This is a genomic window from Streptomyces sp. NPDC047453, assembly GCF_040643155.1.
In the GTDB taxonomy this organism is placed as follows: domain Bacteria; phylum Actinomycetota; class Actinomycetes; order Streptomycetales; family Streptomycetaceae; genus Streptomyces.
Map to the genome: position 1 here is coordinate 1 of NZ_JBEYTS010000011.1, position 113,171 is coordinate 113,171.

At 72.0% G+C, this 113,171-nt stretch carries 106 protein-coding genes and 1 pseudogene (1 of these 107 running past the window's edge); 42 read left to right on the forward strand and 65 right to left on the reverse strand.

The window, feature by feature from the left end; genetic code table 11:
• Positions 1-488, forward strand: a 488-nt coding sequence (locus ABZ818_RS12775; RefSeq protein WP_361413243.1) for a hypothetical protein, incomplete at its 5' end; no start/stop codon positions are given.
• 244 nt (positions 489-732) lie between these two features.
• Here ABZ818_RS12775 and ABZ818_RS12780 read toward each other — a convergent pair.
• The gene (locus ABZ818_RS12780; protein WP_361413245.1) at positions 733-996 is read right to left on the reverse strand and encodes a hypothetical protein; all 264 of its coding nucleotides are present in this window, start codon (positions 994-996) and stop codon (positions 733-735) included.
• Between the two features lie 111 nt (positions 997-1,107).
• Between ABZ818_RS12780 and ABZ818_RS12785 the strand changes: the two genes are divergently transcribed.
• Complete coding sequence (locus ABZ818_RS12785; RefSeq protein WP_361413246.1) at positions 1,108-1,230, forward strand: hypothetical protein; 123 nt, start codon at positions 1,108-1,110, stop codon at positions 1,228-1,230.
• Positions 1,231-1,469: 239 nt separating this feature from the next.
• Here the strand turns inward: ABZ818_RS12785 and ABZ818_RS12790 are convergent, their stop codons facing one another.
• From ABZ818_RS12790 to ABZ818_RS12810, 5 genes are all read right to left on the reverse strand, one after another.
• On the reverse strand, positions 1,470-1,772 hold the full coding sequence (locus ABZ818_RS12790) for a hypothetical protein (protein WP_361413248.1): 303 nt from the start codon (positions 1,770-1,772) through the stop codon (positions 1,470-1,472).
• Positions 1,769-2,500, reverse strand: a complete 732-nt coding sequence (locus ABZ818_RS12795; protein WP_361413249.1) for a GntR family transcriptional regulator — start codon at positions 2,498-2,500, stop codon at positions 1,769-1,771. Before ABZ818_RS12795 ends, ABZ818_RS12790 begins: the two co-directional genes overlap by 4 nt.
• Positions 2,501-2,507: 7 nt before the next feature.
• On the reverse strand, positions 2,508-2,732 hold the full coding sequence (locus tag ABZ818_RS12800; protein ID WP_361413250.1) for a hypothetical protein: 225 nt from the start codon (positions 2,730-2,732) through the stop codon (positions 2,508-2,510).
• 199 nt (positions 2,733-2,931) lie between these two features.
• Positions 2,932-3,234 (reverse strand): hypothetical protein, encoded by a 303-nt coding sequence (locus ABZ818_RS12805; protein WP_361413252.1) that lies wholly within the window; start codon positions 3,232-3,234, stop codon positions 2,932-2,934.
• 12 nt (positions 3,235-3,246) lie between these two features.
• Positions 3,247-3,525 carry a hypothetical protein gene (locus tag ABZ818_RS12810; protein ID WP_361413253.1) on the reverse strand — a complete coding sequence of 93 codons (279 nt, stop codon included), beginning with the start codon at positions 3,523-3,525 and terminating at the stop codon, positions 3,247-3,249.
• A gap of 78 nt (positions 3,526-3,603) precedes the next feature.
• On the opposite strand from ABZ818_RS12810, the gene ABZ818_RS12815 reads away from it, so the two are divergent.
• Positions 3,604-4,359, forward strand: a complete 756-nt coding sequence (locus tag ABZ818_RS12815) for a GntR family transcriptional regulator (protein ID WP_361413255.1) — start codon at positions 3,604-3,606, stop codon at positions 4,357-4,359.
• Positions 4,360-4,435: 76 nt separating this feature from the next.
• Positions 4,436-4,684, forward strand: coding sequence for a hypothetical protein (locus ABZ818_RS12820; protein WP_361413257.1), 249 nt, complete (start codon positions 4,436-4,438; stop codon positions 4,682-4,684).
• Between the two features lie 105 nt (positions 4,685-4,789).
• Here the strand turns inward: ABZ818_RS12820 and ABZ818_RS12825 are convergent, their stop codons facing one another.
• From ABZ818_RS12825 to ABZ818_RS12900, 16 genes are all read right to left on the reverse strand, one after another.
• Positions 4,790-5,329: an HAD domain-containing protein gene (locus ABZ818_RS12825; protein WP_361413259.1), complete on the reverse strand. Its 540-nt coding sequence runs from the start codon at positions 5,327-5,329 to the stop codon at positions 4,790-4,792.
• A 294-nt stretch (positions 5,330-5,623) separates the two neighbouring features.
• Positions 5,624-7,021 (reverse strand): HAMP domain-containing sensor histidine kinase, encoded by a 1,398-nt coding sequence (locus ABZ818_RS12830; protein ID WP_361413261.1) that lies wholly within the window; start codon positions 7,019-7,021, stop codon positions 5,624-5,626.
• Positions 7,018-7,689, reverse strand: a complete 672-nt coding sequence (locus tag ABZ818_RS12835) for a response regulator transcription factor (RefSeq protein WP_361413263.1) — start codon at positions 7,687-7,689, stop codon at positions 7,018-7,020. The genes ABZ818_RS12830 and ABZ818_RS12835 overlap by 4 nt, the downstream gene beginning before the upstream one ends.
• Before the next feature lie 268 nt (positions 7,690-7,957).
• Positions 7,958-8,419 carry a hypothetical protein gene (locus ABZ818_RS12840; protein ID WP_361413265.1) on the reverse strand — a complete coding sequence of 154 codons (462 nt, stop codon included), beginning with the start codon at positions 8,417-8,419 and terminating at the stop codon, positions 7,958-7,960.
• 3 nt (positions 8,420-8,422) lie between these two features.
• Positions 8,423-9,313 carry an ABC transporter permease gene (locus tag ABZ818_RS12845; protein WP_361413267.1) on the reverse strand — a complete coding sequence of 297 codons (891 nt, stop codon included), beginning with the start codon at positions 9,311-9,313 and terminating at the stop codon, positions 8,423-8,425.
• Positions 9,310-10,272: an ABC transporter ATP-binding protein gene (locus ABZ818_RS12850; RefSeq protein ID WP_361413268.1), complete on the reverse strand. Its 963-nt coding sequence runs from the start codon at positions 10,270-10,272 to the stop codon at positions 9,310-9,312. Before ABZ818_RS12850 ends, ABZ818_RS12845 begins: the two co-directional genes overlap by 4 nt.
• Before the next feature lie 335 nt (positions 10,273-10,607).
• Entirely contained in the window at positions 10,608-10,835 is a 228-nt protein-coding gene (locus ABZ818_RS12855; RefSeq protein WP_361413270.1) for a helix-turn-helix transcriptional regulator, read from the reverse strand.
• Positions 10,835-11,470 (reverse strand): DUF2975 domain-containing protein, encoded by a 636-nt coding sequence (locus tag ABZ818_RS12860; protein WP_361413272.1) that lies wholly within the window; start codon positions 11,468-11,470, stop codon positions 10,835-10,837. Before ABZ818_RS12860 ends, ABZ818_RS12855 begins: the two co-directional genes overlap by 1 nt.
• Before the next feature lie 458 nt (positions 11,471-11,928).
• A complete protein-coding gene (locus ABZ818_RS12865; protein WP_361413274.1) occupies positions 11,929-12,486 on the reverse strand; it encodes a hypothetical protein in 558 nt (185 codons plus the stop codon).
• 161 nt (positions 12,487-12,647) lie between these two features.
• A complete protein-coding gene (locus tag ABZ818_RS12870; RefSeq protein WP_361413276.1) occupies positions 12,648-12,770 on the reverse strand; it encodes a hypothetical protein in 123 nt (40 codons plus the stop codon).
• Positions 12,771-12,802: 32 nt separating this feature from the next.
• On the reverse strand, positions 12,803-13,345 hold the full coding sequence (locus tag ABZ818_RS12875) for an alkaline phosphatase (protein ID WP_361413278.1): 543 nt from the start codon (positions 13,343-13,345) through the stop codon (positions 12,803-12,805).
• Positions 13,346-13,736: 391 nt separating this feature from the next.
• Positions 13,737-15,038 (reverse strand): diaminopimelate decarboxylase, encoded by a 1,302-nt coding sequence (locus ABZ818_RS12880; RefSeq protein ID WP_361413280.1) that lies wholly within the window; start codon positions 15,036-15,038, stop codon positions 13,737-13,739.
• Positions 15,039-15,250: 212 nt separating this feature from the next.
• Positions 15,251-16,891, reverse strand: a complete 1,641-nt coding sequence (locus ABZ818_RS12885) for a helix-turn-helix domain-containing protein (RefSeq protein ID WP_361413281.1) — start codon at positions 16,889-16,891, stop codon at positions 15,251-15,253.
• 669 nt (positions 16,892-17,560) lie between these two features.
• Positions 17,561-18,865: an LPXTG cell wall anchor domain-containing protein gene (locus ABZ818_RS12890; RefSeq protein WP_361413283.1), complete on the reverse strand. Its 1,305-nt coding sequence runs from the start codon at positions 18,863-18,865 to the stop codon at positions 17,561-17,563.
• Between the two features lie 606 nt (positions 18,866-19,471).
• Positions 19,472-19,846, reverse strand: coding sequence for a transcriptional regulator (locus ABZ818_RS12895; RefSeq protein WP_361413284.1), 375 nt, complete (start codon positions 19,844-19,846; stop codon positions 19,472-19,474).
• Positions 19,843-20,664, reverse strand: a complete 822-nt coding sequence (locus ABZ818_RS12900; RefSeq protein ID WP_361413286.1) for a hypothetical protein — start codon at positions 20,662-20,664, stop codon at positions 19,843-19,845. The genes ABZ818_RS12895 and ABZ818_RS12900 overlap by 4 nt, the downstream gene beginning before the upstream one ends.
• Before the next feature lie 99 nt (positions 20,665-20,763).
• On the opposite strand from ABZ818_RS12900, the gene ABZ818_RS12905 reads away from it, so the two are divergent.
• The 3 genes from ABZ818_RS12905 to ABZ818_RS12915 all read left to right on the forward strand — a co-directional run bounded on the left by ABZ818_RS12905 (position 20,764) and on the right by ABZ818_RS12915 (position 23,551).
• A complete protein-coding gene (locus ABZ818_RS12905) occupies positions 20,764-21,060 on the forward strand; it encodes a hypothetical protein (RefSeq protein WP_361413288.1) in 297 nt (98 codons plus the stop codon).
• Between the two features lie 269 nt (positions 21,061-21,329).
• On the forward strand, positions 21,330-22,226 hold the full coding sequence (locus ABZ818_RS12910) for a hypothetical protein (RefSeq protein ID WP_361413289.1): 897 nt from the start codon (positions 21,330-21,332) through the stop codon (positions 22,224-22,226).
• 641 nt (positions 22,227-22,867) lie between these two features.
• Positions 22,868-23,551 carry a phosphatase PAP2 family protein gene (locus tag ABZ818_RS12915; RefSeq protein WP_361413290.1) on the forward strand — a complete coding sequence of 228 codons (684 nt, stop codon included), beginning with the start codon at positions 22,868-22,870 and terminating at the stop codon, positions 23,549-23,551.
• A 93-nt stretch (positions 23,552-23,644) separates the two neighbouring features.
• Here the strand turns inward: ABZ818_RS12915 and ABZ818_RS12920 are convergent, their stop codons facing one another.
• Positions 23,645-24,313: a transglycosylase SLT domain-containing protein gene (locus ABZ818_RS12920; protein WP_361413291.1), complete on the reverse strand. Its 669-nt coding sequence runs from the start codon at positions 24,311-24,313 to the stop codon at positions 23,645-23,647.
• Between the two features lie 43 nt (positions 24,314-24,356).
• Positions 24,357-25,538 carry a TerD family protein gene (locus ABZ818_RS12925; RefSeq protein ID WP_361413293.1) on the reverse strand — a complete coding sequence of 394 codons (1,182 nt, stop codon included), beginning with the start codon at positions 25,536-25,538 and terminating at the stop codon, positions 24,357-24,359.
• Between the two features lie 210 nt (positions 25,539-25,748).
• On the opposite strand from ABZ818_RS12925, the gene ABZ818_RS12930 reads away from it, so the two are divergent.
• Positions 25,749-26,015: a GlsB/YeaQ/YmgE family stress response membrane protein gene (locus ABZ818_RS12930; protein ID WP_141359764.1), complete on the forward strand. Its 267-nt coding sequence runs from the start codon at positions 25,749-25,751 to the stop codon at positions 26,013-26,015.
• Between the two features lie 22 nt (positions 26,016-26,037).
• Here ABZ818_RS12930 and ABZ818_RS12935 read toward each other — a convergent pair whose 3' ends face one another.
• The 7 genes from ABZ818_RS12935 to ABZ818_RS12965 form a co-directional block, all read right to left on the reverse strand.
• The gene (locus tag ABZ818_RS12935) at positions 26,038-26,205 is read right to left on the reverse strand and encodes a hypothetical protein (protein WP_361413295.1); all 168 of its coding nucleotides are present in this window, start codon (positions 26,203-26,205) and stop codon (positions 26,038-26,040) included.
• Positions 26,206-26,210: 5 nt separating this feature from the next.
• Entirely contained in the window at positions 26,211-31,130 is a 4,920-nt protein-coding gene (locus ABZ818_RS12940; RefSeq protein WP_361413296.1) for a DNA repair ATPase, read from the reverse strand.
• Positions 31,131-31,301: 171 nt separating this feature from the next.
• Complete coding sequence (locus tag ABZ818_RS12945; protein WP_361413298.1) at positions 31,302-33,368, reverse strand: flotillin family protein; 2,067 nt, start codon at positions 33,366-33,368, stop codon at positions 31,302-31,304.
• A gap of 447 nt (positions 33,369-33,815) precedes the next feature.
• On the reverse strand, positions 33,816-34,469 hold the full coding sequence (locus tag ABZ818_RS12950) for a hypothetical protein (protein WP_361413300.1): 654 nt from the start codon (positions 34,467-34,469) through the stop codon (positions 33,816-33,818).
• Positions 34,470-34,553: 84 nt separating this feature from the next.
• A complete protein-coding gene (locus ABZ818_RS12955; protein ID WP_361413301.1) occupies positions 34,554-35,378 on the reverse strand; it encodes a rod shape-determining protein in 825 nt (274 codons plus the stop codon).
• Positions 35,375-35,746 carry a TraR/DksA C4-type zinc finger protein gene (locus ABZ818_RS12960; protein ID WP_361413303.1) on the reverse strand — a complete coding sequence of 124 codons (372 nt, stop codon included), beginning with the start codon at positions 35,744-35,746 and terminating at the stop codon, positions 35,375-35,377. Before ABZ818_RS12960 ends, ABZ818_RS12955 begins: the two co-directional genes overlap by 4 nt.
• A 53-nt stretch (positions 35,747-35,799) precedes the next feature.
• On the reverse strand, positions 35,800-36,123 hold the full coding sequence (locus ABZ818_RS12965; protein WP_225076525.1) for a TraR/DksA C4-type zinc finger protein: 324 nt from the start codon (positions 36,121-36,123) through the stop codon (positions 35,800-35,802).
• A 298-nt stretch (positions 36,124-36,421) separates the two neighbouring features.
• On the opposite strand from ABZ818_RS12965, the gene ABZ818_RS12970 reads away from it, so the two are divergent.
• The 9 genes from ABZ818_RS12970 to ABZ818_RS13010 all read left to right on the forward strand — a co-directional run bounded on the left by ABZ818_RS12970 (position 36,422) and on the right by ABZ818_RS13010 (position 45,073).
• Positions 36,422-37,378: a HAMP domain-containing sensor histidine kinase gene (locus tag ABZ818_RS12970; protein WP_361413305.1), complete on the forward strand. Its 957-nt coding sequence runs from the start codon at positions 36,422-36,424 to the stop codon at positions 37,376-37,378.
• Between the two features lie 2 nt (positions 37,379-37,380).
• Entirely contained in the window at positions 37,381-38,040 is a 660-nt protein-coding gene (locus ABZ818_RS12975) for a response regulator transcription factor (RefSeq protein ID WP_361413307.1), read from the forward strand.
• A 114-nt stretch (positions 38,041-38,154) separates the two neighbouring features.
• Complete coding sequence (locus tag ABZ818_RS12980; RefSeq protein WP_361413309.1) at positions 38,155-38,607, forward strand: hypothetical protein; 453 nt, start codon at positions 38,155-38,157, stop codon at positions 38,605-38,607.
• A gap of 102 nt (positions 38,608-38,709) precedes the next feature.
• Positions 38,710-41,052 carry a protein translocase subunit SecD gene (secD, locus tag ABZ818_RS12985; RefSeq protein WP_361413310.1) on the forward strand — a complete coding sequence of 781 codons (2,343 nt, stop codon included), beginning with the start codon at positions 38,710-38,712 and terminating at the stop codon, positions 41,050-41,052.
• A 168-nt stretch (positions 41,053-41,220) separates the two neighbouring features.
• Complete coding sequence (locus ABZ818_RS12990; RefSeq protein ID WP_225076521.1) at positions 41,221-41,553, forward strand: TraR/DksA C4-type zinc finger protein; 333 nt, start codon at positions 41,221-41,223, stop codon at positions 41,551-41,553.
• 81 nt (positions 41,554-41,634) lie between these two features.
• Positions 41,635-42,456, forward strand: coding sequence for a rod shape-determining protein (locus ABZ818_RS12995; protein ID WP_361413312.1), 822 nt, complete (start codon positions 41,635-41,637; stop codon positions 42,454-42,456).
• Positions 42,457-42,548: 92 nt separating this feature from the next.
• A complete protein-coding gene (locus tag ABZ818_RS13000; RefSeq protein ID WP_361413314.1) occupies positions 42,549-43,619 on the forward strand; it encodes a hypothetical protein in 1,071 nt (356 codons plus the stop codon).
• 38 nt (positions 43,620-43,657) lie between these two features.
• A complete protein-coding gene (locus tag ABZ818_RS13005) occupies positions 43,658-44,023 on the forward strand; it encodes a hypothetical protein (protein WP_361413316.1) in 366 nt (121 codons plus the stop codon).
• A 144-nt stretch (positions 44,024-44,167) separates the two neighbouring features.
• Complete coding sequence (locus ABZ818_RS13010) at positions 44,168-45,073, forward strand: hypothetical protein (RefSeq protein ID WP_361413318.1); 906 nt, start codon at positions 44,168-44,170, stop codon at positions 45,071-45,073.
• Between the two features lie 33 nt (positions 45,074-45,106).
• Here the strand turns inward: ABZ818_RS13010 and ABZ818_RS13015 are convergent, their stop codons facing one another.
• The gene (locus ABZ818_RS13015; RefSeq protein WP_361413319.1) at positions 45,107-46,027 is read right to left on the reverse strand and encodes an NAD(P)-dependent oxidoreductase; all 921 of its coding nucleotides are present in this window, start codon (positions 46,025-46,027) and stop codon (positions 45,107-45,109) included.
• A gap of 176 nt (positions 46,028-46,203) precedes the next feature.
• Between ABZ818_RS13015 and ABZ818_RS13020 the strand changes: the two genes are divergently transcribed.
• Complete coding sequence (locus ABZ818_RS13020) at positions 46,204-46,701, forward strand: hypothetical protein (RefSeq protein ID WP_361413321.1); 498 nt, start codon at positions 46,204-46,206, stop codon at positions 46,699-46,701.
• 342 nt (positions 46,702-47,043) lie between these two features.
• A complete protein-coding gene (locus tag ABZ818_RS13025) occupies positions 47,044-47,760 on the forward strand; it encodes a DUF4142 domain-containing protein (protein ID WP_361413322.1) in 717 nt (238 codons plus the stop codon).
• 40 nt (positions 47,761-47,800) lie between these two features.
• Here the strand turns inward: ABZ818_RS13025 and ABZ818_RS13030 are convergent, their stop codons facing one another.
• On the reverse strand, positions 47,801-49,486 hold the full coding sequence (locus ABZ818_RS13030) for a glycoside hydrolase family 13 protein (RefSeq protein WP_361413324.1): 1,686 nt from the start codon (positions 49,484-49,486) through the stop codon (positions 47,801-47,803).
• A 321-nt stretch (positions 49,487-49,807) separates the two neighbouring features.
• Here ABZ818_RS13030 and ABZ818_RS13035 point away from each other — a divergent pair, with 321 nt between their 5' ends.
• Positions 49,808-50,764, forward strand: a complete 957-nt coding sequence (locus tag ABZ818_RS13035) for an LAETG motif-containing sortase-dependent surface protein (RefSeq protein WP_361413326.1) — start codon at positions 49,808-49,810, stop codon at positions 50,762-50,764.
• A gap of 134 nt (positions 50,765-50,898) precedes the next feature.
• On the opposite strand, the gene ABZ818_RS13040 is transcribed toward ABZ818_RS13035, so the two are convergent.
• Entirely contained in the window at positions 50,899-51,885 is a 987-nt protein-coding gene (locus tag ABZ818_RS13040) for a nucleoside hydrolase (RefSeq protein ID WP_361413327.1), read from the reverse strand.
• A 267-nt stretch (positions 51,886-52,152) separates the two neighbouring features.
• Here ABZ818_RS13040 and ABZ818_RS13045 point away from each other — a divergent pair, with 267 nt between their 5' ends.
• Positions 52,153-52,923: a hypothetical protein gene (locus ABZ818_RS13045; RefSeq protein ID WP_361413329.1), complete on the forward strand. Its 771-nt coding sequence runs from the start codon at positions 52,153-52,155 to the stop codon at positions 52,921-52,923.
• A gap of 97 nt (positions 52,924-53,020) precedes the next feature.
• On the opposite strand, the gene ABZ818_RS13050 is transcribed toward ABZ818_RS13045, so the two are convergent.
• The 6 genes from ABZ818_RS13050 to ABZ818_RS13075 all read right to left on the reverse strand — a co-directional run bounded on the left by ABZ818_RS13050 (position 53,021) and on the right by ABZ818_RS13075 (position 61,760).
• A complete protein-coding gene (locus ABZ818_RS13050; RefSeq protein ID WP_361413607.1) occupies positions 53,021-53,788 on the reverse strand; it encodes a GAF and ANTAR domain-containing protein in 768 nt (255 codons plus the stop codon).
• A 362-nt stretch (positions 53,789-54,150) separates the two neighbouring features.
• Positions 54,151-55,494, reverse strand: coding sequence for a helix-turn-helix transcriptional regulator (locus ABZ818_RS13055; protein ID WP_361413330.1), 1,344 nt, complete (start codon positions 55,492-55,494; stop codon positions 54,151-54,153).
• Positions 55,495-55,962: 468 nt separating this feature from the next.
• Positions 55,963-57,351 carry an extracellular solute-binding protein gene (locus ABZ818_RS13060; protein WP_361413332.1) on the reverse strand — a complete coding sequence of 463 codons (1,389 nt, stop codon included), beginning with the start codon at positions 57,349-57,351 and terminating at the stop codon, positions 55,963-55,965.
• Positions 57,351-60,167: a substrate-binding domain-containing protein gene (locus tag ABZ818_RS13065; protein WP_361413334.1), complete on the reverse strand. Its 2,817-nt coding sequence runs from the start codon at positions 60,165-60,167 to the stop codon at positions 57,351-57,353. Before ABZ818_RS13065 ends, ABZ818_RS13060 begins: the two co-directional genes overlap by 1 nt.
• A gap of 4 nt (positions 60,168-60,171) precedes the next feature.
• Entirely contained in the window at positions 60,172-60,516 is a 345-nt protein-coding gene (locus ABZ818_RS13070) for a hypothetical protein (protein ID WP_361413336.1), read from the reverse strand.
• Between the two features lie 182 nt (positions 60,517-60,698).
• Positions 60,699-61,760, reverse strand: coding sequence for a hypothetical protein (locus ABZ818_RS13075; RefSeq protein WP_361413337.1), 1,062 nt, complete (start codon positions 61,758-61,760; stop codon positions 60,699-60,701).
• Positions 61,761-61,886: 126 nt separating this feature from the next.
• Here ABZ818_RS13075 and ABZ818_RS13080 point away from each other — a divergent pair, with 126 nt between their 5' ends.
• The 5 genes from ABZ818_RS13080 to metG all read left to right on the forward strand — a co-directional run bounded on the left by ABZ818_RS13080 (position 61,887) and on the right by metG (position 67,910).
• Complete coding sequence (locus ABZ818_RS13080; protein ID WP_361413339.1) at positions 61,887-62,327, forward strand: hypothetical protein; 441 nt, start codon at positions 61,887-61,889, stop codon at positions 62,325-62,327.
• 110 nt (positions 62,328-62,437) lie between these two features.
• Positions 62,438-63,370, forward strand: a complete 933-nt coding sequence (locus ABZ818_RS13085; protein ID WP_361413341.1) for a hypothetical protein — start codon at positions 62,438-62,440, stop codon at positions 63,368-63,370.
• 96 nt (positions 63,371-63,466) lie between these two features.
• Positions 63,467-64,384, forward strand: a complete 918-nt coding sequence (locus ABZ818_RS13090) for an endonuclease/exonuclease/phosphatase family protein (RefSeq protein ID WP_361413610.1) — start codon at positions 63,467-63,469, stop codon at positions 64,382-64,384.
• A 115-nt stretch (positions 64,385-64,499) separates the two neighbouring features.
• A complete protein-coding gene (locus ABZ818_RS13095) occupies positions 64,500-66,026 on the forward strand; it encodes a VWA domain-containing protein (protein ID WP_361413342.1) in 1,527 nt (508 codons plus the stop codon).
• Positions 66,027-66,194: 168 nt separating this feature from the next.
• Positions 66,195-67,910: a methionine--tRNA ligase gene (gene metG / locus ABZ818_RS13100; protein ID WP_361413344.1), complete on the forward strand. Its 1,716-nt coding sequence runs from the start codon at positions 66,195-66,197 to the stop codon at positions 67,908-67,910.
• A gap of 69 nt (positions 67,911-67,979) precedes the next feature.
• Here metG and ABZ818_RS13105 read toward each other — a convergent pair whose 3' ends face one another.
• The 3 genes and pseudogenes from ABZ818_RS13105 to aspS all read right to left on the reverse strand — a co-directional run bounded on the left by ABZ818_RS13105 (position 67,980) and on the right by aspS (position 70,535).
• On the reverse strand, positions 67,980-68,189 hold the full coding sequence (locus ABZ818_RS13105; RefSeq protein WP_361413345.1) for a DUF397 domain-containing protein: 210 nt from the start codon (positions 68,187-68,189) through the stop codon (positions 67,980-67,982).
• A gap of 8 nt (positions 68,190-68,197) precedes the next feature.
• A pseudogene (locus ABZ818_RS13110) lies at positions 68,198-68,362 on the reverse strand (Scr1 family TA system antitoxin-like transcriptional regulator); the annotation flags it as partial.
• Between the two features lie 409 nt (positions 68,363-68,771).
• Positions 68,772-70,535, reverse strand: a complete 1,764-nt coding sequence (gene aspS / locus ABZ818_RS13115) for an aspartate--tRNA ligase (protein ID WP_361413347.1) — start codon at positions 70,533-70,535, stop codon at positions 68,772-68,774.
• 194 nt (positions 70,536-70,729) lie between these two features.
• Between aspS and ABZ818_RS13120 the strand changes: the two genes are divergently transcribed.
• The gene (locus ABZ818_RS13120; protein ID WP_361413349.1) at positions 70,730-72,910 is read left to right on the forward strand and encodes a SpoIIE family protein phosphatase; all 2,181 of its coding nucleotides are present in this window, start codon (positions 70,730-70,732) and stop codon (positions 72,908-72,910) included.
• Between the two features lie 20 nt (positions 72,911-72,930).
• Here ABZ818_RS13120 and ABZ818_RS13125 read toward each other — a convergent pair whose 3' ends face one another.
• The 3 genes from ABZ818_RS13125 to ABZ818_RS13135 all read right to left on the reverse strand — a co-directional run bounded on the left by ABZ818_RS13125 (position 72,931) and on the right by ABZ818_RS13135 (position 75,729).
• Positions 72,931-73,977 (reverse strand): AI-2E family transporter, encoded by a 1,047-nt coding sequence (locus ABZ818_RS13125; RefSeq protein WP_361413351.1) that lies wholly within the window; start codon positions 73,975-73,977, stop codon positions 72,931-72,933.
• Positions 73,978-74,160: 183 nt separating this feature from the next.
• Complete coding sequence (locus ABZ818_RS13130; protein ID WP_361413353.1) at positions 74,161-75,132, reverse strand: pirin family protein; 972 nt, start codon at positions 75,130-75,132, stop codon at positions 74,161-74,163.
• A 114-nt stretch (positions 75,133-75,246) separates the two neighbouring features.
• Entirely contained in the window at positions 75,247-75,729 is a 483-nt protein-coding gene (locus ABZ818_RS13135; protein WP_141366432.1) for an SseB family protein, read from the reverse strand.
• 160 nt (positions 75,730-75,889) lie between these two features.
• Here ABZ818_RS13135 and ABZ818_RS13140 point away from each other — a divergent pair, with 160 nt between their 5' ends.
• The 5 genes from ABZ818_RS13140 to ABZ818_RS13160 all read left to right on the forward strand — a co-directional run bounded on the left by ABZ818_RS13140 (position 75,890) and on the right by ABZ818_RS13160 (position 81,128).
• The gene (locus ABZ818_RS13140; protein ID WP_361413355.1) at positions 75,890-77,716 is read left to right on the forward strand and encodes an acyl-CoA dehydrogenase; all 1,827 of its coding nucleotides are present in this window, start codon (positions 75,890-75,892) and stop codon (positions 77,714-77,716) included.
• A 119-nt stretch (positions 77,717-77,835) separates the two neighbouring features.
• Positions 77,836-79,134, forward strand: coding sequence for a M18 family aminopeptidase (locus tag ABZ818_RS13145; RefSeq protein ID WP_361413356.1), 1,299 nt, complete (start codon positions 77,836-77,838; stop codon positions 79,132-79,134).
• 171 nt (positions 79,135-79,305) lie between these two features.
• A complete protein-coding gene (locus tag ABZ818_RS13150; protein WP_361413357.1) occupies positions 79,306-79,548 on the forward strand; it encodes a DUF6458 family protein in 243 nt (80 codons plus the stop codon).
• Between the two features lie 178 nt (positions 79,549-79,726).
• Positions 79,727-80,896 (forward strand): glycosyltransferase family 2 protein, encoded by a 1,170-nt coding sequence (locus ABZ818_RS13155; RefSeq protein WP_361413359.1) that lies wholly within the window; start codon positions 79,727-79,729, stop codon positions 80,894-80,896.
• A gap of 67 nt (positions 80,897-80,963) precedes the next feature.
• Positions 80,964-81,128 carry a hypothetical protein gene (locus ABZ818_RS13160; protein WP_361413361.1) on the forward strand — a complete coding sequence of 55 codons (165 nt, stop codon included), beginning with the start codon at positions 80,964-80,966 and terminating at the stop codon, positions 81,126-81,128.
• A 20-nt stretch (positions 81,129-81,148) separates the two neighbouring features.
• On the opposite strand, the gene ABZ818_RS13165 is transcribed toward ABZ818_RS13160, so the two are convergent.
• Positions 81,149-82,978 (reverse strand): NHL domain-containing thioredoxin family protein, encoded by a 1,830-nt coding sequence (locus ABZ818_RS13165; protein WP_361413364.1) that lies wholly within the window; start codon positions 82,976-82,978, stop codon positions 81,149-81,151.
• 110 nt (positions 82,979-83,088) lie between these two features.
• Between ABZ818_RS13165 and ABZ818_RS13170 the strand changes: the two genes are divergently transcribed.
• Positions 83,089-83,583, forward strand: a complete 495-nt coding sequence (locus ABZ818_RS13170; RefSeq protein WP_361413367.1) for an LURP-one-related family protein — start codon at positions 83,089-83,091, stop codon at positions 83,581-83,583.
• A gap of 24 nt (positions 83,584-83,607) precedes the next feature.
• Here ABZ818_RS13170 and ABZ818_RS13175 read toward each other — a convergent pair whose 3' ends face one another.
• On the reverse strand, positions 83,608-84,432 hold the full coding sequence (locus tag ABZ818_RS13175) for a carbon-nitrogen family hydrolase (protein ID WP_361413370.1): 825 nt from the start codon (positions 84,430-84,432) through the stop codon (positions 83,608-83,610).
• Positions 84,433-84,613: 181 nt separating this feature from the next.
• On the opposite strand from ABZ818_RS13175, the gene ABZ818_RS13180 reads away from it, so the two are divergent.
• On the forward strand, positions 84,614-85,438 hold the full coding sequence (locus ABZ818_RS13180; protein WP_361413373.1) for a maleylpyruvate isomerase family mycothiol-dependent enzyme: 825 nt from the start codon (positions 84,614-84,616) through the stop codon (positions 85,436-85,438).
• A 181-nt stretch (positions 85,439-85,619) separates the two neighbouring features.
• On the opposite strand, the gene ABZ818_RS13185 is transcribed toward ABZ818_RS13180, so the two are convergent.
• Positions 85,620-86,936, reverse strand: a complete 1,317-nt coding sequence (locus ABZ818_RS13185; protein WP_361413376.1) for an MFS transporter — start codon at positions 86,934-86,936, stop codon at positions 85,620-85,622.
• Entirely contained in the window at positions 86,933-87,583 is a 651-nt protein-coding gene (locus tag ABZ818_RS13190; protein WP_361413378.1) for a GntR family transcriptional regulator, read from the reverse strand. The genes ABZ818_RS13185 and ABZ818_RS13190 overlap by 4 nt, the downstream gene beginning before the upstream one ends.
• A 196-nt stretch (positions 87,584-87,779) precedes the next feature.
• Here ABZ818_RS13190 and ABZ818_RS13195 point away from each other — a divergent pair, with 196 nt between their 5' ends.
• From ABZ818_RS13195 to ABZ818_RS13205, 3 genes are all read left to right on the forward strand, one after another.
• Entirely contained in the window at positions 87,780-88,682 is a 903-nt protein-coding gene (locus ABZ818_RS13195; RefSeq protein ID WP_361413381.1) for a D-alanyl-D-alanine carboxypeptidase, read from the forward strand.
• Positions 88,683-88,778: 96 nt separating this feature from the next.
• Positions 88,779-89,126, forward strand: coding sequence for a GntR family transcriptional regulator (locus ABZ818_RS13200; RefSeq protein WP_361413384.1), 348 nt, complete (start codon positions 88,779-88,781; stop codon positions 89,124-89,126).
• Positions 89,123-90,124 (forward strand): DUF1648 domain-containing protein, encoded by a 1,002-nt coding sequence (locus ABZ818_RS13205; RefSeq protein WP_361413387.1) that lies wholly within the window; start codon positions 89,123-89,125, stop codon positions 90,122-90,124. The genes ABZ818_RS13200 and ABZ818_RS13205 overlap by 4 nt, the downstream gene beginning before the upstream one ends.
• A gap of 88 nt (positions 90,125-90,212) precedes the next feature.
• Here the strand turns inward: ABZ818_RS13205 and ABZ818_RS13210 are convergent, their stop codons facing one another.
• The 3 genes from ABZ818_RS13210 to pdhA (ABZ818_RS13220) are packed head-to-tail and all read right to left on the reverse strand — an operon-like array spanning position 90,213 to position 93,831.
• Entirely contained in the window at positions 90,213-91,640 is a 1,428-nt protein-coding gene (locus ABZ818_RS13210; protein ID WP_361413390.1) for a dihydrolipoamide acetyltransferase family protein, read from the reverse strand.
• Positions 91,641-91,651: 11 nt separating this feature from the next.
• On the reverse strand, positions 91,652-92,632 hold the full coding sequence (locus ABZ818_RS13215) for an alpha-ketoacid dehydrogenase subunit beta (RefSeq protein ID WP_361413393.1): 981 nt from the start codon (positions 92,630-92,632) through the stop codon (positions 91,652-91,654).
• A gap of 2 nt (positions 92,633-92,634) precedes the next feature.
• A complete protein-coding gene (pdhA, locus tag ABZ818_RS13220) occupies positions 92,635-93,831 on the reverse strand; it encodes a pyruvate dehydrogenase (acetyl-transferring) E1 component subunit alpha (protein ID WP_361413396.1) in 1,197 nt (398 codons plus the stop codon).
• A 574-nt stretch (positions 93,832-94,405) separates the two neighbouring features.
• Here pdhA (ABZ818_RS13220) and ABZ818_RS13225 point away from each other — a divergent pair.
• Positions 94,406-95,422, forward strand: a complete 1,017-nt coding sequence (locus tag ABZ818_RS13225) for a phosphotransferase (RefSeq protein ID WP_361413398.1) — start codon at positions 94,406-94,408, stop codon at positions 95,420-95,422.
• A 99-nt stretch (positions 95,423-95,521) separates the two neighbouring features.
• On the opposite strand, the gene ABZ818_RS13230 is transcribed toward ABZ818_RS13225, so the two are convergent.
• Positions 95,522-97,144 (reverse strand): protein kinase, encoded by a 1,623-nt coding sequence (locus tag ABZ818_RS13230; RefSeq protein ID WP_361413401.1) that lies wholly within the window; start codon positions 97,142-97,144, stop codon positions 95,522-95,524.
• Positions 97,145-97,485: 341 nt separating this feature from the next.
• Between ABZ818_RS13230 and ABZ818_RS13235 the strand changes: the two genes are divergently transcribed.
• Complete coding sequence (locus ABZ818_RS13235; protein WP_361413404.1) at positions 97,486-99,120, forward strand: protein kinase; 1,635 nt, start codon at positions 97,486-97,488, stop codon at positions 99,118-99,120.
• 198 nt (positions 99,121-99,318) lie between these two features.
• Here the strand turns inward: ABZ818_RS13235 and ABZ818_RS13240 are convergent, their stop codons facing one another.
• Together ABZ818_RS13240 and ABZ818_RS13245 are read right to left on the reverse strand one after the other, a co-directional pair.
• Positions 99,319-99,858: a bacterial proteasome activator family protein gene (locus ABZ818_RS13240; protein ID WP_361413407.1), complete on the reverse strand. Its 540-nt coding sequence runs from the start codon at positions 99,856-99,858 to the stop codon at positions 99,319-99,321.
• Between the two features lie 67 nt (positions 99,859-99,925).
• Positions 99,926-100,483, reverse strand: a complete 558-nt coding sequence (locus ABZ818_RS13245; protein ID WP_361413410.1) for a helix-turn-helix transcriptional regulator — start codon at positions 100,481-100,483, stop codon at positions 99,926-99,928.
• Between the two features lie 125 nt (positions 100,484-100,608).
• Here ABZ818_RS13245 and ABZ818_RS13250 point away from each other — a divergent pair, with 125 nt between their 5' ends.
• The gene (locus ABZ818_RS13250; RefSeq protein WP_361413412.1) at positions 100,609-101,247 is read left to right on the forward strand and encodes a hypothetical protein; all 639 of its coding nucleotides are present in this window, start codon (positions 100,609-100,611) and stop codon (positions 101,245-101,247) included.
• 37 nt (positions 101,248-101,284) lie between these two features.
• Here ABZ818_RS13250 and ABZ818_RS13255 read toward each other — a convergent pair whose 3' ends face one another.
• Genes ABZ818_RS13255 through pdhA (ABZ818_RS13285) form a run of 7 tightly spaced genes read right to left on the reverse strand, consistent with a single transcriptional unit; the run spans position 101,285 to position 109,413 of the window.
• Positions 101,285-102,265, reverse strand: a complete 981-nt coding sequence (locus tag ABZ818_RS13255; RefSeq protein WP_361413415.1) for an NAD(P)H-quinone oxidoreductase — start codon at positions 102,263-102,265, stop codon at positions 101,285-101,287.
• 32 nt (positions 102,266-102,297) lie between these two features.
• Positions 102,298-103,398: a potassium channel family protein gene (locus ABZ818_RS13260; RefSeq protein WP_361413417.1), complete on the reverse strand. Its 1,101-nt coding sequence runs from the start codon at positions 103,396-103,398 to the stop codon at positions 102,298-102,300.
• Positions 103,395-104,870, reverse strand: a complete 1,476-nt coding sequence (locus ABZ818_RS13265; protein ID WP_361413420.1) for a molybdopterin molybdotransferase MoeA — start codon at positions 104,868-104,870, stop codon at positions 103,395-103,397. The genes ABZ818_RS13260 and ABZ818_RS13265 overlap by 4 nt, the downstream gene beginning before the upstream one ends.
• 14 nt (positions 104,871-104,884) lie before the next feature.
• Positions 104,885-105,814: an NTP transferase domain-containing protein gene (locus tag ABZ818_RS13270; RefSeq protein ID WP_361413423.1), complete on the reverse strand. Its 930-nt coding sequence runs from the start codon at positions 105,812-105,814 to the stop codon at positions 104,885-104,887.
• Between the two features lie 55 nt (positions 105,815-105,869).
• Entirely contained in the window at positions 105,870-107,273 is a 1,404-nt protein-coding gene (locus tag ABZ818_RS13275) for a dihydrolipoamide acetyltransferase family protein (protein ID WP_361413427.1), read from the reverse strand.
• Entirely contained in the window at positions 107,273-108,277 is a 1,005-nt protein-coding gene (locus tag ABZ818_RS13280; RefSeq protein WP_361413430.1) for an alpha-ketoacid dehydrogenase subunit beta, read from the reverse strand. The genes ABZ818_RS13275 and ABZ818_RS13280 overlap by 1 nt, the downstream gene beginning before the upstream one ends.
• Positions 108,274-109,413: a pyruvate dehydrogenase (acetyl-transferring) E1 component subunit alpha gene (gene pdhA, locus ABZ818_RS13285; RefSeq protein ID WP_361413433.1), complete on the reverse strand. Its 1,140-nt coding sequence runs from the start codon at positions 109,411-109,413 to the stop codon at positions 108,274-108,276. The genes ABZ818_RS13280 and pdhA (ABZ818_RS13285) overlap by 4 nt, the downstream gene beginning before the upstream one ends.
• Positions 109,414-109,603: 190 nt before the next feature.
• Between pdhA (ABZ818_RS13285) and ABZ818_RS13290 the strand changes: the two genes are divergently transcribed.
• On the forward strand, positions 109,604-110,083 hold the full coding sequence (locus tag ABZ818_RS13290; protein ID WP_361413613.1) for an Lrp/AsnC family transcriptional regulator: 480 nt from the start codon (positions 109,604-109,606) through the stop codon (positions 110,081-110,083).
• Between the two features lie 13 nt (positions 110,084-110,096).
• Here the strand turns inward: ABZ818_RS13290 and ABZ818_RS13295 are convergent, their stop codons facing one another.
• Positions 110,097-110,684: a TetR/AcrR family transcriptional regulator gene (locus ABZ818_RS13295; protein WP_361413436.1), complete on the reverse strand. Its 588-nt coding sequence runs from the start codon at positions 110,682-110,684 to the stop codon at positions 110,097-110,099.
• Positions 110,681-112,195 carry a 3-hydroxyacyl-CoA dehydrogenase gene (locus tag ABZ818_RS13300; RefSeq protein WP_361413440.1) on the reverse strand — a complete coding sequence of 505 codons (1,515 nt, stop codon included), beginning with the start codon at positions 112,193-112,195 and terminating at the stop codon, positions 110,681-110,683. The genes ABZ818_RS13295 and ABZ818_RS13300 overlap by 4 nt, the downstream gene beginning before the upstream one ends.
• 170 nt (positions 112,196-112,365) lie before the next feature.
• Between ABZ818_RS13300 and paaN the strand changes: the two genes are divergently transcribed.
• Positions 112,366-113,171 carry the 5' portion of a phenylacetic acid degradation protein PaaN gene (paaN, locus tag ABZ818_RS13305; protein WP_361413442.1) on the forward strand. Its footprint extends 886 nt past the window's final position, so 806 of the gene's 1,692 nt are visible here — the first part of the coding sequence; its start codon is at positions 112,366-112,368; the stop codon falls past the right edge of the window.

The window sequence follows — 113,171 nt, forward strand, 5'->3', positions numbered from 1 at the left end:
TGGACCGGTTGCAACACAGCGCTTGGCAGTACGTGGCGGAGGTACTCCCAACCGAGGAGCTCCCGATGCTGGCTGCTCATGCGCTCGTCGACGGGTGCGATTCCCCTGCCCTGCGCGAACTGGCTGGCCTGCCGCGCAGGAGCGACGAGACCGAGATCCGTGAACTGTACGTCCAAGCCCTACACGAACTCGGGATACCCATTCCCGACGAAGAGGCAGCCGGCCGATACCTCCTCGTGAGCCTCGCGTTCGGTCTCACAAAAGGCGAGTTGAGCCCCAAGGACGTGGCCGACCGGTTGTCAATGACGGCCGCAGCCCACAACCAGGAGGAGACACGGTTCCTCTCCATCGCAGCGGACTACAGCGAATGGATAGGCCCCGACGAGCTCCTGGGATGGGAGAACGATCTGAGAACCGCGGCCCACTCGTTGACTACCTCCACCGACCTCGGCCCCAGCATCGGCGTGCCGGGTCCGCGGCGCGACTGACACCCGCCTGAACGTGCTCCCGTGCCAAACCCGTGCCAGATAGTGCGGGGAACCACGGGGAACAGCGGTCACCCACCCTGCACACCCTCAGGTCATGATGCCGCTCCGCAGCGGGTCAGCAAGCCTGTCGACCCCGTAGAGCCCGAGCTTCCCAAGCTGAGAGCGCCGACCCGGGGCGCTGATCGTTGAGGTGGGGCCGCCATCCGACTCACGCTTCGGCGTTGAGCGCCTTTCGGGCTGCCTGCTAGAAGACCTTTCCGGGTTCTCGTTTGGCTGCCACCGCTTCCATGTATTTCTCGTCAAACTCGGCGAGGTTGCCGCGACCTGCTACGCGAGCCGCTTCGTGCCAGGCGACTGCCGCCTGGTCCAGCGCGTACATGGCGCGCCGCAGGTCTTCAGCTGCCCCTGCCACAGGGCCAGGACCCGCGACTGCAACGGCGGCTACCGCCGCGCTGAACGGCGCCCATGCCGCATGCGCCTCCGCGGCTTCCGCCTCCCACTGCTCCATCGTGGTGCCATTTGTGCGGAGCCGAACCGCAACCCTCCACCAGCGGGCCGATACCTGCTTCGACGCACTGAGGCATGCGCTGTATGCCTCACGACGCACCTCCTCCAACCGGTGCTGCTGGTCTATTCGCTGCTGGCGTTCCTGCTGTCGAGCTTGACCAACGAGTGTGAGCCAACCGCCCCCGGCACCACCCAGCATGCCGATGGCCGCACCAACCACTGCCGCTGTCCCTGAGTCCATGTGACGGAGATACCCGCCCGACAGTCCGATCCACTCTGTCCTCACGAAGCCCGCCGCTGCGCTGCGCTGACGGTGGGGCAAGGGCGCCTCTCTGTGTTGGTGAGCGCGTGGCGTATCGATCGGGGCCGACGAGACGCGACGGGGAGAGGAGCCCGGGTGGGTGACCGGGCTTCTCTCCCCGTGGAGGTGGAACGGAAGGTCGTCGTCGGCAGGCGTTGCTTGTGGCCGCTGCTTCAGAAACTGTGAGGTTCGCTTACGGCCAGTAGGTGGCCGCGACTGGTCGCGACGCGGAGCACGTCCCGCAAAGCCCTGGTCAGTTCCTCGGTCAGCCGTCGCAGGTCCTCCGGGCCCGCGTCCTGGTGGTCGAGGGTTTCCGAGGCCTGTTCCAGCAGTTCGGCCGCCGTGCCGAGTTGGACCGCTTCGATGTTGTCTGCCAGGCGGGACATGTAGCCGTCCCTGTTGTCGGTGCTCAGGTAGCAGGGTTGGCCCTCCGGTCCCGCCCACGGGAGGAGGCGCAGTTCGTTCGGTGCCGTCATCCTTGCGTCTGCCTCTCATCGGTCACGTGGTGGGTGGTGAAGTTCGCGTCGACGTGATCCCCGGGGAACACCAAGAGCGCGGCCTCGACGACTCGCCCGGTGGAGTCGGTCGCAATGCGTGTGATCGCGAGGACTGCCGCTGCGGTGCTGGTCCGGAGGGTTGTAGCTTCGTCCGGTGTCGGTGGGCGAGCGCAGACCGTCTCCCGGACAGTGGCCGGCGGCGGGCCGAGGACGGCGAATCTCGTTGCCGCCTCCCGGTACGACGGTTCGTCGTCGAGCACTCCGGCCGGTGCCAGGTCGCGTGGGATGTAGATGCGGGCCAGGCCGTGCGGTGACTCTCCCTCGTGGCTGACGCAGAAGAACTCGGCGAGAAGGCTGCCCGTGGGCACCTTCAGCAAGGTCGTCAGATGCCCGTCTGCCTGAACCGTGGTGCTGCGAACGGTGACGCGCAGAGCCGCATCAGCGGCGGTCCACGGGTCCAACGTCCCCCATCCGCCGACGTACATGATCTTGCGGAGTGGGCGACGGGCGAAGTTCCCCTTGCCGTGGATCTTCTCGACGAGGCCTTCCCCCTGGAGGACCGCGAGGGCACTCCGCAGTGTCACCGTGCTGACCTTGTACCGGTCGGCCAGACCGGCCTCGGACGGCAGGCGTTCGCCGGGCTTGATGCGGCCGGTCGTGATCTGATGGCGGAGATCGTCGGCGATGTCATGATGGCGAGAAGACACGGACCGATCACCGCCTTCTCAGCGGCCGCGCTGCGACGAGCCGCGTTCGCGTGTGTATGGTCAGCAGCTCGCCCGACTCGAAAAGAATTTGCTTGGCGCCTTGAGGGAGTTGGAAGAGGTCCCTCACCCGGCAGGCCTGGCCGCCGAGTTGATGGATGTCGCCGCGCTGCACCGTGGTCGCGGTGATCTCAATGTTGGAAACCAGCACGCCGCCGAGCGCCCGTTCGCTCACCGCTTCACCTCCGCAGGCGTAGACCGGTCGGACGTCGAGTGGCACGGGCAGTCGCACGCCTCATAGATCACCGGGAGGTTGACCGGCGCCGAGGCCGGAGAGGACTCGGCGCACGCGAGGTGAGTGCCGATCCGGCATGCGGTCGATCGGTAGGGGACGGCCGAGGCGTCCGTGATGTAAGGCCGTTGGCGAGAAGGCATCAGCGAGCCCCCGCGAGGGCCGACCATGCTTCGGCCGGCAGATGGGGAGCGACGACCACTGAGCGCGTCCGCACGCGCTTCTCCCAGGCGAGCACGTACGGGCGGACGAGTGCGATGTCCTCGCCCCTGAGCGAGTGCTGGTGGATCGCGCTGTCGGAGGATCGCCCCAGGGCGACGGTCGTCCCGTCAGCGGAGGCAGGAGCGGCCGGTGGCCGGGCGGGCGTTAAGGGGCGGCGGTGCTTGCCCTTGGGGATGTACCGCGCTCTGGTGAGCCAGACGGCACGGCGGATACGGTTGAGCATGCTGCTCAGCTCCTATCGCTGATGGCTCGGTCCCCCGACATCGCCCGTCGTGGGGACCGCTTTGCGTACGACCGCCCAGAGGGTGCGGCCGTTCAAGCTGGTGGCGTGGAGCCCGAACCGATCGGCCTCGGCCACCACTTCCAGGACCTCCCGCCATGACTCTGCGGAGAGCGATTCCGGCACCTCCGCTTCGACCGACGTGTATCGGGGGTGTTCCTCCACTCGCGTGAGAAGCCCGAGGGCGTACAGCCGGGCGGCAAGGGCCGCCGCGCTCAATCCCGAAGCGGGCACAGGGCAGCCTCCGTCACCGGCGATCACTTTGAGTGAAGCTAGTTAACTAGATTAGGGCTAGTGGACTAGATTTTCCATATGCCTGAGCAGCCGCCCTATCTCCGCATCGCCGACGAACTCCGGCGGCGGGTCGCGGAGCACGAGTGGGAACCGGGAGACCGCCTGCCCTCCCGCGCCCAGATCGGCCAGGAGTGCGGCGTGGGCGAGAACGTGGTCCGCCGGGCACAGGAGTTGCTGATCTCCCAGGGCGTACTGGAGGGCCGCGCCGGTTCGGGCACGTATGTCGCCGAGCCTCGGCAGCGGGTGCGGGTGGTTCGTTCGTCGGCGCGGGAGCGGCCGGACGGGTCGCCGTTCCGGGCGGACATGAAGGCCTTGGGTAGGCAAGGGGATTGGGAGAGCCGGACCGACGCCAAGGTGCCGGCACCGGCAGAGATCGCGGCGCGACTGGGCATCGCCGAGGGTGAGATGTGCGTCCGGACGACGTACGAGTTCCTGGCTGACGGCAGGCCGGTGCAGTTGTCGACGAGCTGGGAGCCGTACGACCTCACCGCCGGCAGTCTCGTCGTCCTCCCCGAGGGAGGGCCGCACGCCGGGTCGGGTGTCGTGAACCGGATGGCCGCGATTGGGGTCACCGTCAGCCATGCCGTGGAGCAGCCGGAGCCCAGGCAGGCGACCGCCGAGGAGGCGTCGCTACTCGGCATCCAGAAGGCCGCGCTCGTCACGCACATCCGGCGGACGTACTACAGCGACCAGGGACAGCCTGTGGAGACGGCGGACATCGTGGTGCCCGCGGCTCACTGCGAGATCGTCTACGAGATCCCGATCAACCGTTAGCGGGACCGCTCCGCGTTAATGTCCCGAGGCGGTACTCACCCGGCTCATAGCTGGCTTGCCAAGTAGGGTCCCGGGCGTGACTACTTCTTCTGAGCACGTCGACAGCAGAGAAGACCTGGCAGCCTTCGTTCGCTCCCTGCGTCGCAGCTACGCCGAGGACGGAAGCTCATGGGAGAACGCGGACCTCGACAGCTTCCTGGAGGCCTTGGCGGCATGGATCGACGCCGCGCACGGCTTGTACAGCAACACCGGCCGCGAGTTGCCGCCCCGCGGTGACTGGAGGTTCTTCGCGCGAGCTCTGGGAGCGGCAACCATCTACGAGTAGTACGGGCCGTGTCGAGTGCGTGTCGAAGTCGGATGACAGGCCGTCAACGCGGCGGGTGACTGCCCAGGTCAGAGACCGATTACGGGCACACACGCAAAGCGCCTTCTAAGCGCCGGGGCGCATGACTCGCCCAGGCGTCACGGCGCGGAGCCAGTCGGCGAGCGGGGCGAAGTCCGGGTCCGAGAGCCCTTTGGTCGGGTCGACGCGGTGGAGAAGCGACGGCCCGAGATGTTGGGCATCGACCCAGAGGCGGTCCATAGCGCTGATCTCGTCGTCGACCCAGATGAACGGCCGGCGGTTGGCCCACTCGACGAGGTGGCGGGTCTTCCAGTGCAGGCCGCGCGGGCTGTCGTGGGCGCACGCGTCCGGCCAATCCACGATGGGCAGACTTGGCAGTCCAAGGCGTGGGGCGACAGCCTCGTTCGCATCCTCCATCCATGTCGAGGCCCACACGAGCTGGCAGCCCAGGGCCATGAGACGGGGACCAATCCCGGGGTCAAGCCGCTCAAGCAGTGGATTCCCTTGAGCGCGGGATGTCGGGGAGCCGGAGGTCACGGCTTGCAGCTGACCGGACGACGACCCGAAAGGGATCAGTGGACCATCAACGTCGAGGAAGAGGATCGGGCGCTCCGCTGCGCTTGTCACGGCAGCACCATAGCCCGACGTGACGGCGGAGTGACGCTGTCTGCCTGGGCCGTCTCTGGGCCGTCCGAGGGCCCCCGAGGCCGACCAACGGCGACCGACAGTGACAGGCGAGCCACCGCCGCCGCGAGGGAAACCCCAGGTCACAGCCCCCCGGCCGTACGCGTTTCCTCCCAGGGGTGGCGGTACGGCAAGATGGGGTGTTTCTTTCCTGGACTGCGGCGACTTAGTGACTGGCGCGCTGAGCGAGAGCGGGCCGGTGCGTCGGTGTCTTACGGCGCCCGTGGGACCGCGGGGTCAGCAGGGGATGTCGAGGATGACCTTCGCACCATGGGGGGTGTTGGCTGCGCGGACAGTGCCGCTGTGGGATGCGGCGACGGCGGCCACCAGGGCCAGGCCCAGGCCGGAGCCGGGGCTGGTGCGGCTGGTCTCGGCGCGGGCGAATCGGTCGAATGCCGTGGGAAGGAACTCCGTTGGGAAGCCCGGGCCCTGGTCTGTCACGGACAGCTGCAGCCGGCTCGCGGTCGCCTTGGCCTGGATCCGCACGTCGCCGTTGCCGTGGCGCAGGGCGTTGTCGATGAGGTTGGCGATGGCGGGCTCCACCCAGCGAGGGTCCACCTGGACCACCGCCGGGGCTGCGGCGACGATGAGGGCGCGGCCGTCGCGGGTGGCGGCCTTGTGGTGGCGGTCGGCCGCAGCGTGCACCAGGTCGACCAGGTCGACGGGGGTGCGGCGGATCTGCTCGCCGCTGCCCAGCTGCTCCAGGTCGAGCAGGGCGTTGGACAGCTCGATCAGGCGGCGCACCTCGGTGTCGACCGCGCGGAGGGTTTCGGTGAGCTCCTCGGCGGTGCGCGGGCGGTGCAGGGCGAGGTCGAGTTCGGCGCGCAGCAGGGTGAGCGGAGTGCGCAATTCGTGGCTGGCGTCGGCGATGAACCGGTGCTCGCGTTCGGCGGATGCCTCCAGCCGGTCCAGCATCCGGTTGAGAGTGTGGCCGAGACGGGTGAGCTCGTCGTCGCGGTCGGCGGCCACTGGTAGGCGGAGTCCGTGGGCGCCGTCGGCGAGGGTGGCTGCGCCGCGGCGGTAGCGCTCGACGGGGCCGAGGGCGGCGCGGGCGGTGCGGTAGCCGACGTAGGAGGCGGCGAGCAGGGTCAGCGCGGAGGCGAGACCCAGTTGTCCGAGCAGTTCGCGCAGGGCCTCGTCGCGATCGTCGCGTGCGACCGCGGCCACGGCGACCACGGTGCGGCCCGACAGCTTCACGCCTATGGCGTTCAAGCGCAGGGGGTCCCGGCTGATCGGCAGGAGCGCGCCCTGGTCGCGCCGTAGGGTGCGGCCCTGGGCGACCGTCTTGAGCTCGGCGGGGGTGAGCAGGGGCCGACCGCGTGTGGCGTCCCCGGCCTGCAACACCCGCCCATGAGTATCCAGTACCTGGTAGGTGCTGCCCGTGGGACCGGCCGGGAGCTGTCCGCCGGTGCGTACGGCTTTGGCCAGGCTGTGCTGATAGGCGGTGAGGTTTTCGTCCAGTTGCCGGTCGAGGGCGTACTGGACGCGCCAGTACACGAGCGCGGCGGCACCGCTGAGGACGACCGTCATGGCCAGCGCGACGGCCAGAACCAGCCGCAGCACAATCGGCATCCGCCGTATTCGGGCGCGCAGGCCGCCGACCGGAGCCAGGGGCGCGCTGCCCGGCAGGGTCATGTGCAGCGCTCCAGGCGGTAGCCCTCACCGCGGAGAGTGGTGATGCTGGCGCGGCCGAAGGCCCGATCGATCTTGGCGCGGACCTTGGAGACATGGACGTCTATCGCGTTGCTGCGCAGGTCGGTCTCGCCATCCCAGACTTCGTCCAGCAGCCGCAGTCGGCTGACCACTTTCCCGGCGTTGCGCATCAGCACGTGCAGGATCGCGAACTCGCGTTGGGAGAGCTCCAGTTCGGTGCTTGCGCGCCAGGCGCGGCGGCGCTCGGGGTCCAGGACCAGGTCGCCGACCTCGAGGCGGCCCTCGCTGTCGGTACGGCGGCGCGAGATCGCCCGCAGCCGGGCGTGCAGCTCCTCCAAGGCGAACGGCTTGACCACGTAGTCGTCGGCGCCCGCGTCCAGACCGGCGACCCGCTCGCTGACGGCGCCACGCGCGGTGAGCAGGATCACCGGCACATCGATGCCCTCGCTGCGCAGGGTCCGGCACACCTCGACACCGTCCATGCCAGGCAGCATCACGTCCAGGACGACCGCGTCCACGCGCGGATCACGGGCGGCCTCCAGCCCTGAGGGACCGTCATGGCAGCCCTCCGCGCTGTGGCCGGACTCCTGCAGATAGCGGACGACCAGTTCGACCAGGCGCGTCTCGTCGTCGACAACCAGGAAGTGCACGCCGGTCAGCGTAGCCGGACAGGCCCGCGGACCAGGCGGCACGGGTACGACGGGCCGGCTCATGGAAACCTGCCGCAACAGAACCCGGCCGGGGCGGTGACGCCCCGGCCGGGAGCCTGCCGGTGCACGCCTGTCACATCACGTAGCGGGCTCGAGCAGAGCCATCCGGACGTACAGGAGTTTGACCGCGGAATCCCGCTGCGGCTGGACCGGCCTATCACGCACTGCCGGCTCTCTGCGAGGCGCGTGCCAGGGCTTTGGCCTGCCGCTACGGGTGGTCCGGGTCGAGGGTGCCGTCGAACTCGAACACGGGGTTGGGGACGTCCTTTCCAGCCTTGCCGGTGATGGTCGCCATGCCGATGATCTTGGAGGGGCCGCTGGCGACGTAGCTGGAGTCGGCGTTGATCTTCATTTCGAACTTCCCGATCTGCACCTGGTGGGTGTGGTCGTGGAAGGTGACCATGCAGATCCAGTCGGTGCCGGAGCCTACGTCGGCGACGTTCGGGCCGCCGCGGTCGCAGTCCGCGGAAGCGTCGATTCCGGCGAGAGTGATGTCGGGGATGCCGAGGATGACGGCCTGCTGGACGTACAGGTTCGCGAACGTCGGGGCCAGTGCCTGCTCCGCGCGGTGCTTGGTGACGTCGGGTGTGCTGAAGGCGGTCGACACGGCCACGGCGGCGGCCGCGGCACCGAGGACCAAGCCGCGAGCGAGGAGTCGGGTGCGGATCATGGGTCAGCCTCCTGTGATGTCGCGGCGGCGCAGCGAGACGTAGGCGCATGCCAGGCAGACGGCGGTCCAGCCGGCGCTGACCGCCAGGCCGAACGTGAGCGGGCCGTAGAAGCGGTGCTCGGTGAGCAGTCCGTGCCACGAATCCAGCGGTGTGGTCAGCAGGAACCGGCGGGTCAGATCGATGCCGCCGAGGGTGCCGATCAGCTGCATGATCAGTGCGAGCGCGACCGGTGCGGCGACCCCCGCGGCCGGGTTGCGCGTCTTGACCGACAACAGGATGCTCAGCGCGGTGAACCCGACTTGCGGTGCCAGGGCGGTTGCCCAGCTGGCGAGGATCAGTGGGAACGCCGTGCCGGAGGGAATGACCTGGCCGCTGAGGCCGGTCAGGGGCTGCGTGCCGATGATCAGCAGACTGGAGACGATGGTGCTCGCTGCGAGTACGACCATCGAGACGAGGGTGAACATGGTCGCGGCGAGGGTTTTGGCCCAGAAGATCTGGCTGCGGGTGACCGACCGGGTCAGGATGGTCTTCCAGGTGCCGTGCTGGTCCTCATTGGCGAAGATGTCGCCGGCGACGAGGGCCGCCAGTATCGGGAAGATCCACTGTGAGCCGAAGGCGAGGATGAACAGCGGCCCTGCGTATCCGCTGGTGTGAATCTGCCGGCCATAAATCGTGTCGGAGGGTGTCTGCTGCTGCCCGTGGAACACAAGCACGATGGCGATCGGTGCGATGAGGCAGACGAGAAGTGCATAGCGGCTGCGGGCCTGTGCGACGAGTTTGGCGATTTCCCAGCGCAGGACGGTCCCGGTGCCGGGGCGCCGGGTGGTGCGCTCGGGTACTGCGGCCGTGGTCGGCCTGGAGGTGAGGGGCGCGCTGGTGGTGGTCGTGGTCATCGCTGCGCTCCGCTGCCGACTGGGACGTCGAGTTGGGGGGTGGGTGCGTTCGGTGGGGGCTCGGTGAGCATGAAGAACAGCGCTTCCAACGGCGTCTCGTCGAGGCTCAGTCCACGCAGGGCGATGCCGGCCCCGACAGTGTCGTTGATCAGGTCGTCGATGTCCCCCTGCGGTCCCCGTACGGCGAGGCCGTTTTCGATGGGGGTGACGTCGAGTCCGCGAGCGCGGGCGAGTGCCTCGGCGGCGGTGTCGTCCGTGGTGGTGATGCGGTGGGCCTGTGCGGGAGCCTGTTCGCGCAGGGCGGCGATCGAGCCGTGGTAGGCGACCGTTCCGGTGCGCATGATGGTGACGTCGTCGCAGATCTGCTCGACTTCACCCATGTCGTGGCTGCTGAGCAGCACGGTCAGGCCGCTGGAGGCAAGGCGTTTGACCAGGGCACGCATGTCGCGGATGCCGGCGGGGTCCAGCCCGTTGGCAGGTTCGTCAAGGACGAGGAGTTTCGGGTCACGCACCAGCGATGCGGCGACGCCCAGGCGCTGGCGCATGCCGAAGGAGTAGCCGCCCACCTTGTGGCGCTGCCGGTCGGTGAGGTCGACGATGTCGAGGACCTCGTCAATACGCTCGGGCGCGACACCGCCGTCGAGTCCGGCGAGGAGTTGCAGGTTTCTCCGGCCGCTGAGGCCGGGGTAGAACTTCGGGCTCTCGATGAAGCCGGCCACACCCTCCAACACTGCGACACCGTGCTTGTCCCATGTACGGCCGAAGACTTCCAGAGTGCCCCTGTCGGGACGGATGAGTCCGAACAGCATCCGCAAGAACGTGGTCTTCCCGGCGCCGTTGGGGCCGAGAAGGCCATAAACCTCGCCTTGGGCGACCTTGATGGAGATCCGGTCAATCGCAGTCAACGTGCCGTAAGTCTTAGTGAGGTTGGCGGCATTGACCGCCAGCACTTCGCTCATGGAGCAGCACCCTAGGGACGGCGCATGAAGCGGTGATGAAGCCTGTGACGGGCGCGCCCCAGAGGCCGGAGGAGAGAGGACCGGACCGTGCCGCCCGCCGTCCCGACGCCCCGTAGTTCGGGGCGAAGAGGTCGCGTGCCACAGCCGTGTCAGATACGAGGGTCACGACGTGCCGCGGGTAGTGCCGGGCAAAGGCGATCCAAGGTATGAGCCCGGCCAACTGGCCCCCGATAGTCCGAGTGCCGCAGGTGGAGGGTAGCCCGGTTGTCTGGACCGGTATGCGGTGTGCGCACCACGAGCGCGGGCCCCGAGCGCGGTAGCTGCTCGCCGACTGCTCAGTGCGGACGGTAACTGAGGAGTTCGCCCGGCTGGCATTCCAGTACCTCGCAGATGCGGCTCAGGGTCGTGAACCGCACGGCCCTTGCCCTGCCGTTCTTGAGGATCGACAAATTCACGTGGGTGACCCCGACCCGATTGGCAAGTTCCGTCAAGGTCATCCCCCGCTCCTCGAGCAGCCGGTCGAGATGCACCTCGATCGCGTGCTCCTGCTTCTCCTCAGACATCAGACTGTCCCATCGAGGTCCTCACGCATGGTGATGCCGACGCGCATGATCCGGGCGAAGGAGAGGACGCCGAGGCCGGTGAAGATCGGCATGAAGGAAACGTCGTCCCCCGACAACACTCCGGAGTCACCATCGAACGTCAGTGAGGCAAGGAGAGCCTTCTCGGCCATGGACGTAGCGATCCCGGTGAGCACACTTCCTGCCAGCAGCCACCAACCCAGCCAACGCAGCCGCTCCGCAGTCTGCGTGGTGTAGAGGCCGCCGCCGGCTGCACCTCGGATCAGCCGGAGGGCGAGCAGGAGCGCCCCAACGATGAAGGTGAAGGGAGCCAGCTGGGTTGCGGTGTTGAGCAGGCTCTGGACCGCAGTGGGGGCTTCAGTGCAGTACGCCGGGTGGGCTTCCATGGTGAACCTGGCCCCCGGTGCGGGCCTGAAGGGCGGGATTGGCTGCTCATCGACGCCGATCGTCGTGGTGGCATCCGTGACACAAATGGACTTCTCGCCGATGCCGAGAACAGAGCCGCCATCGGCGAACAGCGCGAGGGCCAGTCCTGTGACCACCAGTGTCGCGACCACCGTCAGGACGGCCACAACCGCCGTCGATATCGGCTCCAGAGGATTGCGGACCTTCGACATGACGACCCCCATATCGATTATCGATGTTATCGAAAAACGATACAGACCGGTACGTGGACTCGGCAACCCCCGTGGTGCTGCACACGTTCGGCGCGTACGAGGTCGTCAAGCCCGGCGGCGACTTCGCGTTGCCGGTCCTCGTCGGAGTGCTGACCCGCTTGCCTTTGGCCCGCTCCGGCTCGGTGACGCGCACGCGGATCACGAGGTTGTCGAGGTCGACGTCACGGCGACGGAGACCGGCGTTCCTTGCTCGCTCCCTTGATCCGGCACGGGTTGCGGGTGATCAGGTCGTCGTCTGTGGGCAGGAAAGCGCGGCGTGATCAGCTGAACCCCTACTCCTGGAGTGGAAGATCCGGGTAGGTGGCCAGAAAGGACCTGCTCAAAGCCACTCCTTGCCCTTCGCCCAGAACGAAACGCAGGGCAAGGAGCTTCGCGGCCCGTCGGCCGTGAAGCCGCCGCTACTCGTTCACCAGTACCGGGATGGAGAGCACGGCGGCGGCGGGGGTGCCCTGGATGCCCTTGGCGGGGATGGTGAAGTCGATTCCCCCGTTCTCGGCCTGCGGGCCGGAGTGCTCCCCGTGGCCGTGGCCCTCCTCGGTGTGCTCGAAGGTGCCGGTGCCCAGCAGGCGGCCCTGGGCGTCGTAGTAGGCGGCACGCAACTCGAGGGCGATGAGGTCGCTGACGTCGGAGGTGACGACCAGGTGTCCGGTGACGGCGGCCGGTCCCTTGGCGAGGGTGAGCTTGGTGATCCGGACCCGGTCGGTGAAGGGCCCATCGGAGATACGGACCTCACCGGGAGTGGCGGCGGGGCTGAGGCTGGCCGCCGGAGCGGGGGCGGAACGGGGCGTGGGCAGGGCGAGTTCGCTGGGCGTGGCCGACGATGCCGTGCTGTGCGGCCGGCTGTCCTGGCCGTTGTCGGAGCAGCCGGTGAGTGCGCCGAGCACGAGGACCCCCACGGCCGTGGCGGAGGCGACGCGAACACGGGTACGACTGCGGGGGCTGGCGGGAAGGGGCATGGGTAGGACTCCTGGTACGCACTCGGGACGGTCGGCGCCGGGCCGACGGCTTCCGCGACCCTGGGCTGCCGACATTGGCCGGTCGGTCTGTGTCGGGAGCGGGTGCGGAAACCGGACGGGGCCGGGAACGCGGTATGCGCTCCCGGCCCCGCTTCACGTGATCAGTGCTGCTGCTTGACCGGCTGCGAGCGGAACAGCGACGTGTACATCTTCCGGTACAGGTCGGTGTTGTCCTGGCTGGCGCCGAAGACGTCGGCGCCGGGGCCGAAGGCGTAGATCGGCACGTCGGCACCGGTGTGGTTGCCCGACAGGTAGGTCAGCCAGAGGCTGGCCTCCGGGGAGCCGTCCTTGACGCCCGCGGGGTCGTCGGCGGTGCGGAAGGTGGCCGGGGCGAGGTTCTTCGCGTCACCCGCGCCGGCACCGTTGACGATGCCGGTGGAGCGGGTCCGGTCCAGCACGTTGCCACCGCGCGCGACGGCGTTGAGTTGTTCGCCGTGTTGCCCGAGTCGACGTTCACCGGAGGCGCGGCCGCCTCGGCGTTGGTGAAGGTGCCACGCTCGATGATGTCGAAGCCGGCGCACTCGTGGTCGGCGGTGACGACGACCAGGGTGTGGCCGTCCTTCTTGTCGAAGTCGACCGCGGCCTTGACGGCGTCGTCGACCGCCTTGACCTCGTCAAGGGTCTGCTCAGCGTCGTTGGCGTGCGAGCGCTTGTCGATCAGCGCGCCCTCGATCTGGAGCAGGCAGCCCTTCTTGGAGGCGCCGTCCAGCAGGGAGATGGACTTCTTGGTCATCTCCGCCAGGGTCGGCTCCTGCTTCTCGGCGGCACCCGCCGGAAGCTTGGCCTTGGCGTTCTCCACGGTCAGGTTGCCGCGGGTGTCGTCAGCGGGTCTGCGCCCACACCACCAGCAGACCCACTACGGCCGTGCCCGTCCCGTAGCACGCGCCCCGGAGGAACTGGTCGGCCGCGATGCGCCGACGTCGTGAGATCCACCGCGCGACATCACACGTCACTCGGCCGCAGCGCACCCCTGTGGCGGACAGCCGTCGTGCGATGGTCCCCCGTCGGCCCGGGGCTGTCGCTTTCTCCGTGGAACACCCTGCCCGGGCGGACCGTACTTTCATGGCGGTTACACCTGCCTTTCCTGGCGTTGTGGTTTTTCTCCGTGCGGCCGGGCGTGCTCGCTCGGGGCACGCCGGCCCAAGTGGTTGCGATCGGCGCACCGTTGGGGGCACGCGGGAGAGCGCGTCTCACCGTCCGGCAAGGGCCGGGGCCGGGTGGACGGCCTGTGCGGGGCGGAGCTGCCGCAAGGTGACCCGGCCGGCGGCGTCGACGCGGGCGCCGTGCACGGCGGGTTCGGGCAGGCTGTTGTAGTGGAAGGGCGTGGAGAAGTAGTAGGCGCCGGTGTCCGGGACGACGACGAGGTCGCCGACGTCGAGGAGGGGCAGCGCACGGTTGCGTGCCAGCAGGTCGCCGGCGAAGCAGCACGGGCCCGCGATGTCCTGTGGCACCGGTCGGCCGTGCTTGGCCCGGCCGCGGGGGTCGTGGGCCTCGATCCGCAGGGGCCATGCGTCGGGGGCGAACACTGTCCGTGTGGCCACCTGTGCGCCGGCGTGGGTGATCGCGATGGGACGTCCGCCGACGGTCTTGGTGTACTCGACGTACGCGGCGATGAACCCGTTCTTGGCCAGCACGGAACGGCCGAACTCGGTGATGATCTCGTACTCGCCCGAGAAGAGGGCCGGTGCGTGCTCGCGCAGGTGGTCCACGTAGGTGTCGAAGCCGGGCGCCGTCTCGTCGCTGTCGAAATTGACCGGCAGCCCTCCCCCGATGTCGATGCCGGTGACCTGCCGGCGGCCGAGGTGGGCGTTGATCTCCTCGGCGAACTCCACCGCCTTCGCGATGCCCCGGGCGATCAGGTCCAGGGGACAGCCCTGCGAGCCGACGTGCGTGTGCACCCAGGTGAGCCAGGGACGGTCCCGGTACGCCTGGAGCAGTCGTCGCCGGTTGTCCTCGTCCTCCAGCGGAATACCGAACTTCGAGGTCGCGGTGGCCGTGCTCATGGCGGTGATCGAGCCGGCGCCGACCTGGGGGTTGATGCGCACGCCCATGCGCGAGTCGGAACGGCGGGTCGCCAGGATCTCGTCCAGCCGCGAGAGTTCCTGGAAGTTGTCCGCGTTCACCGCGACCCCCAGGCTCAGTGCCCGGACCAGTTCGGCCCGTGTCTTGGCGGGGGAGTCGAACACGATGTGTGCGGGTTCGAAGCCCGCCTCCAGCGCCTGGGCGAGTTCGCCGGCACTGGCGACCTCGCAGCCCATGCCGCTCAGGCGCAGTTCCTCGAGTACGGGAACCAGGCAGTTCGCCTTGGCCGCGAACGCGTGCAGGACCCGGAGGGAGTTGGGGAACGCGCTCCGCAGGGACGTGACGGTTTCGTTGACGCCGTCGAGGTCGACGAACCCGGCCAGTACGGCCGTCTCCGGTTCCAAGAGTCCCTGCTGTACGGCTGCCCGCAGAATCCGCTCACGCCGGTCGGCCTTGTCAGAACCACTCATCGTGCACCTTCCCCGAGCCGAGGTCTCACCGCCCACGGCTGCCGTGGGGCGGACCGCCAGACTCTCGTCGCAGCGGTGCGGGTGTCTTCGTCGGGAGTCCCGGTTTTCCGCCGCGCGGATCTCACCGGGGAGCGAAACCGCGGACGTGGCACAGCCGCCATGGTGCTCGGGCACGAAGAAGCGGCCCTTTCTTCGTGGCGGCGCCCGAATGCTCACGCCTCCCGGCCACCGCGCTCGAGAAGGCGCAGTTGCAGTTGGGCGAGGAGCCGGGCGTCCGGACTGCGGAGGTCGAGCCCGGACACCTCGGTGAGCCGGCTGATCCGGTGCCGCAGGCTGTTCGCGTGCACACCCAGCGCCCGGGCGGTGTCCGGCACATGACCGAAGTGGTCGAGGTAGGCCCGCAGGGTCTGCACCATGGTGCCTCCGCCGTGCCCGGCGTCGAACGCCACCAGGCGTGCCACCGGTGTCTCCGGTGCCAGGGCCGGCCCCGTCAGCGTGTCCAGCATCTGGTTCAGGGCGATCGTCTCGGCCACCTCGCTCGCGAAGGCGACGGTGCGGTGCTCTCCCGTCGAGAGCAGGGCTCTCAGCGCCAGGTCCGCCGACCGGCGGGACTCGGGCAGGTCCGCCAGGGTCCTGACCACCGTGCCCAGACCGATTCTCGCTTCCGGCCCGAACGCGTCGGCCACCTGCCGGACCAGTGACTTCCCCAGACGTGCGACCTGTTCGACGGCCCGCTGCCTGTCCTGGTGCAGCGCGCCCACCAGGACCAGGGCCCCCTGGCCCACCGGCACCGCCACCGGCGTGAGGTCGTTCGCGCCGCAGTACACCGCCATCAGGGCGCACAGCCTTCCGGTTTCCTCCCCCTTGCAGGAGGCTCCGGGGCGTACCGCCAGGACGGCGCAGTGCCCGTGCGCCGGAATTCCGGTGCGTTCGGTCAGTAGACCGGCGGATCCCCGTCCGTCGAGCAGCGCACGGGCCGCGTCCTCGACCAGCCGGGCATGCGTGCGGTGCGACCGGTGGTGCAGCAGATGTACCGCGGCCACCCGCGCCGCCGACCGCAGTGTGTCGGAGGCGTGTGGCGGGAGGTCGCCGCCCGCGGCCGCCACCCAGATCGATCCCAGGATCTCTCCGCCTGCCCGGACGGCCACCACCAGACGTTCGGGATTCTCCCCGTGCGCCGGCCGGTGGATGACGTCCCCTGAGCCCCACAACGCCCGGAAGAACCCGGCCTCCTGCATGGCGGCCACGCGCCACTCCGGCACCCGGCGACCGAGGATCGTCAGTCGGCGTAACTCGTCCACGTCCTCCTTCGTGGACGAGTACGCCAGGACCCGGGACTCCACGTCCTCGATCGTCACCGCGCCGCTGACCAGGACCGCCACCGCGTCGGCCAGTCCGTTCAGGTCGCCCGGCGTCACTGCCGGATCGGCGGGGACTCCGGACAGGACCAGACCGGCCCGCAGCGCGCCGATCAACTCGACCCAGTGGCACCACGCCGTCCGGAAGAGCACCGCCGTACCGGCGTCCTCGGCGGCCGCCCGCAGCGCGTCCGGGGGCCGCCCCGACCTGCCCGGCCCGAAGACCAGCGCGGCCGCTCCCGATCCAGCGGCATCGCGCACGACGTCGACGGCGGCGGCCGACTGCGGATCGATGCCCACTGCCAGCAGCAACTGCCCCCGCGGCAGCCCCGACTCCAGCGAGTCCAGCACCGTGATTCCCTCGACCACGCCCCCCAGACCACGTGGAGCCGTGCACAGCTCCAGGGCACCGGCTCCCATGACCGACAGCAGTCTTTCCAGCGTCGGCCCCGCTGCTGCGGCGTCCCCCTGCCCGGCCGTTCCGTTCAGCACCATCCGGCCCCCCTCATGGCGATGCGCTGTGTGACGGTGAGTGTAGGAGGAGTCACACAAATGACGCGAGGCGTGCGCACCAAGCCGGCCACCAGCCCCGCGCCGAGGCCGTCGGCCACGCCCTGCGTGACCGGCTCGAGCCGGAACCGGGAAAGGATCCACTTCAGCGCGGCATCGTTGATCCTCGGCGTACAAAGGGCGGCACAAGCGGGGCCGTTACAAGCTCCCGCCTCTGTGAGACGGCAGGACACACGCCCTCGCGCCCCGCAGAACTCCTATGAGCCCGCCCAACGCGGGACCGCACCACAGGGCAACCAGGACAGGGAGCGGCACACCGATACCCCCGCCGACCACCACGGCCAGCAGCACGCACAGCAGCAGGGCTTGCGAGACCAGATAGGCCGCAGCCTTCTGCCGCACGCTCCAGTTCCACGTGCGCTCAATGAGCCGCCGACGCATGGTTCCCCCCATGGTTCGCATCGAAGGGCACCCGAGTGCCCAACTGCGTGACAACGCCGACGGACACGCGGGGACGCCTACGGACCATCCGCAGCAGCGCCGCCTCCGAGGCCCTGCCCCCTGTCACCGGCCAGGCACTCCAGTGGTACGCCCCAGAAGCCGGCGCTGTGGAGGCCCTGCGGAGTGCTCCACAGGGCCTCTGCCGTCCACCGGTCAGACGTTGTCCGCGGCCTTGCGGCGGCGTACGGCGAGAACCGCTCCGGCGCCGAGCACGAGGGTGACGGCGCTCGCGAGAGCGAGCGGCGCCATCGCGGAGGACGTACCCGTCGCGGCGAGGTTGCCGCCGGTGTCGGTTCCGGTGGGCGTCACCTGCACCGGCTGCTTGGACGTGCCGCCCTGTGCCGAGGGGCCCGTATCCGTGCCGGGCTTCGCACCGTCCGGCCGCTTGTCGTCGTCCTCGCCGGGACGGCCGGGCTCGGCTTCGTCGACCGGGCCGGTCTTGCTGCCAGCGGGCAGAAGTTCGAAGTCGTAGCGCTTCATCGGGCCCAGGACGCAGGGGTTGTACGCGTCGGAGGCGTCACCGGCGAACAGGGCGAAGGCGTCGGCGGCCTGGGCCGCGGAGTCGACCTCCATCCGCAGCTTCACGTCGTTCTGCTCGCCCGGCTTCATGGTGTCGATGTGCGCGATGTGCTCGGGATTGTCGCCGTTGAGGGCCTGCCAGCCCGAGCCGTTGAACCATTCCACCTCCAAGTCACTCTTCTCACCGCGGTGTTCGTCGGTCACATGGAAGAACACCAGGGGGTCCACGGTCAGCGTGCGCTCGGTTCCGTTGGTCACGCGCAGGGTGAAATCGACGGTGGTCCCGGCAGCGACCGCGGACGGCAGCCCCACCGCGAGCGAGGTCAGCCCGTCCTCACGGACGCACTCCTTGGCGGTGGCGAGTGCCTTTTCGGCGGCCTCCTTGGCCTTGAGGGCCTCCTTGGGAGCGTCCTGGACCAGGCTGTACTCGCGGAAGGCCGCCACCCTGGCGTCGTCCAGCGCGGTGTGAGCCTCCTTCGCCGCGGCGTCGGCGCCCTGCTTGGCCTCGACCGCCTTCGCCAGATCACTCTTGGCGGCTTCGAGGGCTTGCTCCGCCTCGGCCTTCTCGGTGTCGTTCCGGGCCGCTTCCAGCTTGGCCTCGGCGTCCGCGACGGCCTTCTCGGCCGCGTCCTTGGCGCCGGACGCCTCCTTGGCCGCCTTGTCCGCGGCGATCGTGGCCGCCTTCAGCGGGTGCGTGTCGGAGTCCAGGGAGTCCAGGGTGGCCTTGAGCTTCTTCTGCCCTTCCTCCTTGGCGATGACGGCTTCCTCGTACGCCTTCTCCGCGTCGGAGGCGGCCTTCACCAGTTCCGCGTACGTCGGCTGGTTCTGCGTCTGTGCCGCGGACGTCCCGGCGGCGAGTGCCGGAGTGGCGGCGAAGAGCACAACCTGCGTGGTTGCCGCGACGGCGACGGCCACGGCGAGGGTACGGCGAAATTTCACGGGCGCCCTTTCTTGGTCGGAGACGAAGGAGAACGGCCACCGAAAAGCGCACATGGGGCAGCCTGGATGCCGGCGAGTGTATAAGCCAAGTAAAGGGCGGGGTGGCGCTTTTCCGTCCTGCGCATCCCCATGAGGGAAAGCGTCACGGATGAAAGGGGCGAATGAGGATGGTTGTTCAGGACGCCCGCATTCCCCTGTGACTTATATCACTGACACGCAGGCGGGTCCGAGGCTTCCTGGCGCTGTGTCAGGGCTGCCGGGCCGGCACGCTTCGCCTCCGGCACGAGTAAGCGAGCACTGACGAGCCATGGCAGCCACGGGTGTTGGCGGGCGGATCCCCGTGGCCGGGTCCAGAGGCTCGGCTCCCCTGCGGTACGGATCCCTTCGTCGTCTCCGTAGAACGAGACGCTCCGCACGGAGTGTGGATTTTGACATGCCGAATCGCGGAGCTTTCTCGCCGGCGCCGCTCATGATGCGGAGAACAAACGTGCCGCGGCGCGCGGTATTGGATTTCTCCCAGGAATTTCAACGGCCACCGGAAGCACCTCCGGGAAGGACCGGCGAGTTCCTGCACGTCCCGGCCATGGGCACAGCAGCGGCAGGTGATCAGATGGCGGGCCGGCCGGGCTCGGGGCGGGTGGCTTCCAGACGCAGGACCAGGGCGCGCAGGGCACGGAGTTCGGCGTCCAGTGCCTGGGCGCCGGCGCGGGTGAGAGCCACCCAGGTACGGGGGCGCCGGCCGGCGTAGCCCTTCTCCAGGGTGATCAGCTCGGATTCCTCCAGCACCTTCAGATGCCGGGAGAGATTGCCGTCGGTGACGGCGAGTTGCTTCTTCAGGAAGCCGAACTCGACCCGGTCGGCCTCTCTGGCGATGGTGAGGATGCCGAGCCGCACGCGCTGGTGGACGGTGTCGTCCAGCGACTGGGTCGGATGGAGTCCTTCCTGTTCAGCCCGCGCAGCGGTCGAGTCCCCGACGCTCATGAGGCAACCGTACCCGCGTCGACGGAGCCGGGCGTGGCGCGATGACGGGCCGCCGCCCGCTCGACCACGCCGGCGACCAGCAGGATGGCGGCGAGCAGGAGCGCCTTGGCCTGCGGTCCGTCGGTCCAGCCGGGGCTCTGCCAGAAAAGCCATCCGGTGCCCCAGGAGGCACCGAGGTAGGCGGTGAGCAGCAGGCCATGAGCGATGCCCGCGGCCGCGGCGATCCAGCTGCGTTCGGCCGTCCCGAGGGCGAGCAGTCCGATACCGACCAGGTACCACGGGGAGGCATAGCTGTTCTCCAGCAGGTGGACCTCCCAGGGCTGGCGCCTGGCGAACAGCAGGGCCATCAGGGCGCCCTTGATCACCACGGTGGCGATGACGGTCGTACTGATCCACACGCCGCGGCGGGGGACGACACCGCGGGCCTCGCCGCGCAGTCGGTACCAGCGGGCGAAGACGAACCAGGCCAGGGGGAGAAGCGCGAACCACACGCCCCAGGCCACGAAGCGCAGGACGGCGCCGTCGAACTCGCCCCTCAGACAGGGGGCTCCCGGTTCGTGGACGACGCACAGGCCGGTCAACTCGGCGTAGGCGAAGGCCGGATAGGAGTTGATGCTTCGACCGTGGGCTCCGAAGTTGAAGGCGTACCGGGCGATCGGAGCGGCCGCCAGCGCCAGGAGACCGAAGCCCAGCAGGGAGACCCACGAGCCGTTCATCTGCGCGCGGGTACTGGCCCGCAGGCCCTCCGTCGCCGCCAGCAGGCCGGCCGCGCGCGCCCTCGGTTCGGATCCCGTGCTGCTCAGCGACGGTGTTCCCATTCCCACGATGTCCCCCCTGCGGTCGCGCTTCGAACAGCGCTGGGCAGCAGGCCGCCGGTCGGCCCGCCCCCACCCCAACTACTTTGCAACGCAAAGTACATGGTGTGCAAGAGTCCACGTTCACTCACGCAGGACCAGCCGGGGCTCTATCGGTACGAGGACGACCGCGAGGAGCTGGAACGGCTCGTCGTCGAACTCGTACTGGCCCGCGTGGACGTCGAGCCGCCGGACCCCGCCATGCCGTGGCGCGAGCGGATCGAGGTCATGGCGCGGCGGCTGCGCGACGCCGTGGCGGCCCATCCGGCGATCGTCCCGCTCGCCATCTCCCACCGGCACCACTCCCTCGGGGTGCTGAGCTGGTCGGAGGCCGTGCTCTTCGGCGGCCTCGACGCCTGACGGCTGCCCGAAGGCGGCCTGAAGGCACACGGCGCGCCTGACGGCACGCGCCGTCCGTGCCGACGGCGATCGAGCCGTGCCCGCCCCGGAACACGCCGTGCCCCGTCCTGGCCGGACCGCTCGGCAGAGGCCGGGTGTGACGGGATGGGGCCGCCATACGCTGAGGCAGTCGGAATGAGCAGCGAGGGCGTCAGATCCGTAGAGCGAACGAGTAGCAACCGCATGGGATGGACACGGGTATGGGCGACCGACACAGCGACGGTGGGGGCGTGGACCGCCGACGCGCCGGCACGGGCGGCCGCGGGCCCGGCGGCGACGGTGACACCCGCGCCACCGCGCTGGAACCCGCCCTCCGCCGCGCCCTGTGCGCCGAGGCCCTCGACGCGTCGGCCGAACAGCGTGCCGTGGCCGCCTTCCGGGCCGCCCGGGAGGAAGGCGTCCACCAGCAGGCACGGGTGCGGAGACGGGACGACTGGCGACCGCGGCGCGTCCTGGGACGGCGTTCGGTGCGGGCCGCCGTCGCCGTGTTCTTCGCCGGCCTGACGTTCAGCGGCGTGGCGATCGCGGCGATCGGCTCACCGAAGTCCGACGGGAGGGCGGGGGACGACGATCGCGCACGGCGGCATCCGTCGCCCACCGCTCCCCAGCCTCCGTCGCCCGACCGGTCGCCCGCACCGGCATCCGCCGACGCCGCGCCGTCCGGGCCCGCCTCCCCCACGCCCGATCCCTCCGTGACCCGGGACCGCCCGCCGACAGCCAAGGACATCCAGGCCCGCTGCCGCGCGTACGCAGCGGTGAAGGACAGCGGCAAGGCGCTGGAGTCGGCGGCCTGGAAGCGGTTCATCGAGGCCGCCGGAGGCGAGGACAACGTCGACGCCTACTGCGCCGACCAGTTGGCGCAGACCGAGACCGGCAACCCGGGCAAGGGAAGCGGCCCGGACAACGGGAACGTCCCCGGAAGCGGGAACAGCCCCGGGAGCGGAAGCAACCCCGGCAGCGCGAGCGACCCGGGCAAGGAGAACGGACAGCCGCACGGCAACTCGGCCGTCGAGAAGAACGAGAAGACCGCGAAGAACGAGAAGAACGGACAGACCAGTCCACCGGGCCGCGCTCCCGAGGCCGGTGCGGCGAAGACCGGGCAATCCGGCGGGCAATCCGGCACGTGAGCGCTTGGAATCGCATGGAATTCCGTGGAGCCACGTGGAATGACATGGAATGCGGTATGCGAGTTGTGACGCACTGAGTGACGCGATGAGTGCCTTACTGCACAGTTGTGTCGACTTCGTGTCAGTGCACCGGGACCCGTGACATTCGGCGCTCCCGCAGCGCTGAACCTAGTGACCCCGGGCGGGGTCAGGCCGCCTGCTCTCCGGGGGGAGGTACGCGGGCGGCATCGAGCAGGGGCAGACTCGTTCGCACCCCCCCCGTGGCGGGTCTGCCCCTGCTTCACCACTTGGCCGGTGTTCCATCACTCGGCCGGCCCGGCGGCCGCATGAGCCCGCCACCGGAGCGTTCCCCGCGGATTTGCCTGGTCGTGGCGCTGCCGCGCCAGCCGGGCTGGATGGCGGCGAGCGCCAGGACACCCTTGGCCACGACCGCCCGCCCTCAAGAGGCCGCGATCGGCCCGGCGGCAATTCGACGGCGCCTGAAGCAACCCGATCTCCAACTGCTACCGTCTACCAATCTGTAGACGTTCATCCCTCGGACGGCCAGACTTCACGAGGGTTCCACTTCTGCGTCCGCGTGTGTTCACACGCGTTCCCCGGAGCGCTCACGCACGTGGACCCATGGCCCGGAGATCCACCTGATGACGACTTCCTCCCCGCCCGCCACGGGGCTCGACGGCGCGGCCATCGACGGCGGCCTCTACACCGACGTCACCAACTTCGCTCGGGACACGCACTGGCTGAACGAGCCCGCCGCACTCTTCTCCGACCTCGGCATGGGCCTGTTCGCGCTCTTCCTGCTAGTGGCCTGGTGGCGTGCCCGGCGCCAGGGGAACACGGTCATGGCCGCCGTCCTGGCCACGCCGTTCGCCGTGGTCCTGGCGTACGTCGTCAACAGCGGGATCAAGAACGTCTTCGAGGAGCCGCGCCCCTGCCGGGCCCTCCCGCACGACTTCCTCATCGAGGCGTGTCCCCCGGTCGACGACTACGCCTTCCCCAGCAACCACACCACGGTCGCCTTCGCGTTCGCGGTGGCCCTGCTCGTCATCAACCGGTGGCTGGGGTCCATCGCCCTGCTCGCGGCCGTGGCGATGGGGGCCTCGCGCGTCTACGTCGGCGCCCACTACCCCCATGACGTCGGCGTCGGCGCCCTGGTGGGGACCGTCGTCACCCTGATCGTCGTGCTGATGGCGCGCCGGTTCGCCCCGCCGCTGGTGGAACGGCTGGGCGCCGGGCCCCTGGGCCCGCTGCTCGTCGCCCGGACCGCGAAGCGGGCCAGGCCGACGGCGCGCACGGGCCGGGCGGCGGCGCGGGTCCGGACCTAGCTAGTGCTGTGACCGGAAAGGTTTGCCGCGAGCCGGTGAACCTTTCCGGTCACAGCACTGGCCCCCCGCCAGGCAACGGCGCCTCTCGTCGGATCAGGAGCTGACCGCCTGGCCGGCCCTGGCCCAGTTCGCGTGCAGCTTGTCGAGGTAGGACCGGGCCTGGCTGCCGGGGGTGGCCCCGCGGGCGAAGGCGAGCATGTTGCCCTGGCCGGTGTTGTAGCCGAGGGCCAGCAGGTCACTCCTGCTGTACGGGGCCGGCCAGTGGGCGGGCAGCACGGCCGCGAGGTCGTGCAGGTACCAGGCCGCGGCCTCGATGGCGAGGTCGCGGTCGTCGGGCAGTTCGTCCCAGGAGCGGTTCGCGAAGTCACGGTTCTTCTTGGTGGCGTCGAAGGTCGCACGGTGCATGTTGGCGATGCCGAAGGCGGCGTCCGGCTTGTACTTCTGCCAGGCCCGTTCGAGACCGGGCTCGTGGGGCTTGTACGACTCGTTGTAGAGGATCGCCATCAGCAGCCGGGCGCTGACGCCCGCCTGGCCGGCCCTCCGGCGCACCTGGGCGGCGTGGTCGGCCGGGTCGTACGGTCCCGTCGTCGCCGTCGCCGAGGGTCGCGCCGGGCCGGTGGGCGGGGCGGGGACCGGAACCGCCGGCGCGGGCCGGGGAGCGGAGCCGGAGGGCGGCCCGCCGACCGCGCGCACGGCGATGTAGCAGGCGGCGGCCAGAAGCACCACCGCCGGCCAGCGCCGGCGCGACCGGGCACCGGTCATGTCCCGCCCTCTCCGCCCCGCTCCCCGGCCCCGGCGGAGCCGGTCACTCCTCGTAGTAGTTGTTGATCACCACGTCCGGCTCGTCGTCGTCGAACGCCTCGTTCAGCAGGGCCCCGCCGACCAGGCCGGCCGCGCCGGCGCCGATGAGCGCGCCGGTGCCGAAGCGGCGGCCGCCCTGCTGCTGGTCGCCCTGGGGAGCCGGGTAACCCTGCTGCGGGTACCCCTGTTGCGGATAGCCCTGCTGCGGATAGCCCTGCTGCGGATAGCCCTGCTGCGCTTGGGGATACCCCGGGCTCATCGGCTGGGGCGGGGTGTAGAACGGCGGCGCGGTGGTCTGGACGCGCTGCGCGCACTCGGCGCACGCCTGGACCGGCCGGGGCACGCCCCACTGCGGGTACCAGCTGACGCTCGTCGTGCCGGGGCCGTGGCCGGGGTCGAAGAAGCAGGTCATGTCGGGACTCCTCGTGGGGTGCGGCGGTGCGGCGACGGTCGGCGGCTGGGGGGACACCAGGGTCGGTGTCGGCGTCACGGGGACGGCGGGCAGGGGCAGGGGCGGGGGCGTGGGCATGGGGGCCGGCGGGGTCGTCCCGTACGCCCCCGCACCGGGGTCCGGGACGGACGGGGCCGGGTTCGGGGCCGGGCTCGGGTCCGGGGCGGCCGTCTCCCGCAGGACGTCCACGCCGTAGTCGGCGGCGATGCCCGCGAGGCCCGAGGCGTACCCCTGGCCGACCGCCCGGAACTTCCACTCCGCGCCGTGCCGGTACAGCTCGCCGAAGACCAGCGCCGTCTCACCGGCCAGGCCGCCGGCCGCCAGGTCGTACCGGGCGAGTTCGGCACCGCCCTCCTGGTCGAGCACACGGATGTGGGCGCGCTGCACCTGGCCGAAGGACTGCCCGCGGGCCGCTCCCTCGTACAGCGAGACCGGGAAGACCACCTTCGTGACCTCGGCGGGCACACGGGTCAGGTCGACGCCGATCTCCTGGTCGCCGCCGCCGACGGGGCTGCCGCCGCTGTGGCGGACCGAACCGTCGGGGCTGCTCAGGTTGTTGAAGAAGACGAAGTGCCGTTCGGACAGCACCTTGCCGGACGCGTCGCACAACAGCGCGCTGGCGTCCAGCTCGTATCCGGCATCCGCCTGCCAGCCCAGCCCGACCGTGACCGCCCTCAGGCCGGGAGCCTGCTTGCTCAGCGAGACGTTGCCGCCCTTGGTCAAGGGCACACTCATCGAACTCCTCCGCAGCTTTTCCGTTCCCCCGTGTTCATGGAGGTCAACGCGTGTGCCCTCCTCGGCAGTTCCGGGGTTGCGCAATAATGAAAATATGTGGCTGGATGCGGACCGGCCAGGCAACCACGGGCGCCGTCCTTCGCGTCCTGGCCATAGCAGGCATCCGGAACCATGCGATCGGGCAATCAACACTCCTGGAGGACAGGCGACGTGAGCATCATCGGCTGGATCATCCTCGGACTGCTAGCCGGGGCCATCGCCAAGATCCTGCTGCCGGGGCGGGACCCGGGCGGACTGATCGGCACGACTCTCATCGGCATCGCGGGCGCGTTCGTGGGCGGGTGGCTCTCCGCCAGGTTCCTCGACCGGCCCGTGGAGAGCAACTTCTTCGACCTCTACACCTGGGGCGCGGCCATCGGCGGCTCGCTCGTGCTGCTCATCGGCTACCGCCTCCTGTTCGGCAACTCGCGGAACTGATCCGGCGGCACCCGGGAGGCGCTCACTCCTCCTCGGCCGGCGACGGGCACCGGTAGGCGTGGGCCCGGCGGCGGTCGCGGCGGACCAGGACGGTCGTACTGGCCGCCACGATCAGCGTGGCGGTGCTGAGCGGGACCAGGAAGGGCGTCATCAAGGCCATCGCCGCGGTGACCGCCGTCATCGTCTCCATCGTCGTCACTCCTCCTGTGCGTGCTCGGCCGCGTGCCGGGCCCGGGAGGCGGTGCGGCCGGTCAGGGCGGCCTCGATGGCGCCCATCCGGTCGGCCAGCAGGGCAAGAGCGGCGGTCGCGCGCGTGAGGGGATCCCCGGCCGGGCCGCCGAGGGCCTGCGCACGGACGTGGGCCGACTTCAACTCGGCCCAGCGAGTCGCCTGTCGCGCGGTCAGGGTGCCGCGCAGTTCGGCCAGTTTCAGCAGGTTGGCCTCGGCTCCCGTGGTGAGGGTCTGCGCCTCGGCGGTGAAGTGGTCGTCGAGGACGGCGGACAGTTCGGCGCCGTTCATGACGGGCCGCAGCCGCTGGGCGATCTTGTTCATGGTGCGGTAGGAACCCTGGAGCCGGAACGGCGGCTCGGTGCGCGTCGCGTCGGACTGGGCGGCGGAGGCGATGTAGGCGGCGTTGACCGCGAGGACCGTCTCGCGCGCGCTGAGCAGATGGCGCAGCACGGACACGATCTGCTCGACCTCGGCGGGCGCGTAGGGGTGCCCGAGCCGGTCGGCGCGGGCCGCGGGGTCGTTGCCCGCGAGCCGGAGGAACAGGTCGAGGTCGCGGCGGTCGCGGCCGGCCAGCGGGGCCAGCACCGGGTTCGCGGTGAGCGCGTTCTCCAGGAAGCTGAGCGCGAAGACGTCCTCCTTGCCGGTGAGGACGTCGCCGAGGTTCCAGACGTCGGCGCGGTTGGCGAGCATGTCGGGGACGCGGAAGCGCTCGCCCGACTCGGTGTACGGGTTGCCGGTCATGCAGACGGCGAACCGCTTGCCGCGCAGGTCGTAGGTGCGCGCCTCGCCGTTCCGGACGCCCTCGACACGGCGGGTGGCGTCGCACAGCGGGATGAACTTCTGGAGCAGCTCCGGTGAGGTGTGCTGGATGTCGTCCAGGAGCAGCAGGGTGTTGTTGCCCGCCGCCAGCGCAAAGTTGATCTTCTCGATCTCCCGGCGGGCGGTGGCGTTGGGGGCCTCGGCCGGGTCCAGCGAGGTGACGGCGTGGCCGAGCGCCGGGCCGCTGATCTTGACCAGCATCAGGCCGAGGCGGTCGGCGACGTACTCCATCAGCGTGGTCTTGCCGTAGCCGGGCGGCGAGACGAGCAGCAGCAGGCCGCCGGTGTCGGTGCGCTTGGTCTCGCCCGCGGTGCCGAGCTGGCGGGCGAGGCTGTCGCCGATGAGCGGCAGGTAGACCTCGTCGATGAGCCGGTTGCGGACGAACGCGGCCATGGAGCGCGGACGGTGGTCTTCCAGGCGCAGCCGGGCCCGCTCGGTGTCGACCAGGGCGGTGCGGCGGCGCTGGTAGGCGCGGAAGGCGGGTGCCTCCCGTGTCTCGAAGCGTTCGGTGCGGGCCAGGAACTCGTCGATCCGCAGGGTGAGGTTGCGGCCCTCGATGCGCGGGTGGGTGCCGAGCAGGCCCTCGACCGTGGTCACCGGGGAGACCTCGGACTCGTAGCGGGGCAGGTCCGGGCACAGCTCGGCGGCCACCGCCTCGGCCAGGTCACCGGCGGTGGTCTCGGTACCGGTGGAGGTGACGTACGCCGACAGCCACGCCTCGGCCAGCTGGCGGCGCGCGGCGAGGTCGTCGAGCGCGGCCAGGTCCTCGTCGTAGGCGGAACTGCCCACGGTGCGGCGGAACTTGTCGAGCAGGGTGCGGGTGGCGGCGCTGATGACGAACCCGTCGGGTCCGCTCGTCAGCTCCTGGAACAGATACGCCGCGGCAGCGGGTGCCAGGTCGCCCGCGCCCAGGGAGGCCGGTCCGTGGCCGCCCGGGGCGGCCGGCCAGGTCTCGAGGGCCGTCGCGAGTTCCGCCGCGAGTTCGGCGATGGCGGGGGACGGGCCGAAGGCGTCGCGGGCGCGGGCCAGGGAGGCCGCTCGCCGGGTCCAGGCCGTGCGGGCCTGGGCGGTGGTGCCGTGCGCCCAGAACAGCTGGGCGGCGGCCCGCGCGGCGGGTTCGTGGCGCAGGGGTCCGGCCTGCTCGTACAGGGGGAGCAGGGCGGTGAGGATCGCCGTCGCGTCGTGGTCGTGGACACCGCGCTCGTAGCCCTCGTCGTACGCCTCCTCCGCGGCACCGCGCACCAGGGCCGGCAGGTCGGCCTGGGCCGGCGCTGCCGCGCCGTGGCGGCGCAGCAGCCGGGCGGCGAGGTGTTCGGCGCGGTAGACCTCGGGCGACTCGGACGGCAGCCGCCGGTCCCAGTACGGGCGGGTGTCCGCGAAGCCCGGGTCGGTGACCGGGGCGCGGTAGTCGGTCCCGGACAGGGCGAAGGCGAGGCCGTCGCCGTGCGGGACCAGGGTGAGGTCGAGCGGCCGGGTGGTGACGGCGAAGCGGTGGGTGCCCAGGCGGAGGGTGCGGCCGCCGTCGGCGTACAGGTCGGTGCGGTCGCGCAGCGCGCGGGCCGCCTCCTGGCGGGCGGACTTCAGGCGGCCGCTCAGTTCTTCCGCCCGTACCGGGTCGCCGAGTTCGCGCAGTTCGTCGGCGGTGCGGCGGGCCTTGGCGACCAGCGGGTCGGAGGCGAAGAAGGTGCTGACAGCGTCGGCGTCGGCGAGCGTGGCCGCGCGCCGGGCGATCGTCTCCAGCACCCGGCCCGCGGACGCGGCGAGTTGTTCGGCGCGGCGGGCGCGGGCGTCCAGGAGGCCCTGCTTGCGGCCGGAGAAGGCCTCGTAGATCTCGGTGCGCTTGTCGGTCAGCTCGCCGAGGAAGTCGTCGAACTCCGCGAAACGGGACTCCAGGTTCTCCAGCCGCACCAGCATGGAGGCGAGTTGCTCGTCACAGGACTCCGGATCGTCCGCGGACGCCAGCGCGCCGGTGACGGCCTGGCCGAGCAGCGCGAACTCGGCCGCGAACTCGGCCCGTCCCTCCTGGTCGCGCAGTTCGCGGCGGCGGGCGTCGAGCAGGGCGCGGGCGCGGTTGGCCCCGCCCAGCACCTCGGCGATGCGTTCCAGGACGGAGGTGCGCACGGTGGCGTCGCCGATGTCGAGGCCGGCGACGACCTCGGTGACCACGCGCAGCGAGCCGGCGAGGTCGTCGAGCCGGCCGGCGACCGGTGCCGCCTCGGCGACGCTGCCGATCGACTCGGCGTCGACGGCGAAGCGTTCGACCTCCTCGTGGTGGTCGGCGAAGGCGTCCTCGCGGGCCAGGAAGGCGACCGCCCGCTGCCCGAACGTGGCGAGGTCGGCCTCCGCCTCGGCGGCCAGCTCGTCGATGCGGGCGGTGTCGGCGTACTGCATCTCCTTCAGGGTCAGCAAGTGGCCCTGGGACTGTCTCAGTTCGCTCAGGCCGCCGACCCAGGCGGCAGCCCCGCGCGGTGCCTCGCCGCGCAGCCGGCGCACCACCGCGGCGAGCCGGCCGGCGGCCGCTTCGAGCGCGTCGGCGGCCTGCCGGGTCAGCGCCTGTACGGTACGGAACTCCTCCAGCACCTGCTCGGCGGTGGCCCGTACGGCGTCCAGCGGGGTGCGCAGGTCCCCCAGCTCCTCCTCGCCCAGCCAGTGGTGGCTGTCGAGGGCGCGGACGCAGGCTGCGGCCAGCGCCTCGTACACCTCGGTGGTCGGCGTGGTCTCGGCGACGGCGCGGCTGATGGACAGGCAGTCGGAGATGCCGCGTACCAGGTCGGCGTTGCCGACCCGGCCGAGCGGTCCGGTGCCCGTGGATCCCGCGTGGGTGTCGGAGACGTAGGGGGAGCTCCACAGCTGGAGGGGGTGCACGCGGCCCGGCTCGTCGGGGCCGGCCGAGGGGTCCGTGCGCAGCGCCATCAGCGTGCCGTCGTCGAACAGCGCCCAGCCGTGGCAGGACAGCGGGGTGGCGACCTCCTCGCGGATGGTGTTGTAGGACAGCAGCAGGCTGCGTCCCTCGGCGGGCGCGTGGAAGGCGTACAGCACGTCCTCGCCGTAGGGCGAACGCACCTCGCGCTCGAACTCCAGGCCCGCGCTGTCCAGTTCGTAGGCCTTGTGGGCGCCGGTGGCCAGGCAGTAGCCCCCGGGGAACACGATGCCCTGGTCGTCGGGCAGGCGGCGGCAGGCCTGCCCGATGCCGTCGAGGCGGACCACGGCCCTGGTGAGGGTGTGGAAGACGAGGTAGCGGTGGGCCTGCTCCTTGTAGGGGCGGATCCGCAGCAGGATCAGCGGGCCCACGCTCGCGTGCGCGATGTCCGCGTCGGCGAGGGCCTGCAGCGGCTCGTCGACCGGCTCGCTGTGGATGCCCTCGTCGGTCTCGGTGTCATCCTCCGTCTTGACGGTGAGGTGGCCGCCGACGGTGGAGACGAAGATCTCGCCACGCACGGAGACGTGCGGGTGGCGGCCCAGGACATGGTCCCCGCGGCCGGTCGCGGTCCACTCGAAGTCGTGGGACGACGGCGGCACATGGTCGCGTTCGCCGCGCCCGTCCACGAACGCCGCCCGGCCGTCGGCGGTGAGCGTCCAGCGCAGGACCCGGATGTCGCCGGCCTTCTCGCCGGTCCGGAAGACGGCCAGCAGCCGGCCCTCCACGCGGCGCAGGCTCAGCAGCCGGGCCTGCCGGTAGTAGCGGTGCAGGGCCCCGAACTCCCGCACGAAGGCGGGGTCGTCGAGGAGTCCGGGCACCGCGTCCTCGGACAGCCGGTTCAGTTCCCGGTCGTACAGCGCGAGGACGTCGCCGACCTCGGGTTCGGGTCGGTTGCCGTTGTATCCGAACAGCAGACGGTCGCCGACGGCCACGACGTCGCGGGGCACGCTGGGGTGCTCGGTGCGCAGCCGGCCGGTACCGGTGAGGTCCAGGCGCGTGGCGCCGAACTCCTCGGCCCGTCGGGCGTTGAGTCGCTCGGCACCGCGGGCGAGCTCGGCGGCCTGCGCGGTCAGCCGGTCGCGCAGCACCTCGTACGTTCCGGTGTCCACGGAGTCGTACGAACCCGTCTCCAGGGCGGTGGCCATGGGTGGTGCGTCCCTTCGCGAAGAGGTGCGGGCCCGGGGCCCGGCCTGTCCGGCGGATCAGGCCGGCTCCCGCCGGCGGGGCGTCCCGGCCCCGTGATTCCGGCGTGATCGGCGGGGCGGGCCCCCAACCGCCGCCCCATGACGGCGGCTTGGGGCCCGTCCTGCGGGTCGTCAGACTCGGGCGGTGCCGTTGAGGGCGGTGAGCGGGGTGTCGGCGAGGCCCAGCTCACCGGCGCGGTCGAGGAGTTGCTGGAGCTGACCGGCGTTCGTGCCGCCCGACTGCATCATCTTCATCAGCAGCGCGGAGACCGTCAGGTTCTTGACGTCGGCCGAGTTGACCTGGCCGAGGATCCGGGCGAGGTCGTCGGGGAAGCTCGACGAGCCGTCCAGCCAGGGCGCCGCCAGGGCCTGCGCCGTACGGGAGTTCTCCACGAAGCCGTCGACGCCCTTGCCGAACGAGATGGCACTCATCAGACGGTCGAAGAAGACCGACTCGCCGCCGACGATGTCGATGTCGGCGTGCTCCAGGCCGGTCGCGATGACCGTGGCCTGCGCCTCGGCGACCTGCCGCTGCGCCTCCAGGCCGGCCAGCCGGATCTCCTTCTCCGCCTGGAGCCGCAGCCGGTACTCCTCGTGCTCGCGGGAGGCCTCGTCCAGGGCGGCCATCGCGGCCGCCTTCTCGGTCAGGCCCGCCGCCTCGGCCTTCAGCTTCTCGCCGATCGCGGCGGCCTCGGCGAGCGCCTTGGCCTGGGCGCCCTCGGCCTCCGCGCGCAGCCGTGCCTCTGTGCCCTGGGCCTCGGCCAGCGCCTTGGCCTGCAAGGCCTCGGCCTCGGCGCGGCCGGCCTTCTCGATGACCTCGGCCTCCTGCTCGCGGACCTGGATCGCGGCCAGTCCCTCCGCGGCGGCCTCGGCCTTGACGGCCTCCGCCAGGCGGAGCTTGGCGCGCGCGTCGAGGTCGGCGGTCTTCAACCGGGCCTCGGCCAGGGTGAGTTCCTCGGCCGCGCGGTGCGTGGCGGCCTGCTCGGCGGCCTCGGCGGCCTTGATGTCCTTGACCAGCTTCTCCTGCGCCTCCGCCTCGGCGGCGATGATCACGGCCTGGCGCTCGCGCTCCGCCTCCTCCACGGCGCGCAGCTTCTTGATGGACTCCTCCTGCTCGGCGACCGTACGGTCCACCGCGACCCGCTCGCGGACGACCTCGGCGATCTCCCGCTTCTCCGCCTCGACCTCCTTGTCGGCGGCGATCCGGGTGAGCTGGGTCTCCCGCTCCCGGGCGATGACCTCCAGGAGGCGGTCCTTCTCGATGCGCTCGTTCTCGATGGCGATGACCCGCTCGCGGTTCTTCGCGGCGACCGCGACCTCACGGGCCTGGTTCTCGCGCTGGACGCCGAGCTCCTCCTCGGTGTGCAGGAAGGCGCTCTGCGCGCGCAGCCGCTCCTCCTCCACCACGCGGGCGGTCTCGGCCTCCTCGCGGGCGCGGGAGGTCTCGATCTCCCGCTTCTGCTTGATCTCGGCGTCGGCCTGGCGGCGCTCCAGCTCCAGGATGGCCTCGCGCGCGTCGACGTTCTGCCGGGTGATCTCCTTCTGCTCGGTGCGCTGCGCCTCGTTGGTGCGCACGTGCTCCACGGCCGTCAGCTCGGTGATCTTCCGGATGCCCTGGGCGTCGAGGACGTTGCCCGGGTCGAGCTGGGTCAGCGGCGTCTGCTCCAGGTAGTCGATCGCCGCGTCCTCGAGGTGGTAGCCGTTCAGGTCGACACCGATGACCTCGATGATCTGGAACCGCAGTTCCTCACGCTTGGTGTAGAGGTCGGTGAAGTCCATCTGCTTGCCGACGGTCTTCAGCGCCTCGGAGAACTTGGCGTGGAACAGCTCCTGCAGCGTGTCCCGGTCGCTGGCGCGGGCGGTGCCGACGGCCTGGGCGACCCTGACGACGTCCTCGACGGTCTTGTTGACCCGTACGAAGAACGTGATGCGGATGTCGGCGCGGATGTTGTCCCGGCAGATGAGCCCCTCGCGGCCGGTGCGCGTGATCTCGATGGCCTTCACCGAGATGTCCATGACCTCGGCCTTGTGCAGCACCGGCAGGACGACCTGGCCGGTGAAGGTCACGTCGACCTTGCGCATCTTGGAGACGATCAGGGCCTTGCCCTGCTCCACCTTCCGGAACAGCCGGGAGAAGGTGAACAGCACGAGGAGTACGAGGAGCAGGCAGGCCGCGACGAGGGCGCCGATGACATCCATGGCATACGTCCTTGACGGTAAGGAACGGTGAGTAAGGGAGAGACCGGGTGGCCGGGTCCGGCCCCCGCCGTGTCCCGGCGGCTGAGGCGCCGGGCGGCGGGCGGCGGGTGCGCCGCGGAATCGTCGAGCCCCCTCTTCCTCCTGCGACGCACCGGGCGGCGGTACTTCCCCCCTGCCGGCCCCGGCACCGGACATCTGCCGGTGTCCGGCACCGGAACCGTCCGCGGTGCTCCCCTCGCAACATGATGCCCGACCGGGCCCACCTCGCACATTGCCGGTCTCCGGCAGTGTTCGGCGGTACTTCCTGCCGGTGACCTGACAGTGCAGCATCAAGATCGGGAAACCGGGCTCGGAAAGTCGGGCTCGGAAAGTTCGGAAAGCGCCGCCGTCTTCACGGGCGGTATCGGACACGGCACGGCGCGGCCCGCGGCCGCCGGCACCCCGCGGTCACGGGGATGGCGGCCAGCGGGGGGCCGTGCGGGCCCAGGCACTGTCCCAGGCGGCCAGGTTGCGGCGGCGGAGCAGCAGGCCGGCGGCGCCGTACGCCGCGGCGCCGGCGACCGGGACGGCCAGCGCGGCGAGGATCGCCCAGCCCGTGCTGTGGCTGCGGACCTGGGCGGTGGTCAGGGGCGGCTCGGTGATGCGCCCGTCGGTGTCGGCCCATATGTCGACGGAGCTGCCGGCGGGCAGGCCGGGCTCGACGTCGGTCCTGTCGGTGCGGGCGAGCCCGCCCGGGTCGGTGAAGCGCACCGGTACCGGGTAGCGGGTCTTCTTCGCCTCCTCGGAGCCCGGCTCGGGATGGCGGGGAGCGGCGTGCAGGAGGACCGCGGTGGTCTGCCGCCGCGTCTTCTCCTGGTGCTCGGCCGCCTGCTCGTAGTGGCGCAGGGCGTTCTTGCCGACGAAGAACATGGCCACGGGCGTGCCGGCCAGCACGGCCAGCAGGATGCCGAGGCCGATCCACGCCTGGAGCAGGTCGCTGGGGCGGCGCATCGGGTTGCGCCGAAGGCGCCAGAGCACGCGGGTGGGGAGTTCGTCGGGGAGCGGGTCGTCGGGGAACAGCCCTTCGGGGGGCGGCTGGGCCCGAGGGATGCCGCCGGCCATGGTGCGGCCCTCCTTCTGTGTCCTCGTGGTTCTGGTGGTTCTGGTGGTCCTCTTTTTCCGTGCGCTGTGGGGACGGGGGTTGGTCTACGGGGCGGGCGGCTCGGAGGGCTCTCCCGCCGGACCCTCGGGGTGGTCGTGCGCGGAACGCAGCAGGGTGGCGGCGCCGCGGACGGCGGCGGTGTGCGGCGCCGCCACCGCCTTGAGGGGCGCGTGCAGCCTGCCGGTGAGGTGGTAGGTGATCTCCGGGCGCAGGGCTCCGCCCCCGGCCAGCAGCGCGCCCCGGCGCAGCGCGTCCACGGTGAGCGACGTTCGGTCCTGCCGCAGCATCGCGGTCACCATCGTGGCCACCGCCTCGCAGATCTGCACCGGCGAGGCGGAGTCGAGGTCGCTGGTGCCCAGCGCGGTGCGGCGCGCGTCGACGACGGCGCCCTCCGACAGCAGCACCACCTCGGTCAGATGCGCGCCGATGTCCACCACGAGCAGCGGGCGGGACAGGTCCGCGCCCGCGGCCAGGGCGACGGCCCGCGCGCTGGGAATGGTCAGCACGCCGCGCGGCCGCAGCACCTCCACCGCCGTACGGGCCTCGTTGCGGAAGGCCACCCCGTCCAGGACGGGGGCGGTGAGGACGACCAGGGGGCGGGTGAAGCGGGGCAGGCGGTTGCCGAGCAGGCGGTCGAGCATCCGGGCCGTGCCCGCGGTGTCGATGATCGTGCCGCGCTGGATCGGATACACCGCCCCGGAGCCGGGGAACGTCACCGTGGGGACGTCCAGGACCAGCCCCCGCCCGGCGACCCAGGCGCGGGTGCGGGCGCTGCCCATGTCGAGGGCGATGCCCCAGCCCTGCCGGCCCAGCGGCCACGGCCGGTGCCGGGTGGCCGCGGCGGCACGCGAACGCTGGGTGACGGTCACCGTCCGGCCTCCCTGACCTGCTGGCAGCGCGCGCAGTAGCGGGCCTGCGGCACGATCTCCAGCCGCTCCCGCGCGATGGGACGCCGGCACAGGTGGCAGGTGCCGTAGCCGCCCTCGTCCATGCGTGCCAGGGCCGCCTCGACATCGGCGAGGACCATGCGGGCGGAGGCCGCGAGTTTCACGCGTACCTCCACCTGCGAGGCGGCCTGCTGCTGGAGCAGGGCGTCCGCGCGGGACGTCGCGGAGGCCGAGATCTGCTCCAGCTGCTCCTGGCGGAACATGCGCTGCTCGTCGAGGTTCGCGCGGAGCGCGGCGAGGTCCTCGGCCGTCAGATACGTGTCGCGGTCGCCGATGATCTGGTTGTTCACCGTTTCACCCCTTGGGCAGGGCGGAAGACGAAGGCAGGACGGACGGGGCGGGGTCAGGCAGTACGGCGCCGGCAGGCGACGCAGTGCCCCGTGTACGGCAGGATCTCCAGGCGCTCCGCCGGGACCGGCTTGCCGCATTCCAGGCAGGTCCCGTAGGTGCCGTCCTCGATACGGGCGAACGCCTCGTCGATCTCCTTCAGCACCCGCTGGATGGCCTCGCGCTGGGAGGACATCAGGTGGTCGTCCGCCGTCTGCCCGGTCTCGCCGAGGGCTTCCAGCTGGACCAGCCGGGTCCCGCGGGCGTGTTCAAGGCGCCGGCGGGCCTCCTGAGCGGACAGGCGCTCGCGGGGTTCGGTCCGGGCGGCGTCGAGCGACATCGTCAGTGCCCTTCTTTCTGCAACGGGGGACGGGGGTCGGTCACATCAACCCTGGTCGAACCCGCCGCGGTTTCCCATCGGGTCCAGAGCCCATTTGCGGCCGGTCGGGGGATCCACTCGACACGCGCATGGGTAGGCCGCACCCGGCGAAATGGGGACCGTGCCCCATCGCTCCCGGCGGCCGGCGGAAGGCAGACTGACGGCAGGCCCGGTCGGGACCAGGGGCCGCGGCTCGTCCAGGATGCGCGATGCCCGACAGTAGAGAGCAGAACGCATCACGCAAGGAGGCTCAACCCTGGTGTCCCTGTTCTGGCGGATCTTCGGGCTCAACGCAGTGGTGCTGGGCACGGCCACCGCGCTGCTGCTGTGGGCCCCGGTGACCGTCTCGGTGCCGGTCGTGCTGACCGAGGCCGTCATCCTGGTGGGCGGTCTCGCCGTCATGCTGGTCGCCAACGCCGCCCTGCTGCGCTGGGGGCTGGCCCCGGTGGACCGGGTGACGAAGCTGATGACCACCGTCGACCTGCTGCGCCCAGGACAGCGGCTGCCCGAGCAGGGCGGCGGCGAGGTCGCGGAGCTGATCCGCACATTCAACGCCATGCTCGACCGGCTGGAGAACGAGCGGGCCACGAGCAGTGCCCGGGTCCTGCTCGCCCAGGAGGCCGAGCGGCGCCGTATCGCGCAGGAGCTGCACGACGAGGTGGGCCAGAGCATGACCGCGATCCTGCTCGCGCTCAAGCGGGCGGCGGACGAGGCGGACGCGCCGCTGCGCGACGAACTGCTCCAGGCGCAGGAGATCACCCGGGGAAGCCTGGACGAGGTCCGCCGGCTGGTGCGCCGGCTGCGGCCCGGGGTCCTGGACGACCTCGGTCTGGTCGCCGCGCTGACCTCGCTCACCACCGACTTCGCCACCCACACCGGGCTGCAGGTGGTGCGCCGCTTCGACACCGACCTGCCCGCCCTGGAGCCGGAGACGGAACTGGTCCTCTACCGTGTCGCCCAGGAGAGCCTGACCAACGTGGCCCGGCACGCGGACGCCGAACGGATCGAGGTCAGCCTGCGGCACACCGACGGCGCCGTGGAACTGGCCATCACCGACGACGGGCGCGGCATCAAGGCGGCGCACGAAGGCGCCGGCATCCGCGGCATGCGCGAGCGGGCCCTGCTCATCGGGGCCGGCCTCGACATCGCCCCCGCCCCCGCGGCCGGAACCGAGGTCCGGCTGACCGCGCCCGTCGTCCCCAGGAAGCAGACCTGACCATGTCCGAGCCGACCACGATCCGCATCCTGCTCGCCGACGACCACGCGCTGGTACGACGGGGGGTGCGGCTCATCCTCGACCAGGAACCGGACCTGGAAGTGGTCGCCGAGGCCGGTGACGGCGCGGAGGCCATCGAGATGGCCCGCACCCACGACATCGACCTCGCCGTGCTGGACATCGCGATGCCCCGGCTGACCGGGCTCCAGGCCACCCGCGAGCTGGTCGCGCTCAAGCCGGACCTGCGGATCCTGATGCTCACCATGCACGACAACGAGCAGTACTTCTTCCAGGCCCTCAAGGCCGGTGCCAGCGGGTACGTGCTGAAGTCCGTCGCCGACCAGGACCTGGTCGCCGCGTGCCGGGCGGCGATGCGGGACGAGCCGTTCCTGTACCCGGGCGCGGTGACCGCGCTCATCCGCAACTACCTGGAGCGGGTCCGCCACGGCGAGGAGACCCCGGACCAGGTCCTGACGCCCCGCGAGGAGGAGGTCCTGAAACTGGTCGCGGAGGGGCACTCCTCGAAGGAGATCGGCGAGATCCTCTTCATCAGCATCAAGACCGTCCAGCGGCACCGCGCCAACCTGCTCCAGAAGCTCGGTCTGCGCGACCGGCTCGAACTCACCCGCTACGCCATCCGGGCCGGTCTGATCGAACCCTGACCGCCCGCCCCACGACCGCCTGGGGTCCCGGCTGCCCACTCCCCGGCCGGGATCCCGGGTACGACACCCGCGTCCGCCACGAGCGCCACCACGAAACACGGAAGGGGACGGTGCATGCACCCAGCGCCGAGCACCGCCCTCACGTCCCGTGCCCTGGCCCTCCTGACGGCCGCGCTGCTCACCCTGCTGGCGGTCTTCACCACCGGCAGCCCCCCGCCGCTGCCCGCACCCGCCACCGCGGCGGCATCCGTCGCGGACCTCGCGCCCGGACCGCACTCCGGCTCCGCGCCCGGCGGCGGCCACTCCGGGACCGACGAGCGTCCCACGGACGCCCCGCACGCCGGGCAGGGGTGCACCGTCGTCTGCTCCGGGCAGGACGGCACCCGGCAGGAGTTCCACGGGGACCGGCCCGTCGCGCACGGGCAGTTCGCCGCCACCGAGGACGCCACGGACGTCCCCCTCCCCGCACCCGGGCGAACGCGACCGGTCCCGGTGACCGTCGCCGCCCGCACGGTGCATGTGGTGCAGGACGGCGGTCGGGCGCCGCCGCGGGCCTTCGGCATCTGACGTCCCCCGTTCGCCCCTCGACCGCCGTGACCGCGTCGGCCGCAGTCGCGGCGTGCCTGCCGGAGGCCTCCGTTGAAACGTACGAAACGCAGTACTTCCCGGGTGAGAGCGCTGTTCGCCCTCGCCGTGATCGCCCTGTCCGTGTACATCACCGCCACCATCCCCGTCCGTCTCGGACTCGACCTGCGGGGCGGCACCCAGATCGTCCTGGAGACCCGCTCCACCCCGACCACCAAGGCCGACCGCGAGGCCACCGACCGCGCCCTGGAAGTGCTGCGCGGCCGGGTCGACGCGCTCGGCGTCGCCGAACCGACCCTCGTCCGCTCGGGCAGCAACCGGATCATCGTCGAGCTGCCCGGCGTGCAGGACCCCAAGAAGGCGGCCGACGTGCTCGGCCGTACCGCCCAGCTGACCTTCCACCCGGTGGTCGGCGTCGCCGACGGCACCGAGGACCCCGCCACGTCCAAGCCCGAGGCGTCCAAGGACCCCAAGGAACCCAAGGAACCCGGCGCTTCGAAGGAACCCGGCGCGTCCAAGGAACTCGTCCTGCCCGACGAGTCGGGGCAGAAGCTGCGCCTTCAGGACAGCGCCATGACCGGCAAGGACGTCAAGGGCGCCCAGGCCCGCTTCGAGCAGGAGACGGGCGCCGGCTGGACCGTCACCGTCGACTTCGACAAGGCGGGCCGGGCCGCGTGGGCCAAGCTGACCAGTGAGGCCGCCTGCCGCCAGGTGGGCGACCCCGCGCGCCGGGTCGCCATCGTGCTCGACGACCGGGTCATCTCCTCCCCGCAGGTCGCCCCGTCCGTCGCCTGCGGCACGGGCATCGCGGACGGCTCCACGCAGATCACCGGCTCCTTCGACGACGCCCAGGCCCGCGAGCTGGCGCTGCTCATCAACGGCGGCGCCCTGCCCGTGCCGGTCGAGACGGTCGAGCAGCACACCATCGGCCCCACCCTCGGCGCCAGCGCCATCGAGGCCACCGCCTGGGCCGCGATGATCGGCACCGCCCTGACGATCCTGTTCATCATCACCGTCTACCGCCTCACCGGCTTCCTCGCGGCGGTGGCCCTGCTCTGCTACGGAGTGATCTCCTACGCCGCCCTGGCCGTCCTCGGCGCGACCCTGACCCTGCCGGGCCTGGCCGGTTTCGTCCTGGCGATCGGCATGGCCGTGGACGCCAACGTGCTCGTCTTCGAACGAGCACGTGAGGAGTACGCCGGTATGCACCGGCCGAGCCCGCGCTCGGCCCTCACCGCCGGATTCCGCAACGCCTTCAGCGCGATCGCCGACTCCAACATCACCACGCTGATCGCGGCGGGACTGCTGTTCTTCCTGTCCACCGGTCCGGTGCGCGGCTTCGCCGTCACCCTCGCCATCGGTGTCGTCGCGTCCATGATCAGCGCGCTGGTGATCACCCGGGTGCTCGCCGAGTTCGCCGTGGACCGCACCTGGGTGCGCCGCCGCCACCTGCTCACGGGTCTGGCGACCACCGGACGGGTCCGCGATCTGCTCGTGCGCCGCAACCCGGATCTGATGCGCCACCCGCGTCGCTGGCTGGCCGCCTCCGCGGTCCTGCTCGTGCTCGCCGCTTCGGGCGTCGCGGCCCGGGGCCTGAACTTCGGCCTGGAGTTCACCGGCGGCCGGCTGATCGAGTACACCACCGCGACCCCCGTGAACCCCGACCGGGCCCGCACCGCCCTCGCCGACGCGGGCTTCCCCGGCGCGCTCGTGCAGTCGTCCAACGACAACGGCCTGACCGTGCGCACCGAGGACCTGACCGACGCCGAGGCCACCAAGGTCACCGGGACCATCAGCGAACTCGGCGGCAAGACGGAGAAGATCCGCGACGAGCTGATCGGCCCGAGCCTGGGCGAGGAGCTGCGCCGCAACGCGCTCATCGCACTCGGCGTCGCCCTCGGCGCCCAGTTGCTGTACCTCGCGGCCCGCTTCCGATGGCTGTTCGGCACCGCGGCGGTCGCCGCGCTCGCGCACGACGTCGTCATCCTCGTCGGCGTCTTCGCGTGGCTCGGCAAACCCATCGACGGTGTGTTCCTGGCCTCGCTGCTCACCGTCATCGGCTACTCGGTCAACGACTCGGTGGTCCTGTTCGACCGCATCCGGGAACTGCTCGGACGCGACCGCAAGACACCGCTGGAGCAGATCACCAACAAGGGAATCCTGCAGACGCTGCCCCGCACGATCAACACGGGCATGGGCGCGGTGCTGATCCTGATCTCCCTGACGCTCTTCGGCGGGGACTCGCTGACCGACTTCGCGCTCGCGCTGCTCATCGGTCTCGTGGTCGGCACCTACTCCTCGGTGTTCACCGCCTCCCCGCTCGCCATCGAGCTGCACCGCCACCAGCGCGGTGGCCGGCGCCGTGGCTCGGGCGGCGGCGCGGGCGGCGGCGAGCCCGCCCGCCGGAGCGCACCGGCGCGGGTCTGAGGCCCTGACGGTGGGCGGCGGTGCACCCCGCCGCCCACCGGAAATGGGTACTGCGACCGATGGCCGCATCTCGCGCGCGCGGCCACGCTGGAGGGTCAGGAGGGGGGCCGTACGTCACCGCGGCCCCCCTCGTCACCGGCTCTTTTGCCAGAAGGGACCGTATCGCCGATGTCGTGGGAGACCACCAGCAGTGCCTCCGCGGCCGAGCGCCTGAGCGCGCACGATGCCCGGCAGCGCCTCGAACACGAGCGCAACTCCCGCCTCGCCCAGCTGCGGGCCGTCCAGGAGAGCGAGGACGGCGGTCAGGAGGCCGACGACCTTCTGACCGCGCAGAAGAACGCCCTGCAGCGGGCGCTGAAGGACATCGAGGCCGCCTTCGCCCGGCTGGACGACGGCTCCTACGGGAACTGCGAGGACTGCGCCAAGCCCATCCCGGTGGAGCGCCTGGAGATCCTTCCGTACGCGCGCTGCTGCGTGCCCTGCCAGCAGCGCGCCGGCTGATCCGGCCCCCGCGCCCGACGGCGCCGCCGCGTGGCGCAGCCCGTGTCCGCGTCCCCTGCCCGAGGTGAAGGAGGCCGACCGGTGATCCTCGGCGACAGCACGGCGACCGCCGCCCCGGGGGGCCGCAGGCCCACCGGGCCGGTCCGCGGGCACGGTCCGGGCATCGCCCTGGACCTGGGCAGTGCCCGGACCCGGGTCTGGGCGGAGGGCCTCGGCGGCATCCTCGACGTGCCCACCGTCACCCACCAGGGCTCCGCCGCCGCCCGACCCGTCCGGCGCGGCGCCGTCGTCGACCCGGCCGGCGCGACCCGGCTCGTCTCCCGGCTGCTGGCCGACCGCGTCCCGCACGACGCCCGGCCCGTCGTCGTCCTCACCACCCCGGTCCTGAGCGGGCCACGGCCCCATGCCACCGCCGTCGGCTTCCTTCAGGTCCTGCGGCCGCGGGCCGTACTGACCATCGACAGCGTCCGCGCCGCCGCACTGGGCGCCGGCGCCGACCTGTCCGCCGCGCTGCTCGTCATCGACGTCGGCGCCCAGCTCAGCGAGGTGGCCCTGCTCACGGACGGCCGGGTGGTCGCCGCCCGCCGGGCCACCCTGGGCACCGACGACGTGCGCGCCGGCGCCCTCGCCGAACTGGGCACCGCCGTCACCACATTGGTCACCGGGCTGCTGCGGGACGATCCCCGGCCCGCGCTCGTCGACGCTCTCGACCGCGGCCCCCTCCTCGTCGGCGGCGGCGCACTGCGCCCCGAGTTGGCCTACCGGCTCTCCGCGCGGCTGCACACCCACGTCCGGGCGGTGCCGCGGCCGCAGACCGCCGCGGTGCGCGGCGCCGTCGAAGCCCTGCACTCGGTCCTGCGCCATCCCGCCCTGAGCCCGCCGCGGCCCCTGCCGCCGCTGTGACGCCGCCCCCGGCGGAACGCGGCGGGCCCGATTGCGGTCCATACGGTTGTGCGCACGATGGGGTGGGGGAACTGCTAAGGAGCCGAACGGCGGTGCAGCGGCACAGCGGTACGAAGCCATGGACGGGGGAGCCGGGGGAGCCGGGGGAGCCGGGGGAGCCGGGGGAGCCGGGGGGACCGGCGGACGACGAGTGGCGGGGCCGCGAACAGCGGACCGGCCGGTCACCGGACGGCGGACCGGAGGACGGCGGACCGGAGGACGGCGGACCGGAGGACGGCGGACCGGAGGACGGCGGACCGGAGGACGGCGGACCGGAGGACGGCGGACCGGTGCGGGTGCGGGTGCGTGACGCGGCCGCGCGGTTCGCCCGGTTCACCGGGCGGACACTGCGCGCGGAGTGGCACGGCATCGTCGTCGACCCCGTACGGCAATTGGCGCGCCGGGGGCTGTCCGGGCTGGTGCTGGCCTTCGTGGCGGCCTTCGGCGTGATCCTCTTCCACGAGGTGGCACAGCGGCCGGCCGGGGAGGCGGCGGTACGGATCCTCGGCGGCGTCAAGGCCGACCTGCCGCTGTGGCTGACCCTGCTGCGCACCCCGGTGTCGCTGTACGTCCCGGCGCTCGACCTGCCGGTGTGGGCCGGCATCACCCAGCTGTTCCTCGCGTTCGCGCTGGCCGAACTCACCCTGGGCCGGGGCCGGACGCTGTTCATCTCTTACGCGACCACCCTGGCCGGCACCCTCACCGTGCGGGCGATGATCGCGATCGGGCCCGGCTGGTGGGGGCTGGGGCTGCCGCCCGAGGCCGGCCGGATCCTCGACACCGGGCCGTCCGCCGCAGTGGTGGGCCTGTTCACCTACCTGTCCGTGGTGCGGCGCGCCCCGGTGGTGTTCTTCCTGACCGGCGGCTCGATGGTGGTGGAGTCGGTGGTCAGGCCCAACCTGGCCGGCCGCGAGCACCTCATCGCGGTGGCCGCGGCGATCGTCCTCGCGCTCTTCCACGGCCGCGGCCCGAGACGGCTGCCGGGCCGGGCGGCCGTACTGGCCAAGTGGCGGCGGGCTCCGACCCCGGTGAGTACCCCGACGGGCCCGCATCCGCACCACCGGCCGCAGCGTCCGCGACGTCACCCGGCCCTGCCGGGCGCGAACGTCCGGGACTCCTCCTAAAATCACGATGGACTCCGCAGGGGGAAGGGTGAGGGCCGATGCACTGGTTCTGGTGGGTGGCGATCATTTTCTGGACCGGCGGTTTCGCCTGGGTCGCCGACAACGTCCGCACCGCGCTGCGCAACCGGCATGAGCGCAAGCTCGAACTGATGGAGGCGGCGAAGGCCGAGCGGCTGGCGGTCGAGACGGCGCACAAGCCGCCGGAGCCGGTGTGCGGATGCACCCACCATCTGGCCAAGCACGACAAGAACGGCCGGTGCCACGAGCGCGTCGAGGTGCCGACGGCCTGGGACGAGAACAAGAAGCCGCTGCGCTTCGAGCCGGGGCAGTGCAACTGCCAGCAGTACGTGGGTCCTCAGCCGCTGTCGCAGGTGTACGCCGACGAGCTGACCGACCGCGCCTGACGGTCCGGCCGGGCACGAGTGGACGTACATGCTCGGGCCCGGGTGCCGGGAATCCGCGCAGGAGCGTCACAGAGGCTGCACACAGTCCCCCGCGAGCCTTGTTAGCGTGACTGGCCGCTCGGCAGGCCTAGTCAGGAAGACCGGATGGACTACTGCTCCACGTGCCGTAGGCACCTCAACGGCGCCCTGGTGTGCCCCGGTTGCGGTGCGTACGCACCGGACATAGCACCGGACGTCACGGCGCCCCTCACGACCGATACCGCGACCGATTCCGCGACGGCCCGCACGACCGGCCTCTCGGCGGGCGGGGCCGCGGGCCTCGCCCTCGGCGACATACCCGCCGATGTCCCCGCCGGCCTCGCCGCAGACGCGACGGACGCGCCGCCACCGCGGCCCGGGCGTGCGGCCCGGCGCCGTCAGCTGGCCCGCTGGAAGAAGACCCAGCGCAGGGCTCTGGTGGCGACCGCCGTCGCTCTCGTCGGGGGAGGTCTGACCGTCGCCTCTATGGACCGGCACTCCACCGACCGCACGCAGGCGGCCCCGGCACCGGAGGCCCCGCACACGGGCACCGTGGGGGACAGCCGGCCGGCGCAGCACGGTGACCCGTCCTCGCCGCCCTCCGGCGCCCGGCAGTCCCCGCCCGCGGCCGGTGTGCCGCACCAGCGGTCGGCGCCGCGGGGCACCACGCCGCAGGACGTACGCCCGGACGCCGCCGCTGCCCGTACCGCGCAGGCCCCGTCCGCGCCCGCCGGCGCGCACGAGGCGCCGATGCGGACGGTGCTGTCCGCACCGCGGCCGGACAACACGGCGCCGGCCACCGGCGGCTCCAGCTCTACCGCCCGGCCGGGCCAGTCGGCCCCGTCCGCCCAGCCGGTCCCGGCGGGCCAGTCGGGCCAGTCGGCGTCCCGGTCGTCCTCGACGGCGACCCAGCGGACCGCGCCCGGGTCCGGCTCGTCCGACGGCAACGCCCAGCAGACCCCGCAGACGAGCCCCACGGACACGCCCACGTCGCCGTCCCACCTCTGCCTGCTGGTGATCTGCCTCGGCTGACCACCCGGCCCGCAGGTGCGGGCGGCTGAACGGTCAGGGCCCGGCGGGTCCGGCGGACTCGCCGGGCCCGCCGGAGTCGTCTGCGAAGCTGGCGAAGTACGCCGCGGCCATGTCCTCGTCCGCATGGCCGCCCGCGGCGGCGCGAGCGAAGCGTTCGGCGCTCGCGGCGGCCACGTCGAGGCGGACGCCGTGGGCCTCGCCGGCCTGGACGATCAGGCGGGCGTCCTTCTCCGCGGTGGCCACCGCGAAGCTCGGGGGCAGGTAGGCGCCGTCGAGGATGACGCCGGCCTTGGCATGCAGGTAGCCCATGTCGAGCGGGCCGTCGGCGATCAGGTCGAAGAAGCCCTGGGGGTCCACGCCGAGCCCCTTGGCCAGGGCCAGTGCCTCCCCGGTCGCCGCGGTGGCCGCGATGACCCAGCTGTTGGCCACCAGCTTCAGCCGGGTGGCGGTGGCCGCCGCGGCGTCCTCACCCGTCCACACCGTGTGGGCGCCGACCGCCTCGAACACCGGCGTCACCGTCTCCCGGCCCTCGGCCGGCCCCGCCGCCAGCACGGTCAGCCGGCCGGCCTCGGCGGGCTGCCGGGTACCGAGCACCGGGGCGTCGTAGAGGATCAGTCCGTGCTCACGGGCGAGGGCGGCCAGCTCACCGGCCGCCTCCAGGCCGACCGTGGTCGACTGCGCCCAGACCGTGCCCGTACGCAGCGCGGGGGCGGCCTCGCGCATGACCTCCAGCACCGTGCCGCCGTCGTAGAGCATCGTCAGGACCACATCGGCGCCGCGCACCGCCTCGGCGGGGGTGTCCACGACGTGCGCGCCGTCGGCGGCCAGCGGCTCGGCCTTGGCCCGGGTGCGGTTCCACACCCGGACGGTGTGCCCGGCCTTCGCGAGGTTGCGGGCCATCGCGCCGCCCATGATCCCGGCGCCCAGGACGCCCACGGTACGGATGTCGGTCATGTCGTCCTCCTCCTGATCGATGCGGTGAGTATCGCGCGGGCCCCGGGCCCTGTGTCCGGCGAAGCGGCTCGGCCACGGGGCCGCACGGGTGACACGAAGGTGCGGGTACCCGTGCCCGGCGGTTCACTTGAGGGGCGGCCGGTCCCTCCTCCGCGCGAGGGGCGGGCGAACGGGCAGTGGGAGGCGACACGGCCGGTCACCGGGCACGCTGGACGACGGGCGCGGCGCTCGCGGTGGCCGTGGCCCTCGGTACGACCGGCTGCTCCGGCGGCGGCAGCGCCCCCTCCGGCAGCGCGAGCGACGCGGCGTCCGCGGTCTCCTCGCTCGCCTCGCAGGCCGACGAGATGCTCTCCTCGGCCACCGCGGAGGCGGGCCGCAGGCTGGACGAGGTGAAGAACGGCATCGACGCCCGGAGCGCCGTGGCCCTGGGCGCCCCGGCCACCGCCTCGGACGGGCACGCCACCGTCGCGGTCAGGGTGGAGAACAGTGCGGGCTCCGCCAAGTCCTTCGCCGTACAGGTCGACTTCAAGGACAGCGGCGGCAACCTGCTCGACACGGTGGTCGTCACCGTCCCCGACGTACCGGCCGGGAAGACCGCCACGGCCACCGCCCGCAGCGTCCGCAAGCTGTCCGCCCCCGTCAGGGCGGAGGTGGGCACCGCGCTGCGGTACTGACCCGCCGCGCCGCGCGCCCCGGGCGGCGCACCGAACACCGCGGGGCTGTGGGGGGCATGCGGCCGAATGCAGGGCGGGCATCCCCAGGGCTCACCCCAGAGCCGGTCAACGTTGCGTCAACCTTGCTGCTGCGCAGGGAACTTGAACACGGAGACCGCGAAGGGGACCCAACTGCCCGCGGGTGTGAGCAGCCTCACATCACGTCCGGTTCTTTTTACCAAATCAAAAGGTTCTTTACGCTTCCCGGCCCGTACATGTGGATGTCCGAACCGCCCAAGGCGGGACCATGACCGGGCAGGAGGCACGGTGCGCTTTTCGCGGAACGCGACGGGAACTCTTTTCGTGGGCGGTGCCCTCAGCCTGACCCTGGTCGCGCTCGCCTACCCCAGCATGCTCGGCCTCGAGAAGGTCTCCAGCGACGGCTCCCGGATCATCGCCCAGACCCAGTGGGGGCCGCTGACGGAGGCGGACCGGGACTTCGTGGTCAAGGTGCGCGCGGCCGGGCTGTGGGAGTACCCCGTCGGCGAGATGGCGGTGAGCAAGGGGACCACCAAGGAGGTCGTCAAGGCGGGCAGGCACCTGATCGACGGGCACGCGCAACTGGACGTGAGCTGCCGCAGGATCGCGCCCATGCTCAACATCACGCTGCCGAACGTGGCCAGTCCCCAGCAGCAGGGCTTCGTCACCCAACTCGCCGGGGACACCGGCAAGCAGTTCGACTCCGACATGGCCAACATCCTGCGCGTGACGCACGGCTCGATCTTCAACACCATCGCGAAGATCCGCTCCACCACCAAGAACAGCCTGGTCCGCGAGCTCGCGAACCAGGCCAACGCCACCGTCCTGGACCACATCACGGTCATGGAGGAGACGGGCCTGGTCAACTTCGACCAGGTGCTCTTCATGCAGACGACCCCGCCCAAGCTGCCCGACTCGGACCTGACCCCGCCGCCCCCCTCCGGCGGGCAGCCCGAGGTCGTGCTCACCCCGCCGCCGAACGCCACGTCGAGCCCGCTGGTGCTGCCCGGCGACCCGAGCCCCAGCCCGGCGGCGGGCTGAGGCGGAACCCCCGCGCGGCAAGGAGCCCGCGCGCGGGCAACTACGCGAGCCACACGGTGGTGTCCGGGTCCAGCCGGCGCTCCGTCAGGGGCGAACTGCTCAGCAGCACCTCCCCCGGCGGCAACGGCACGGCCCGGCCCGACAGGTTGGTGACGCACCGCCGGCCGCCGGAGCGGGCGAACGCCAGCACCCCGGCCGGGCCGTCCTCCACCCAGGTCAGCGACTCGCCCTCCAGCAGCTTGCGGCGCAGCCGCAGCGCCGAGCGGTACAGCTCCAGGGCCGAGCCCTCCACTCCGTCCTGCGCCTGGACGGCGTACGCGGCGAAGCACGGCGGCTGCGGCAGCCAGGCGGCGCCCGGACCGAAGCCGTACGACGCCCCGGTGGTGGTCCACGGCAGCGGCACCCGGCAACCGTCGCGCCCCTTGCGGGCACGGCCGGTCTGCTCCCACACCGGGTCCTGGAGGACCTCGGCGGGCAGGTCGGCCACCTCCGGCAGGCCCAGCTCCTCGCCCTGGTAGAGGTAGGCCGAGCCGGGCAGGGCCAGCATCAGCAGCGTCGCCGCGCGGGCGCGGCGCAGCCCCGCGGCCTCGTCGACGGCCGGGGCGCGGCCGCCGGACAGCAGCCAGGCGTTCTCGTCGGTGCCGGGCGGGAGCATCAGACGCGAGGCGTGCCGTACGACGTCGTGGTTGGACAGCACCCAGGTGGCCGACGCCCCCGCGGCCCGCGCCGTGGCCAGCGACTCGGTGATGACCTGCCGCAGTCGGCCGGCGTCCCATCCGGTCTGCAGGTATTCGAAGTTGAAGGCCTGGCCCAGTTCGTCGGGCCGGGCGTACATCGCACGCCGGGCTCCCGGCACCCAGGCCTCGGCGACCGCCGAGCGCGGCGGGGAGTAGGAGTCGAGGATCCGCCGCCAGTCGCGGTAGATCTCGTGCACCTCGTCCCGGTCGTAGTACGGATGGCTGCCGGGCGGCACGAGCGGCAGCGCGCCCTCGCCGGTGGCGCCGATGTCCCCGACGTCCCGCAGCGGCTCGTCGAGGTCCTTGGCCAGGGCGTGCGCCACGTCGACACGGAAGCCGTCCACGCCGCGGTCGGCCCAGAACCGCAGCGTGGTGCGGAAGTCGGCGCGCACCTCCTCGCTCCCCCAGTTCAGGTCCGGCTGCTCGGACGCGAACAGATGCAGGTACCACTGCCCGTCCGACACCCGCCGCCAGGCGCTGCCGCCGAAGACGGACTGCCAGTCGGTGGGAGGAAGTTCGCCGTGCGCGCCGCGGCCGTCGCGAAACACGTAGCAGTCGCGGGCGGGGGAGCCGGGGCCGGCCCGCAGCGCCTCCTGGAACCAGGGGTGCCGGTGGGAGGTGTGGTTGGGGACGAGGTCCACGATCACCTTCAGGCCCAGGCGGTGCGCCTCGGCGGTCAGGGCGGCGAAGTCGTCCAGGGTGCCCAGGCGCGGGTCGACGTCCCGGTGGTCGGCGACGTCGTAGCCGCCGTCGGCCAGTTCGGAGGGGTAGAAGGGGCTGAGCCACACGGCGTCCACGCCGAGGGCGGCGAGGTGCGCCAGCCGCCCGGTGATGCCGCGCAGGTCGCCGAGCCCGTCGCCGTCGGAGTCGGCGAAGCTGCGGGGGTAGACCTGGTAGACGACGGCCTGCCGCCACCAGTCCGGGTTCCTGGACGACAGGTCGGGCGCGGTGTCCTGCGGGGAGTCGTACGTGGGGGCGGGATCGGTCACGCGGTCTCCTCTTCGGTGCGTACGGCGGACGTACGGATGGCTACGGCCGACACGAGAACTCTGTCCACATCGCCCGAAAAGTGAACACCGACCCCGTGACGGAGCGAGTCGCTCCCTATGTGTCACAAGCGTGATGAAGGCGTGAAGTCCCTTTGTGTGCCGGCAAATTGACAGGCTCAGCCGCACACACGACCATGACCTCACACTGTGGCGCATGTGACCGATGGGCCCGTTGTTCTCCTCGACCTTCCGTCGGCCCGTCCTGGTCCGTGCCGTTGCCCCGCGACCAGCCACCCCGCGCACAAGCAAGATGGGATCCGTATGTCCATAGCCAGTCGTGTCTCCGCCGCCCGCCTGCTGGGAACGGGCGCCGCGACGCTCGCCCTGTGTGCCGCCTCCGTCGCCGCCGCCTCCGGTGCCTGGGCCCACGGCGCGCCAGGCGGCGAGGGCTGGAAGGGCGGCGGCCGCTACCAGCCCGGCACGGGCGCCGGCACGGTCACCGAGAGCGACCGCTGCCAGTTCTCGCTCGACGGCAAGAACTTCTACGACGCCGTCAAGGTCGACGACCAGAACCTGCGGCCCACCGAGGACGGCAAGGTCCACATCACGGTCCGCACCGCCCACGACGCCACGACCTGCACCGCCTCCCTGGCCTCCTACCTCGCCCATGGCGCGACCTTCGCCAGCTCCGGCGAGCAGGTGTTCGTCGACTTCGACACGGTGACGGTCAAGCGGGGCGAGACCGGCTCCCTCGACATCGCCGTCCCGGACGCGGGCTGCTTCGCCCAGGTCGACCTGTACCGCGGCGCGGTCAAGTTCGACGGCAGGACGGACGCGGACGACGGCTTCGAGCACGGCGACCTGCCCAAGGGCCCGGACCGCCCGGTCATCAAGGACAAGCTGATCGCGGCCTGGAACGGCGGCACCAAGGACTGCACGGCCACCGAGGAGCAGCCCCCGGCCACGCCGCCGGCCCCGTCCGCTCCTGAGTCGTCGGCCCCGGCCGAGGAGCCGACGCTCCCGGCCACGAAGAGCCCCGCCGAGACGGAGAGCCCGTCATCGGCCCCGGCGACGCCGCCGAGCGAGGCCCCGGCCCCGTCCGCCTCCGAGTCCACCACCGCACCCGCCCCGGCCCCGAACGGCGGCAGCGGCGACCTCGCCGAGACCGGCGGCGGCAGCGGCACCGGCCTCGTCGCCGCCGGCGCGGCGGTGCTGCTGGCGGGCGGCGCGGCGCTCGTCGTCACCACGCGGCGCCGGGCGGCGAAGCAGGCCTCCTGACCCGCGGAACGGCTGGCGGGGTGCCGGCCGCCACGGGTCACCGACGGCGGCCGGCACCTGGGGCGTTGCCCCAGGGCCTAGTGCTGCGACCGGAAAGGTTCACCGGCTCGCGGCAAACCTTTCCGGTCACAGCACTAGGTGTATTGGCCCGCAGCGCTGTCCCCGGTGCCCTCGACGGTGGTCAGGTACAGCCGGACGTACCGCTCGGCGTCGATGTCCAACGCCACGTCCGCCAGGGCCTGTTCGCGGGCCTCTCCGTGCAGTTCCGCCTCGCCCGGACGCGGGCGGCGGTCGACGACCGTCTGCCCGCGGGCCGGGCCCGGCGCGAGGTTCACCTCCACCGGCAGCCGGTGGGTCGTCAGCCCGTCCGGGTCGGCCACCGAGCACACCGCGCCCGCGTCGCCGAGGACGCCGTGCGAGGCGTCCTCGCCTGCGGCCGGGTCGGGGCGGGACAGCAGCAGTCCGGCCAGCCGGGCGCCGGGCTCGTCGCGCCCGCACAGCCGCCGTACGTCCGCCTCCGGCACGAGCACCCGCTGGAACACGTCGAGCCCGTACATCGTGATCGGCACGCCCGCGGTGAGCAGGACCGCCGCGGCCTCCGGATCGTGCCAGACGTTGAACTCGGCGACGGGCGTGGCGTTTCCGGTGGCGACCGCCCCGCCCATGAACACGATCCGCTCGATGTTGCGGGTGACCTCGGGGTGAGTGCGCAGCAGCAGGGCGATGTTCGTCAGCGGCGCGGTGGGAATCAGGGTGACCGGGCGATCGCAGTCCAGGATCGCGTGGCGGAGCAGGGTCACCGCGTCCACCTCGACGGGACGGCGGGCCGGCGCGGGCAGCCCGAGGTCGCCCATGCCGTCCCTGCCGTGCACATGAAGGGCGGTGCGCAGGGGTTCGAGCAGCGGCCGCTCGGCGCCCCGCGCGACCGGGACGGCGGGAGCGCACGCCTGCTCCAGAACGGTCAGCGTGTTCCGTACCACCTGGTCCACGTCCGCGTTCCCGGCCACACAGGAGACCGCGCGCAGGTCGAGGCCCGGGTGGCGGACGGCGAACAGCAGCGCGAGCGCGTCGTCGACGCCGGTGTCGCAGTCGATGATCACAGGAGTGGGCCGCGAGGTCACAGGGCGCTCCTTCCGTCGTACGGGCTCCGTCGTGAGGGGTTCCGCCGTACGGGTGCCGCGTTCGGGTGCCGTGTACGGGGCCATCACCATCGTCACTTGCCCGGCCCGGTGCCGCGCGCGCCCGTCCGCCGGCCTTCCCCGCTCCACGGCGCTCACCCGGACGGACCGGCGCGCTGGTGGGCGGGGCCGCCCGGTGGTGCCGTGGGAGGAGCGCCGCCGTCCGGACGCCAGGTCCGCGGCGCGCGTTCCGTCCGTCTGGAGGCATGCATGTCCCGTACCCCGGCCCGTGTCCTGGCCGCCTCCGCGCTCTGCGCGGCCGTCCTGCTGACCGAGGCCGCCTGCACCGCCGGGCAGTCCGGCCGGACCGTCCACGCCTCCGCGCCGGCGGCCACCCGCCGGTCCGGCGCCGCCGCCGCGGTGCCGGACGCCGCGCTCACGCCGGACCAGGCGCGGACCGCGTTGCTGACCGAGGCCGACCTCGGAGCACGGTGGGCGCCGACCCAGGGCGCGGCGACCTGGCGGGACGGCGTGCTCAAGGCCCGGGCCGACACCACCGAGTGCGGGCGCCTCCTCGACGCCCTCTACACCGAGGAACCGTTCGGCACGCCCTCGGGCACGCACGCGGTGGCCGCCTACGACGACGGCGACGACGGGGCCCAACTGCGCCACCAGGTGCTCGCGCTGCGCGCCCCGGACGTGGACCGGACCCTCGCCTGGCTCAAGAACATGCCGCAGACCTGCGCAAACTTCACCGCCTCGGCCACGAACTCCGACTTCCTGGACGTACGGGTCGCGGATCTCGCCCTGCCGAGCGCCGGCGACGCCCGCCAGGGCCTGCGCCTCACCTTCACCGCCGAGTCGTACGACGACACCCTGACCACCCTCACCCTGGACCTCGCCACGGTTCGCGTCGGCGACGACGCGATCGTCCTCACCACCGGCATCCTGGGCGCCCCGCTGCGGGACACCACCGAACAGGCGGTCCAGCACGCCGTGGACCGCCTGACGGCAGCGCACAAGGCAGGGACCCGGGCCTGAGCCCCGGTCGGCCGCCGTCGCCGGTCACGCGTGAGCCGCACCCGCAACCGCCGTGCGTACGCACGGCTTTCGGTCCCAATGAACGGTTCGCGAGGTTCTAGTCGCGGTCGAACCTCTTCCTGTGGGTGATCACCTCGTGTGCCACGTCGAGTGCCGTGCGGCTCTCGGCGAAGGCGTGGGCGCGCAGCAGTGCCAGTGCCTCGTCGGCGCCGACTCCGAGCTGGGCCATGATCATGCCGATGGCCTGGTAGACCTCGTCCTGCTCCGCGGCGACGGCGCGCAGCCAGGACGCCTCTCCGACGCCGCCGCCGGTCACGTCGGCCTTGTAGGCTGCGTCGTTCTCGTCGTTCTCGTCCAGGGGCAGGGACATCAGGGCCAGCGTCATCACACCGGCCATCAGCCGCGCGGTGTGCAGCTCTCGCCCGCTGAGTTCGTGCGGGGCGTCGCCGTACAGGTCGAGCGTGCCCACGCAGACGGCGTCGTCGCCCAGCGGAACGGAGTACACGGCCCGCACGCCGGCCTCCGCCGCCTGCTGGGCGAACACCGGCCAGCGCCGGGCGTCGCGGCCCGCGGTCAGGTCGGACGCCAGCACGGGCGCGCCGGCCTCCGCCGCGTACATCGACGGCCCGTCGCCCAGGGTGGCCTGGATCTCGGCCAGGCGGGCGGCCACCGCGTCGCTGGCACCCATCCGCACAGGCATGCCGTTGCCGCGCAGCGAGACGCTGGCGCCGGTCACCGGCAGCAGTTCCACCGCGACCGCGCACAACCGGCCTGGGACCTCGGCGGCCGGTACGCCCCGCACACCCTCGGCGATCACGTCGGCGGCGTCCAACGGGCCGCGTACCCGGTCCCGCCCGCGCGCCATCCCACCCGCCCGCTCCCGACAACCCTCGCCCCCGCGGCCTTCGCCCCGGTGACCCTCGCCCCCGCGGCCCGGCCGGCCCTCCCGGTCGGGTTCCTCGCCCGGGACGTCGCGGCCGTCGTCCCTGGACCGCACGGCCACCGCCTCCTCACGTCATCGGCGCGGCCGTCGTCGCCCGTCCGCGCACCCCGGGACCAGACGCACCCGCACGCGCCGAACGAGGAGAACCGCACGAAAGCGAGTCCCCGGCCCGGGGCACGCGGCGGGTACCCCCGGCGCACCCCGGGAAACCGCCCCGGAAACCATCCCGGAAGCCACGGAATCCGCCCCCAGGAGCCGCGCGCCGCCGCCGCGGCGGACGGCCGTCACAGCGGCGGCTGTGCCGGGGCCGGGCCCAGGGTCGTGGTGCCGGGGGCGGTGCGGTGGCCGAGGCCGGTGCGGTAGGCGTCCAGGGCCGCCTCCACGCGGCCGGTGCGGCGCAGCAGATCACCGAGGAGGCGGCACAGGTCGGCCAGGTCGCCGACCGCGCCCGCCCGCTCCAGCAGGCTCAGCGCACGCACGTAGTGCTCCTCGGCGGCCTCCGTGTCGCGGGCGTCCTCGGCGATGATGCCGAGCAGGCGGTGCGCGGCGGCGGCGTGCACGGCGCCCCGCTCGGGGGAGAGGTCGCCCAGGACGTTCCGCAGCAGGTCGCCGGCCTCCTCGGACTTGCCGCGCCGGTGCAGGACGTCGGCCAGCTCGACCGCGACCTGGCTGGTGTAGAGCGCGGCCCGCTGGGCGGACAGCATGGCCTGAGCGGACCTCAACTCTTCCTCGGCGCGCTCAAGTTCGCCGTTCTGGGCGCAGACGTAGCCGCGCATCCAGTGGCAGTTGGCGAGTTCGGTGCGCAACTGGAGGGCGCGGTAGAGCTCGGCGGCCTTGGCGAGTGAGGCGTCGGCCTCGGCGATCCGGCCCTCGGCCAGCAGGGTGCGGGCCACCGACCGGTGCATCCGGGCCACCAGCGCGGGATCGCCCGCCTGCGGGGCCAGCGCGAGCGCGAACTCGGCCGCCTGGGCCGCCCGCGCATGCGCCCCCATGTCCATGTACGGCCCGATGACGCCGGCGTAGAGCAGCAGCAGCGCGTCCGGGTCGTGCAGCCCGCCCCGGTTGAGCTCGTCGAGGGTGGACTCCAGCAGGTAGACGGCGTACCGCAGCTCCCCCGCCAGGTAGTGGGAGACGGCGCGGCCGCGCAGCGCGGGGACCCGGGCGGGCAGCGGCGCGTCGGCGAGGGCCCGCTCGGACCGTTCGAAGAACTGCCGGCCGCTCTCCAGCTCGCCGGTCTCCAGGGCGCATTCGCCGAGCCCCAGCAGCGCCTCGGCCTGGACGTCGACGAGTTCGTGCTCCTCGGCCTCCGCCAGCAGCCGGGTATACTGCTCGGCCGCCTTCACGGACTCCCCGGTGGCGAGCGTGCGCCGGGCCTCGGTCAGCCTGAGGCGCAGGTCGGTGGCGAGATGGGCGGGGCGTCCGGTGGCGAGTTCGTCGAAGGCGACCCCGAGCCGCTCGGCGAGGTGCCTGAGCGCCTCGTCGGAGGGCCGGACCCGTCCCGCCTCGAGCGTGGAGATATACGCGGGGGTGTACGCCGGCTCCGCCAGCTGACGCTGAGTCAGGCCCCGTTCCCGCCGTAGCCGCTGCACCCTGCGCCCGATGGTCTCCGGGTCGTCCCGCTTCGCCATGCGGTTCATCATGCCAGTAAGCCGAGTTGCGGTGAGCCGCCTCGACTGACCGGAGGTCAGCACCGGACCTTACGCCCAGCGGGCCCCAACTCGCCCTGGTGCCCTTTTCGTTCGACCTCCTCACCCCCTACGTTGGAGGGTGCGTTAAACGCGCTTAATCCATCACTGTCGTTGCGAGGTCGGTTGCCGTGCTCGGACGCACTGTCGCGCGCCAAGGACACTTCTCCGCACGTTGCGTCAGAGGATTCGGCGCGGCCGTCATAGCCGTGGCCGCCCTGGTCGCGGCGGCCAACGCCGGACCGGTGCCCTCGGCAGACCCGGTCCCCGCCCCGCGGGCGGTCCAGAGCCGCTAGTGCCGCGACCGGAAAGGTTCACCGGCTCGCGACGCCCGGCAAACCTTTCCGGCCACAGCACTTGTGACCCGACAGCCAGCCGGTACCGCGCGTCGGCGCCCCGTCGCGCTCGCGCTCAGCCCGGCAGCGCCCGGCGCAGCGCCTCGTCCAGCCGGCCGGCCAGCACCGCGTCGCTGGGCGGGTTGTCGGAGAACAGGGCACCCAGCTGAGCGGTGAAGGTCTGGGTGAACGCCCCGTAGAGCGGGGTGCGCGGTCGGGAGACCGCCCGCTGGAGGGCGGGCAGCAGGATGCCGCGGGCGTAACCGGGACGGCCGGCCGCGTCGCGGGGCATGCGGTCGGTGCTCTCGCCGGTGGGCGACGCCGACGGCGAGCCGCCGGAGGCCGGCACGGACGTGCAGCGGACGCGGTCGTCGGTGTACGCCGACGTACGGGTCGCGGCGAAGCCCGCGTCCAGCAGGCAGCGTTCGCTCTGGGGGCTGGTGAGGAACGTGATCAGCTCGGCCGCCTTCCCGGCCCGCTGCGAGGACCGGGTCACCGCCAGGTTCTGCCCGCCGAGCACCGCCCGGCCGGGCAGCGGGGCCACGCCGAGCCGCTGCTCGGTGAAACTCCGGTGGAGCGTGCCGTAGGCGTACGGCCACTGCCGCAGGAAGGCGGTGCGGCCGTCCTCGAAGTCGCTGAGCGAGGACGCCTCGTCGGAGCTGACGGCGCTGTCCAGGGTGTACGGCTTGTCGGTGCGCCGGCGCAGCTCCGCGATGCCGTCGGTCAGCTCCCGCAGATCGGCGGTGTAGCGGCCGGAGTCGTCGGTGAGTGCGAAGTCGTCGGTCGCCGAGGCGAACGCCTCCACGGCGTTGACCGTACGGCCCTCGTAGGCGGCCAGTTGCGTGGTCCAGAGCTTCTCGTACCCCTTGGGCGGGCGGGCGTCGAGGGTGTCGCCGAGGCCGCGCAGGTCCTGCCAGGTGCGGATCGCGTCCGGGCCGGTGCGCTGGACGCCCGCCCGGCTCAGATAGTCGCGCCGGTAGTAGAGCAGACCGACGTCGCTGTTGAACGGCACCGCGTACACCTGGTCCTTCCAGCGGGCGGTGTCGGCCACGGACGCGATGACATCGTCGTCGACGGCCTCGTCGGGCAGCCGCCCGATCAGGTCCGCCTCGGCGAACTCCGGTACCCAGGTGACGTCCAGGTTGACCACGTCGTAGTGGGCACTGCCCGACTGGAGCGCGCCCAGCAGCTGGCTGCGCTGCTGGTCGGCGGAGCCCGGCAGTTCCACCAGGCGGGCGTGGTAGCCGGAGTCCTGCTGCTCCTGCTGCCGGTTCCAGGCGTCGATGAGCTGCTGGCGGACGCCGTTCTTGCCGGTCACGTCCCGGCCGCTGGCCACCACGATGTCCCCGGGCACGTCGGCGGCGGGCGTCTGCCCGTCCCGTGGCCCGCCCCCCGTGCAGGCGGTGGCCGCGAGCAGCGGCAGCACCAGCAGGCGGGCGAGCGTCGCGGCCGGTCGTCGTGCCATCAGTGCTCCCCCGTCCCCACTCGGGCGACCTCGTCGCGCAGGCCCCTGCCGGGATCGTCGCCCGCGTCCAGGCAGCGGCCGCCGCTCGCCTCGGCGATCCGGGCGTCCGGCCGGCCCGTGTCGCAGGAGCCGCTGATCAGGGACACCATGTCCACCGGCACCTTCGCCTTCCGCGCCCGGGCCAGTACCTCGTCCAGGTTCTTCCCGGTCAGCCGGTCGCTGTCCTCGTCGTCGGTGATGTAGACGATCAGCTGCGGCCGCTGGTCGTCGGTGCCGCGGCCGGCCATGTCGTCCAGCGCGGCGAGCAGCGCCGCGTGCGGGTCGGCCTCGGCGTCGCGCACCCGCGCCTCGGCGTCGACGACGTGCTCGGCGTCGGCGCGGCGGTGGTGCCCGAAGGGGAGCAACTGCTGGTAGGGCTGGTCGCCGGAGCTGCCGTAGACCGCCCACACCCCGTAGTCGTCCTGGGCGCCGAGCCCGCCCAGGGACTGCTTCAGGATGCCGGGGCCGCCACTGGGCCCCGGCCACCGCGTGCTCATCGAACCGGAGCTGTCGAGGAGGTAGAGGACCCGGCCGGGTCCGTGGGCGCTGCGGTACCGCGTGAGGGCCTCCTCCATCGCCGTCCGGCGGGCCGCGCCCGGCAGCGGGCTGGGGCCGCGCAGCACGCCCACACCGGCGTGGTCCGCGTCGAGCAGTCGGTGGCCGGATTCCGTCGCCGACCGGAAGCCGTCGGCGGCGAACGCGGCCAGGCCCTCCTCTCCGATGAGCCAGGTGCGGAAGCGGTCGACGGCGTCGTCCCGCGCCGCCGCGTCCCGGTCGCCGCCCTCCCAGCGGACCCGCACGAAGGTGGGCGTCAGCGCCGGTACGTCGGCGGGGTACTCGGCGATCCGCGGCACACGTGTCGTCCGCGCGCAGCCCACCCCGCTCCTGAGCAGGAACTCCGGGACGAGCGCGGCGGTACGGCCGTCCGCGGCGCGGTCGGCCGGCAGCGCGCACAGCAGCTCGGCGGCGGTCGGCGAGGGCGGTCCCGCGGGGCGTACGGCCTGCTCGGCGGCGCGCGAGTCGGCGGTGCCGCCGTACAGGCCGATGCTCGCCAGCAGGGCGGAGTCGGTGAACTCCGGGTCGGGCCGCAGCACCCTGGCGTTCGCGTCCTGCTTCCTCAGGTTCGCGATCAGCCCGGACAGCGGCAGCCCGACGCGCTCGTCCAGTCCGGCCCCGGCGAGGTTCTGCGGTACGGCCAGCACGACGGGCGAGTACGCGAACGGCTCCTCGTCCGGGCGGAGTTCGACGTAACTACGGGTGGTCCAGTCGGTGGTGACCCGGGCCGCGTCGGTGCCCGAGGCGGGGATCCACACGTCCGGCTGCGGCCCGACGTCCCGCTGCGGGTTGGTGTCCTCCACGCGGGGTTCCTGCCAGGCGTCGCTCTGCCGGCGCAGCGCGGAGACCGCGGCGGTCGCGCCCGCGCTGTAGACGGTGAGGCCGCTGCGGCGGCAGCCGTGCCCTGTGGTGTTGGCCCGCGAGGTCAGATAGGCGTCGGCGGCGGCGCGGACCGTCGGCTCCAGGTCGGGGTCGGTCAGCAGGCGCAGTTCGAGCGGCGGCGCGCAGGAGTGGCCGCCGCCGGGGCCGACGAGTTCGTAGCCGCCGGCACCGAGCGCGGCGAGCGCGAGCACCAGCAGCGCGCTCACCACGACCCGGGCCCTGGTGCGCAGCCCGACGAACCAGTCGATCACGGCACGCGCCCAGGCACGCGACACGGCGAACAGGGCCACCAGGAGACGGACCGGGCCGCCGGTGCCGGTCCTCGGCCCGGTGCCCGCCTGCCTGCCCGGTGACTCGGTGCGCGGCGGCTGTGCGGAGGACTGCGCCGAGGGCGCGGGCTCCTCGGACGACTGCCCCGGGTCCGGTGCGGGTGTGCTCGGCTCCTCCGGCTCGCCCTTCCGCACCGGCTCGCCCTCCCGCGCCGCCAGCAGCACGTCCGTGCCCGGCTCACCGGCGAACTGCGGCTCCCACAGGTCCCCGAGCGGGGTCCTGCGGCCCGCCCCGACCATCTGCCCGCGCAGCCGGTCGAAGAGCTTCAGAAAGGACAACTCCCCGCTTGAGTCGAGGAGTTGTACGAGTTCTTCGGTGAACGGGGTGGCTCTCGTGCCGTCGCCGGAGTCGATGAGCCGGTTGGCCTGCACGCTCATCAGCAGCAGGATCCGCCGACGGTCGGCGAAGTCGTGCCACACCTTGGCGGCGTTACCCGCGTAGCAGCAGTCGAGGATCACCACGATCCGCTCGGCGCGGCTCCCGGCGAGCACGGTGAGCATCCCGGTGAACGCCTCGGCGCCCGGGAACACTGCCCGGCCGCCGGCGACCACGCGCGCGTTGCGCATCTGAAGGAACAGCTCGTCGCCCGCGCTCGGCACGGCGCCGTGCCCGGCGAAGTAGCACAGCAGCAGGCCGTCGGCGTCCTGGGCGGCGGTGCGCAGCGCCTCGCTGAACTGGTCCAGGGACGGCGAGCGCAGGACGGTGACCTCCTCCTGCCCGACGGCGCCCGGTCCGCCGGCCTCCTGCCCGCCGGCGCCCTCCTGGCCGTCTGTGTCCTCCCGCCCAGTGGTGGCCTCCCGCCCGACGGCAGACTCCCGCTCCCCGGTCTCCTCCCGCCCGCCGAAGATCCCGCCCCGGCGCAGCACGTCCTCCAGCCGCTCCAGGTTGTGCCGGACGGCGGGCAGATGGCCGGGAACGCCCTCCGGATCGTCCGGCTGCGTGTGCTCGTACTCCCCAACACCGACCAGCAGCGCCCGGTTCACCCGCCCGCGCGGGTCGAAGCGGTCCACGGGGCTACCCCTCGTCGTGGTGCACCGGATCGACGTGGGTCTGGGGTGAGTCGCCGGACTCCACCCGGCGGCGGTTCTCCAGCCAGGCCGCCACCGCCCGCCTGGTCTGCGCCACCAGCTCGTCGAACACGGCTTCGGCTCCCGCGCCGAGCAGGAACAGCAGGATCTCCATGCCGGCGCCCATGCGACCGGGCGGCACGTCCGAACGCGGCTGCTCGACAATCCGCAGCCGTCCCCCGCTGACCAGCTCCTCCAGCGGTTTCTCCCGCTCCAGCCACGCCTTCAGCGCGCCGACGTCCTTGTTGCTCGCACTTCCGTCCAGCCGGACCCGTACACCTCGGCCGGCCACGCCATCCCCCTCAGCCATAACTCACCATCCTGGCACCGCGACACAACTCTCCGGGAGGGCGCATTTCGGCCACACCGGACCCGTACGGGACTCGGGAAACCCGGGCCAAATCTGCACCGGACCCGCACCGGACCTGCGTCAGACCCGCCTCGGACCTGGGCCAGATCCACGTCAGGCCCGCCTCAGGCCTGCGTCTGCAGCTGGTTCAGCTGACGGCGCACATGGTCCAGCGCGCCCTCTCGCCGGCCCGGCACCCGGCCGCGCAACTCCGCGAGCACCGAGCCGAGTTCGCGGGCCCGTTCGGGGTCGTGGATCAGCCCCCACTGGTGGTGGGCGCGGTCGACGGCGGTCTCGACGGCCACGGCGTCGGCGGCCTGGCCCATGGCCAGGCGGGTGGTGGCCACGGTCAGCCACGCCCGGCAGCTGCGGGCGGCGTCGCCCGCGAACATCGCCAGGTCCGCGCGGACCTCGGCCCAGTGCAGCGCGTCCTCGGAGGCCGCTCCGTGGGCGAGGGCGGCGGTCCGCTCCCAACGGGCGGCGAGCGCGTCGGCGTCGCCGTGCCGGCCGGCCCGCACGCAGGCGGTGATGGCCGTGTGCGGGTCGGCCGGCCCAGCCCCGGGCGCGGTGAGCACGAGGCCGGGGCCGCCGTCCTCCCCGGTCAGCCGCGACAGCGCCTGCTCGTGCAGCTCCGCCGGGAGCGGCCGGTGCCCGCTGCGCAGGATCGTCGCCACCGCTCTCATGTACGCCGGTGCCGCCACCGTGCGCCGGGCCGGCGGCGGTGCGATCCGGCCGTACAGGGCGATGTTGTGCCCGCGGTCCAAGGGGCGCCCGCGCAGCAGTTCCCAGCTCTCCGCGTCCGCGTGCAGGTCGGCCACGACCGTGGTCGTGCCGTCCGGGCGCAGCCGCAGTTCCTCGCGCAGCCAGTGCCAGGGCAGGGCCGTGTAGCGGACGGTCGCCGGGGTGGTGCGGGCGAGCGCCAGGTGGGGCAGGCGCTGGCGGCGGTCCAGCTGGAGCTGGCCGGTGAGGAACACGGTGAGCGGGCCGGGCGCCGCCGCGGCCGCGCGCAGCCGGGTGAGCACGGCCTGCGGCTCCAGCGGGTCGGCGAGCTCCACCACGGTCGCGGTGTCCGTGCCGGACAGCACGGAGGGCGCCACGGCGGCCAGCACCGGCAGCACGGACGCGGCGTCCACCAGACGCCCCCTGCCCACGGGCGCGGCCGCGAGCAGCAGCACGGTTCCGGGCATCGTCCCCCCCGTGTCGTGATCCGGTCGGTCGCGTACGTCAGCACGTTAACCGCTCCACCGACTTGCCAGGGCTCCTTCCCCGGTGTGCTCTGGTAGGCGGGGGCGAGGAGAGAGAGGAGCGCTCTCATGGCTCAAGCGGCACCCGTGTCCGGTATCACCACCCGCACCACCCGCCCACCCAACCTGTTCAGCGACCGGGCCCATGCCATCGGCCGGTGGGCGGGACCGCTCGCACTGGGGCTCGTCTACGGCTACTGGGCCGCGGCCGACCGGCGCTACGGCGGACCGATCACGGGCTGGAACGTGCTGTTCGGCTTCGTGACCACGATCGTGTTCGCGGTGGTCCTGACGGGCGTCCTCATGGTCGGCCCCCGGCTGCGGCGGGAGCAGCACGCCGCGCTGTGGTTCGCCTTCATCGGCGTGGCGTTCGGCTTCCTCTACAGCCAGAGCGGCCACGCGATCGTGCCGACGGTCGGCCTGTCGCTGGGGATAGGGATCGTCGCGGGCCTCTTCTGCTTCTACTGGTTCTACACGCACGAGGACGCGGCGGGCCGTCGCGTGAGTTGACCCACTGACCCACGTCGGTCGACCCGGACCGACCGAACCGCTCTCCCGCCGGTCACCCGAATGCCGCCCCTCCGCTCGCGGAGGGGCGGGCGACGGCCTTGGCTGAGAACGTGTCCCGACGTATGCGAAGCGGTCTGTCGGCCGTGCTCATCGCGCTCTCGTGCCTGCTCGTGCCGTTCGGCGTGCTGTCGGCCTGGGCGGCGTACGGGCTCTCCGACACCGGTCGCTACGTCACCACGATGGCGCCGCTCGCCGACGACCCGGACGTCCGCGACGCGATCGCGGACACCGTCGGGGACGGGATCGTGCAGGAGATCGGGCACGGGCTGGACGCCCGCGTGCGCCCCGGCACCATCACCCCCTTCGTGCACGACGCGGTCCGCTCGTTCACCCAGACCGAGGCCTTCCGCACGGCGTGGAACGAGAGCAACCGGGCCGCCCACGACGCCGTGCTGCGGGCCCTGCGCGACGAACGCGACTTCCTCGAACGCCCGGTCACCGTCGACCTCACGCCCGTCACCGCCCAGGTCAAGGCCCAGCTCGCCCAGGACCACGTACCGCTCGCGAACCGCATCCCCGTCCAGCACACCGAGGTCGATCTGCTTCCGGCCCAGCAACTGGGCCGCCTGCGGAAGGGGTTCCACGTGCTCGAACTCGCCGGTTTCTGGCTGCCGGTCGCGGCCGTCGTGTTCGCCGTCGCCGGGCTCGCCCTGGCCGCCCGCCGCCGCCGTGCGCTGACCGCCACCGCGCTCGGCACCGCCCTCGGCGGCGCGCTGCTCGCCCTCGCCGTCGCCATCGGCCGCAGCCTGACCCTCGCCGACCTGCCCGCCGAGGTCTCCCAGCCGGCCGTCGGCGCCGTCTACGACGCCCTCACGGCCACCCTGCGCACCACCTCGTGGATCCTGGTCGCGCTCGGTCTGACGGTGGCCGCCCTGACCTGGCTCTCCCGCCGCCCGCGCCGGCCCTTCCGCCGCCGCCGGGCGGCCGAGGCCCCCACCACCCGGACCCGCCCCCAGCAGCCGCCGCCGCGCGTGCGCGTCTGACCCCGCACGCGGGATGCCCGGGGTCCGTGGCGACCCCGTAGGCTCGTCGTCGTGACCAAGCAGGGGGGACGGTTCGCGAGCTGGTGCGCCGGGCTGATGTTCGCGGGGGTGAGCGTCGTCGTCGGGTGCCGGCTGGCCGACAGCGACGGCATCACGCCCGTACCGCAGCTCCTCGCCTTCCTGCCGTGGCTGCTCGTGCCCACCGGACTGGGCCTGGCGTTCACGCTGCGCGGACGCTGGTGGGCGGGGGCGGTGTGGGGCGTGGCGCTGCTGGGGCTGCTGGCGTGGTTCATCGAGCCGTACGGCAGGGTCTCCGCGCCGGCCGGCCATGCCGTGGCCGGGGTGCGGGTGCTGACCTCGAACGTGCAGTTCGGGCGCGGTGCCCCGGCCCTCGTCCCGGTCATCCGCCACGAGCGGCCCGACATCGTCTTCGTCGAGGAGTGCGAGTACACCTGCCAGGCGACGCTGGACCGGGAGGTCGGCGGCGACTACCCGTACCGGCGGGCGGTCCGGGCGGGTGGTTCGCAGGGGTCCCTGATCCTCAGCCGCTACGCCCTGCGCGGCACCGCCGGAGTCCGCGGCACGATGGGCATGCCGGGCGCGGTCGCCGACGTCCGCGGGCACGCGGTACGCCTCCAGCTCGCGCACCCGATGCCGCCGCTGCCCGGCCAGGTCGCGCTCTGGCACCGGGAACTCGCCCGGCTGCGCGCCTTCGCAACGGCGGACCGTACGATCCCGACCGTGCTGGCCGGCGACTTCAACGCCTCCCAGGACCACGCGGCCTTCCGCCGCATCATCGACGCCGGACTGCACGACGCCGCCCGCCTGGCCGGCGCCGAGCGCGCCCCCAGCTGGCCGGCCCGTACCGCGCCCGCCCTCGGCGCCCAGATCGACCACGTGCTCGTCTCACCGGACTTCTCCGCGACCGGCGCCCGCTTCCTCGCCCTGGCCGACACCGACCACCGCGCGCTGCTCGTCGACGTCACGCTGCACGACGGCCGAGGATCGCATTGACACGGCCCGCCTGCCGGTACTCGCCCCTGCCCAAGATCACTACTCGGGGCCGCTAACCTTACGTGTCCGTCCTGGCCAGGGATTGACGGGCATCAACTCACGAAGGGTTGCGCACATGGGCATTCTCACTCTCCTGCGGAACGCGTTCGGCCGATCGCGCAAGGGGCGTACGGCTGAGGCAGAGGGTGCGGAGCAGACTCCAACCCAGGAGCCGACCCCCACCGCTGCCCAGCAGCCGGAGCCGAAGGTCCCCGCCCCGGCGGCCGAGTCCGCACCCGAGCCCCCCGCCGCCGTCCACGTCCCGGACCCCCGGCCCTCCACCGGCGACGAACACGATCTGGTCTCAGCCGCCTTCGACAACATCACCGTCCCCAAGCCGGCCACCCCCGTGGACCCGGCCGACTTGACGACGGAGGACCCCACCTCGACCCCCGAACCGGCAGCTGCGGAACCGGAGTCGGAGCCCGAGGCAACGCCCGAACCGGTGGCCGAGGAGCCGACCCCGGCAGCCACGGAGCCGGAGCCGGAGACAACCCCGGAACCGGTGGCCGAGGAGCCGACGCCGGAGCCCGAGCCGACCCCCGAACCGCAGGCCGAGGCAGAGACCGAGACCGAGGCGGAGCCGGAGGCCGACACGCCGCAGGCCGCCGACGGCGAAGAAGCCCCACAGGGGCCACTCGCACCCGACGACGAAGGCCGCACGGGTGGTGCGGGTGGGAACGAACCGGCCGAAGGCGAAGCCGAGGCCGAGCCCACCCCCGAACCGGCAGCCGAACAGCCGACCACGGAACCGGAGCCGGAACCGGAGCCCGCGGCTGAGCAGTCGCCCTCACCGGCCGAAGGCGAAGCCGAGGCCGACGCCGACACCGACGCCGAAACCAAGCGGGAGCCGGACGCCGAAACCGACACTGAGCCGGACGCCCAGTCCGAGCCGGAGCCGGACGCCGAAACCAAGGCGGACAACACGGGCACCGAGCCCGCCACCCCCCTCGCCCACATCCACTCGCACGCCCCCGCCCTCACCACCGCCTACCAGTCCGCCGCATCCGCCCTGGCGAAGTACGACCTCACCGGCACCCGCGCCAAGGTCTACCTCGTCCTCGACCGCTCCGCCTCCATGCGCCCGTACTACAAGGACGGCTCCGCCCAGGCCCTCGGCGAGCAGACCCTCGCCCTCGCGGCCCACCTCGACCCCGAGGCGACGGTCCACGTCACGTTCTTCTCCACGGAGGTGGACGGCACCGGCGAGCTGACCCTCGCCGAACACGAGAACCGCGTCGACGACCTGCACGGCTCCCTCGGCCGCATGGGCCGCACCAGCTACCATGCCGCCGTGGACGCCGTACTGGCCCACCGCGCGGAGTCGGCCGACGACCCGGCGACCCCCACCCTGGTGATCTTCCAGACGGACGGCGCCCCGGACGCCAAGACCCCGGCCACCCAGTCCCTCACCGACGCGGCGAAGAAGCACCCCTCCGTCTTCTTCTCCTTCGTCGCCTTCGGCGAGCACGACAACAAGGCCTTCGACTACCTCCGCAAACTGAAGACCGACACCGCGTCCTTCTTCCACGCCGGCCCCACCCCCCGCGAGCTCACGGACCAGGAACTCTACGAGGGCGTACTGGCGAACTGGCGCCCGTGACCCACGGGACCACGCGCCCGTAACCACGCCGTACCAGGGCCGCCCCTTCCCACCCCTCAAAACGGGAAGCGGGCGGCCCACCCATGTCGGCTACGATTTCAAGGTTCCGTAGACGACCCGCACCCGACGAGATCGTCACCCCACGTAGCGACTTGGGAGCAGCCCGCGATGGCTCGACACCTCATCACCAGCGCCCTTCCGTACATCAACGGGATCAAGCACCTGGGCAACATGGTGGGGTCCATGCTCCCGGCGGACGTGTACTCGCGCTATCTGCGCCAGCGCGGCCACGACGTCCTGTACATCTGCGCGACGGACGAGCACGGCACCCCGGCGGAGCTCGCGGCCAAGGAGCAGGGCCTCCCGGTCGACGAGTTCTGCGCGCAGGCGCACGACGCGCAGAAGGCCGTCTACGACGGCTTCTCGCTGGCCTTCGACTACTTCGGCCGCAGCTCGTCCCCCCAGAACCACGAGATCACGCAGGAGATCGCCCGCGAGCTCAAGGCGAACGGGTTCATCGAGGAGCGGGCCATCCGCCAGGTGTACTCCAACGCCGACGGCCGCTTCCTGCCCGACCGGTACATCATCGGCACCTGCCCGCACTGCGGCTACGACAAGGCGCGCGGCGACCAGTGCGAGAACTGCACGCGGGTCCTGGACCCGACCGACCTGATCGAGCCGCGCTCCGCGATCAGCGGCAGCAGCGACCTGGAGGTCCGCGAGACCAAGCACCTCTTCCTCCTCCAGTCCGTGCTGGCCGGCGAGGTCGAGGCATGGGTCGACGAGCGCGCCGACGACTGGCCGGTGCTGGCCTCCTCGATCGCCCGCAAGTGGCTCACCGAGGGCCTGCACGACCGTGCGATCACCCGCGACCTGGACTGGGGCGTCCCGGTCCCGGCCGACACCTGGCCGGAGCTGGCCGCCGAGGGCAAGGTCTTCTACGTCTGGTTCGACGCCCCGATCGAGTACATCGGCGCCACGAAGGAGTGGGCGGACCAGGACCCGGAGAACCGGGACTGGCGCTCGTGGTGGTGGGAGTCGGACGCGGACGTCCACTACACCCAGTTCATGGGCAAGGACAACGTGCCCTTCCACAGCGTGATGTTCCCGGCGACCCTGCTGGGCACCCGCGCGCCGTGGAAGAAGGTCGACGTCATCAAGGCCTTCAACTGGCTCAACTACTACGGCGGCAAGTTCTCCACGTCGCAGCGGCGCGGTGTCTTCACGCACGACGCGCTGGAGATCCTCCCGGCCGACTACTGGCGCTACTTCATGATGGCGAACGCGCCGGAGTCCGACGACTCGTCCTTCACCTGGGAGCACTTCACGGCCACGGTGAACAAGGACCTGGCGGACACGCTGGGCAACTTCGTCAACCGGGTGCTGTCCTTCTCCCGCAAGCGCTTCGGCGACGCGGTACCGGAGGGCGGCGAGCCGGGCGAGGCCGAGGCGCGGCTCGGGGAGGAGATCGCCCGTCTCCTCGCCGAGTACGAGGAGCACATGGAGGCCATCCAGTTCCGCAAGGCGGCGGCCTCCCTGCGCGCCCTGTGGTCGGCGGGCAACTCCTACCTGGAGGAGAAGTCCCCCTGGCTGGAGATCAAGACCGACAAGGACGGCGCGGCCCTCACCCTGCGCACCGCGATGAACCTGATCCACCTCTACGCGGTGGTCTCGGAGCCGTTCATCCCCACCTCGTCGGCGGCCATGCGCGCGGCGTTCTCCCTGGACGGCGACACGGCGACCTGGGTGACCCCCGCCGAGGCGACCTCCCTGACCAGCGTCCCCGCCGGTACGCCGTTCACGGTCCCCCCGGTCCTCTTCGCCAAGCTCACGGACGACGACCTGGAGACGTACAAGGAGCGCTTCGGCGGCTCGGACGAGTAGGACTCACCGCTTGCACACAGGGGGCCGGGAACGACTTGTTCCCGGGCCCCTTCGCACGGTCCTGCCGAGTCAGCGTTCCGAGGTGTGGCTCACGAAGCCCTTCCACGCGTCGGGCGTGAGCGCAAGCTGAGGGCCTCCTATGTTCTTGGAATCGCGAACGTGCACGGTGCCGGGGGTGACGGCGAGCTCAACGCAGGAGTTGCCATCCGTGCCGCTGCTGTGGCTGCTCTTGAACCACGCCAGTTCGGAGGCGTCGCTGGCGGAGGCCTTGCGGATCATGTTTCCCCCAGCAGTTTCTCCTTGCCGTCCACTCCTGGGTGAGCATCCGTGTTCGTCGGCATGACCTGAAGCGTGACGTGGTTCAACCGCCCCACCTCCAACAGACGTTCGAGCTGGCGCTGCCACACCATTGTGCCCCCGACCTGTCGGCGCAGAGGTGCCTCTTCCATCACGCTCACCTGGGCCAGGGACATCGAGATCGCCCGGCGCCCCGACCTGTCCTCCCGCCTCGCTCACGCGCAGAGCAGGTTGGAACACGAGGACCCTGCCACCGCTGAGGAGGCGCTGCGCGAGTTGAGCGCCGTCCTGGACGAAGCCATGGAAGCAGTACGCGGTTGAGCTGGAAGTGGGAGTACGCCTTCGGTGCGGAGCAAACCGCACCGCACCCGTCAGCTGATCGTGGCCGGCGGGACATTCACGTATCAGGTCGTCGTACGCAGTGAACGTGTCTACGTCGTTCAGATCACTTACCTGGGGTTCTGAGAGCTCTGCCCCCGGAAACGAACCCGCCCCTCCGTCTGCTCATACGACAAGGCCCGGAACCCCGAGGGGGTTCCGGGCCTCTCGCGCGTCCGCGGGGGACTACTTCGGCTGCGGCTTGCGCACCGACAGGTGCAGTTCCCGCAGGCGGGACTCGTCCAGCTCGGTCGGGGCGCCCATCATCAGGTCCTGGGCGTTGCCGTTGAGCGGGAAGGCGATGGTCTCGCGGATGTTGGGCTCGTCCGCGAGCAGCATGACGATGCGGTCGACGCCCGGCGCGATGCCGCCGTGCGGCGGGGCGCCGAAGCGGAACGCGCGGAGCATGCCGGCGAACTTCTCCTCGACGGTCTCACGGTCGTAGCCCGCGATCTCGAAGGCCTTGAGCATGATGTCCGGCTCGTGGTTGCGGATGGCGCCGGAGGACAGCTCGACACCGTTGCACACGATGTCGTACTGCCAGCCCAGGATGTCCAGCGGGTCCTGGGTCTCCAGGGCCTCCAGGCCGCCCTGCGGCATCGAGAACGGGTTGTGGGAGAAGTCGATCCCGCCCGTCTCCTCGTCCCGCTCGTACATCGGGAAGTCGACGATCCAGCAGAAGCGGAAGACGTTCTCCTCGAACTGGCCGGCGCGCTTGGCGGCCTCCACCCGCACCGCGCCCATGATCTTCGAGACCTCGTCGAAGTCGCCCGCGCCGAAGAACACGGCGTGACCGGGGGCGAGCGACAGCCGCTTGGTCAGCTCCGCGACGTCCTCCTCGGTCAGGAACTTCGCGATCGGACCGGTCAGCGCGCCGTCCTCGCCGACCCGCACCCACGCCAGGCCCTTCGCGCCCTGCTCCACCGCGTACTCGCCGAGCTGGTCGAAGAACTTGCGGGGCTGGCCGGCGGTGTCCGGCACCGGCAGCGCGCGGACGTGCTTGCCCGCGAACGCCTTGAACTCCGAGCCCGCGAAGATGTCGGTGATGTCGACGAGTTCCAGCTTGCCGCGCAGGTCCGGCTTGTCGGAGCCGTACTTCAGCATCGCCTCGCGGAACGGGATCCGCGGGAAGGGGGAGGTGACGTGGCGGCCGCCGCCGAACTCCTCGAAGAGCTCCGTCATGAGCTTCTCGATCGGCTGGAAGACGTCCTCCTGCTCGACGAAGCTCATCTCGACGTCGAGCTGGTAGAACTCGCCCGGCGAGCGGTCCGCGCGGGCGTCCTCGTCACGGAAGCAGGGCGCGATCTGGAAGTAGCGGTCGAAGCCCGAGATCATCAGCAGCTGCTTGAACTGCTGGGGGGCCTGCGGGAGGGCGTAGAACCTGCCCGGGTGCACACGGGAGGGGACCACGTAGTCGCGGGCGCCCTCGGGGGAGGTGGCGGACAGGATCGGCGTCGCCATCTCGTTGAAGCCCATCGCCGACATCTTGTGGCGGATGGCGGAGATGACCGCCGTGCGCAGCAGGATGTTGCGGTGCATGCGCTCACGGCGCAGGTCCAGGAAGCGGTACTCCAGGCGCCGCTCCTCGTTGACCCCGTCCTCGGTGTTGATGGTGAAGGGGAGCGGGGCCGCCGCGCCCAGCACCTCGACCTCGCCGACCTCGATCTCGATCTCGCCGGTGGGCAGCTCGGCGTTGACGTTGTCGGCTCCGCGGGAGACGACCTTGCCGTCGGCGCGGACGACGGTCTCCTTCGAGAGCTTGTCGAGCGCCTCGTACGCGGGCGTGCCGGGGCGGGCGACGAGCTGCGTGATGCCGTAGTGGTCGCGCAGATCGATGAAGAGGATGCCGCCCAGGTCGCGCCGATTGTGCAGCCAGCCACTCAGCCGGACGTCGGTGCCGACGTCAGAGGCGCGGAGCTCGCCGCAGGTGTGGGACCTGTACCGATGCATCGTCGTTCATCCAGTCTTCGCGGATCGGGGATCACCGGGCGGGCACGGCCCGGACCTACCAAGCGTACCGGGCACCTCAAGATCGGCTCCCCCCCATTGAGAGAGGTCCCGGGCGGTAACGGGGCAGCACCGAGGTCCGCACGGCCGTGCACCTTCGGTGGCAGTGTTCGATCGCCTCTTCTTACAGTGGGGCAATGTGCACTGGTGAGCCCCTGCCCGCCGTGGGGGACGTACTCGCCTCCCTCGCGACCGGGATGTGGCACTGGGACACGGCCACCGGCCTGGTCTCGGTCGACGCCGAGGCGGCCAGACTGCTCGGGCTGCCCGCCCGGGAGGCCACACTCAGGGAAGCCCAGGTGCGCGCCCGGCTCCACCCGGTCGACTGGAACGAGATAACCGGCGTGGTGCAGCTGGCTGTCGCCGAGGGCACCCTCGCCGAGGTGCGCATCCGCATCATGGACGAGCGCAACCGGATCATCCGCGTCGTGCGCAGCCGCTCCAAACCGACCTTCGACGCCCGCAAGAAGGCGTACAAGCTGATCGGCACCCTTCAGGAGGTCGCCGAGCCGGCGCCCGGTTCGCCCGCCGGGCGAAGAGCGGTCACCGGGGACTGGCGGCGCTCGCGGGAGGCCTTCCTGCTCGACGCCGGCCGGGCGCTGGCCGAGGCCCGCTCCACCGCGGAGGTGCTGCGGGTGGCGGCCGGCCTGTCGATGCCGGGATTCTCGCCGGACGGGCTGGCGGTCTTCGGCGTCCAGGCCGACCGGCTGACGATCATCGGCCACCACGGGCAGCGGCCCGGCGACGAGGGCCCCTTCGTGCACATGGCGCTGGAGACGGACTACCCGGCCGCCGAGGTGGTCCGTACCGGGCGGGCCGTCTACCTCTCCTCACCGGGACAGTACAAGTCCCGCTATCCGCTCACCTGGCCGCTCGCCGAGCGCTTCCACCGCCACTCCTGGGCGTTCCTGCCGCTGACCGTCGCGGGCCGCACGATGGGCGCCTGGATGGCCGCCTTCACCTACCCGGTGGCCTTCACTCCCGACGAGCGCTCGGTGCTGACCACGGTGGCCCGCATGCTCGCCCAGGCCCTGTCCCGGGCCGGGACCGCGGAGACCGAGCGGGAGCTGAGCGAGGGCCTCCAGCGCTCGATGATGCCGACGCTGGGCCCCGAGGTCCCCGGCATGGACATGGCCGCCCGCTACGTACCCACCGGCGGCGGCCTCCAGGTCGGCGGCGACTGGTACGACATGATCCCGCTGCCCGGCGCCACCTCGCGGTCCCGGACGTCCTCCGGGTCCGGACGCTTCGCCATGGTCATCGGGGACGTCCAGGGCCACGACGTGCGTGCCGCGGGGCTGATGGGCCAGCTGCGCATCGCCCTGCGCGCCTACGCCTGCGAGGGGCACCGCCCGGACGCGGTGCTCTCCCGCGCCTCCCGTTTCCTGCACGGCATCCTCGCCGCCGGTGCCGACGGCGAGGGCGGCGAGGGCGGCGAGGGCGGCGAGGACGCTGACGAGGTCGCCGACCTGCGCTTCGCGACCTGCCTGTATGCCGAGGTCGACCCCCGCACCGGGGTCCTGGAGGTGGCCCGCGCGGGGCACCCGGACCCGGTGATCCGGATGGCGGACGGCACGGTGCTGCAACGCCCGACGGCCGGCGGACTGCCGCTCGGCATCGACCCGGACTCCGACTACCCGACCACCCGGTTCACCCTGGAGCCGGGCGAGACGATGATGATCTGCACGGACGGCCTGATCGAGACCGGCGGCCACGACCTGCACACCGGCTGGCAGCGGATCCGTACGATCCTGGAGCGGCACGACGGCGAAACCGAGGAACTCGCCGACGCGCTGGTGCAGGCGGTGCACGGACCCTCCTCGCACCACACCACCGGGCCCCTGGCCGACCGCCGCGAGGACGACATCGCCGTGCTGCTGCTGAGCCGGCGCCGCGACGGCCGGGCGGTCCGCCCCAGGCTGCGGCATACCCTGATGACGGTCGCGCAGGCCGAGCCCGAGCGGGTCTCCGTGGCCCGCCGGCAACTGCGGGAGCTGCTGCACGACTGGTCGAGCGAAGAGCACGTGGACTCGGCGGTGCTGCTGCTGTCGGAGACCCTCGCCAACGTCCTGCTGCACACCGACGTCGACGCACTGGTGCTGGCCGAGGTCAGCGGAGAAAGGGGCGAGCGGCGTCTGCGGGTGGAGGTCACCGACGCCGGCGACGATCTGCCGCACAAGCGCCGGCCCGGCGAACTCGCCTCCTCCGGGCGCGGACTGGTGCTGATCGAACTGCTCGCGGACGCGTGGGGCGTCGTGCCGCGGGGCCAGGGCAAGAGCATCTGGTTCGAGCTGTACGAGGCCTCGCCGACCAGGTGAGCCGCTCCGCCGCGTGAGCCCTACGGCGAAGCCGCGTACCGGTCCCGCAGCTCGTGCGCGGTCCCGAAGGCCGCCGCGGTCAGCGGCACCGCCAGCAGCATCCCCACGATCCCGGCGACCGACGCGCCCCCGGTGATCGCCAGCATCACGACGGCCGGGTGCATCTGCACGGTCCGGCTCTGGATCACCGGCTGGAGCACATGCCCCTCCAGCACCTGTACCGCCAGCACCACCCCGAGCGCCCACAGCGCGATGACGAACCCGCGGTCGGCGAGCGCGACCAGTACGGCGACCGCCCCGGAGAGGAAGGCGCCCAGGTAGGGGATGTAGGCGCCGACGAAGACCAGCGCGCCGAGCCCGACCGCGCCGGGCACCTTCAGCACCAGCAGGCCGACGGTGATGCAACCGGCGTCGATCAGCGCGATGAGCGTCGTGCCACGCATGAAGCCCTCCACGGCCGCGAAGGCCCGCCGGGCCATGGCCTCCGCGGTGTCGCCGGTCCCGCGCGGGGAGAGTGTGCGCAGGGTGGCGGCGGCCTTGTGCGAGTCGCGCAGGAAGAAGAACACGAGCAGCAGGGCCAGGACGGCCATGGCGAGCGCCTCTCCGACCACGCTGACCCCGCTGATGACGTTGGAGGCGGCCGTCCCGCCGAACTTCTCCAGCAGCCGCCTGCCGTTGGAGGCGAGATCGTCCAGCGAGGTCCCGGCCGCCCCGAAGTGGGTGGCGAGCGACCGCGCGGCCTTCTTGAGCGAGGCGATGATCTGCTCCCCGCTGTCGATCAGGGCGGCCACCACGATGTACACCGCACCGCCGACGACCACGACGACCGCCACACAGGTGATCCCGGCGGCGAGCGACCGGTTCACCCCCGTCTCCACGAGACGCCGGAAGAGCGGCTGCAGCAGAGCCGTCCCCAACAGCGCCAGCAGCACCGGGATCACCGCGGTCCGGAACACCACGCACAGCTGGGCCCCGATCCACACCACCCCGGACACCAGCAGAACGGCGGCGCACCAGGCGGCGAGACGCCGGACGGGCTCGGGCAGCAGCGGGGCGGGGGCCTGCACGCCTCCAGACGATCACACGCCGGACGGCCTGTCCCGCGCGGACGGCCCACCCGGGTGACACGGCGCCGGCCACCGGCGGTCCGGCCGGTGGCGCGGTCCGCGTCCCGCACCGGGCCCGGCAGGAACGCGGAAGGGCCCTGTCCTCGAGCGGACGGGGCCCTCGCTCCCAGCGACCGGGAAGGCCTACAGCCCGTCCTCGGTCATCCCGTGAACCGCCGGGATGGTGCCGAGGCGGCCCTTCTTGAAGTCCTCGAACGCCTGCATGAGCTCGTCCCGGGTGTTCATGACGAAGGGGCCGTAGTGAGCCATCGGCTCGCGGATCGGCTGCCCGCCGAGGAGGACGACCTCCAGGTCGGGCGTGTGCGCGTCCTGCTTCTCGTCCGCGCGGACGGTCAGCGAGGAACCGGCGCCGAAGACCGCGGTCTGGCCGAGGTGGATCGGCCGGCGCTCGGCGCCCACGGTGCCGCGTCCCGCCATCACGTACGCCAAGCCGTTGAAGTCCTCCCGCCAGGGCAGGGTGACCTCCGCGCCCGGCGCCACCGTCGCGTGGATCATCGTGATCGGCGTGTGCGTGATGCCGGGGCCGGCGTGACCGTCCAGCTCACCGGCGATGACCCGCAGCAGCGCGCCGCCGTCGGGGGAGGTGAGCAGCTGGACGCTGCCGCCGCGGATGTCCTGGTAGCGCGGCGCCATCATCTTGTCCTTGGCCGGCAGGTTCACCCACAGCTGGAGGCCGTGGAAGAGGCCGCCGGACACGACCAGCGACTCCGGCGGGGCCTCGATGTGCAGCAGGCCGCTGCCCGCCGTCATCCACTGGGTGTCGCCATTGGTGATGGTGCCGCCACCACCGTTGGAGTCCTGGTGGTCGAAGACTCCGTCGATGATGTACGTGACGGTCTCGAAGCCACGGTGGGGGTGCCAGGGGGTGCCCTTGGGCTCGCCCGGCGCGTACTCCACCTCACCCATCTGGTCCATCATGATGAACGGGTCGAGATGGCGGTAGTTGATCCCCGCGAACGCCCGGCGCACCGGGAAGCCCTCGCCCTCGAATCCGCTGGGCGCGGTCGTGACGGTGAGCACGGGACGTGCCACGGCATCGGCGGGCGCGGCCACACGGGGCAGCGTCAACGGGTTCTCGACGGTCACTGCAGGCATGTCGGTTCCTCCTTGTGCGACCACTTTAGTTGAGCATTGAACTTTCTGCCACCCCCAACAGAAGAAGCCCGGAGGGAATTCCCTCCGGGCTCCGGGCGGCGGCGTCCACTGGTCCTAGCCGTACATCCGGCGCATCGCGAAGTCGACCATCTGCTCGACCGCCTTGGCGTCGAACACCATCCGGTGCTCGCCCTCCATGTCGAGCACGAAGCCGTAGCCGGTCGGCAGCAGGTCGATCACCTCAGCACCGGTGATCACGAAGTACTTGGACTCCTTGCCCGCGTACCGGCGCAGCTCCTTGAGCGAGGTGAACATCGGGATCACCGGCTGCTGGGTGTTGTGCAGCGCCAGGAACCCGGGGTTGTCGCCGCGCGGGCAGTACACCTTGGAGGTCGCGAACACCTGCTGGAAGTCCTCGGCGGCCAGCTGCCCCGTGGTGAAGGCGCGCACCGCGTCCGCGAGCGAGGGCGGCGAGGGCTCGGGATAGGCCGGAGCCTGCTGGCCGTACCCGCCGACACCGCCGGGCATCTGCTGCTGCGGAGGGACGTACCCCTGCTGTGCCGCCCCGCTGTCCATCGGCTGGCCGTATCCGTACATGAGCCACAGCGTACTGACCCGCACGAGGGCTCGGTCACACATGGCGGGATCGGGGTTGCTTCTTATTACCGACGGGTAGCATCATCGGAGCTACTAGTTGGTACGTGAACCAGATGCGAGGAGCCAGTGCCTCGCCGAGTCCTCGACGGGAGCCGTGGCCATGGGGCACTACAAGTCGAACCTCCGCGACATCGAGTTCAACCTCTTCGAAGTGCTCGGGCGCGACAAGCTGTACGGCACCGGTCCGTTCGAGGAGATGGACGCCGACACCGCCAGGAGCGTCCTGGAGGAGCTGACCCGCCTGGCGGAGAACGAGCTGGCGGAGTCCTTCGTCGACGCCGACCGCAACCCGCCGGTGTTCGACCCCGAGACGAACACCGCGCCGGTGCCGGAAACCTTCAAGAAGAGCTACAAGGCCTTCATGGACTCCGAGTACTGGCGCCTGGGCCTGCCCGAGGAGATCGGCGGCACCACCGCTCCCCCGTCCCTGATCTGGGCCTACGCGGAGCTGATCCTCGGCGCCAACCCGGCGATCTGGATGTACTCCTCCGGCCCGGCGTTCGCCCGCATCCTCTTCGAGGAGGGCACCGAGGAGCAGCGGAGGATCGCCTCGATCGCGGTCGAGAAGACCTGGGGCTCCACCATGGTGCTCACCGAGCCCGACGCCGGCTCGGACGTCGGTGCCGGCCGCACGAAGGCGGTCCAGCAGGAGGACGGCTCCTGGCACATCGAGGGCGTGAAGCGCTTCATCACCTCCGGCGAGCACGACATGGAGGAGAACATCCTCCACTACGTCCTCGCCCGCCCCGAGGGCGCCGGCCCCGGCACCAAGGGCCTGTCCCTCTTCCTCGTGCCGAAGTACCTGTTCGACTGGGAGACCGGCGAGCTGGGCGAGCGCAACGGCGTCTACGCCACCAACGTCGAGCACAAGATGGGCCTGAAGGCCTCCAACACCTGCGAGATGACCTTCGGCGACCGCCACCCCGCCAAGGGCTGGCTGATCGGCGACAAGCACGACGGCATCCGCCAGATGTTCCGCATCATCGAGTTCGCCCGCATGATGGTCGGCACGAAGGCGATCTCCACGCTGTCCACCGGCTACCTGAACGCGCTGGAGTACGCCAAGGAGCGCGTCCAGGGTCCCGACCTGGCGAACTTCATGGACAAGTCCGCGCCCAAGGTCACCATCACGCACCACCCCGACGTGCGCCGCTCGCTGATGACGCAGAAGGCGTACGCGGAGGGCATGCGCGCCCTCGTCCTGCACACCGCCGCGGTCCAGGACACGATCGCGGTCAAGGAGGCGGGCGGCGAGGACGCCTCGGCCGACCACGCGCTCAACGACCTGCTCCTGCCCATCGTCAAGGGCTACGGCTCGGAGAAGGGGTACGAGCAGCTCGCGCAGTCGCTGCAGACCTTCGGCGGCTCCGGCTTCCTCCAGGAGTACCCGGTCGAGCAGTACATCCGGGACGCCAAGATCGACACCCTGTACGAGGGCACCACGGCCATCCAGGGCCAGGACTTCTTCTTCCGGAAGATCGTCCGCAACCAGGGCGCCGCGCTGAACTCGGTCGCCGAGGACATCAAGGAGTTCCTGGCCCTCGGCACCGGCGGGGAGGACCTGGCCGGCGCCCGCGAGCACCTCGCCAGGGCCGCCGCCGAACTGGAGGCCCTCGTCGGCCTGATGCTGACCGACCTCGCCGCCACCGAGAAGGACGTCAAGAGCATCTACAAGGTGGGCCTGAACACCACCCGCCTGCTGCTCGCCTCCGGTGACGTGATCGTCGGCCACCTGCTGCTCAAGGGCGCCGCGATCGCCGCCGAAAAGCTGGAGACGGCCTCCTCGAAGGACCGGGCGTTCTACCAGGGCAAGATCGCGGCGGCGAAGTTCTTCGCGGCCAACGTCCTGCCGGGCGTCACCCTGGCCCGCAAGGTCGCCGAGAACGTGGACCTGGACCTGATGGAGCTGGACGAGGCCGCCTTCTAGGACGGCCCCGGCCCCGGCGCCCGCCCCACCCCCCACCTGCGCCTCTCCCGACCCCCCACACACGAGGGTCCGCTTCCGACACCGGGAGCGGACCCTCGTGACGTCGTTAAGGTGAACCCATGAGTACAAGCCAGCGCTTCGACCGCGGCCACACCGACGACCTGATGTCCTTCCTGACGGCGAGCCCGTCGCCGTACCACGCCGTGGCGAACACAGCCGAGCGGCTGGAGAAGGCCGGCTTCCGCCAGGTCTGCGAGACGGACGCGTGGGACGGCACGGCAGGCGGAAAGTACGTGCTGCGCGGCGGGGCGATCGTGGCCTGGTACGTCCCCGAGGGTGCCGCGCCGCACACTCCCTTCCGCATCGCGGGCGCGCACACCGACTCCCCCAACCTGCGGGTCAAGCCGCTGCCCGACACCGGGGCGCACGGCTGGCGCCAGGTCGCCGTGGAGATCTACGGCGGCCCGCTGATGAACTCCTGGCTCGACCGCGACCTGGGCCTGGCCGGCCGGCTCACGCTGCGCGACGGCTCCACCCGCCTGGTCAACGTCGACCGCCCGCTGCTGCGCGTCCCCCAGCTGGCGATCCACCTGGACCGCCAGGTCTCTGCGGAGGGCCTCAAGCTGGACAAGCAGCGACACCTGCAACCGGTGTGGGGCCTGGGCGACGACGTCCGCGACGGCGACCTGATCGCCTTCCTCGAGGCGGAAGCGGGGCTCGCCGCGGGCGAGGTGGCCGGCTGGGACCTGATGACGCACTCCGTGGAGCCCCCCGCCTACCTGGGCCGGGACCGGGAGCTGCTGGCCGGCCCCCGGATGGACAACCTGCTGTCGGTGCACGCCGCCGCGGCGGCGCTCGCGGCCGTCACGGCGGGGGCGCCGGAGTTGCCGTACATCCCGGTGCTGGCCGCCTTCGACCACGAGGAGAACGGCTCCCAGTCGGACACCGGCGCGGACGGCCCGCTGCTCGGATCGGTGCTGGAGCGCTCGGTGTTCGCGCGCGGTGGATCGTTCGAGGACCGGGCGCGCGCCTTCGCCGGCACGGTCTGCCTGTCCTCCGACACCGGCCACGCCGTCCACCCCAACTACGCCGAGCGGCACGACCCGACCCACCACCCGCGCGCGGGCGGCGGTCCGATCCTCAAGGTCAACGTCAACAACCGCTACGCGACGGACGGTTCGGGGCGCGCGGTATGGGCGGCGGCCTGCGAGAAGGCCGGCGTCCCCTTCCAGTCCTTCGTCTCCAACAACTCGATGCCGTGCGGCACGACCATCGGCCCGATCACCGCGGCCCGGCACGGCATCCGCACCGTCGACATCGGCGTGGCCATCCTGTCGATGCACAGCGCCCGTGAACTGTGCGCCGCCGACGACCCGTTCCTGCTGGCGAACGCGCTGGTGGCGTTCCTGGAGGGCTGAGCGGCGCGGCCTCCCCCAAGCTCTCGGCTTCGCTCGAGCAGAGGGACCCCCATGGCCCATGAGCGGCCGCCTCCGCATGGTCACCCGGCTTGCGGGTACCCGGAGTTGACCGGAAGGGACCGGAACCGTCCGGAACCACCGGACCCGACACCGGACAGGGAGGCGACACTCATGGGCCTCGGCGGCTGCATCATCCTCATCGCCGTGGGAGCCATTCTCACGTTCGCGACCGACTGGCACATGCAGGGGGTCGACCTGCACGTGGTCGGCGTCATCCTGATGATCGTCGGCCTGATCGGCGTCACGACGTTCAGCAGCATCTACCGGCGCCGCCGCGTCATGGTTCCCCCCACCACGGTCGTCGAAGAGGACCGCCACCACCACGCACGCGACGGCTACGGCGACGGCATCTGAGCACGTGCCGAGCCGGTTCCGCAGCAACGGAACATGACGGACAGTCGGCCACAAGCTTGAGCATTCCGTTACTCGCACCTCCTTGTCGTGTTGTGTGAATATCGTGAAGACTTGGCGCCCTTGAGCCCGTAGGGGAGAAACCGGGCGCCAAGCGACCATCACGACGGGGGACTCTGCCGTGCTCGACTTCGCCGCACGCGGCGGCGCCTTGGATGCTGCGCCGACAGCTCGGCCACGACCCGCGGGCCGGCACGCCGCCCGCCGCGCGCACGCCGCCGAGGAGGAACCGCCCGGCAGACCCCGGCTCGCGGTCCTGATCCCCGCCCACAACGAGCAGGACCGCGTCGCCGCCGCGATCGAGGGCCTGTGGCGGCAGAGCCGGCGGCCGGACCTGATCGTGGTCGTCGCCGACAACTGCACCGACGACACCGCCCACATCGCCGTCGCGCACGGCGCGCAGGTCTTCCACACCCAGGGCAACACGCACAAGAAGGCGGGCGCGCTCAACCAGGCCATCGCCTGGGTGCTGCCCCACCTCGACGACCGGGACCTGCTGCTGGTGCAGGACGCCGACACCGTGCTCAACCCGTGGTTCGCCGAGACCGCCCTGGCCACCTTCAACCGCAAGGTCGGCGCCGTCGGCGGAGTCTTCTACGGCGAGGAGGGCGGCGGCCTGCTCGGTCTGCTCCAGCGCATGGAGTTCCACCGCTACGCCTGGGAGCTGGAGCGCACCGGGGGCAAGGCGCAGGTGCTCACCGGCACCGGCACCATGTTCCGGGCCCGGGTGCTGCGCGAGGTGCGGGCGGCCCGCCGCGCCGGTGTCATCGGCGGAGGCAACGGTTACTACAGCCTCGCCTCCCTCACCGAGGACGACGAGATGACCAAGGCGGTCAAGACCCTCGGCTACCGCGCCATGTCACCGGCCGGCTGCGCGGTCACCACCGAGGTCATGCCGACCCTGGGCAAGCTGTGGCACCAGCGGCTGCGCTGGCAGCGCGGCGCCCTGGAGAACCTCCGCGACTACGGCTGGACCCGCGTCACCGCCCGCTACTTCCTCCAGCAGTTCCTCATGGGGTTCGGCGCGCTGTCCTTCCTCGTCTACCTGACCTTCATGACCACGTCCATCGCCCTGTACGGCCCGCCGGGCCTGTCACCGGTGTGGACCTCGATCGGCCTGATCTTCGTCGTCGAGAAGGTCGTCTCCGTACGTCGCGCCGGCCCCCTGCCGATGCTGGTGGCGCTGCTGATGATCCCGGAGATGCTCTACGACCTCTTCCAGCACGCCGTCTACTTCTCCTCCCTGTGGGGCCTGCTGCGCCGCAGCGAGGAGAAGTGGGTGGCCACCTGACCCCCTCATCCCGTGCCGCACCCGCGGCGCGTCCTCTTCACACCCGCACCAGAGCAAGGAGAACGACATGTACGGACGAGTCGTCGGCGCCGGCACCACCGGCGCCGGAGGCGCCACGCTGGCCGCCACCGGCGTGTGGATGAACAGCATGGCCATGATGGTCGCGGCCAGCACCCTGGTGGCCGCGGGAGTGGCCCTGTTCAAGCTGGCGCCGCGCCCGCGGCGCCGCTAGTCCCAGGGCCGCTCGGGCGATCAGCCTGCCGCGGTCTCGTCCATCCCGGCCAGGACGAGCGGCAGCCGGTCCGTCGCGCCCTCGGTGAGACGGACCGGAACGCCCCAGTCCTGCTGGTGCACATGGCAGGCGGGGTACTCGTTCGCGGGGTCGTCGTCGCACGAGGCCGCCATCGCGGAGACGTGCAGGACACCCTCCGGGACGGCGGGGTTCAGCTCCAGTTCGCGGCACAGGTCGGTGTCCGCGCCCTCGCCCTTCAGCAGCAGCTCGGGCGGGGTCGAGGAGACCAGCAGCCGGGTCGACGGGCCGTACCGGGTGTCGAGCTTCTGACCGGCCGGGGCCTGGAAGATCACGTCCAGGCTCAGGCGGCCGGGGGCGACCTCCGTCGCCGCGCGCCGGGTGCGGTGGGCGACGGCCTCGACCCGTACCGCCTCCTCCGGCAGCCGCAGCCGGGTCAGCCGGTGCCTGGCCGACTCCACGACCACGATGTCCTCACCTGCCAGCACGGCGTCGCTGGGCTCACGCAGGTCGGTGGCGAGGGTCGTGACCTCGCCGGTCGCCGGGTCGTAGCGGCGCAGGGCGTGGTTGTAGGTGTCGCTGACGGCGACCGAGCCGTCCGGCAGCGCGGTCACGCCCAGCGGGTGCTGGAGCAGCGCCTGTCCGGCGGCTCCGTCCCGGTGCCCGAAGTCGAACAGCCCGGTGCCGACCGCCGTGTGGACGGCGCCGTCGAGATCCACCCAGCGCAGGGCGGACGTCTCGGAGTCGGCGAGCCACAGCCGGTCGGGCGTCGCCGCGAGCCCGGAGGGCTGCGCGAACCAGGCCTCCGCGCCGGGCCCGTCGACGAGCCCCTCGTTCGTGGTCCCGGCGGTGACGGCGACGGTACCCCCGGCCGGGTCGTAGGCCCACAGCTGGTGCACGCCCGCCATGGCGATCCACACCTTGCCGTTCCACCAGGCCACGTCCCAGGGCGAGGACAGCTTCACGTCCAGCGCGGGACCGGACGTGGCCTCGCCCTGCATCCACTGGTGTCCGGTACCGGCCAGGGTCGTGGTCTCACCCGTCTCCGGGTCGAAGCGCCGCAGGGCGTGGTTGACCGTGTCGGCGACCACGACGCTGCCGTCCGGCAGGAGTGCGAGCCCCTGCGGCTCCTGGAACCCGGCCCGGTCCGGGCCGCCGTCGGTCATCCCCCGGCCGCCCTGGCCGATCCGCCGCACCACGGTCTCGCCGTCCTCCGCCAGCTCCACCAGCTGGTGCCGGGTGGTGTCGCTGACCAGGAAGTTCCCGGACGGCAGCAGCACCGCCTTGCCCGGGAAGCGCAGGGTGGTGGGCTCCGGCTCCGGCGGCACGTACGGCCCGTCGCCGCGGCGCAGGGTGCCCTTCGCCTCGTGCTCGGCCTCCAGCTCCTCCACCAGCCGCTCGATCGCGTGCGCGTGACCCTCGCCGGCGTGCTGCGCGACGATGTAGCCCTCCGGGTCGATGACGACCAGCGTCGGCCAGGCCCTTACCGCGTACTGCTTCCAGGTGGCGAGCTCCGGGTCGTCGAGCACCGGATGCTCCACCCCGTACCGCTCCACCGCGTCGACCACCGCCTGGTGCTCCGCCTCGTGCACGAACTTCGGCGAGTGCACCCCGACGACCACGACCGTGTCCCGGTGCTTCTCCTCCAGCTCCCGCAGCTCGTCCAGGACGTGCAGGCAGTTCACGCAGCAGAACGTCCAGAAATCCACCACGACGCACTTGCCTCGCAGGTCGGCGAGCGTGAGGTTCTTCCCACCAGTGTTGAGCCAGCCGCCCTTGCCGATCAGCTCGGGGGCGCGTACGCGGGCGCGTCGGGGTGCCGTGTCGTTCATGGGACCAAGGGTGCCACCCGCCGGCGGCGGCCCGCCCGGCGCGGTGCCGTACTGGGCCCGTCGGACCACCGGCGGCGTCGCCGGGGCGGAGCCGGGGAAGCGGTGAGGACATGAGATTCCTCGTACGCGACCGGATTTTCGGCATCGGTGACGACTACTGGATCGAGGACGAGCACGGCCGCAAGGTCTTCCTCGTCGACGGCAAGGCGATGCGGCTGCGGGACACCTTCGAGCTGAAGGACACCCACGGCCGGGTTCTGATCAACATCCACCAGAAGATGCTCGCGTTGCGGGACACGATGGTGATCGAGCGGGACGGGGAGGCCCTGGCGAAGATCAGGCGCAAGCGGCTGTCGCTGCTGCGCAACCACTACCGGGTGTCCATGGTGGACGGCACCGAGCTCGACGTCAGCGGCAAGATCCTCGACCGGGAGTTCGCCGTCGAGTACGACGGCGAACTGCTCGCGGTGATCTCCCGGCGATGGCTGAGCGTCGTGGAGACCTACGGCGTCGACGTCGTGCGCGAGGACGCCGACCCCGCGCTGGTGATCGCGGTGGCGGTGTGCGTGATCCACCTGGCGGAGAAGGAACGCGAGGAGCGGTAGGCGCCGGGAGAGGAGCGGTGGGCGCTAGGAGGCGTCCTGGCGGCGCGGCGGATCCAGGCCGAGGACCCGGTCCTTCAGGGCCGGGAACTGGTCCCGGGTGGCCGGCACCCTCGCCGGGTCGAAGTCGACCGTGAGGACCTCCTCGCCGGGGCCGGCCTCGGCCAGCACCTCGCCCCAGGGGTCCACCACGATCGAGTGACCCGCCTGCGGAACTCCGGCGTGCGTCCCGGCCGTTCCACAGGCGAGCACGAACGCCTGGTCCTCCACCGCCCGCGCTCGGGCCAGCAGCGTCCAGTGTGCGCGCCGGCGCTCGGGCCAGCCCGCCGGGACCACCAGGGTCTGCGCCCCGGCGTCGACGAGCCCGCGGAAGAGTTCGGGGAAACGGAGGTCGTAACAGGTCGCGAGGCCCAGGGTGGTGTCCGGCAGAGGGACCGTCACCAGTTCCCGCCCCGCGCTCATCAGCACGGCCTCGCCCTTGTCGAAGCCGAAGCGGTGGATCTTGCGGTAGACGGCGGCCAACTCGCCGGAGGGGGAGAAGACCAGGGAGGTGTTGTAGAGGGAGTCCGCGGCCGAGTGGCCGTCGGACGCGGCGCGTTCGGGGATCGAGCCGGCATGCAGCCACACGCCCGCGTCGCTCGCCGCCTTGGCCATCGCCTCGTAGGTGGGACCCTCCAGCGGTTCGGCCTCGCGTTCGAACTCCTCGAAGGCGAAGGCCCCGGTGGTCCACAACTCCGGCAGCACCACCAGGTCGGCCCCGGCCTGCTCGCACACCAGCGCGGCCGCCCGCCGACGCCGCGAATCGACCGATTCACCCTCGTTCACGGCAATCTGGATCAGCGAGGCGCGCACACTACCACCGTCCTGGCACTCGAGTCGTCCGGACAGGCCTACGATCGTCACACGAAAGCACTGCCGGGCTGCCTCACGGCAGCGTAACTTAGCGTTCCAAGACACCCGCCGACCGCTGCCACCTCCCACTGGCAATGCCATCACATCCGCCCGTGTACCGACCGCCGAGGGGTCCCGTTCCGTGAGTCTGCATCCCACCCTCCAGCCCTACGCCGATGCCTGGACCCACTCCGTCGAGGCGATATCGGAGCTGATGCAGCCCCTGGTGGAGGCCGATTGGAACCGGCGCACCCCGTGCCCGGGCTGGTCGGTCCGCGACATCGTCTCGCACATCATCGGCATGGACTGCGAGATGCTGGGCGACCCGCGGCCCATCCACGCGCTCCCGCGCGACCTGTTCCACGTCACCAACGAGCACCAGCGCTACATGGAGATGCAGGTCGACGTCCGCCGCCACCACACGTCGCCGGAGATGACCTCCGAGCTGGAGTACACGATCATCCGCCGCAGCCGCCAGCTGCGGAACGAGTCCCGCGACCCCGGCACCAAGGTGCGCGGCCCGCTCGGCGCGGAGATCACCCTCGAAGAGGCCATGCGCTACCGCGCCTTCGACATCTGGGTACACGAGCAGGACCTGCGCGCGGCCCTCGGCCGCCCCGCCGAGCTCGACTCGCCCGGCGCCCATGTCGCCCGGGACTACCTGCTGGCCGCCCTGCCGGACGTGGTCGCGGTCAAGGCGGACGCCCCGCGCAGCTCGGCGATCGTCTTCGACGTGCACGGCCCGGTGGAGTTCCTGCGCACGATCCGCGTCGACATCCAGGGCCGCGGCACCCTGGAGACGGCCCCGGCCCTCGGCCCGGCGGCGACCCTCGCGCTCGACTGGGAGACCTACGTCCGCCTGGCCTGCGGCCGGGTCACCCCGGAAGCGGTCGCGGACCGTGTGAAGACCGAGGGCGACCTGGACCTGGCGGCGGCGATCCTGCGGAACTTCGTCGTGACGGCCTAGTGCCGGGCGTCGCGACGGGGTGAACGTTGCCTGTCGGGGCGCTAGGACCGTGGCCACGGACAGACGTGCCTCCCCGGGGACGAGCCGGATCCCCCCTGCTCCAGGAGCCGGGGGGAGGCGCCTCCCGGCCCGCGGCGAGCGCACCGGCCCCGGCCCCGCCTCGCGGCGGTGGAGGGCGCCGTCACGCCGGCACGTGCACCGTCTCCACCCGGCTGGCGACCAGCCGCTCCCGCTCCCGCCGGGCCGCCCGCTTCCGCAGCCGCAGGATCTGGCTCACGCCCAGCGCCTGGAGCACGAACACCGCCGAGAAGGCGATCCGGTAGTCGTCCCCGGTCGCGTCCAGCAGCACGCCGATCGCGAACAGCGTCGTCATCGAGGCCACGAAGCCGCCCATGTTGGTGATGCCCGACGCCGTCCCCTGACGCTCCGCCGGATTCGCCGGCCGCGCGAAGTCGAACCCGATCATCGAGGCCGGACCGCACGCGCCGAGCACCAGGCACAGCACGACCAGCAGCCACATCGGCACCCGCCCGCCCGGATACGCCAGCGTCACCGCCCACATGCCCGAGGTCGCCGCCACCGTGCCGAGCGCGAGCGGCAGCCGCGCCGCGTGGTGCCGGGCGACGATCTGCCCGTACACGAGCCCGACGGCCATGTTGGACACCACGACGAGCGTGAGCAGTTCACCCGCGTCCGCCCGCGACAGGCCCTGGGCCTCGACCAGGAACGGCAGCCCCCACAGCAGCAGGAACACCATCGCCGGGAACTGCGTGGTGAAGTGCACCCACAGCCCGAGCCGCGTCCCGGGCTCCCGCCAGGCCGCGGCGATCTGCCGGCGTACGTACGCGGCGCCCAGGTGGGGCAGCGGCTCCGGTTCGTGGCCCTCCGGGTGGTCCTTGAGGAACAGCACCAGCAGCACCAGCACCACGGCTCCGGCCAGCGCGCTGCCCGCGAAGGCCGCCGTCCAGCCCACGCCGTGCAGCAGCCGGGCCAGCACCAGCGTGGACACCAGGTTGCCCGCCATTCCGGCCAGCCCGGCCAGCTGGGCGACCAGCGGCCCGCGCCGGGCGGGGAACCACCGGGTACCCAGCCGCAGCACGCTGATGAACGTCATGGCGTCCCCGCAGCCGAGCAGCGCGCGCGAGGCGAGCGCGGTGCCGTACGACGGGGAGAACGCGAAGCCGAGCTGGCCGGCCGTGAAGAGCACGGCGCCGATGGCCAGCACCTTCTTGGTGCCGAGCCGGTCGACGAGCAGGCCGACCGGTATCTGCATGCCGGCGTAGACGAGGAGTTGGAGGATCGAGAACGTCGACAGCGCCGAGGCGCCCACGTGGAAGCGGTCGGCGGCGTCGAGTCCGGCGACGCCCAGGGAGGTGCGGAAGATGACGGCGACGAAGTAGACGGCGACGCCGATGCTCCAGACGGCGACGGCGCGCCGGCCGCCGGGCGGATCACCGGGCAGGGAGGCCGGCGAGGACGACGAGGACGACGAGCTCACCGGACCTCCCCCCGGGCGAGGTGGGAGAACCAGTTGACGTGCCGGTGCACGATGTCGACGGCCGCCTCCGCGTTCCCCGAGCGCAGCGCGTCCAGGATCTCCTCGTGCTCGGCGAGGGTCTTGGCGAGCCGGTCGGGGTGGGAGTGCATGACGGCGACGCCCATGCGCAGCTGACGGTCGCGCAACTGGTCGTAGAGCCGGGACAGGATCTCGTTGCCGCCGCTGCGGACGATCTCGGCGTGGAAGCAGCGGTCGGTGACGGCGGCCGCGGCGAAGTCACCGGCGGCTGCCTGCTTCTTCTGCTTCTGGAGCAGTTCCTCGAGCCGCTCGATGAGCCCCGGCGGCGCGGGTACGGCCTTCCGGGCCGCGTGCTCCTCGACCAGTTGCCGGGTCTCGACCACGTCGGCGATCTCCTGCGCGGAGACCGGCAGGACCAGGGCCCCCTTCTTCGGGTAGAGCTTGATGAGCCCCTCGACCTCCAGCCGCAGCAGCGCCTCGCGCACGGGCGTGCGCGAGACCCCGACAGCCTCGGCCAGCTCCCCCTCGGTCAGCAGGGTGCCGCCCTCGTAACGGCGATCCAGGACGGCTTGCTTGACGTGTGCGTACACGCGATCGGCGGCGGGGGGCTGTTTCACGGCCAGGCTCATGTCCACAGCATAGATACAACACGTACCCAAGGCCCGCCCCATCCAGCATGCGGACCATCCGGCCCGCCGGCCGAATCCGCCCCGGAAGCCGCGCAACCATCCGCCCCAGCCGTGAGTCAGACAGGTGCGGCCCCACTTTGTGGGCTCTCAACTCTGCCGCACCGCAGAGGAATTCAACATAATCGGGGTACTTCACTTGAAAACCGGCATCCAGGGCATCCGTATCCGCAGAGCCGCCGCAGTCGTCGTGACAACGAGCGCCGTGCTCGCCGCCGGGGCCCTCACCGCGGCACCCGCGCAGGCCGTCACCGCGCCGTCGATCGTGGCCAAGGGCGGCTACGTGATGGACGACGCGACCGGCAAGTCCCTCTACGCCAAGGCCGCGGACACCAAGCGCTCCACGGGCTCCACCACGAAGATCATGACCGCCAAGGTCGTGCTGGCCCAGCCGAATCTGAACCTCGACGCCAAGGTCACCATCCAGAAGGCGTACAGCGACTACGTCGTCAAGAACAACGCCTCCCAGGCCCACCTGATCGTCGGCGACAAGGTGACCGTCCGCCAGCTGCTGTACGGCCTGATGCTGCCCTCGGGCTGCGACGCCGCGTACGCGCTGGCCGACAAGTACGGTTCGGGCACGACGCGGGACGCGCGCGTGAAGTCCTTCATCGGCAAGATGAACAGCAGTGCCAAGAGCCTCGGCATGACGAACACGCGCTTCGACTCGTTCGACGGCATCGGCAACGGCAACAACTACTCCACGCCGCGCGACCTGACGCAGCTGGCGCGCAGCGCGATGAAGAACTCCACGTTCCGCACGATCGTGAAGACGAAGACGTACACGGCCAAGACCGTCACCAAGACGGGCAGCACCCGCACGATGGGCACGTGGACGAACACGAACACGCTGCTCAACAGCTACAGCGGCGCGATCGGCGTGAAGACGGGCTCCGGTCCCCAGGCCGGCGCCTGCCTCGTCTTCGCCGCCACCAGGAACGGCAGGACCGTCATCGGCACGGTTCTGGCCTCCACCACGTACGCGCAGCGCGCGACGGACGCCACGAAGCTCCTGAACTACGGGTTCGCCAAGAAGGTCTGACACCCGCCCACCAGGCCGAAGGGCCCGCCGCTGACCTCAGCGGCGGGCCCTTTTCCTGCGCCCGCGCGTATGAATGGTGCTAGCATCATTAGCATCATGTTGCTGCGATTGGACAAGAGGGACACCCGGCCTCTGCACGAGCAGGTCGCCGGCGCCGTCCGGCGCGCCATCGCCGAGGGGGAATGCCGCCCGGGCGACCGGCTGCCGTCGGCGCGCGATCTCTCGCAGATGCTCGACATCAACATCAACACCGTCCTGCGCGGCCTGCGCGGCCTGCGGGACGAGGGACTGCTGGAGTTCCGCCGGGGACGAGGGGTGACCGTGGCGGAGGGCGCGGACCGGCACTCGGGGCTGCGGATCCGGGTGCACGAACTGGTGGCCGAGGCGGGCCGCCTGGGCTACAGCCCGAACGACCTCATCGAGATGATCAGGGGGACGCGGTGAACAACTCGAGCAGGCACGGAAACGGGACGCGCTGGGGAGCCGCCGTCTGGACGGCCGGTGTCGCGGTCCTGATCGCCGCGCTGCCCTGGGCCGCGAGCGACCGGCTGCCGGACCGGTTGGCGACCCACTGGCAGGCATCCGCGGCCGACGGCTCGATGCCGCTGTGGGCGGCCTCCCTCGTCCCCGCGCTGGTCTGGCTCGTGCTGGGCGTGGGCATGGAGGTGCTGCGGCGGCGGGCCGGGGAGGACGGCCTGGCGGTGACGCGGCCGCGGGCCCTGGCCGGGCTGCTGTCGGCCGGTGTACTCATCGTCGGTGGCCAGCTCTCCGTCGTGCGGGCGAACCTCGATCACACGGACTGGCACCAGGTGCGGCTGCCGATCGCGGGCATCGTCGTCTCACTGGTCGCGGCGGTGCTCGCCGGGATCGCCGGCTGGCTGGTGGGCACGCGGAGACAGGTCTCTGGTCCGGCGTCCCCGGGACGGAACACCGACGGGCCCACGCTGGAGATCCCCGAGGGGCAGCGGGTGGTGTGGTTCTCGCGCACCACCAACCTCTGGCTGCACCTCGTCGCGGCCGTGACCGGAGTGGTGGCGGTGGCCGCCCTGGTCGCGCTCGTCGCCGGACTCGCCGGGCCCGGCGCGGGGTGGTCGCTGTTCGCCTCGTGCGCGGTCGCCTCCCTCGCGGGGGCCGGCTGCGCCTCGGTCCAGACGCGTGTGTCCCGGCGGGGCCTGGAGGTGGCCTTCGGCCCGCTCGGCTGGCCGGTACGGCGCTGGGCGCCCGACGCGATCGAGTCCGCCCGCGCCGAGAACCGTACGCCCGCGCAGGTCGGCGGCTGGGGCTACCGCTTCAGCGGCCTGGGCACCACGGTCATGCTGCGGGCCGGGGAGTGCCTGGTGATCCGGGCCCGGGGCAGCCGGAGCGACTTCGCGGTCAGCGTGGACGACGCCGAACGCGGCGCCGCCCTCCTGAACGCACTGCGCACCCGCCAGCCGAGCTGACACCACCGCAAACGCCGGGGCGGCGCACCTCCGTGAGAGGTGCGCCGCCCCGTTTTCGCCGTAGGCCGCTAGGCCGCTAGCTAGGCCGCTAGGCCCAGGTGATCAGTCGCTTCGGCTGTTCCAGGATCGCGGCCACGTCGGCCAGGACCTTGGAGCCGAGTTCGCCGTCGACCAGGCGGTGGTCGAAGCTGAGCGCCAGCGTGGTGACCTGGCGGGGCTTGACCTTGCCCTTGTGGACCCACGGCTGGAGCTTGATCGCGCCGACGGCGAGGATCGCGGACTCGCCGGGGTTGAGGATCGGCGTGCCGGTGTCGACGCCGAAGACGCCGACGTTGGTGATCGTCACCGTGCCGCCCTGCATGGCCGCCGGGGACGTCCTGCCCTCGCGTGCCGTGGACACCAGCTCGCCGAGGGCCTCCGCGAGCTGCGGCAGCGTCTTGACGTGGGCGTCCTTGACGTTCGGGACGATCAGGCCGCGCGGGGTCGCCGCCGCGATGCCCAGGTTGACGTAGTGCTTCTGGACGATCTCCTGCGCCGCCTCGTCCCAGGACGCGTTGATCTCCGGGTTGCGCTTGATGGCGACCAGCAGGGCCTTGGCGATCAGCAGCAGCGGGTTGACCCGCAGCCCCTGCATCTCCTTGTCCTGCTTGAGCTCCTCGACCAGCTTCATCGTGCGCGTCACGTCCACCGTCACGAACTCCGTGACGTGCGGGGCCGTGAACGCCGAGCCGACCATCGCCGCCGCCGTCGCCTTGCGGACGCCCTTGACGGGGATACGGGTCTCGCGCGCCCCGTCGTAGCTCGCGGCGGGAGCCGGAGCCGCGACCGCCGGGGCCACCGCCGCCGGCGCCTTGGGGGCCGTGGGTTCGGCCGGTGCCGCCACCGCCGCGTGCACGTCCTCGCGCGTGATGATGCCGTCCGGACCGGACGGCACGACCGCGGCGAGGTCCACGCCCAGGTCCTTGGCCAGCTTGCGCACCGGAGGCTTGGCCAGCGGGCGGGGCCCGGTGGGGGCCGCGGCGGCCGCCGGGGCCGCGGCGCCGTGGCCGTTCAGCTCCGGCCGGGGTGCCGTCGCCGCCGGGGCGGCCGCGGCCTCCGGGCCCTTGCGCGGACGGCGCTTGGTGGAGGACGCCGAGACGCCGTAGCCCACGAGCACCGGCTGGCGGCCCTGTGGCTTCTCCTCCCCGTCCGTGTTCGGCTCGGTCTTCGGCTCTGCCACCGGAGCGGCCTGCGCCGGGACCTCGGCCGGCGCCGCGCCCGCCACCTGCACCGCGATGATGGACGTGCCCACGTCCACCGTGGTGCCCTCGGCGAAGTGCAGCTCGCGCACCACCCCGTCGTAGGGGATGGGCAGTTCGACGGCCGCCTTGGCGGTCTCGACCTCGCAGACCACCTGGCCGTCGGTGACCGTGTCACCGGGCTGGACGTACCACTTGAGGATCTCCGCCTCGGTCAGACCCTCGCCGACATCCGGCATCTTGAACTCACGCACGGACCCATCGGTCATCGTCGTCACGAACCTCTCCCTCAGTACGCCAGCGAGCGGTCGACGGCGTCGAGCACGCGGTCCAGGTCCGGCAGGTAGGACTCCTCCAGGCGGGCCGGCGGGTACGGGGCGTGGTAGCCGCCGACCCGCAGCACGGGGGCCTCCAGGTGGTAGAAGCAGCGCTCGGTGATCCGGGCGGCGATCTCCGCGCCGGAACCGAAGAACACCGGCGCCTCGTGGACGACGACGAGGCGGCGGGTCCGCTCCACCGAGGCCTGGATGGCGTCGAAGTCGATCGGGGAGACCGAGCGCAGGTCCAGGACCTCCAGGGACTTGCCCTCCTCGGCGGCCGCGGCGGCGACCTCCTGGCAGAGCTTCACCATCGGGCCGTAGGCCGCCAGGGTCAGGTCCGTGCCCTCGCGGACGACCTGCGCCTTGTGCAGCGGGTTCGGGATGGCCTCCGTGTTGACCTCGGCCTTGTCCCAGTAGCGCCGCTTGGGCTCGAAGTAGATCACCGGGTCGTCGCTCTGGATGGCCTGCTGCATCATCCAGTACGCGTCCGACGCGTTGGAGGGGCTGACGACCTTCAGGCCCGCCACGTGCGCGAACAGCGCCTCGGGGGACTCCGAGTGGTGCTCGACCGCGCCGATGCCGCCGCCGTAGGGGATGCGGACGACGACCGGGAGCTTGACCTTGCCCAGCGAGCGGGCGTGCATCTTCGCGAGCTGCGTGACGATCTGGTCGTACGCCGGGAAGACGAAGCCGTCGAACTGGATCTCGACCACCGGGCGGTAGCCGCGCAGGGCGAGGCCGATCGCGGTGCCGACGATGCCGGACTCGGCGAGCGGGGTGTCGATGACGCGGCTCTCGCCGAAGTCCTTCTGGAGGCCGTCCGTCACCCGGAACACGCCGCCGAGCTTGCCGACGTCCTCGCCCATGATGAGGACCTTGGGGTCGTTGTCCAGGGCACGGCGCAGCGACTCGTTGATCGCCTTGGCCAGGGCCATCTTCTCAGCAGCCATGATCAGACCCCCTCTGCGTCCGCGAACGACGCCTGGTAGGCGGCGAACTGGGCGCGCTCCTCGTCGACGAGCGCGTGCCCGTCCGCGTACACGTTCTCGAAGATGGCGAAGAGGTCCGGGTCGGGCATGGCACGGACCACTTCGCGCACTCGTTTGCCCAACGCCTCGCTCTCGGTCTCGAGTTCCTCGAAGAATCCCTCGTCCGCGTGGTTTGCGGCCTCCAGGTGGCGGCGAAGGCGCAGGATCGGGTCCTTCGCCTCCCAGGCCAGGCGCTCCTCGTCGCCCCGGTAGCGGGTGGGGTCGTCGGAGGTGGTGTGGGCGCCCATGCGGTAGGTGTACGCCTCGACCAGGGTGGGGCCCTCGCCGTTGCGGGCGCGCTCCAGCGCCCACTTGGTGACGGCGAGGCAGGCCAGCACGTCGTTGCCGTCGACGCGGACGCCGGGGAAGCCGAAGCCCGCCGCGCGCTGGTAGAGCGGGACGCGGGTCTGCTTCTCGGTCGGCTCGGAGATCGCCCACTGGTTGTTCTGGCAGAAGAACACCACGGGGGCGTTGTAGACCGCGGAGAAGGTGAAGGCCTCGGCCACGTCGCCCTGGCTGGAGGCACCGTCGCCGAAGTAGGCGATGACCGCGGAGTCGGCGCCGTCCTTGGCGACGCCCATCGCGTAGCCGGTGGCGTGCAGCGCCTGGGAGCCGATGACGATCGTGTAGAGGTGGAAGTTGTTGCCGTTGGGGTCCCAGCCGCCGTTGTTCACACCCCGGAACATGCCGAGCAGGTTGGTCGGATCCACCCCGCGGCACCAGGCGACGCCGTGCTCACGGTAGGTCGGGAAGACGTAGTCGTCCTCGCGGGTGGCGCGGCCTGAGCCGATCTGGGCGGCCTCCTGGCCGAGCAGCGAGGCCCACAGCCCCAGTTCGCCCTGGCGCTGCAGGGCGGTGGCCTCGGCGTCGAAGCGGCGGGTGAGCACCATGTCGCGGTACAGGCCGCGAAGCTCCTCGGCGGTGATGCCGGCGACGTACTTGTCGTACTCGGCGTTCTTGACGCGCTTGCCCTCGGGCGTCAGCAACTGCACGAGTTCGGGGTCGGCGCTCTTCTTGGCGCCGGTACGCCGCCCGGTGCCGGCGGCTTTCGCGCCGGTCGCGCCGGCCTTGCTTCCGGCGCTGCGTCGCGATGTGCGCGCGGCAGTGCTCTCCACGGTCACGTGTGCTCCTCCGTCGGTCCGGCCCCGGGGTTGCCGGTAGCCAGTGCGGCTCACCTGTTCCGGACCACCGGGCACGGGGTGGGTGCCGCTCGGCCGGGAACAGGCGTGACAGGTGCCCCGGCGAGCGCCCTGCAGCAGTCACGTTACCCAGTGCTCCACATTTCTGGGAAACCCCTCCTGACCTGGGCGTTTCCTTGGATTTCCAAGTATTTTCACTTGGACGTCCAAGTACCTCGCCGGACAGTCGGGGCAGCCGCTGGTCACAGCCGTGCAGGGGGGCCGGAACACCGGCACGTTATCCCGGCCACCCCTGAGTCGGGAAGGGTCGGCGAATGGCCGGAACTACTCTTGATGGATGACTCCGCACGAGGGACGGCGAAACAGGACCCTCAGGGCGGTGACGAGGAATGCCGCCGAGAGCGTACCGGCGCACGGCGGGCGGCTGTCGGGACGACATCGCGACCTCATGTGACCGAAAGCGACCATCGACGACTGTCTGTGACAAGCCCCAGCTCACGGCCTCCACCGGTGCCCTAGCATCTGGCGCGTGCCGCGCCCATGTGTACCACCCCCCGTGCCCCACGCGCCCCCTCTGAGCGCCTTGCTGCGCCAGTACGCCGCCGGTTCCGCCCTCACCTGCGAGCCGGTCGACCAGGGCCTGCTCAACCGCGGCTACCGGCTGTGCACGACCCGCGGCCGTTATTTCCTCAAGCACCACTTCGATCCGGACACCGCCGACCCCGCCGCCATCGCGCGCCAGCACCGGGCCACCCAGCGCCTGGCCGACCTCGGCGTCCCGGTGGCGCCGCCGCTCACCGGCCGCGACGGGCGCACGGTCGCCGTGGTCGGCGGCCACGCCTATGCCCTGCACCCCTGGATCGACGGCCGGCACCGGCACGGCGGGCAGCTCACCACCAGGCAGTGCGCCCGTCTGGGGGCGCTGCTGGGTGCCGTGCACGCGTGCCTGGAGCGGGTGATGCCGCCCAAGGGCCGCACCCGCCCCGCCGCGAGTCCCCACCCCGTGGAGAGCGCCGATCCCGCCGACACCTTCACACTGATCGACGACCTGCTCGGGCACGTCCGCCGCCACCGGCCCCCGGACGCCTTCGACGAACTGGCCCGGCACCGGCTCCTGGAGCGGCGCGCGCTCCTGGAACAGCACGCGGACCGGCGTCCGCCGCCCGGCGGGCCCGTCGGCTGGGTGCACGGCGACTTCCACCCCTTCAACCTGCTCTACCAGGGGGACGCCCCCGCCGCGATCGTCGACTGGGACCGGCTCGGTGTGCAGCCCCGCGCGGAGGAGGCGGTGCGCGCCGCCGCGATCTTCTTCGTCCGGCCCGCCGGCACCCTGGACCTGCCGAAGGTCAGGGCGTACGCGCGCGCGTACCGGCGGGCGGCCGGCGCCGGCCCCTCGGAACTCGCGGCGGCCGTGCACCGCGTGTGGTGGGAGCGCCTGAACGACTTCTGGATGCTGCGCTGGCACTACGAGCGCGGCGACACCCGCGCGGACCCGCAGTTCCCGGCCGCCTCGGCGCTCGCGGTGTGGTGGACGCGGGAGTACGGCACGGTGTGCGGCGCGTTCGCTGAATAACGCGCGCGGTCGCGCCGGGAAGGCCGGAGAAACACCACGCGCGCGTGGAACCCGTACGGCCCCACGCGCGCGTGAAGGATGGTCGGTCCCCGGCGGGACTCAGGCGCCTCCGCCGACATTCCCGGCGGTCCCCGCGGAGGCACCGGCGTCGGCGCCACCACCGGTGGCACCGCCAACGTCCCCGGAGCCGTCGCCCGGACCGCCGCTCGTGTCCGCGGGCGTCGACGCAGGCGGGGGGTCGGCCGGTTCGCTGGAGGTCTGCGGGTCGGACTGCTCGTTGGAGGGCTGTTGGCCGGACGGCTCCGACGGGGTCCACGACGGCCGGTACGACGGCGTGTACTTCCAGCCGCCCCCACCGGAGCCGTGGTTCCGGTCCGTCGAGGTGTCCGACGGCTGCTCGTTCGACGAGTCGCTCGGGGTGGTGCTGGGCTGCGCGTCGTCGGTGGACTGCGTGTGCGACGGCGACTTGGTGGTGTCGACGCCGGTGCCGGTGTCGCCGCCGGTCTTCTGCAGCGCCAGTGCCACGCCCGCGGCGATGGCGATCACCGCGAGGACGGCCAGGATCCACAGCTTGCCGCGGCCGCTGCCCTTGTTGCCGTGCCCCTCGAAGCCGCCGTCGTCGGAGTTGCCGTATCCGGCGGGCAGGATCGGCTGGGGGATCTGCGTGGTGCCGGAGCCGAGGTCGGCCTGGTGCGGCATCGCGGTCGTGCCCGCGTAGCCGGCCGCCGGGGTGTGCCGGCCGTCGTGCGCCTCGACCGGGCCGGTGTGCCAGGTGCCGGTGTGGCCACCCTGGTCGTACAGCATCTGCAGCCCGTACTGGATCAGCCCGCGCATCTCCTCGGCGGTCTGGAAACGGTCGTCGGGCTCCTTGGCCAGCGAGCGCATGACAAGGCCGTCGAGCTCCGGCGGGCAGGTGCCGCCGGGGACCTGCGACGGCGGCACCGGCATGTCCTGGACGTGCTGGTAGACCACCGACAGCGGGGTCTCGCCGGTGAACGGAGGCCGCAGCGCGAGGAGTTCGTACAGCAGGCAGCCCGTGGCGTACAGGTCGGAGCGGTAGTCGACGGCCTTGCCGAGAGCCTGTTCCGGGGAGAGGTACTGCGGAGTGCCCATGACCATGCCGGTCTGCGTCATCGTCGTGGACGCCCCGTGCAGGGCGCGGGCGATGCCGAAGTCCATCACCTTCACGGCGCCGTTGTCGGTGATGATGACGTTGGCCGGCTTGATGTCGCGGTGCACGATGCCGTGCTGGTGCGAGTAGGCCAGCGCCTCCAGGACACCGGAGACGATGATCAGCGCCTGCTCCGGGCCGGGCGCCTCGGCGTTGAGCAGCAGATCGCGGATGGTGCGGCCCTCGACCAGCTCCATCACGATGTACGGCACGGCCTGGCCGCCCGCCTGGTCCTCGCCGGAGTCGTACACGGCGACGATCGCGTGGTGGTTGAGCCCGGCCACCGACTGGGCCTCACGTGTGAACCGGGCCTTGGAGACGGGGTCTTCGGCCAGGTCGGCGCGGAGCAGCTTGACCGCCACGGTCCGCCCGAGGCGCACGTCCTCGGCGGCGAACACCTCGGCCATGCCGCCCCGGCCGAGTCTGTGCGTCAGCCGGTACCTACCGTCGCCGACCAGGCCGTCGTTGCCCCACATCTCCGGCGCGTCCGACATACCGCCGCCACTCGCCTCGGGGTCGGACGGGCCCTGGGCGCGATGCTGCTGTGCCATCAGTCCTCGCCGTCGTTTCTGCCCGCGGTGCGCGCGGTGTTGTCACGGTCTCCGTCGGCCACGCTACAGGCTTCGCGGGGGCCGCCGGTCCAGGATCGTCGCGGCGAGCACCGCCGGAACCGGCCCGAGACGGACCGGCCATGAAACCCCGTGCGGGCGCCGTGGTGCAAATTCCGTGTACCGGCCGTACGCCTGCTGTAACGCTTCCGCGACGCTTCTTTCGCGTACGGTCACGGAACGGGCACCGAGCTTGACGTGTCAGTGCCCTGGGGCAGACTTGGCCGGGAATGACTCATTCGATCAACGAGGGCGCCGGACGGCCTAGTGGGGGACGCGGAGACATGAGCCAGGACGGCGCACACGGCCAGTACGCGGGACGGGCACTGGCCGGCGGCCGCTACCAGCTGCGCGACCTGCTCGGCGAGGGCGGCATGGCCTCGGTGCACCTCGCCTACGACTCCGTGCTCGACCGCCAGGTCGCGATCAAGACACTCCACACCGAACTCGGCCGCGAACAGGCCTTCCGCGAGCGGTTCCGCCGCGAGGCCCAGGCAGTGGCCAAGCTCACGCACACCAACATCGTCTCGGTCTTCGACACCGGCGAGGACGATGTGGACGGCATGACGACGCCGTACATCGTCATGGAGTACGTCGAGGGCCGCCCCCTCGGCTCGGTGCTGGAGGAGGACATCCGGCAGCAGGGCGCGATGCCCGCCGACAAGGCCCTGAAGATCACCGCGGACGTGCTCGCCGCGCTGGAGATCAGCCACGAAATGGGCCTGGTCCACCGCGACATCAAGCCGGGCAACGTGATGATGACCAAGCGCGGCGTGGTCAAGGTCATGGACTTCGGCATCGCCCGCGCCATGCAGTCCGGCGTGACGTCGATGACGCAGACCGGCATGGTCGTCGGCACCCCGCAGTACCTCTCGCCGGAACAGGCGCTCGGCCGGGGCGTGGACGCGCGGTCCGACCTGTACTCGGTCGGCATCATGCTGTTCCAACTCGTCACCGGGCGGCTGCCGTTCGACGCGGACTCACCCCTGGCCATCGCGTACGCGCATGTGCAGGAGGAGCCGGTGGCGCCCTCCTCGATCAACCGCTCGCTTCCTCCGGCGGTGGACGCGCTGGTCGCCCGCGCGCTGAAGAAGAACCCCAACGAGCGCTTCCCCAGCTCCGAGTCCATGCGCGACGAGTGCCTGCGTGTGGCGGCCTCCTTCCAGGCGGCCGCGCCCAGCATCGTCCCCGGCGCCCACACGCCGAGCGGCGCGGGCGTCGGCTCGGCCGTCTTCCCGCCCGTCGACCAGACGTCCCCGGTCCCCCAGGGCCACGTGCAGACGCCGTACCAGCCGGCCCCGACACCCAATCCCTACAGCACCGGCGCCCCCACGCCCGCGAGTTACGGCTACCCGCAGCAGCCCGGCTACCAGACGCCCGTCGCGTCGCCGTACGCGCAGCAGCAGGCGCCGACCCCGCCGCCGTACGCCGCCTCGCCCCAGCACACGCCCCCGCCGGGCGGCGGCCGGAGCACCAGGCCCGTGGTCATCGGGTCGATCGCCGTCGCCGCCATCGCGGTGCTCGGCCTGATCGTCGCGCTGGCCATGGACATCGGCGGCGGCGGAGACGAGGCCAAGGGCGGGGGCGGCAGCGCGAGCGCGTCCGCCGCGGTGGTCGAGGGCCACCGCGGGCCGGACACCTCGAAGACGATCGACTCCGACGACTGCAAGGAGCCGCGGGAGGCGTACAACGACCCGGACAAGGTCAGGCTGCCGGACTTCCGGTACAAGAACCTCGGTTCGGTCAAGGAGTGCCTCCAGGCCGCCGGCTGGAAGCTGAAGAAGATCGACACCAACGAGAACACGTACGGCCAGGACACGGTCATGAACCAGTACCCCGCGGCCGACACGGACGTCGACCCGAAGAACATGCCGGTGATCCAGCTCTACGTCTCGACCGGCAACCCCGAGTCGTCCTGACCGTCGCCGTCCCGTCCGGCTCCCGTCGAGCACGGCGGGCGGTCCCGTGAGAAGCGCGGTCCCGTAAGAAGAAGGCCCCGGCAGTACGGCTGCCGGGGCCTTGTCACGTCCGCGCTACGAGGACACGTGCGGGCAGGGGCGCGGCGTACGGCCCACGGACCCGGCGCCCGCGGGCAGGACACCTGCGCGTACGGGCGCCTACAGGTACGGCCCGCCCGAGCGGCCGCCCGTGTGGGGGTCGTCGCCGCCGTCGTGCCCGATACCCGGGGGCAGGGCACGGCGCATCTGCTCCAACTGGGCGCGGGCGGCCATCTGCTGGGCGAACAGAGTCGTCTGGATCCCGTGGAAGAGACCCTCCAGCCAGCCCACCAACTGCGCCTGTGCGATGCGCAGTTCGGCATCGCTGGGGGTTCCCTCGTCGGTGAACGGCAGGGAGAGCCGCTCCAGCTCCTCGACGAGTTCCGGCGCCAGGCCGTCCTCCAGTTCCTTGACCGAGCTCGCGTGGATCTCCTTCAGCCGGACCCGGCTGGCCTCGTCCAGGGGAGCCGCGCGCACCTCTTCGAGAAGCTGCTTGATCATGCTGCCGATCCGCATGACCTTCGCGGGCTGCTCCACCTGCTCCGTCACCGGGGTCTCACGGGAGTCGTCGCCCCCGCCACCGCCGAGCGCCATTCCGTCCTGGCCCACGACCAGGATCTGCGGATTCTCCGGCGACCGTTCGTTCCTCGGCATCTCCATGCCGCCATTGTCGCGCACCCGTACATGCCACTTCCGTGGCGCCCCCCACGGAAAGCGGTCCACCGCGTCATTTCCCCGCGTCTTCGACCCTGGAGAGGCCCAGCCGGAGCAGACGGGCCTCGCAGTGGTCCAGCCAGCGGGACTCCGCCTCGGCACAGCAGATCAGCTGCTCCACGACCAGCAGCCGGGCCACCTCGCACGGCCCCCCGAGCGGGCCGGCCAGGACCTCGGCGCGCTGCCGCACGTAGTCGTGCAGCGCCTCGGACACATGGCGGCGCTGCGCCGCGACGACCTCGCGCACATCGACGCCGGGCGCCCCCACCGCCAGCACCAGCTTGATCGCCAGTTCGTCGCACGGCGGACCCGTCCGCTTCACCGGCCGCGCGTACCAGGCCCGCAGCTCGGCGCGGCCCGCCTCGGCCAGTGCGTAGACCACCCGGCCGGCCTCGTCCACGCCCTCCCGGGTGACCAGGCCGTCGTGCTCCAGGCGGCCGAGCGCGGCGCGGACCCGGCCGATGTCCAGCGGCCGGGCCGCCCCCGTGCGCGCCTCGAACTCGGCGCGCAGCCGGGAGCAGTGGCGGGGGCCGTCCGCCAGAAGCGCCAGCAGTCCGTGACGTATCGCCATAACCGGATTGTGCAGTGGGTTCGACCCGGTGGCCGATCCTGGAATGCCGGATTGGTCCAGTGATGTGACTGTTGTTACAGAAATGATCTGATCCGCTGGCCGGGCACCGTGAGGGGGTCCCCAACGTGACTCCATGGCTGCGCGCTCTGCTGCGCGTGACGGGACTGCTGATCGCCCTGGTAGCGGCCGTCCTGGCCGGTGGCTCCGCCTCGGCGTACGGCGCCGCGCGGGCGCCCTCGGCCTCCGCCGCGCCGCACGACATCGCGTCAAGGGCCGTCGCGGACGCCTCCGGCGCCTCTGCGTCCGGTACGTCTGCCCCCCGGATGGCCGTCCCCTCGCCGGTCCACGGGCCCCCGCCGTCCCCAGCCTCACACCCGGCCTCGTCCCCTTCCTCCTCTTCCTCCTCTTCCTCATCGCCGTCCCCGTCATTGTCGTCCTCCGACCCGTCGCGGGCCGGGATCCGCCCCGGTGGGGGACGGCATCGGCCGGGGCGGCCGCACTGGTGGGAGAGGGAGAGGGAGCACGACGACGGCAGCGAGGACTTCGAGAGCGCGAGCGCGACGCCGGAGGCGACGAGCGCCTTGCCCTCAGGTCAGGAGACCGCTCCCGTGCCGTCCGGGTCGCAGGACAGTCCCGGCGCCCTGCCCGTCGCGCAGACCGAGATCGGACCCGTGCTGCGGTCCCTGTCCCTGGGCAGCGGGCTCGTCCTGATCGGCCTCGGCCTCGGCCTGGCGTTCATCGCCCTGCGGTTGCGCCGGAGCTAGCTCCGGCGCAACCGGTACGGCGGTGGAGGCGCGAGGATCAGGGCGTCACCAGGAGCACCTTGCCGATGTGGCCGCTCTCCTCCAGGATCCGGTGGGCGGCCGCGGCGTCGCTCATCGGGAGCTCCTGGTCGACCACCGGCCGGACGTGCCCGTCGGCGATCAGCGGCCAGACGTGTTCGCGTACGGCGGCGACGATGGCCGCCTTCTCGCTCAGCGGGCGGGCGCGCAGCGAGGTCGCGCTGATCGCGGCCCGCTTGCCGAGCAGGGTGCCGATGTTCAGCTCGCCCTTGACCCCGCCCTGCATGCCGATGATCGCGAGCCGGCCGTTGACGGCGAGGGCCTGGACGTTGCGGTCCAGGTACTTGGCCCCCATGTTGTCGAGGATCACGTCGGCGCCGTTCCCGTCCGTGGCCCGCCGGATCTCCTCGACGAAGTCCTGCTCGCGGTAGTTGATCAGGATCTCGGCGCCCAGTTCGGCGCAGCGCTCGAGCTTCTCCTTGGTGCCCGCGGTCACGGCGACCTTCGCGCCCACGGCCCGGGCGAGCTGGATCGCCATCGTGCCGATGCCGCTGGAGCCGCCGTGCACGAGCAGCGTCTCGCCGGGGCGCAGCTGGGCGACCATGAAGACGTTGGACCAGACGGTGCAGGTCACCTCCGGCAGCGCCGCGGCCTGCCCCAGGCCGACACCGTCGGGCACGGGCAGCAGCTGACCGGCCGGAACGGCGACCTTCTCGGCGTAACCGCCGCCCGCCAGCAGTGCGCACACCTCGTCGCCGACGGCCCAGCCGGACACCCCGGGACCGAGTGCGGCGATCCGCCCGGAGCACTCCAGACCGGGGTACGGGGAAGCACCGGGCGGCGGGTTGTAGAAGCCCTGCCGTTGCAGGATGTCGGCCCGGTTGACGGCACTCGCCGCCACCTCGACCAGCACCTCCCCCTCGCCGGGCACGGGATCCGGTACCTCGTCCCACACCAACGCCTCGGGCCCACCGGGTTCGGGAATCGTGATCGCATGCATGGGCCCGACGCTACTGCTTCGCCGTGCTGTCGTCAGTCCTGGGGGAGCGGCCGTGCGTCAGGGGTGACCTTCGTTCCCGGCGTGGCCCGGACGATGGTGATCAGACGGTCGGTCAGCTCCAGTTCCCGTACGGACGGGTCGTCGTAGCCCAGCACCCGGTGTCCGCGCAGCACGCTCACCACCAGGTCGTCCATGTCCCGCGGGTCCTGGCCCACCTCGGCCCTTATGACGGGCCGTTCTATGATGTCCAGGCCGCTGCCCTGCTGGATGAGGTCCTCTAGGACCATGCTCGCGGCCGGACTGAGCACGGACAGCCCGAGCAGCCGCCCCGCCGCACTCGCGCTGGTGACGACGGCGTCGGCCCCGGACTGCTTGAGCAGCGGCGCGTTCTCCTCCTCCCGCACCGCCGCGACGATCTTCGCCGCCCGGTTGATCTGCCGGGCGGTCAGCGTGACCAGCACGGCGGTGTCGTCCCGCTGGGTGGCGATGATGATCTGCCGTGCCCGCTGCACCTCTGCCCGCATGAGCACCTCGCTGCGGGTGGCGTCTCCGACCACGCCCGCATAGCCCTCCGCCGTGGCCGCGTCGACCACCTTGGCGCTGGGGTCGACCACGACGACCTGCTGCTTCTTCAGCCCGGCCGCACAGACGGTCTGGAGCGCCGACCTCCCCTTCGTGCCGAATCCGACGACGACGGTGTGATCGCGCAAAGTGGACCTCCAGCGATTCAGACGCCATTCCTCACGGGTTCGCTCGGTGAGGACTTCGAGTGTGGTGCCGACCAGGATGATCAGGAAGATCACACGCAGCGGGGTGATGACGAAGATGTTGGTGAGACGCGCGCTGTCGCTGACGGGGGTGACGTCGCCGTATCCGGTCGTGGAGAGGGTCACCGTCGCGTAGTACGCAGCGGCAATGAGGTCCATCGGGGCTTCTTTGGCGCTGTCCTGGTATCCCTCGCGGTCGGCGTAGACGATCACAACCGTCACGAGCAGCACCAGAACCGCCAGGAACAGTCGTTTGCCGACCTGACGTATCGGGCGCTCCACGACTTTTCGGGGGAGCTTCACCCGATGGGTCACGAGATGCTCGTCCGCCTGGCGGGCGATCGCGTCATGGCCCGGAAGTTTCACGTGAAACACACCCCGATTCCGGCGGCGGCCCAGGGCAGGTCGAGGAGTTCGGTCTCCTGACCCGGCCGGGAGCCACCCGGTGGTACGACAGCGAGGGCATCGGCCGCCGCGACGCCGCGCAGCATGGCGGGGCCGTTGTAGTGCAGCGGAACAGCGCGGTCGCCGCGCAGCACCACGGGCACGAGCCGGGTGTCGTCCGGGTGCCCGTGGACCGCGTCCGTCAGCGGCAGCGTGTACGGCTCCGGGGCCGGGCGCGCGGCCAGCGTGCGCAGCAGCGGCTCGGCGAGCGTCAGCAGACCCGAGACGGCCGCGAGCGGATTGCCGGGCAGGCCGACGAGGTGCTGGTTCTCCTTGGTGCGGGCCAGGAGCATGGGGTGGCCGGGGCGCACCTGGACGCCGTCCACCAGCAGTTCGGCGCCGATGCGACGCAGGATGGGGTGGACGTGGTCGACCGGTCCGGCGGCGGTTCCCCCGGTGGTGACGATCACGTCGGCCTGCGACCCGGTGACCGCCTTGTGCAGGGCCTTGGCGTCGTCGCCGATCCGGCGCACACGGGTGACCTCGGCGCCCAGCGCGCGCAGCCAGGGCGGCAGCATCGGGCCGAGCGCGTCCCGGATCCGTCCGTCGTACGGCAGGCCCTCGGTGAGCAGTTCGTCGCCGAGCACGAGGACGTCGACGCGGGGACGGGGGACCGTGGCGAGGGTGTCGTACCCGGCGGCCGCGGCCAGACCGAGCACCACCGGGGTCACCAGGGTGCCGACGGGCAGCAACTGGTCGCCGCTGCGGCACTCCTGCCCGCGCTGGCGGATGTCCTTGCCGTGCCAAGACTCCTTGGTGGCGTGCAGCCGGCCCTTGGCGTCGGTGCGGCCGTGTTCGCTGCGCAGCACGGCCGTGGTGTCCTGCGGGACGCGGGCGCCGGTCGCGACGCGTACCGCCTCGCCGTCGGTGAGCGGGGCGGGCTCGTCGTGCCCGGCCAGGACGCCCTTGTCGCGTACGTCCCAGGGGCCGGGGCCGGCGACCGCCCAGCCGTCCATGGCGGAGGTGTCGAAGGAGGGCAGGTCGCACAGGGCGGTCAGGGGTGCGGCCAGGACCAGTCCCAGGGCGGCCTCGAGGGGCACCGGCACGGGGACCCGGCGGGCACCGGCACGGGCCGCGCGGGCGGCGGTCTCGCGGGCCTGCGGCCAGGCGATGGCCTGGTGGCGGGCCTTCTGGGAGTGCGCGGGGTGCGGGGTGCCGTGACCGGACCCGGCGCTTCCGTGGTCCTCGAAGGAGGCGGAACCGGAACCGGGGGTGCCGCCGCGTCCCGCCCGGCCCCGGCCGGGCTCGGGGGCACGCCGACTGCTGCCTTCGTTCACCAGGGCGAGCGCCTCCTCCACGTCGAAGTCCTCGGCGTCCTCGGCGTTCTCGGCGGTCTTGGACTTCTCGGTGTTTTCGGCGGTCTCGGCGGTTTCGGCGGTTTCACCGACCCGCATGCCACGGCCGGGCATCAGACGTCCGGGCGGGTGTCGGGCGTGGCGTCGGGCGCCACGTCGGGCGTGCCGGTGCCAGCGGCGGTCTCGTCCGCCCAGCGCTGGGCGAGGGCCGCGGCCTTGCGGGAGGCCTCGGCGACGGCTTCGGGGCCGCCCTTGGCCTGCGCGGCCGCATAGCCGACGAGGAAGGTGGTCAGGGGTGCCGCCGGCCGGGCCACGCCGTGGGCGGCGTCGCGGGCGAGGTCGAGCAGCGCGCGGGTGTCGACGTCCAGATCGATGCCCAACTCGTCCTTGACTGCGGAAATCCATTCATCCAACACGTGCCCATGCTCCCTGATACGTGCTCTGGCGATGACGATGTCGTCCCAGGTGTCGCAGTCGAAGGACGCGACGTCGTCGGGGACGCGGGTGAGATCGAGCGCGGCGGTGAGCCGGCGCAGCGGCAGCCCGGTGAGGGCGCCGTCCCGGGCGGAGCCGCCGTCGGACACGGCGCGGGCGAGCGCGGCCAGCGCGCGGCGCAGCGCCTGCGCGCGATAGGCGGCCACGAGCGGCTGGTCGCGGCCGCCGGCGTCGGTGAGCAGTACGCCGTCGGCCCGGCCGGCCCTCAGGGCCGTCAACAGCCGCCGTACCGTGTCGCGTTCGAGGAACGGCAGGTCGGCGGAGAGTACGACGACATGGTCCGCCGTGGTGTGGCGCAGCCCGGCGTCGAGCGCGGCGAGCGGACCGGCGCCGGCCGGTTCCTCGCGTGCCCAGCGCACGGGCCGAGCGGTGGGACGGGGGTCGGCGACCACCACCGTCTTGTCCGCGTCGGCGCAGGCGGCGAGCACGCGGTCGAGCAGCGCGCGGCCGCCGACGCGCAGGCCGGGCTTGTCCGCGCCGCCGAGCCGCCGGGCGGCTCCTCCGGCGAGCACGACGGCGTCGTGGGCGAGGGGCTCGTAGGAGGTCACCCCCCGAGTATGCGTCCCGCCCGCGATCAAGGGGAACGCGGGCGGGACACTGCCGTCACAGTGTGCGCAGCAGCACCGCCGGCTGTTCCACGCAGTCGGCCACATACCGCAGGAAACCGCCCGCCGTTCCGCCGTCGCACACCCGGTGGTCGAAGGTGAGCGAGAGCTGGACGACCTGCCGCACCGCCATCTCGCCCTCGTGCACCCACGGCTTGGGGACGATGCGGCCGACGCCGAGCATGGCGGCCTCGGGGTGGTTGATGATCGGTGTGGAGCCGTCGACGCCGAACACTCCGTAGTTGTTCAACGTGAAGGTCCCGCCGGTGAGTTCGGCCGGGGTGAGGGTGCCGGCGCGGGCCGCCTCGGTCAGCCGGGCGAACTCGGCGGTCAGCGACTCCGCGTCGCGCGTGTGCGCGTCCCGTACGACCGGGACGACGAGCCCGCGTTCGGTCTGCGCGGCGAAGCCGAGGTGCACGGCGTCCAGCCGGATGATCTCCCTGGCCTCCATGTCGACCCGCGAGTTGAGCTCGGGATGGCGGGCGAGCGCGGCCGTGCAGATCCGGGCCAGCAGCGCGAGCAGGGAGATCTTCTGTCCCCCGGCGGCGTTCATGGCGGCCCGGGCGCGCATCAGCTCCGTGGCGTCGGCGTCCACCCAGCAGGTCGCGTCCGGAATCTCCCGGCGGCTGCGGGACAGCTTGTCGGCGACGGCACCGCGCACCCCCTTGAGCGGAACGCGGGAGCCGGAGGCCTGCGCCGGCCCGGCGGTGGGCGCGGTCGCGGGAGCGGCCGGTGCGCCGGCGCCGCGGCCCCGTGCCGCGTCGGCCCTGAGCACGTCCTCGACGTCCGCGCGCAGGATCAGCCCCTCGGGCCCGGAGCCCGACAGCTGCCGCAGGTCCACGCCGTTCTCCCGCGCGAGGCGGCGCACGAGCGGCGAGATCACGGGAACGGGACCGTCGGCGGGCCGCTCGGCCACCGCGGTCGCGTGGGCCACCGCCGGAACGCCCGCCGTACGCGCTGACCTGGCGGCCGGTGCCGCGGCCGCGACGGGCGCCGCCGCTTCCACGGCGCCGCTCGTGTCGCGCGAGCCCGACGCCATCGGTGCCGGGCGCACCCTGCGGCGGCGCGCCGGAGGCGCCCCCGTGCCGTAGCCGACCAGGACGTTGCCGGAGCCCCCTGTGGCGTCACCCGCGTCACCCGCGGCACCGGCGTCCTGCTCCCCGACCGCCACCGTCAGCAGCGGCGCTCCCACGGGCAGTTCCGCGCCCTCCTCGCCGAAGCGGGCGGTGACCACGCCGGCGTAGGGGCAGGGCACTTCGACCATCGCCTTGGCCGTCTCGACCTCGACGACCGGCTGATCGATGGCGACCACGTCACCCACCTCGACCAGCCAGCGGACGACCTCCGCCTCGGTGAGCCCCTCCCCGAGGTCGGGGAGCCTGAACTCCAGCACCTGTGCCATCAGCTCTCCGCCTCCCACTGCAGACGCGCCACGGCGTCCAGAATCCGGTCGACACCGGGCAGGTGGTGCCGCTCCAGCATCGGCGGCGGGTAGGGGAGGTCGAACCCGGCCACGCGCAGCACCGGTGCCTCCAGGTGGTGGAAGCAGCGCTCCGTGACACGGGCGGCGATCTCCCCGCCCGGGCCGCCGAACCCGGTCGACTCATGCACGACGACCGCACGTCCGGTGCGCCGCACCGACGCGCACACCGTCTCGTCGTCGAACGGCACCAGCGAGCGCAGGTCGACGACCTCCAGCTCCCAGCCCTCGGCCCGCGCCGCCTCAGCGGCTTCGAGGCAGACGGGCACGGACGGGCCGTACGTGATCAGCGTGGCGCTCCTGCCGGTGCGCCGCACCACCGCGCGGCCCACCGGCTCGACGGTCTGCGGGTCGTCCGGGTTCCAGGTGTCCTTCGACCAGTACAGCCGCTTGGGCTCCAGGAAGACGACCGGGTCGTCGGAGTCGATGGCGGCCCGCAGCAGCCCGTAGGCGTCGGCCACGGTCGCGGGCGTGACGACATGGAGCCCCGGAGTCGCCATGTAGTACGCCTCGGAGGAGTCGCTGTGGTGCTCCACACCGCCGATGCCGCCGCCGTAGGGGATGCGGATGGTGATCGGCAGGGGCATTTTGCCGCGGGTGCGGTTGCGCATCTTCGCGACATGGCTGGCCAGTTGCTCGAACGCCGGGTAGGCGAAGGCGTCGAACTGCATCTCGACCACCGGGCGCAGCCCGTACATGGCCATGCCGACGGCTGCGCCGAGGATGCCGGCCTCGGCCAGCGGGGTGTCCGTGCAGCGGTCCTCGCCGAACTCCTTGGCGAGGCCGTCGGTGATGCGGAAGACGCCGCCGAGGGTGCCGACGTCCTCGCCCATGACGTGCACGGCGGGGTCGGCGGCCATCGCGTCGCGCAGCGCGCGCGTGAGGGCCTGGGCCATGGTGGCCGGCTTGAGCGCGACGGTGGTCATCGGGCCGTACCCTCCTCCGACTCGGCCTGGAGCTCGGCGACCAGTTGGTCGCGCTGCTCGCGCAGCTGCGGGGTCGGCTCCGCGTACACGTGGGCGAACAGGTCCATGGGGTCGAGCGGCGCGTCCTGGTTCATACGCTCGCGCAGCCGCGCGGCCATCGCCTCGGCGTCCTCGCGGGCGGCGCGGACGCCGTCCTCGTCGAGCAGGCCGCGCCCGGTCAGCTCCCGCTCCAGCAGCTGGATCGGGTCGTGCTCGCGCCAGGCCTCGACCTCGGCGTCGCCGCGGTAGCGGGTGGCGTCGTCGGCGTTGGTGTGGGCGTCGATGCGGTAGGTCACCGCCTCGATCAGGGTGGGCCCGCCTCCCGCGCGCGCCTGCCGCACGGCGTCGGCGAGCACCTCGTGCACGGCGGCGGCGTCGTTGCCGTCGACCAGGCGGCCCGGCATGCCGTACCCGACGGCCTTGTGGGCCAGGGACGGTGCCGCGGTCTGCTTGGCGAGCGGGACGGAGATCGCGAAGCCGTTGTTCTGCACGAGGAAGACCACGGGGGCCTGCCAGACGGCGGCGAAGTTCAGCGCCTCGTGGAAGTCGCCCTCGCTGGTGCCGCCGTCGCCGATCATCGCCAGCGCGACCACGTCGTCGCCCTTGAGGCGGGCGGCGTGGGCGAGGCCGACGGCGTGCGGCAGCTGGGTGGCGAGCGGCGTCGACAGCGGGGCGACACGGTGCTCGTAGGGGTCGTAGCCGGTGTGCCAGTCGCCGCGCAGCAGCGTCAGGGCCTCGACGGGGTCGACGCCGCGGGCCACGACGGCGAGCGTGTCGCGGTAGCTGGGGAAGAGCCAGTCGCGCTCCTCCAGAGCGAGCGCCGCGGCGACCTCGCAGGCCTCCTGACCGGTGCTGGAGGGGTAGACCGCCAGGCGGCCCTGCTTGGTCAGGGCGGTGGCCTGCGTGTTGTAACGGCGGCCCAGGACCAGCTGCGCGTACAGACGGCGCAGCAGCTCCGGATCGGCCTTCGCGGCCGCCTCCGTCCCCAGGACGCGGTAGGGCTCCGCGTCGGGCAGCAGCGGCGCGGGGTCGGTACGGGGCTGCCAGGCGGGCGGCGGCGATGGCCGGTACGCGTCCCGCTGCTCCATGACCGTCATGACGGCACCTCCTCGTGGGAGCGGCTACGAGAGGCGCGTCGGCTGTGACGCGCCCCACCTACCGATTGTTCGGTCGTCGGCACATTTTGGCTACAGGCGGGCCCAGGCTGTGGACAAACGGTTCTCCACGACCTGAGATGGACGCACTACGTCCACGAGGGAAAGGCGGGGGGACATGGCACCTGAACAAATGGCCGAGGAGCCGGACGGCGCCGTACCGCCGCCGCGCCCGCTGGACGCCATCGATCAGGACATCCTGCGCATGCTCCAGACGGACGGGCGCGCGTCGATACGGTCGGTCGCCGAACGGGTCCACGTCTCGCGCGCCAACGCCTACGCCCGGATCAACCGGCTCATCGAGGACGGCGTCATCCGCGGCTTCGGCGCCCGCGTCGACCACGAGCGCGCGGGGCACAGCACCTCCGCGTACATCACGCTGAAGATCGTGCAGAACACCTGGCGCACGGTGCGCGAGCAGCTCAGGCAGCTGCCCGGCGCCCACCACATCGCGCTGGTCGGCGGCGACTTCGACGTCCTGCTGCTGGTGCACACCCCGGACAACCGGGCACTGCGTGAGCTGGTCCTCACCCGGCTCCAGGCCATCCCCGAGGTGCTCAGCACGCGCACGCTGCTGGTGTTCGAGGAGGAGGACCTGGAGCCGCAGGGGTGAGGCGGTGCGGAGGTCAGTCCTTGCGCAGCCCCGAGAAGACCAGCCGCGTCACCGCGTCGGCCACCTCGCGCTCCGCCATGCCGCGCCCGTCGGGCCGGTACCACTCCACGATCGAGTTGATCATCCCGAAGACGAGCCGGGTCGCCAGCCGCACCTCCACGTCGGCGCGCACGTCACCCTCCTCGGCCGACGCCCGCAGCAGATCGGCCACCCGGTGGTCGAAGTCGCGGCGCCGCTCCAGCGCCCAGCGCTCGGTCTCGGTGTTGCCGCGCACGCGCAGCAGCAGCGTCACATAGGGCAGTTCGGCGATGAGCACCTCGACCATGCGCCGCACCACGTGCTCCAGGCGCTCGACGGCGCGCCCCGTGCGCGCGTGCTCCTCGTCGAGGATCCCGAACAGCTCGTCCAGCGCCCGGCTGACCGCCCGGCGCAGCAGCTCCTCCTTGCCGGCGACGTGGTGGTAGATCGACGACTTGGAGATGCCGGCCGCCCGGGACAGGTGCTCCATGGAGGTGCCGTCGTAGCCGCGTTCGATGAAGACCTGCACGGCCACGGACAGCAGCGTCTCCGGGGTGTACGTGTCGCGCCTGGCGGTGGTCATGAGGTGCCCTCCCGCTTGTCGGTGGCGTAGGCGTGGCGGTAGAGCGCGAGCGACGGCGCGTAGCGGCCGGACGGATCGCACTCGTGCAGGTTGTCCAGCAGGGAGCAGGCCCAGCTGCCGCCGAGCCTGCGGCTCCACTCGAAGGGCCCGAGCGGGTAGTTGACGCCCAGGCGCATCGCGGTGTCGATGTCCTCCTCGGTGGCCGCGCCCTTGGCGACGGCGTCGTGCGCCAGGTCCACGATCCGCGCGACCGTGCGGGCGACGATCATGCCGGGGACGTCCCCGATGACGCTGACCTTCTTGCCGAGCGCCTGGAACAGGCCGGTGGCCTCGGCGACGGTCCGCGGCGAGGTGTCCCGGGAGGCGGACAGGGCGATCCGCGTGGCCCCGCGGTAGTCGAGGGCGAGGTCGAAGTAGACGACGTCCCGGAACTCCACCGAGGTCTGCCCGTCGGCGAGGACCAGCTGGCCACCGCTCGGCAGCACCAGGCGGGTGCCGTGGTCCTCGTCCTCCTCGCGCACCTGGATGCCCGCCTCCCTGATCAGGGCGAGCAGGTCCGAGGCGAGCCCGAGGCCGCCCTCGGCGACCACGTACGCGGGCGGCGCCTCCCGTTCCGCGGTGTGCGGTTCGGGGCGCTCGGCGCCCTCGCGGTAGTCGTACCAGCCCTGGCCGCTCTTCCTGCCGTGCCGGCCGGACTCGACCAGACGGCGCTGGGCCAGCGAGGGGGTGAAGCGCACGTCCTGGAAGAACGACTGCCACACCGAGTGGGTGACGGACTCGTTGACGTCCTGCCCGATGAGGTCGGTCAGTTCGAAGGCGCCCATCCGGAAGCCGCCCGACTCGCGCAGGACCGCGTCGATGGTGGCGGGGTCGGCGCCCTGGGACTCGTACACCGCGAAGGCCTCGGCGTAGAAGGGCCGGGCGATGCGGTTGACGATGAAGCCGGGGGTGTCCGCGCAGGCCACGGGGGTCTTGCCCCAGGCACGGGCCGTCTCGTACGCGCGCGTGGCCGACGTGACGTCGGTGGCGAACCCGGAGACCACCTCGACCAGCGGCATCAGCGGGGCCGGGTTGAAGAAGTGCAGGCCCACGAGGCGGCCCGGGACGCGCAGCGCGCCGCCGACGGCCGTCACCGACAGGGAGGATGTGTTGGTGGCGAGCAGGCAGTCGTCGCCGACGACGCCCTCCAGCTCCTTCAGCAGCTCCTGCTTGACGTCGAGCCGCTCCAGGACGGCCTCGACGACCACCGCGCAGTCGGCGAGTTCGGTCAGGGCGTCGGCGGCCAGGAGCCGGGCGCGGGCCGCGTCCCGCTCGGCGCCGGTCAGCCGGTCCTTCTCGACGAGCCGGTCGAGCCGGGCGCCGATCGCGGCGGCCGCCTCCCGGGCCCGCCCGGGCACGGCGTCGTACAGGCGTACGGTGTGGCCCGCGACCAGCGCGACCTGGGCTATGCCCTGGCCCATGGTGCCGGTGCCGACGACGGCCACCGGACTGCTGAGGTCGAGTGCTGTCATGTGCGCGATCCTCCCGCACGGCGCTGTCCACGGATGCGGCGGACCCCTTGTACCGACCGATCGTTCGGTTACTCTAACTCTGACCGCCTGTTCCTGCCCATGGCCGTGACCATGGAGATGCCAGATCACGGGCTCGACGAGGAGCTCTTGAGACGAGGAGTTGGTCCCGCATGGCCGCCGAACTGACCGCACACGAGCTGATCGCCAGGCATCGGCCCACCCTGGACCAGGCGCTGGAGGTTATCCGCACCCGCGCGTACTGGTCGCCCCACCCCGAGCACCCCAAGGCCTACGGGGAGAACGGCAGCCTCGACGCGGCCGCCGGCAAGGCCGCATTCGACGCCGTCCTGGGCACCCGCCTCGACCTCGGCCAGCCCGGCACGGACGACTGGGTGGGCGACGAGGTCTCGCCGTACGGCATCGAACTGGGCGTGAGCTACCCGCACGCGGACATCGACGTGCTGCTGCCCGCCATGAAGGCCGGCCAGCGGGCATGGCGGGACGCGGGCGCGGAGGCGCGCGCCATGGTGTGCCTGGAGATCCTCAAGCGGATCAGCGACCGCACGCACGAGTTCGCGCACGCGGTCATGCACACCTCCGGCCAGGCCTTCATGATGGCGTTCCAGGCGGGCGGCCCGCACGCCCAGGACCGCGGCCTGGAGGCGGTGGCGTACGCGTACGTGGAGCAGGTGCGCACCCCCGACACCGCCGAGTGGACCAAGCCGCAGGGCAAGCGCGACCCGCTCGCCCTCACCAAGCGGTTCACCGCCGTCCCGCGCGGGATCGCGCTGGTCATCGGCTGCAACACCTTCCCGACCTGGAACGGCTTCCCGGGCCTGTTCGCCTCCCTGGCCACCGGCAACGCCGTCCTGGTCAAGCCGCACCCGCGCGCGGTGCTGCCGCTCGCGCTCACGGTGAAGACCGCCCGCGAGGTGCTCGCCGAGGCCGGCTTCGACCCGAACCTGATCGCGCTCGC

Excerpts from the sequence above, each read along its gene's own strand:
- ABZ818_RS12780 (WP_361413245.1), bottom strand. The coding sequence starts at position 996 with ATGGAGCAGTGGGAGGCGGAAGCCGCGGAGGCGCATGCGGCATGGGCG.
- ABZ818_RS12790 (WP_361413248.1), bottom strand. The coding sequence starts at position 1,772 with ATGACGGCACCGAACGAACTGCGCCTCCTCCCGTGGGCGGGACCGGAG.
- ABZ818_RS12805 (WP_361413252.1), bottom strand. The coding sequence starts at position 3,234 with ATGCTCAACCGTATCCGCCGTGCCGTCTGGCTCACCAGAGCGCGGTAC.
- ABZ818_RS12815 (WP_361413255.1), top strand. The coding sequence starts at position 3,604 with ATGCCTGAGCAGCCGCCCTATCTCCGCATCGCCGACGAACTCCGGCGG.
- ABZ818_RS12830 (WP_361413261.1), bottom strand. The coding sequence starts at position 7,021 with ATGACCCTGCCGGGCAGCGCGCCCCTGGCTCCGGTCGGCGGCCTGCGC.
- ABZ818_RS12840 (WP_361413265.1), bottom strand. The coding sequence starts at position 8,419 with ATGATCCGCACCCGACTCCTCGCTCGCGGCTTGGTCCTCGGTGCCGCG.
- ABZ818_RS12845 (WP_361413267.1), bottom strand. The coding sequence starts at position 9,313 with ATGACCACGACCACCACCAGCGCGCCCCTCACCTCCAGGCCGACCACG.
- ABZ818_RS12850 (WP_361413268.1), bottom strand. The coding sequence starts at position 10,272 with ATGAGCGAAGTGCTGGCGGTCAATGCCGCCAACCTCACTAAGACTTAC.
- ABZ818_RS12855 (WP_361413270.1), bottom strand. The coding sequence starts at position 10,835 with ATGTCTGAGGAGAAGCAGGAGCACGCGATCGAGGTGCATCTCGACCGG.
- ABZ818_RS12860 (WP_361413272.1), bottom strand. The coding sequence starts at position 11,470 with ATGTCGAAGGTCCGCAATCCTCTGGAGCCGATATCGACGGCGGTTGTG.
- ABZ818_RS12865 (WP_361413274.1), bottom strand. The coding sequence starts at position 12,486 with ATGCCCCTTCCCGCCAGCCCCCGCAGTCGTACCCGTGTTCGCGTCGCC.
- ABZ818_RS12880 (WP_361413280.1), bottom strand. The coding sequence starts at position 15,038 with ATGAGTGGTTCTGACAAGGCCGACCGGCGTGAGCGGATTCTGCGGGCA.
- ABZ818_RS12885 (WP_361413281.1), bottom strand. The coding sequence starts at position 16,891 with ATGGTGCTGAACGGAACGGCCGGGCAGGGGGACGCCGCAGCAGCGGGG.
- ABZ818_RS12895 (WP_361413284.1), bottom strand. The coding sequence starts at position 19,846 with ATGAGCGTCGGGGACTCGACCGCTGCGCGGGCTGAACAGGAAGGACTC.
- ABZ818_RS12900 (WP_361413286.1), bottom strand. The coding sequence starts at position 20,664 with ATGGGAACACCGTCGCTGAGCAGCACGGGATCCGAACCGAGGGCGCGC.
- ABZ818_RS12905 (WP_361413288.1), top strand. The coding sequence starts at position 20,764 with ATGGTGTGCAAGAGTCCACGTTCACTCACGCAGGACCAGCCGGGGCTC.
- ABZ818_RS12915 (WP_361413290.1), top strand. The coding sequence starts at position 22,868 with ATGACGACTTCCTCCCCGCCCGCCACGGGGCTCGACGGCGCGGCCATC.
- ABZ818_RS12920 (WP_361413291.1), bottom strand. The coding sequence starts at position 24,313 with ATGACCGGTGCCCGGTCGCGCCGGCGCTGGCCGGCGGTGGTGCTTCTG.
- ABZ818_RS12925 (WP_361413293.1), bottom strand. The coding sequence starts at position 25,538 with ATGAGTGTGCCCTTGACCAAGGGCGGCAACGTCTCGCTGAGCAAGCAG.
- ABZ818_RS12935 (WP_361413295.1), bottom strand. The coding sequence starts at position 26,205 with ATGGAGACGATGACGGCGGTCACCGCGGCGATGGCCTTGATGACGCCC.
- ABZ818_RS12940 (WP_361413296.1), bottom strand. The coding sequence starts at position 31,130 with ATGGCCACCGCCCTGGAGACGGGTTCGTACGACTCCGTGGACACCGGA.
- ABZ818_RS12945 (WP_361413298.1), bottom strand. The coding sequence starts at position 33,368 with ATGGATGTCATCGGCGCCCTCGTCGCGGCCTGCCTGCTCCTCGTACTC.
- ABZ818_RS12950 (WP_361413300.1), bottom strand. The coding sequence starts at position 34,469 with ATGGCCGGCGGCATCCCTCGGGCCCAGCCGCCCCCCGAAGGGCTGTTC.
- ABZ818_RS12965 (WP_225076525.1), bottom strand. The coding sequence starts at position 36,123 with ATGTCGCTCGACGCCGCCCGGACCGAACCCCGCGAGCGCCTGTCCGCT.
- ABZ818_RS12975 (WP_361413307.1), top strand. The coding sequence starts at position 37,381 with ATGTCCGAGCCGACCACGATCCGCATCCTGCTCGCCGACGACCACGCG.
- ABZ818_RS12980 (WP_361413309.1), top strand. The coding sequence starts at position 38,155 with ATGCACCCAGCGCCGAGCACCGCCCTCACGTCCCGTGCCCTGGCCCTC.
- ABZ818_RS12990 (WP_225076521.1), top strand. The coding sequence starts at position 41,221 with ATGTCGTGGGAGACCACCAGCAGTGCCTCCGCGGCCGAGCGCCTGAGC.
- ABZ818_RS13005 (WP_361413316.1), top strand. The coding sequence starts at position 43,658 with ATGCACTGGTTCTGGTGGGTGGCGATCATTTTCTGGACCGGCGGTTTC.
- ABZ818_RS13010 (WP_361413318.1), top strand. The coding sequence starts at position 44,168 with ATGGACTACTGCTCCACGTGCCGTAGGCACCTCAACGGCGCCCTGGTG.
- ABZ818_RS13015 (WP_361413319.1), bottom strand. The coding sequence starts at position 46,027 with ATGACCGACATCCGTACCGTGGGCGTCCTGGGCGCCGGGATCATGGGC.
- ABZ818_RS13035 (WP_361413326.1), top strand. The coding sequence starts at position 49,808 with ATGTCCATAGCCAGTCGTGTCTCCGCCGCCCGCCTGCTGGGAACGGGC.
- ABZ818_RS13045 (WP_361413329.1), top strand. The coding sequence starts at position 52,153 with ATGTCCCGTACCCCGGCCCGTGTCCTGGCCGCCTCCGCGCTCTGCGCG.
- ABZ818_RS13050 (WP_361413607.1), bottom strand. The coding sequence starts at position 53,788 with ATGGCGCGCGGGCGGGACCGGGTACGCGGCCCGTTGGACGCCGCCGAC.
- ABZ818_RS13055 (WP_361413330.1), bottom strand. The coding sequence starts at position 55,494 with ATGGCGAAGCGGGACGACCCGGAGACCATCGGGCGCAGGGTGCAGCGG.
- ABZ818_RS13060 (WP_361413332.1), bottom strand. The coding sequence starts at position 57,351 with ATGGCACGACGACCGGCCGCGACGCTCGCCCGCCTGCTGGTGCTGCCG.
- ABZ818_RS13075 (WP_361413337.1), bottom strand. The coding sequence starts at position 61,760 with ATGCCCGGAACCGTGCTGCTGCTCGCGGCCGCGCCCGTGGGCAGGGGG.
- ABZ818_RS13080 (WP_361413339.1), top strand. The coding sequence starts at position 61,887 with ATGGCTCAAGCGGCACCCGTGTCCGGTATCACCACCCGCACCACCCGC.
- ABZ818_RS13090 (WP_361413610.1), top strand. The coding sequence starts at position 63,467 with ATGTTCGCGGGGGTGAGCGTCGTCGTCGGGTGCCGGCTGGCCGACAGC.
- ABZ818_RS13095 (WP_361413342.1), top strand. The coding sequence starts at position 64,500 with ATGGGCATTCTCACTCTCCTGCGGAACGCGTTCGGCCGATCGCGCAAG.
- metG (WP_361413344.1), top strand. The coding sequence starts at position 66,195 with ATGGCTCGACACCTCATCACCAGCGCCCTTCCGTACATCAACGGGATC.
- ABZ818_RS13105 (WP_361413345.1), bottom strand. The coding sequence starts at position 68,189 with ATGATCCGCAAGGCCTCCGCCAGCGACGCCTCCGAACTGGCGTGGTTC.
- aspS (WP_361413347.1), bottom strand. The coding sequence starts at position 70,535 with ATGCATCGGTACAGGTCCCACACCTGCGGCGAGCTCCGCGCCTCTGAC.
- ABZ818_RS13120 (WP_361413349.1), top strand. The coding sequence starts at position 70,730 with ATGTGCACTGGTGAGCCCCTGCCCGCCGTGGGGGACGTACTCGCCTCC.
- ABZ818_RS13130 (WP_361413353.1), bottom strand. The coding sequence starts at position 75,132 with ATGCCTGCAGTGACCGTCGAGAACCCGTTGACGCTGCCCCGTGTGGCC.
- ABZ818_RS13135 (WP_141366432.1), bottom strand. The coding sequence starts at position 75,729 with ATGTACGGATACGGCCAGCCGATGGACAGCGGGGCGGCACAGCAGGGG.
- ABZ818_RS13140 (WP_361413355.1), top strand. The coding sequence starts at position 75,890 with ATGGGGCACTACAAGTCGAACCTCCGCGACATCGAGTTCAACCTCTTC.
- ABZ818_RS13145 (WP_361413356.1), top strand. The coding sequence starts at position 77,836 with ATGAGTACAAGCCAGCGCTTCGACCGCGGCCACACCGACGACCTGATG.
- ABZ818_RS13150 (WP_361413357.1), top strand. The coding sequence starts at position 79,306 with ATGGGCCTCGGCGGCTGCATCATCCTCATCGCCGTGGGAGCCATTCTC.
- ABZ818_RS13160 (WP_361413361.1), top strand. The coding sequence starts at position 80,964 with ATGTACGGACGAGTCGTCGGCGCCGGCACCACCGGCGCCGGAGGCGCC.
- ABZ818_RS13165 (WP_361413364.1), bottom strand. The coding sequence starts at position 82,978 with ATGAACGACACGGCACCCCGACGCGCCCGCGTACGCGCCCCCGAGCTG.
- ABZ818_RS13170 (WP_361413367.1), top strand. The coding sequence starts at position 83,089 with ATGAGATTCCTCGTACGCGACCGGATTTTCGGCATCGGTGACGACTAC.
- ABZ818_RS13190 (WP_361413378.1), bottom strand. The coding sequence starts at position 87,583 with ATGAGCCTGGCCGTGAAACAGCCCCCCGCCGCCGATCGCGTGTACGCA.
- ABZ818_RS13200 (WP_361413384.1), top strand. The coding sequence starts at position 88,779 with ATGTTGCTGCGATTGGACAAGAGGGACACCCGGCCTCTGCACGAGCAG.
- ABZ818_RS13215 (WP_361413393.1), bottom strand. The coding sequence starts at position 92,632 with ATGGCTGCTGAGAAGATGGCCCTGGCCAAGGCGATCAACGAGTCGCTG.
- ABZ818_RS13230 (WP_361413401.1), bottom strand. The coding sequence starts at position 97,144 with ATGGCACAGCAGCATCGCGCCCAGGGCCCGTCCGACCCCGAGGCGAGT.
- ABZ818_RS13235 (WP_361413404.1), top strand. The coding sequence starts at position 97,486 with ATGAGCCAGGACGGCGCACACGGCCAGTACGCGGGACGGGCACTGGCC.
- ABZ818_RS13240 (WP_361413407.1), bottom strand. The coding sequence starts at position 99,858 with ATGGAGATGCCGAGGAACGAACGGTCGCCGGAGAATCCGCAGATCCTG.
- ABZ818_RS13245 (WP_361413410.1), bottom strand. The coding sequence starts at position 100,483 with ATGGCGATACGTCACGGACTGCTGGCGCTTCTGGCGGACGGCCCCCGC.
- ABZ818_RS13255 (WP_361413415.1), bottom strand. The coding sequence starts at position 102,265 with ATGCATGCGATCACGATTCCCGAACCCGGTGGGCCCGAGGCGTTGGTG.
- ABZ818_RS13265 (WP_361413420.1), bottom strand. The coding sequence starts at position 104,870 with ATGCGGGTCGGTGAAACCGCCGAAACCGCCGAGACCGCCGAAAACACC.
- ABZ818_RS13275 (WP_361413427.1), bottom strand. The coding sequence starts at position 107,273 with ATGGCACAGGTGCTGGAGTTCAGGCTCCCCGACCTCGGGGAGGGGCTC.
- ABZ818_RS13280 (WP_361413430.1), bottom strand. The coding sequence starts at position 108,277 with ATGACCACCGTCGCGCTCAAGCCGGCCACCATGGCCCAGGCCCTCACG.
- pdhA (WP_361413433.1), bottom strand. The coding sequence starts at position 109,413 with ATGACGGTCATGGAGCAGCGGGACGCGTACCGGCCATCGCCGCCGCCC.
- ABZ818_RS13290 (WP_361413613.1), top strand. The coding sequence starts at position 109,604 with ATGGCCGAGGAGCCGGACGGCGCCGTACCGCCGCCGCGCCCGCTGGAC.
- ABZ818_RS13295 (WP_361413436.1), bottom strand. The coding sequence starts at position 110,684 with ATGACCACCGCCAGGCGCGACACGTACACCCCGGAGACGCTGCTGTCC.
- ABZ818_RS13300 (WP_361413440.1), bottom strand. The coding sequence starts at position 112,195 with ATGACAGCACTCGACCTCAGCAGTCCGGTGGCCGTCGTCGGCACCGGC.